The sequence below is a fragment of the Nocardioides humi genome (assembly GCF_006494775.1).
Lineage (GTDB): Bacteria > Actinomycetota > Actinomycetes > Propionibacteriales > Nocardioidaceae > Nocardioides > Nocardioides humi.
Genome location: NZ_CP041146.1, coordinates 5,854,957 through 5,963,613, shown reverse-complemented (window position 1 = coordinate 5,963,613; position 108,657 = coordinate 5,854,957). Strand labels below are relative to the sequence as shown.

At 72.8% G+C, this 108,657-nt stretch carries 121 protein-coding genes, 1 tRNA gene and 6 pseudogenes (2 of these 128 cut by a window edge); 33 read left to right on the top strand and 95 right to left on the bottom strand.

What is annotated here, in order from left to right; all coding sequences use genetic code 11:
- The 11 genes in view from ftsR to FIV44_RS28710 are tightly spaced (at most 46 nt apart) and all read right to left on the bottom strand, a layout consistent with a single transcriptional unit that may run on beyond the window.
- Positions 1-60, bottom strand: partial view of a transcriptional regulator FtsR gene (gene ftsR, locus FIV44_RS28755; RefSeq protein ID WP_141007426.1) — the beginning only. The gene continues 627 nt to the left of window position 1, outside the view; the window shows 60 of its 687 coding nt (coding positions 1-60); the start codon lies at positions 58-60; its stop codon lies off the left edge, out of view.
- A gap of 46 nt (positions 61-106) precedes the next feature.
- Positions 107-613 carry a double zinc ribbon and FHA domain-containing protein gene (locus FIV44_RS28750; RefSeq protein ID WP_141007425.1) on the bottom strand — a complete coding sequence of 169 codons (507 nt, stop codon included), beginning with the start codon at positions 611-613 and terminating at the stop codon, positions 107-109.
- Positions 614-654: 41 nt separating this feature from the next.
- On the bottom strand, positions 655-1,044 hold the full coding sequence (gene gcvH / locus FIV44_RS28745; RefSeq protein WP_141007424.1) for a glycine cleavage system protein GcvH: 390 nt from the start codon (positions 1,042-1,044) through the stop codon (positions 655-657).
- A 10-nt stretch (positions 1,045-1,054) separates the two neighbouring features.
- Entirely contained in the window at positions 1,055-1,801 is a 747-nt protein-coding gene (locus tag FIV44_RS28740) for a DUF881 domain-containing protein (protein ID WP_141007423.1), read from the bottom strand.
- Entirely contained in the window at positions 1,794-2,126 is a 333-nt protein-coding gene (locus FIV44_RS28735) for a small basic family protein (protein ID WP_141007422.1), read from the bottom strand. The genes FIV44_RS28740 and FIV44_RS28735 overlap by 8 nt, the downstream gene beginning before the upstream one ends.
- Positions 2,123-2,974, bottom strand: a complete 852-nt coding sequence (locus tag FIV44_RS28730) for a DUF881 domain-containing protein (RefSeq protein WP_141007421.1) — start codon at positions 2,972-2,974, stop codon at positions 2,123-2,125. The genes FIV44_RS28735 and FIV44_RS28730 overlap by 4 nt, the downstream gene beginning before the upstream one ends.
- Complete coding sequence (clsA, locus tag FIV44_RS28725; RefSeq protein ID WP_246086686.1) at positions 2,967-3,536, bottom strand: cardiolipin synthase ClsA; 570 nt, start codon at positions 3,534-3,536, stop codon at positions 2,967-2,969. The genes FIV44_RS28730 and clsA overlap by 8 nt, the downstream gene beginning before the upstream one ends.
- Positions 3,533-4,594: a hemolysin family protein gene (locus tag FIV44_RS28720; RefSeq protein WP_141007420.1), complete on the bottom strand. Its 1,062-nt coding sequence runs from the start codon at positions 4,592-4,594 to the stop codon at positions 3,533-3,535. The genes clsA and FIV44_RS28720 overlap by 4 nt, the downstream gene beginning before the upstream one ends.
- Positions 4,587-5,933 (bottom strand): hemolysin family protein, encoded by a 1,347-nt coding sequence (locus tag FIV44_RS28715; protein WP_141007419.1) that lies wholly within the window; start codon positions 5,931-5,933, stop codon positions 4,587-4,589. Before FIV44_RS28715 ends, FIV44_RS28720 begins: the two co-directional genes overlap by 8 nt.
- Positions 5,930-6,061 carry a hypothetical protein gene (locus FIV44_RS33440; RefSeq protein ID WP_281285782.1) on the bottom strand — a complete coding sequence of 44 codons (132 nt, stop codon included), beginning with the start codon at positions 6,059-6,061 and terminating at the stop codon, positions 5,930-5,932. The genes FIV44_RS28715 and FIV44_RS33440 overlap by 4 nt, the downstream gene beginning before the upstream one ends.
- Positions 6,058-6,720, bottom strand: a complete 663-nt coding sequence (locus FIV44_RS28710; RefSeq protein ID WP_141007418.1) for an acyltransferase — start codon at positions 6,718-6,720, stop codon at positions 6,058-6,060. Before FIV44_RS28710 ends, FIV44_RS33440 begins: the two co-directional genes overlap by 4 nt.
- 54 nt (positions 6,721-6,774) lie before the next feature.
- Here FIV44_RS28710 and FIV44_RS28705 point away from each other — a divergent pair, with 54 nt between their 5' ends.
- Positions 6,775-8,118 (top strand): DUF7168 domain-containing protein, encoded by a 1,344-nt coding sequence (locus FIV44_RS28705; RefSeq protein ID WP_141007417.1) that lies wholly within the window; start codon positions 6,775-6,777, stop codon positions 8,116-8,118.
- Positions 8,119-8,134: 16 nt separating this feature from the next.
- Here FIV44_RS28705 and FIV44_RS28700 read toward each other — a convergent pair whose 3' ends face one another.
- Positions 8,135-8,968, bottom strand: coding sequence for an SDR family oxidoreductase (locus FIV44_RS28700; protein ID WP_141007416.1), 834 nt, complete (start codon positions 8,966-8,968; stop codon positions 8,135-8,137).
- Positions 8,969-9,070: 102 nt separating this feature from the next.
- Between FIV44_RS28700 and FIV44_RS28695 the strand changes: the two genes are divergently transcribed.
- Positions 9,071-9,811, top strand: coding sequence for a PaaX family transcriptional regulator C-terminal domain-containing protein (locus FIV44_RS28695; protein ID WP_141007415.1), 741 nt, complete (start codon positions 9,071-9,073; stop codon positions 9,809-9,811).
- 19 nt (positions 9,812-9,830) lie between these two features.
- A complete protein-coding gene (locus tag FIV44_RS28690; RefSeq protein WP_141007414.1) occupies positions 9,831-10,769 on the top strand; it encodes a cation diffusion facilitator family transporter in 939 nt (312 codons plus the stop codon).
- A 164-nt stretch (positions 10,770-10,933) separates the two neighbouring features.
- Here the strand turns inward: FIV44_RS28690 and FIV44_RS28685 are convergent, their stop codons facing one another.
- From FIV44_RS28685 to FIV44_RS28675, 3 genes are all read right to left on the bottom strand, one after another.
- Positions 10,934-11,905: an AurF N-oxygenase family protein gene (locus FIV44_RS28685; RefSeq protein WP_141007413.1), complete on the bottom strand. Its 972-nt coding sequence runs from the start codon at positions 11,903-11,905 to the stop codon at positions 10,934-10,936.
- A gap of 25 nt (positions 11,906-11,930) precedes the next feature.
- Positions 11,931-12,707 carry a helix-turn-helix domain-containing protein gene (locus FIV44_RS28680; protein WP_141007412.1) on the bottom strand — a complete coding sequence of 259 codons (777 nt, stop codon included), beginning with the start codon at positions 12,705-12,707 and terminating at the stop codon, positions 11,931-11,933.
- 118 nt (positions 12,708-12,825) lie between these two features.
- A tRNA-Pro gene (locus tag FIV44_RS28675) sits at positions 12,826-12,899 on the bottom strand.
- A 178-nt stretch (positions 12,900-13,077) separates the two neighbouring features.
- Between FIV44_RS28675 and FIV44_RS28670 the strand changes: the two genes are divergently transcribed.
- Positions 13,078-13,602 carry a hypothetical protein gene (locus FIV44_RS28670; RefSeq protein WP_141007411.1) on the top strand — a complete coding sequence of 175 codons (525 nt, stop codon included), beginning with the start codon at positions 13,078-13,080 and terminating at the stop codon, positions 13,600-13,602.
- A gap of 34 nt (positions 13,603-13,636) precedes the next feature.
- On the opposite strand, the gene FIV44_RS28665 is transcribed toward FIV44_RS28670, so the two are convergent.
- On the bottom strand, positions 13,637-16,945 hold the full coding sequence (locus FIV44_RS28665; RefSeq protein ID WP_141007410.1) for an error-prone DNA polymerase: 3,309 nt from the start codon (positions 16,943-16,945) through the stop codon (positions 13,637-13,639).
- Positions 16,946-17,143: 198 nt separating this feature from the next.
- On the opposite strand from FIV44_RS28665, the gene FIV44_RS28660 reads away from it, so the two are divergent.
- Together FIV44_RS28660 and FIV44_RS28655 are read left to right on the top strand one after the other, a co-directional pair.
- Positions 17,144-17,539: a VOC family protein gene (locus FIV44_RS28660; RefSeq protein ID WP_141007409.1), complete on the top strand. Its 396-nt coding sequence runs from the start codon at positions 17,144-17,146 to the stop codon at positions 17,537-17,539.
- 95 nt (positions 17,540-17,634) lie between these two features.
- The gene (locus FIV44_RS28655; RefSeq protein WP_141007408.1) at positions 17,635-18,108 is read left to right on the top strand and encodes a VOC family protein; all 474 of its coding nucleotides are present in this window, start codon (positions 17,635-17,637) and stop codon (positions 18,106-18,108) included.
- Between the two features lie 36 nt (positions 18,109-18,144).
- On the opposite strand, the gene FIV44_RS28650 is transcribed toward FIV44_RS28655, so the two are convergent.
- On the bottom strand, positions 18,145-18,486 hold the full coding sequence (locus FIV44_RS28650) for a TraR/DksA family transcriptional regulator (RefSeq protein WP_219996211.1): 342 nt from the start codon (positions 18,484-18,486) through the stop codon (positions 18,145-18,147).
- A gap of 69 nt (positions 18,487-18,555) precedes the next feature.
- On the opposite strand from FIV44_RS28650, the gene FIV44_RS28645 reads away from it, so the two are divergent.
- Together FIV44_RS28645 and FIV44_RS28640 are read left to right on the top strand one after the other, a co-directional pair.
- Complete coding sequence (locus tag FIV44_RS28645; RefSeq protein ID WP_141007406.1) at positions 18,556-19,038, top strand: nuclear transport factor 2 family protein; 483 nt, start codon at positions 18,556-18,558, stop codon at positions 19,036-19,038.
- 53 nt (positions 19,039-19,091) lie between these two features.
- Positions 19,092-19,274 (top strand): hypothetical protein, encoded by a 183-nt coding sequence (locus FIV44_RS28640; protein WP_141007405.1) that lies wholly within the window; start codon positions 19,092-19,094, stop codon positions 19,272-19,274.
- A gap of 25 nt (positions 19,275-19,299) precedes the next feature.
- Here the strand turns inward: FIV44_RS28640 and FIV44_RS28635 are convergent, their stop codons facing one another.
- Both FIV44_RS28635 and FIV44_RS28630 read right to left on the bottom strand, forming a co-directional pair.
- Positions 19,300-20,646, bottom strand: coding sequence for a phospholipase D-like domain-containing protein (locus tag FIV44_RS28635; protein ID WP_141007404.1), 1,347 nt, complete (start codon positions 20,644-20,646; stop codon positions 19,300-19,302).
- Positions 20,647-20,757: 111 nt separating this feature from the next.
- Positions 20,758-21,267 (bottom strand): hypothetical protein, encoded by a 510-nt coding sequence (locus FIV44_RS28630; RefSeq protein WP_141007403.1) that lies wholly within the window; start codon positions 21,265-21,267, stop codon positions 20,758-20,760.
- Between the two features lie 102 nt (positions 21,268-21,369).
- On the opposite strand from FIV44_RS28630, the gene FIV44_RS28625 reads away from it, so the two are divergent.
- A complete protein-coding gene (locus tag FIV44_RS28625) occupies positions 21,370-22,671 on the top strand; it encodes an AAA family ATPase (RefSeq protein WP_141007402.1) in 1,302 nt (433 codons plus the stop codon).
- 28 nt (positions 22,672-22,699) lie between these two features.
- On the opposite strand, the gene FIV44_RS32885 is transcribed toward FIV44_RS28625, so the two are convergent.
- From FIV44_RS32885 to FIV44_RS28610, 5 genes and pseudogenes are all read right to left on the bottom strand, one after another.
- On the bottom strand, positions 22,700-22,924 hold the full coding sequence (locus FIV44_RS32885; RefSeq protein WP_246086685.1) for a hypothetical protein: 225 nt from the start codon (positions 22,922-22,924) through the stop codon (positions 22,700-22,702).
- Positions 22,921-24,066 carry a DNA polymerase Y subunit UmuC family protein gene (locus FIV44_RS28620; RefSeq protein WP_246087085.1) on the bottom strand — a complete coding sequence of 382 codons (1,146 nt, stop codon included), beginning with the start codon at positions 24,064-24,066 and terminating at the stop codon, positions 22,921-22,923. Before FIV44_RS28620 ends, FIV44_RS32885 begins: the two co-directional genes overlap by 4 nt.
- A 68-nt stretch (positions 24,067-24,134) precedes the next feature.
- Positions 24,135-24,299 (bottom strand): annotated as a pseudogene (locus FIV44_RS32880) (hypothetical protein); the annotation flags it as partial.
- Positions 24,300-24,313: 14 nt separating this feature from the next.
- Complete coding sequence (locus FIV44_RS28615; RefSeq protein WP_141007401.1) at positions 24,314-24,820, bottom strand: hypothetical protein; 507 nt, start codon at positions 24,818-24,820, stop codon at positions 24,314-24,316.
- A gap of 91 nt (positions 24,821-24,911) precedes the next feature.
- A complete protein-coding gene (locus FIV44_RS28610; protein ID WP_246086684.1) occupies positions 24,912-25,838 on the bottom strand; it encodes an SDR family oxidoreductase in 927 nt (308 codons plus the stop codon).
- A gap of 73 nt (positions 25,839-25,911) precedes the next feature.
- Here FIV44_RS28610 and FIV44_RS28605 point away from each other — a divergent pair, with 73 nt between their 5' ends.
- The 7 genes from FIV44_RS28605 (at position 25,912) to FIV44_RS28580 (ending at position 30,233) form a co-directional block, all read left to right on the top strand.
- Positions 25,912-26,694, top strand: coding sequence for an enoyl-CoA hydratase family protein (locus FIV44_RS28605; RefSeq protein WP_141007400.1), 783 nt, complete (start codon positions 25,912-25,914; stop codon positions 26,692-26,694).
- Positions 26,691-27,596, top strand: coding sequence for a CoA transferase subunit A (locus FIV44_RS28600; RefSeq protein ID WP_219996210.1), 906 nt, complete (start codon positions 26,691-26,693; stop codon positions 27,594-27,596). Before FIV44_RS28605 ends, FIV44_RS28600 begins: the two co-directional genes overlap by 4 nt.
- Positions 27,593-28,375, top strand: coding sequence for a CoA-transferase subunit beta (locus FIV44_RS28595; RefSeq protein ID WP_141007399.1), 783 nt, complete (start codon positions 27,593-27,595; stop codon positions 28,373-28,375). Before FIV44_RS28600 ends, FIV44_RS28595 begins: the two co-directional genes overlap by 4 nt.
- Complete coding sequence (locus tag FIV44_RS33435) at positions 28,356-28,688, top strand: nitronate monooxygenase (protein WP_281285781.1); 333 nt, start codon at positions 28,356-28,358, stop codon at positions 28,686-28,688. Before FIV44_RS28595 ends, FIV44_RS33435 begins: the two co-directional genes overlap by 20 nt.
- Positions 28,622-29,449 carry an NAD(P)H-dependent flavin oxidoreductase gene (locus tag FIV44_RS28590; RefSeq protein ID WP_342778920.1) on the top strand — a complete coding sequence of 276 codons (828 nt, stop codon included), beginning with the start codon at positions 28,622-28,624 and terminating at the stop codon, positions 29,447-29,449. Before FIV44_RS33435 ends, FIV44_RS28590 begins: the two co-directional genes overlap by 67 nt.
- Before the next feature lie 101 nt (positions 29,450-29,550).
- Complete coding sequence (locus FIV44_RS28585; protein WP_141007398.1) at positions 29,551-29,880, top strand: nucleotidyltransferase family protein; 330 nt, start codon at positions 29,551-29,553, stop codon at positions 29,878-29,880.
- A complete protein-coding gene (locus FIV44_RS28580) occupies positions 29,877-30,233 on the top strand; it encodes a HepT-like ribonuclease domain-containing protein (protein ID WP_141007397.1) in 357 nt (118 codons plus the stop codon). Before FIV44_RS28585 ends, FIV44_RS28580 begins: the two co-directional genes overlap by 4 nt.
- Before the next feature lie 114 nt (positions 30,234-30,347).
- Here FIV44_RS28580 and FIV44_RS28575 read toward each other — a convergent pair whose 3' ends face one another.
- The gene (locus tag FIV44_RS28575; RefSeq protein ID WP_141007396.1) at positions 30,348-30,917 is read right to left on the bottom strand and encodes a hypothetical protein; all 570 of its coding nucleotides are present in this window, start codon (positions 30,915-30,917) and stop codon (positions 30,348-30,350) included.
- A 30-nt stretch (positions 30,918-30,947) separates the two neighbouring features.
- Positions 30,948-31,976 (bottom strand): GNAT family N-acetyltransferase, encoded by a 1,029-nt coding sequence (locus FIV44_RS28570; RefSeq protein WP_141007395.1) that lies wholly within the window; start codon positions 31,974-31,976, stop codon positions 30,948-30,950.
- A 52-nt stretch (positions 31,977-32,028) separates the two neighbouring features.
- Here FIV44_RS28570 and FIV44_RS28565 point away from each other — a divergent pair, with 52 nt between their 5' ends.
- Positions 32,029-32,403 carry a hypothetical protein gene (locus FIV44_RS28565; RefSeq protein ID WP_246086683.1) on the top strand — a complete coding sequence of 125 codons (375 nt, stop codon included), beginning with the start codon at positions 32,029-32,031 and terminating at the stop codon, positions 32,401-32,403.
- A 52-nt stretch (positions 32,404-32,455) separates the two neighbouring features.
- Positions 32,456-33,121 carry a PilZ domain-containing protein gene (locus FIV44_RS28560; RefSeq protein ID WP_141007394.1) on the top strand — a complete coding sequence of 222 codons (666 nt, stop codon included), beginning with the start codon at positions 32,456-32,458 and terminating at the stop codon, positions 33,119-33,121.
- Between the two features lie 7 nt (positions 33,122-33,128).
- Here FIV44_RS28560 and FIV44_RS28555 read toward each other — a convergent pair whose 3' ends face one another.
- The 3 genes from FIV44_RS28555 to FIV44_RS28545 are packed head-to-tail and all read right to left on the bottom strand — an operon-like array spanning position 33,129 to position 36,298.
- Positions 33,129-34,295, bottom strand: a complete 1,167-nt coding sequence (locus FIV44_RS28555) for an acetyl-CoA C-acetyltransferase (protein WP_141007393.1) — start codon at positions 34,293-34,295, stop codon at positions 33,129-33,131.
- A gap of 30 nt (positions 34,296-34,325) precedes the next feature.
- Positions 34,326-35,129, bottom strand: coding sequence for an SDR family oxidoreductase (locus FIV44_RS28550; RefSeq protein ID WP_141007392.1), 804 nt, complete (start codon positions 35,127-35,129; stop codon positions 34,326-34,328).
- Positions 35,126-36,298, bottom strand: coding sequence for an acyl-CoA dehydrogenase family protein (locus FIV44_RS28545; RefSeq protein WP_141007391.1), 1,173 nt, complete (start codon positions 36,296-36,298; stop codon positions 35,126-35,128). The genes FIV44_RS28550 and FIV44_RS28545 overlap by 4 nt, the downstream gene beginning before the upstream one ends.
- A 98-nt stretch (positions 36,299-36,396) precedes the next feature.
- On the opposite strand from FIV44_RS28545, the gene FIV44_RS28540 reads away from it, so the two are divergent.
- Genes FIV44_RS28540 through FIV44_RS28530 form a run of 3 tightly spaced genes read left to right on the top strand, consistent with a single transcriptional unit; the run spans position 36,397 to position 39,448 of the window.
- Complete coding sequence (locus FIV44_RS28540; RefSeq protein WP_141007390.1) at positions 36,397-37,545, top strand: acyl-CoA dehydrogenase family protein; 1,149 nt, start codon at positions 36,397-36,399, stop codon at positions 37,543-37,545.
- Positions 37,542-38,468: an acyl-CoA dehydrogenase family protein gene (locus FIV44_RS28535; RefSeq protein WP_141007389.1), complete on the top strand. Its 927-nt coding sequence runs from the start codon at positions 37,542-37,544 to the stop codon at positions 38,466-38,468. Before FIV44_RS28540 ends, FIV44_RS28535 begins: the two co-directional genes overlap by 4 nt.
- Entirely contained in the window at positions 38,465-39,448 is a 984-nt protein-coding gene (locus FIV44_RS28530) for an acyl-CoA dehydrogenase family protein (RefSeq protein ID WP_141007388.1), read from the top strand. The genes FIV44_RS28535 and FIV44_RS28530 overlap by 4 nt, the downstream gene beginning before the upstream one ends.
- Here FIV44_RS28530 and FIV44_RS28525 read toward each other — a convergent pair.
- The 8 genes from FIV44_RS28525 to FIV44_RS28495 all read right to left on the bottom strand — a co-directional run bounded on the left by FIV44_RS28525 (position 39,378) and on the right by FIV44_RS28495 (position 46,276).
- Entirely contained in the window at positions 39,378-39,866 is a 489-nt protein-coding gene (locus FIV44_RS28525) for a TetR/AcrR family transcriptional regulator (protein ID WP_141007387.1), read from the bottom strand. The genes FIV44_RS28530 and FIV44_RS28525 overlap by 71 nt on opposite strands.
- A 35-nt stretch (positions 39,867-39,901) precedes the next feature.
- Positions 39,902-41,242: a hypothetical protein gene (locus tag FIV44_RS28520; RefSeq protein ID WP_141007386.1), complete on the bottom strand. Its 1,341-nt coding sequence runs from the start codon at positions 41,240-41,242 to the stop codon at positions 39,902-39,904.
- Positions 41,243-41,311: 69 nt separating this feature from the next.
- Positions 41,312-41,947, bottom strand: a complete 636-nt coding sequence (locus tag FIV44_RS28515) for a flavin reductase family protein (RefSeq protein ID WP_246086682.1) — start codon at positions 41,945-41,947, stop codon at positions 41,312-41,314.
- 180 nt (positions 41,948-42,127) lie between these two features.
- A complete protein-coding gene (gene hsaC / locus FIV44_RS28510) occupies positions 42,128-43,027 on the bottom strand; it encodes an iron-dependent extradiol dioxygenase HsaC (RefSeq protein ID WP_141007385.1) in 900 nt (299 codons plus the stop codon).
- Positions 43,027-43,440, bottom strand: a complete 414-nt coding sequence (locus tag FIV44_RS32875) for an alpha/beta fold hydrolase (RefSeq protein WP_246086681.1) — start codon at positions 43,438-43,440, stop codon at positions 43,027-43,029. The genes hsaC and FIV44_RS32875 overlap by 1 nt, the downstream gene beginning before the upstream one ends.
- Entirely contained in the window at positions 43,440-43,913 is a 474-nt protein-coding gene (locus tag FIV44_RS32870) for an alpha/beta fold hydrolase (RefSeq protein ID WP_246086680.1), read from the bottom strand. Before FIV44_RS32870 ends, FIV44_RS32875 begins: the two co-directional genes overlap by 1 nt.
- Positions 43,913-45,100: a 3-hydroxy-9,10-secoandrosta-1,3,5(10)-triene-9,17-dione monooxygenase oxygenase subunit gene (gene hsaA, locus FIV44_RS28500; RefSeq protein ID WP_141007384.1), complete on the bottom strand. Its 1,188-nt coding sequence runs from the start codon at positions 45,098-45,100 to the stop codon at positions 43,913-43,915. Before hsaA ends, FIV44_RS32870 begins: the two co-directional genes overlap by 1 nt.
- A gap of 141 nt (positions 45,101-45,241) precedes the next feature.
- The gene (locus tag FIV44_RS28495) at positions 45,242-46,276 is read right to left on the bottom strand and encodes a calcium-binding protein (RefSeq protein WP_141007383.1); all 1,035 of its coding nucleotides are present in this window, start codon (positions 46,274-46,276) and stop codon (positions 45,242-45,244) included.
- Positions 46,277-46,417: 141 nt separating this feature from the next.
- Between FIV44_RS28495 and kstD the strand changes: the two genes are divergently transcribed.
- Both kstD and FIV44_RS28485 read left to right on the top strand, forming a co-directional pair.
- Positions 46,418-48,076, top strand: coding sequence for a 3-oxosteroid 1-dehydrogenase (kstD, locus tag FIV44_RS28490; protein WP_141007382.1), 1,659 nt, complete (start codon positions 46,418-46,420; stop codon positions 48,074-48,076).
- Complete coding sequence (locus FIV44_RS28485) at positions 48,066-48,953, top strand: MaoC/PaaZ C-terminal domain-containing protein (protein WP_141007381.1); 888 nt, start codon at positions 48,066-48,068, stop codon at positions 48,951-48,953. The genes kstD and FIV44_RS28485 overlap by 11 nt, the downstream gene beginning before the upstream one ends.
- A gap of 90 nt (positions 48,954-49,043) precedes the next feature.
- Here FIV44_RS28485 and FIV44_RS28480 read toward each other — a convergent pair whose 3' ends face one another.
- Positions 49,044-49,496 carry a MarR family winged helix-turn-helix transcriptional regulator gene (locus FIV44_RS28480; protein ID WP_141007380.1) on the bottom strand — a complete coding sequence of 151 codons (453 nt, stop codon included), beginning with the start codon at positions 49,494-49,496 and terminating at the stop codon, positions 49,044-49,046.
- A 69-nt stretch (positions 49,497-49,565) separates the two neighbouring features.
- Here FIV44_RS28480 and FIV44_RS28475 point away from each other — a divergent pair, with 69 nt between their 5' ends.
- Positions 49,566-50,006 carry an OsmC family peroxiredoxin gene (locus FIV44_RS28475; protein ID WP_141007379.1) on the top strand — a complete coding sequence of 147 codons (441 nt, stop codon included), beginning with the start codon at positions 49,566-49,568 and terminating at the stop codon, positions 50,004-50,006.
- Between the two features lie 132 nt (positions 50,007-50,138).
- Complete coding sequence (locus tag FIV44_RS28470; RefSeq protein ID WP_141007378.1) at positions 50,139-50,726, top strand: hypothetical protein; 588 nt, start codon at positions 50,139-50,141, stop codon at positions 50,724-50,726.
- 11 nt (positions 50,727-50,737) lie between these two features.
- Here FIV44_RS28470 and rpe read toward each other — a convergent pair whose 3' ends face one another.
- On the bottom strand, positions 50,738-51,394 hold the full coding sequence (rpe, locus tag FIV44_RS28465) for a ribulose-phosphate 3-epimerase (RefSeq protein ID WP_425465185.1): 657 nt from the start codon (positions 51,392-51,394) through the stop codon (positions 50,738-50,740).
- A 67-nt stretch (positions 51,395-51,461) separates the two neighbouring features.
- On the opposite strand from rpe, the gene FIV44_RS28460 reads away from it, so the two are divergent.
- The gene (locus tag FIV44_RS28460) at positions 51,462-51,677 is read left to right on the top strand and encodes a hypothetical protein (protein ID WP_141007376.1); all 216 of its coding nucleotides are present in this window, start codon (positions 51,462-51,464) and stop codon (positions 51,675-51,677) included.
- On the opposite strand, the gene FIV44_RS28455 is transcribed toward FIV44_RS28460, so the two are convergent.
- From FIV44_RS28455 to FIV44_RS28440, 4 genes are read right to left on the bottom strand one after another with little or no spacing between them, the layout of a single operon-like run.
- Complete coding sequence (locus tag FIV44_RS28455) at positions 51,659-52,864, bottom strand: kynureninase (protein ID WP_141007375.1); 1,206 nt, start codon at positions 52,862-52,864, stop codon at positions 51,659-51,661. The genes FIV44_RS28460 and FIV44_RS28455 overlap by 19 nt on opposite strands.
- Positions 52,861-53,835: a non-homologous end-joining DNA ligase gene (gene ligD / locus FIV44_RS28450; protein WP_141007374.1), complete on the bottom strand. Its 975-nt coding sequence runs from the start codon at positions 53,833-53,835 to the stop codon at positions 52,861-52,863. Before ligD ends, FIV44_RS28455 begins: the two co-directional genes overlap by 4 nt.
- Before the next feature lie 9 nt (positions 53,836-53,844).
- The gene (locus tag FIV44_RS28445) at positions 53,845-55,599 is read right to left on the bottom strand and encodes a phosphatidylglycerol lysyltransferase domain-containing protein (RefSeq protein ID WP_141007373.1); all 1,755 of its coding nucleotides are present in this window, start codon (positions 55,597-55,599) and stop codon (positions 53,845-53,847) included.
- Positions 55,600-55,630: 31 nt separating this feature from the next.
- Positions 55,631-56,176, bottom strand: coding sequence for an NUDIX domain-containing protein (locus tag FIV44_RS28440; protein ID WP_141007372.1), 546 nt, complete (start codon positions 56,174-56,176; stop codon positions 55,631-55,633).
- Positions 56,177-56,330: 154 nt separating this feature from the next.
- On the opposite strand from FIV44_RS28440, the gene FIV44_RS32865 reads away from it, so the two are divergent.
- Genes FIV44_RS32865 through FIV44_RS28425 form a run of 4 tightly spaced genes read left to right on the top strand, consistent with a single transcriptional unit; the run spans position 56,331 to position 58,245 of the window.
- On the top strand, positions 56,331-56,738 hold the full coding sequence (locus FIV44_RS32865; protein ID WP_246086679.1) for an AAA family ATPase: 408 nt from the start codon (positions 56,331-56,333) through the stop codon (positions 56,736-56,738).
- Positions 56,735-57,058 (top strand): AAA family ATPase, encoded by a 324-nt coding sequence (locus tag FIV44_RS32860; protein ID WP_246086678.1) that lies wholly within the window; start codon positions 56,735-56,737, stop codon positions 57,056-57,058. The genes FIV44_RS32865 and FIV44_RS32860 overlap by 4 nt, the downstream gene beginning before the upstream one ends.
- A 48-nt stretch (positions 57,059-57,106) precedes the next feature.
- Positions 57,107-57,625 (top strand): SigE family RNA polymerase sigma factor, encoded by a 519-nt coding sequence (locus FIV44_RS28430; protein WP_246086677.1) that lies wholly within the window; start codon positions 57,107-57,109, stop codon positions 57,623-57,625.
- On the top strand, positions 57,622-58,245 hold the full coding sequence (locus FIV44_RS28425) for a hypothetical protein (protein ID WP_141007371.1): 624 nt from the start codon (positions 57,622-57,624) through the stop codon (positions 58,243-58,245). Before FIV44_RS28430 ends, FIV44_RS28425 begins: the two co-directional genes overlap by 4 nt.
- Positions 58,246-58,258: 13 nt before the next feature.
- Here the strand turns inward: FIV44_RS28425 and FIV44_RS28420 are convergent, their stop codons facing one another.
- Positions 58,259-58,693 (bottom strand): lipoprotein LpqH, encoded by a 435-nt coding sequence (locus tag FIV44_RS28420; protein ID WP_141007370.1) that lies wholly within the window; start codon positions 58,691-58,693, stop codon positions 58,259-58,261.
- On the bottom strand, positions 58,669-59,844 hold the full coding sequence (locus tag FIV44_RS28415) for an MFS transporter (RefSeq protein ID WP_141007369.1): 1,176 nt from the start codon (positions 59,842-59,844) through the stop codon (positions 58,669-58,671). Before FIV44_RS28415 ends, FIV44_RS28420 begins: the two co-directional genes overlap by 25 nt.
- Positions 59,845-59,914: 70 nt before the next feature.
- On the opposite strand from FIV44_RS28415, the gene FIV44_RS28410 reads away from it, so the two are divergent.
- Positions 59,915-60,301: a MerR family transcriptional regulator gene (locus FIV44_RS28410; protein WP_141007368.1), complete on the top strand. Its 387-nt coding sequence runs from the start codon at positions 59,915-59,917 to the stop codon at positions 60,299-60,301.
- Positions 60,302-60,419: 118 nt separating this feature from the next.
- Here the strand turns inward: FIV44_RS28410 and FIV44_RS28405 are convergent, their stop codons facing one another.
- Positions 60,420-61,076 (bottom strand): response regulator, encoded by a 657-nt coding sequence (locus tag FIV44_RS28405; RefSeq protein WP_141007367.1) that lies wholly within the window; start codon positions 61,074-61,076, stop codon positions 60,420-60,422.
- Complete coding sequence (locus FIV44_RS28400; RefSeq protein WP_141007366.1) at positions 61,073-62,212, bottom strand: sensor histidine kinase; 1,140 nt, start codon at positions 62,210-62,212, stop codon at positions 61,073-61,075. Before FIV44_RS28400 ends, FIV44_RS28405 begins: the two co-directional genes overlap by 4 nt.
- 207 nt (positions 62,213-62,419) lie before the next feature.
- Between FIV44_RS28400 and FIV44_RS28395 the strand changes: the two genes are divergently transcribed.
- Positions 62,420-62,821 (top strand): DUF6326 family protein, encoded by a 402-nt coding sequence (locus FIV44_RS28395; RefSeq protein ID WP_246086676.1) that lies wholly within the window; start codon positions 62,420-62,422, stop codon positions 62,819-62,821.
- A gap of 12 nt (positions 62,822-62,833) precedes the next feature.
- On the opposite strand, the gene FIV44_RS28390 is transcribed toward FIV44_RS28395, so the two are convergent.
- From FIV44_RS28390 to FIV44_RS28280, 25 genes and pseudogenes are all read right to left on the bottom strand, one after another.
- A complete protein-coding gene (locus FIV44_RS28390; protein ID WP_141007364.1) occupies positions 62,834-63,850 on the bottom strand; it encodes an LLM class flavin-dependent oxidoreductase in 1,017 nt (338 codons plus the stop codon).
- 27 nt (positions 63,851-63,877) lie between these two features.
- A complete protein-coding gene (locus FIV44_RS28385) occupies positions 63,878-65,206 on the bottom strand; it encodes an RsmB/NOP family class I SAM-dependent RNA methyltransferase (RefSeq protein WP_141007363.1) in 1,329 nt (442 codons plus the stop codon).
- Positions 65,207-65,216: 10 nt separating this feature from the next.
- Positions 65,217-66,143, bottom strand: a complete 927-nt coding sequence (gene fmt / locus FIV44_RS28380) for a methionyl-tRNA formyltransferase (protein WP_141007362.1) — start codon at positions 66,141-66,143, stop codon at positions 65,217-65,219.
- A gap of 118 nt (positions 66,144-66,261) precedes the next feature.
- Positions 66,262-66,684: pseudogene (def, locus tag FIV44_RS28375) on the bottom strand (peptide deformylase); the annotation flags it as partial.
- A gap of 31 nt (positions 66,685-66,715) precedes the next feature.
- Positions 66,716-68,146, bottom strand: a complete 1,431-nt coding sequence (locus FIV44_RS28370) for a hypothetical protein (RefSeq protein WP_246086675.1) — start codon at positions 68,144-68,146, stop codon at positions 66,716-66,718.
- The gene (locus FIV44_RS32855; RefSeq protein WP_246086674.1) at positions 68,122-68,844 is read right to left on the bottom strand and encodes a primosomal protein N' family DNA-binding protein; all 723 of its coding nucleotides are present in this window, start codon (positions 68,842-68,844) and stop codon (positions 68,122-68,124) included. Before FIV44_RS32855 ends, FIV44_RS28370 begins: the two co-directional genes overlap by 25 nt.
- Before the next feature lie 155 nt (positions 68,845-68,999).
- Complete coding sequence (gene metK / locus FIV44_RS28365; RefSeq protein ID WP_141007361.1) at positions 69,000-70,199, bottom strand: methionine adenosyltransferase; 1,200 nt, start codon at positions 70,197-70,199, stop codon at positions 69,000-69,002.
- Between the two features lie 93 nt (positions 70,200-70,292).
- Positions 70,293-71,540: a bifunctional phosphopantothenoylcysteine decarboxylase/phosphopantothenate--cysteine ligase CoaBC gene (gene coaBC, locus FIV44_RS28360; protein ID WP_246086673.1), complete on the bottom strand. Its 1,248-nt coding sequence runs from the start codon at positions 71,538-71,540 to the stop codon at positions 70,293-70,295.
- Between the two features lie 10 nt (positions 71,541-71,550).
- Positions 71,551-71,877, bottom strand: coding sequence for a DNA-directed RNA polymerase subunit omega (rpoZ, locus tag FIV44_RS28355; protein WP_141007360.1), 327 nt, complete (start codon positions 71,875-71,877; stop codon positions 71,551-71,553).
- Positions 71,878-71,885: 8 nt separating this feature from the next.
- The gene (gmk, locus tag FIV44_RS28350; RefSeq protein ID WP_141007359.1) at positions 71,886-72,452 is read right to left on the bottom strand and encodes a guanylate kinase; all 567 of its coding nucleotides are present in this window, start codon (positions 72,450-72,452) and stop codon (positions 71,886-71,888) included.
- A 7-nt stretch (positions 72,453-72,459) separates the two neighbouring features.
- On the bottom strand, positions 72,460-72,780 hold the full coding sequence (mihF, locus tag FIV44_RS28345) for an integration host factor, actinobacterial type (protein ID WP_141007358.1): 321 nt from the start codon (positions 72,778-72,780) through the stop codon (positions 72,460-72,462).
- 115 nt (positions 72,781-72,895) lie between these two features.
- Positions 72,896-73,363 (bottom strand): hypothetical protein, encoded by a 468-nt coding sequence (locus tag FIV44_RS28340; protein ID WP_141007357.1) that lies wholly within the window; start codon positions 73,361-73,363, stop codon positions 72,896-72,898.
- A gap of 3 nt (positions 73,364-73,366) precedes the next feature.
- A complete protein-coding gene (gene pyrF / locus FIV44_RS28335; RefSeq protein ID WP_141007356.1) occupies positions 73,367-74,191 on the bottom strand; it encodes an orotidine-5'-phosphate decarboxylase in 825 nt (274 codons plus the stop codon).
- Positions 74,188-75,345 carry an alpha-hydroxy-acid oxidizing protein gene (locus FIV44_RS28330; RefSeq protein WP_141007355.1) on the bottom strand — a complete coding sequence of 386 codons (1,158 nt, stop codon included), beginning with the start codon at positions 75,343-75,345 and terminating at the stop codon, positions 74,188-74,190. Before FIV44_RS28330 ends, pyrF begins: the two co-directional genes overlap by 4 nt.
- A complete protein-coding gene (locus FIV44_RS28325) occupies positions 75,342-76,406 on the bottom strand; it encodes a quinone-dependent dihydroorotate dehydrogenase (protein WP_141007354.1) in 1,065 nt (354 codons plus the stop codon). The genes FIV44_RS28330 and FIV44_RS28325 overlap by 4 nt, the downstream gene beginning before the upstream one ends.
- Before the next feature lie 61 nt (positions 76,407-76,467).
- A pseudogene (gene carB / locus FIV44_RS28320) lies at positions 76,468-79,754 on the bottom strand (carbamoyl-phosphate synthase large subunit).
- Positions 79,754-80,858: pseudogene (gene carA / locus FIV44_RS28315) on the bottom strand (glutamine-hydrolyzing carbamoyl-phosphate synthase small subunit). The pseudogenes carB and carA overlap by 1 nt, the downstream one beginning before the upstream one ends.
- 10 nt (positions 80,859-80,868) lie before the next feature.
- On the bottom strand, positions 80,869-82,152 hold the full coding sequence (locus FIV44_RS28310; RefSeq protein WP_141007353.1) for a dihydroorotase: 1,284 nt from the start codon (positions 82,150-82,152) through the stop codon (positions 80,869-80,871).
- The gene (locus tag FIV44_RS28305) at positions 82,149-83,084 is read right to left on the bottom strand and encodes an aspartate carbamoyltransferase catalytic subunit (RefSeq protein ID WP_141007352.1); all 936 of its coding nucleotides are present in this window, start codon (positions 83,082-83,084) and stop codon (positions 82,149-82,151) included. The genes FIV44_RS28310 and FIV44_RS28305 overlap by 4 nt, the downstream gene beginning before the upstream one ends.
- The gene (pyrR, locus tag FIV44_RS28300) at positions 83,081-83,623 is read right to left on the bottom strand and encodes a bifunctional pyr operon transcriptional regulator/uracil phosphoribosyltransferase PyrR (RefSeq protein ID WP_281285887.1); all 543 of its coding nucleotides are present in this window, start codon (positions 83,621-83,623) and stop codon (positions 83,081-83,083) included. Before pyrR ends, FIV44_RS28305 begins: the two co-directional genes overlap by 4 nt.
- A gap of 99 nt (positions 83,624-83,722) precedes the next feature.
- On the bottom strand, positions 83,723-83,965 hold the full coding sequence (locus FIV44_RS32850; RefSeq protein WP_246086672.1) for an LLM class oxidoreductase: 243 nt from the start codon (positions 83,963-83,965) through the stop codon (positions 83,723-83,725).
- Positions 83,962-84,297 (bottom strand): LLM class flavin-dependent oxidoreductase, encoded by a 336-nt coding sequence (locus FIV44_RS32845; protein ID WP_246086671.1) that lies wholly within the window; start codon positions 84,295-84,297, stop codon positions 83,962-83,964. Before FIV44_RS32845 ends, FIV44_RS32850 begins: the two co-directional genes overlap by 4 nt.
- 53 nt (positions 84,298-84,350) lie before the next feature.
- Positions 84,351-84,521, bottom strand: a complete 171-nt coding sequence (locus FIV44_RS28290) for a CsbD family protein (RefSeq protein WP_141007350.1) — start codon at positions 84,519-84,521, stop codon at positions 84,351-84,353.
- 107 nt (positions 84,522-84,628) lie between these two features.
- A complete protein-coding gene (locus FIV44_RS28285; protein ID WP_246086670.1) occupies positions 84,629-85,171 on the bottom strand; it encodes a phosphoribosyltransferase family protein in 543 nt (180 codons plus the stop codon).
- 52 nt (positions 85,172-85,223) lie between these two features.
- On the bottom strand, positions 85,224-86,156 hold the full coding sequence (locus FIV44_RS28280) for a MinD/ParA family ATP-binding protein (RefSeq protein WP_246087084.1): 933 nt from the start codon (positions 86,154-86,156) through the stop codon (positions 85,224-85,226).
- A 52-nt stretch (positions 86,157-86,208) separates the two neighbouring features.
- Here FIV44_RS28280 and FIV44_RS32840 point away from each other — a divergent pair, with 52 nt between their 5' ends.
- Positions 86,209-86,484 (top strand): hypothetical protein, encoded by a 276-nt coding sequence (locus FIV44_RS32840; RefSeq protein ID WP_246087083.1) that lies wholly within the window; start codon positions 86,209-86,211, stop codon positions 86,482-86,484.
- Between the two features lie 59 nt (positions 86,485-86,543).
- On the opposite strand, the gene FIV44_RS28275 is transcribed toward FIV44_RS32840, so the two are convergent.
- The 23 genes and pseudogenes from FIV44_RS28275 to aspS form a co-directional block, all read right to left on the bottom strand.
- Positions 86,544-87,923 carry a dihydrolipoyl dehydrogenase family protein gene (locus tag FIV44_RS28275; RefSeq protein WP_141007349.1) on the bottom strand — a complete coding sequence of 460 codons (1,380 nt, stop codon included), beginning with the start codon at positions 87,921-87,923 and terminating at the stop codon, positions 86,544-86,546.
- A gap of 135 nt (positions 87,924-88,058) precedes the next feature.
- On the bottom strand, positions 88,059-88,472 hold the full coding sequence (gene nusB, locus FIV44_RS28270; protein ID WP_141007348.1) for a transcription antitermination factor NusB: 414 nt from the start codon (positions 88,470-88,472) through the stop codon (positions 88,059-88,061).
- 7 nt (positions 88,473-88,479) lie between these two features.
- Complete coding sequence (efp, locus tag FIV44_RS28265; protein ID WP_141007347.1) at positions 88,480-89,046, bottom strand: elongation factor P; 567 nt, start codon at positions 89,044-89,046, stop codon at positions 88,480-88,482.
- A gap of 71 nt (positions 89,047-89,117) precedes the next feature.
- Positions 89,118-89,564 (bottom strand): type II 3-dehydroquinate dehydratase, encoded by a 447-nt coding sequence (locus FIV44_RS28260; protein WP_141007346.1) that lies wholly within the window; start codon positions 89,562-89,564, stop codon positions 89,118-89,120.
- The gene (gene aroB, locus FIV44_RS28255) at positions 89,561-90,661 is read right to left on the bottom strand and encodes a 3-dehydroquinate synthase (RefSeq protein WP_141007345.1); all 1,101 of its coding nucleotides are present in this window, start codon (positions 90,659-90,661) and stop codon (positions 89,561-89,563) included. Before aroB ends, FIV44_RS28260 begins: the two co-directional genes overlap by 4 nt.
- A complete protein-coding gene (locus tag FIV44_RS28250; RefSeq protein WP_246086669.1) occupies positions 90,658-91,194 on the bottom strand; it encodes a shikimate kinase in 537 nt (178 codons plus the stop codon). Before FIV44_RS28250 ends, aroB begins: the two co-directional genes overlap by 4 nt.
- A complete protein-coding gene (gene aroC / locus FIV44_RS28245) occupies positions 91,191-92,369 on the bottom strand; it encodes a chorismate synthase (RefSeq protein WP_219996206.1) in 1,179 nt (392 codons plus the stop codon). The genes FIV44_RS28250 and aroC overlap by 4 nt, the downstream gene beginning before the upstream one ends.
- Before the next feature lie 167 nt (positions 92,370-92,536).
- Entirely contained in the window at positions 92,537-93,238 is a 702-nt protein-coding gene (locus FIV44_RS28240) for an A24 family peptidase (RefSeq protein WP_141007343.1), read from the bottom strand.
- A 9-nt stretch (positions 93,239-93,247) separates the two neighbouring features.
- Positions 93,248-93,334 (bottom strand): hypothetical protein, encoded by an 87-nt coding sequence (locus FIV44_RS32835; protein ID WP_246087079.1) that lies wholly within the window; start codon positions 93,332-93,334, stop codon positions 93,248-93,250.
- 518 nt (positions 93,335-93,852) lie between these two features.
- Positions 93,853-94,068 (bottom strand): annotated as a pseudogene (locus FIV44_RS32830) (shikimate dehydrogenase); the annotation flags it as partial.
- 173 nt (positions 94,069-94,241) lie between these two features.
- Positions 94,242-95,117: an endolytic transglycosylase MltG gene (gene mltG / locus FIV44_RS28230; RefSeq protein WP_181410878.1), complete on the bottom strand. Its 876-nt coding sequence runs from the start codon at positions 95,115-95,117 to the stop codon at positions 94,242-94,244.
- On the bottom strand, positions 95,024-95,428 hold the full coding sequence (locus FIV44_RS30950) for a hypothetical protein (protein WP_181410877.1): 405 nt from the start codon (positions 95,426-95,428) through the stop codon (positions 95,024-95,026). Before FIV44_RS30950 ends, mltG begins: the two co-directional genes overlap by 94 nt.
- Positions 95,421-95,903 (bottom strand): Holliday junction resolvase RuvX, encoded by a 483-nt coding sequence (ruvX, locus tag FIV44_RS28225; protein ID WP_141007341.1) that lies wholly within the window; start codon positions 95,901-95,903, stop codon positions 95,421-95,423. Before ruvX ends, FIV44_RS30950 begins: the two co-directional genes overlap by 8 nt.
- A gap of 8 nt (positions 95,904-95,911) precedes the next feature.
- Entirely contained in the window at positions 95,912-98,593 is a 2,682-nt protein-coding gene (gene alaS, locus FIV44_RS28220) for an alanine--tRNA ligase (protein ID WP_141008114.1), read from the bottom strand.
- 11 nt (positions 98,594-98,604) lie between these two features.
- Positions 98,605-98,871, bottom strand: coding sequence for a DUF6167 family protein (locus FIV44_RS28215; protein ID WP_141007340.1), 267 nt, complete (start codon positions 98,869-98,871; stop codon positions 98,605-98,607).
- On the bottom strand, positions 98,868-99,410 hold the full coding sequence (locus tag FIV44_RS28210) for a hypothetical protein (protein WP_141007339.1): 543 nt from the start codon (positions 99,408-99,410) through the stop codon (positions 98,868-98,870). The genes FIV44_RS28215 and FIV44_RS28210 overlap by 4 nt, the downstream gene beginning before the upstream one ends.
- A gap of 162 nt (positions 99,411-99,572) precedes the next feature.
- Positions 99,573-100,943 (bottom strand): replication-associated recombination protein A, encoded by a 1,371-nt coding sequence (locus FIV44_RS28205; RefSeq protein ID WP_246086668.1) that lies wholly within the window; start codon positions 100,941-100,943, stop codon positions 99,573-99,575.
- A gap of 34 nt (positions 100,944-100,977) precedes the next feature.
- Positions 100,978-102,171, bottom strand: a complete 1,194-nt coding sequence (locus FIV44_RS28200) for an ABC transporter ATP-binding protein (RefSeq protein WP_141008112.1) — start codon at positions 102,169-102,171, stop codon at positions 100,978-100,980.
- A gap of 47 nt (positions 102,172-102,218) precedes the next feature.
- Entirely contained in the window at positions 102,219-103,295 is a 1,077-nt protein-coding gene (locus FIV44_RS28195) for an ABC transporter ATP-binding protein (RefSeq protein WP_141007338.1), read from the bottom strand.
- 15 nt (positions 103,296-103,310) lie between these two features.
- Positions 103,311-104,327 carry an ABC transporter permease gene (locus tag FIV44_RS28190; protein WP_141007337.1) on the bottom strand — a complete coding sequence of 339 codons (1,017 nt, stop codon included), beginning with the start codon at positions 104,325-104,327 and terminating at the stop codon, positions 103,311-103,313.
- Between the two features lie 97 nt (positions 104,328-104,424).
- Positions 104,425-106,164, bottom strand: a complete 1,740-nt coding sequence (locus FIV44_RS28185) for an ABC transporter substrate-binding protein (RefSeq protein WP_141007336.1) — start codon at positions 106,162-106,164, stop codon at positions 104,425-104,427.
- Between the two features lie 105 nt (positions 106,165-106,269).
- The gene (locus FIV44_RS28180) at positions 106,270-107,322 is read right to left on the bottom strand and encodes an ABC transporter permease (protein WP_246086667.1); all 1,053 of its coding nucleotides are present in this window, start codon (positions 107,320-107,322) and stop codon (positions 106,270-106,272) included.
- A 126-nt stretch (positions 107,323-107,448) separates the two neighbouring features.
- Positions 107,449-108,657: pseudogene (gene aspS, locus FIV44_RS28175) on the bottom strand (aspartate--tRNA ligase) (it continues 569 nt past the right edge of the window).

Here is a 108,657-nt window from a genome sequence, read left to right as displayed (position 1 = left end):
GATCTTGGGGATGCTGATGTCCTCGAAGTCGGCACGCAGCCGGTCGAGCACCTGCCCGATGTTGAGTCGCGGCTCCCGCTCCCCCGAGCGACGGCAGCGGTCATGCTCAGGCGCTCTCGTGTCCCGCGAAGAAGACCAGGCGGTACTTGCCGACCTGGACCTCGTCGCTGTCCTTGAGCTGGACCTTCTCGATCCGGTCCCGGTTGACGTAGGTGCCGTTGAGGCTGCCGGCGTCCTCGACGGTGAAGATGTCGCCGTCGCGCCGGAACACGGCGTGCCGGCGCGAGACCGTGACGTCGTCGAGGAAGATGCCGCTCTCCGGGTGGCGCCCGGCGGTCACCTCGTCGGCGTCGAGCAGGAACCGGCTGCCCGAGCCCGGCCCCTTCTGGACGACGAGCAGGGCGTGGCCGACGGGCAGGGCGTCGACGGCCGCCGCGTCCACCGGGCTCAGGGCCCGGTCGGAGGTCTCGACGCGCTCGCCGCCGCCGAACTGGATCGTCGCGGTCGCATCGGTGACCGGGGCCTGCTCGGCCTCGGCCAGGCGGGTCCCGCACTGCGAGCAGAAGCGGGCGTCATCGGGGTTCTGCCGACCACAGGCGGTGCAGAACGGCATCAGGGGGCTCCTCACGGTGGGTCTGTCTCGAACCTACCGGATCAGGTGTCGAGCTGGGCCTCGTACGCGGCGGCGTCGAGCAGGCCGTCGAGGTCCTGTCCCTCGGCCGGCACGACCTCGAAGAGCCAGCCGGCGCCGTACGGATCGTTGTTGACCAGCTCGGGGGTGGCGTCGAGCGCCTCGTTGACGGCGACGACCTCGCCGGTGACCGGCGCGTAGACGTCGCTGACCGACTTCGTGGACTCCAGCTCGCCGCAGGAGTCACCGGCGCTGACGGCCGCGCCGACCTCGGGGAGCGAGACGTAGACGATGTCGCCGAGCGCGTCCTGGGCGTAGTCGGTGATGCCGATCCGCACCGACCCGGCGGCCTCGCCGGGCTGACGGAGCCACTCGTGCTCGACGGTGTACTTCAGGTCCGGGGGGTTCGTCATGGCCGGAAGGCTACTGCCCCTGGTCCGGAACGGCATACGAAGGCCGGTCGCGGCGTACGACGGCCTCGATGTCGACCGTCGACTTCTCCTCGACCTCGACCTCGGCGCCGTCCTCCTCGAGCTGCATCTTCGGCCCGGACGCGAAGGTGACGGCCTGCGCGAGCGCGCCGGGGTCGCCGATCGCGACGATGACGTACGGCGCCTCGACCCGCTCGCCGTCGACCAGGAAGCCGCCGTCGACCTCGGAGAACGACGTCTGCGCGACGACCCGGACCGCGCCGTTGATCTCGATCGCCTCGGCGCCCACCGTGCGCAGCTCCTGGATCGTGTCGAGCAGCGAGCCGAGCCGGACCCGGCCGTCCTCCTCCTCGATCCGCACCCGGATCCCCGGGCCGGTCACGGGGACGATGCCGGCCAGGATGTTGAGGTCGGCGATCTCCTTGTCGGCCTGGTCGATCGCGGTCTGGCGCCGGGTCACGTCGTCGCGCAGCCCGCCGGCGACCTCCTCGAGCCGGTCGATCTCGGCCTCGGTCCGCTGCCGGGTGCCGGCCAGGCCGTTGAGCAGGTCGATCAGCTCCTGCTCGCGCAGGCCCGCATAGGTCTCGTCGGTGCCGGCGGTCCGCACCTGGATGACCGCCCCGAAGCCCAGCACGGCCAGCAGCAGCCCGGCGACCACCTGCCGGCGCGAGGGGCGCAGCAGCGCCTGCCGCAGCCGGTCGGCGGGCGTGACGGGTACCTCGGCCTCCGGCTCAGGCATGGAAGATGTGCCTCCGGATGGCGGCGACATTGGTGAAGATCCGGATCCCGAGCACGACGATGACGCCGGTCGACAGCTGGCCGCCGACGCCGAGGCGGTCGCCGAGGTAGACGATGCCGGCCGCGATCACCACATTGCTCAGGAAGGACACGACGAACACCTTGTCGTCGAAGATCCCGTCGAGATAGGCGCGCAGCGCGCCGAAGACCGCGTCGAGCGCCGCGACGACCGCGATCGGGAGGTAGGGCTCGACCGAGCCCGGGACGTCGGGCTGGAACACGAGGCCGAGGACCACGCCCACGACCAGTCCGAGCACCGCGATCACGGCACCTCACCTCCACGGCTCTTGGACTTCTCCTGCTTGTACTCCGCCGACCGTAGCTGGCGCAGGGCGCCCGGCGCGGCAGGAAGGTGGAGGTCGTCCACATTCTCCATGTCGTGCTCGAAGCCGTACTGCCCTGCCAGCTGGAGGAAGCGCAGACCGCTGCGGGTCTCGACGAACGCCGACGCGAGCGTGCGGCCGTCGCCGATGGCGAGCACCGTGTACGGCGGCGCCACGCCGACGCCGTTGACCTCGATCGCCTCGCCGACGTTGCGGATGCCGCCGCGGGGGTTGAGCCGCTGCCCGTTGATCGAGATCGCCTCGGCCCCGGCGTCCCACAGGCCGTCGACGAGCAGCGCGAGGTCGGAGTCGCGGACCTGCTCGCTCGCCCCGGCGTACGACGGGTTGTCGACCGTGACCCGGACCCCGGCGCCGGTCACCGGCTCGAACCCGGTGAGGGCGCCGAGCTGGGCGCGGCGGTCCTGCCGGTCGGCGTACCTCCGGCCGAGGGAGCGGAGCTGGTCCTCGGCCGCGGCGTTGGCCGAGCGCAGCTGGGCGAGGTCGTCCTGGAGCCGGCGCACCGTGGCGCGGCGGGACTCGATCCGCTCGATCAGGCCGGCCCGGCTGGCGTCGTCGGCGTCGGCGTTCTGCGAGGTCTGCACGCCGGCGACGGTCACCAGCATCGCGAACAGGCCGACGACGACCACCACCGCGACGTGGTAGCCGCGCCGCGACCGGGCCTCACCGGCGCCGGCCGGGCGGGACGCCGCGACCTGGTAGTCGCGGTCGAGCGCCTCCTGGGTGATCAGGGTCAGCAGCGGCGTGCGGGCGCGGTCGAGGCTCTCAGGCATGGGTGGGCCGCTCGGTCGTGGCCAGCAGCTTGCGGACCTGCCAGGCGTAGAGGACGCCCGCCCACCAGTAGAGGCCGATCCCCCACAGCGCGAACGCCCAGCCGAAGACCTGGGCCAGGGTCGCGATCGTGCCCTCGCCGTCGCCGAGCAGCAGCAGCGGGAAGGCGTAGAGGAGGTTGAAGGTGGCCGCCTTGCCGAGGAAGTGGACCGGCAGCGCGCTGTAGCCGCGGGTGCGCAGCAGCGGGACCAGGCCCCACAGGAGCAGGTCGCGCAGCGGCAGGCACAGGGCGACCCACCACGGGATGATGTCGCGCAGGGCGAGCCCGACGACGACCGCCAGGATGTAGAGGCGGTCGGCGACCGGGTCGAGCAGCTGCCCGAGCTCGGAGGTCTGGTCGAGCTTGCGGGCCAGCCAGCCGTCGAGGAAGTCGCTGATCCCCGAGACCATGAGCACGGCGAGGGCGAGCAGGTCGGCCTCCGGGCCGAGCACCAGCCACAGGAAGAGCGGGACGCCGAGCAGCCGCAGGAAGCTGATCAGGTTGGGCAACGTCCACACGGTCACGATGATGACTCCTCGGAGTGGGCCGCGTCGCGGATCTCGCCGACCAGCTCCTCGATGACGTCCTCGAGCGCGGCGACGCCGAGCGTCGTACCGGCCGGGTCGACCACGCGGGCCATGTGGGCGCCGCGCCGCTGGAGGACCTCGAGCGCGTCGTGCAGGAGGGCGCTCTCGGCGACCGTGGCGAACGGCCGGATCCACCGGTCGGCGACGGGCCGCTCGCGGCGCTCCTCGTCGGGCTCGAGGACGTCCTTGATGTGGAGGTAGCCGAGCAGCTCGCCGTGCTCGTCGGCGCCCGACACGACGGGGAACCGGCTGAACCCGGTCGCCGCGCACAGCGCCTCGACGTCGGCGCCGGTGGATCCGCGGACGACGGTCGCGAGCGTGTCGGGCCGCATGGTCACCTCGCCGACGGTCTTCTCGGTGAACCCGAGCGCGCCCGAGAGCCGGTCGTACTCGTCCTCGGCCAGCAGCCCCTCGCCGTGGGACTCCTCGACCAGCGCGGCGACCTCCTCGCGGGTGTAGGTGCTGCCGACCTCGTCCTTGGGCTCGATCCGCAGCAGCCGCAGGATGCCGTTGGCGATGGCGTTGATGGTCGCGATGACCGGCCGGAGCACGGTGACGATGCCGAGCATCGGGGGCCCGAGGATGAGCGCGGCGCGGTCGGGCCCGGCGATGGCGATGTTCTTGGGCACCATCTCGCCGAGGACGACGTGGAGGAAGACCACGATCGTCATCGCGATCACGAAGGCGACCGGGTGCAGCCACTCGGAGGGCACGTGCAGCTCGTGGAACACCGGCTCGATGAGGTGCGCGAGCGCCGGCTCGCCGACGGCGCCGAGGCCCAGCGAGCAGATGGTGATGCCGAGCTGGGCGCCCGCCATCATCTCCGAGACCCGCTCCATCGCGGCGAGCGTGATCCGGGCCAGCCGCGACCCGGCCTGGGCGCGCGGCTCGATCTGGCTGCGCCGGGCCGAGATCAGCGCGAACTCCGCACCCACGAAGAAGGCGTTGGCGGCCAGCAGGACCACCGCGAGCAGCACGCCGCCGAGGTCACCCATCGGTCTCGACCTCCTCGACCCGCATCGAGATCCGGTCGACGCGGAGGCCGTCCATGTGGTCGACGGTCAGCACCGCCCGCCGCAGCGGCTCGTCGTCGTCCTCCCCCGTCGCCGGCAGCGGTACGACGGCGGCGTCGCCCGTCTGCGGGATCCGGCCGAGCAGCTTCAGCACCAGCCCGGCCACGGTGTCGTAGTCCTCGTTCTCGGGCAGCTCGACGCCGGTGAGGTCCTCGACCTCGTCGGGCCGCAGCAGGCCGGACAGCGACCAGGTGCCGTCGCGGCGCAGCCGGCCGCGGCTGCCGAGCCGGTCGTGCTCGTCGGCGATGTCGCCGACGATCTCCTCGATCACGTCCTCGAGGGTCACGATGCCGGCGTGGTCGCCGTACTCGTCGAGGACGATGGCCATCTGGAAGCCGTCGGCGCGCAGCAGCGCGAGCAGCGGGTCGAGGCGCAGCGAGTCGGGCACCAGGATCGGCTTGGCCATCAGGTGCTTCACCTTGGTCGTGGCCCGCTCGTGCAGCGGCAGCGCCACGGCGTTCTTGACGTGGACGGTGCCGACGACCGCGTCGGAGTCGTCGAGGACGGGGAAGCGGGAGTTGCCGGACTCGCGGGCCAGGGCGATCACGGCGCTGGCGCGGTCGTTGGCCTCGAGGGAGCGGGTCCGCACCCGCGGCGTCATGATCTCGCCGGCGGTGCGGGTGCCGAACTCGACCGAGCGCTCCATCAGTTCGGCGGTGTCGGCGTCCAGGGTGCCCTCGTCGGCGGAGTGCTGGATGAGGGAGGCGAGCTCGGTGGAGCTGCGCGCGGAGCGCAGCTCCTCCTGGGGCTCGACGCCGAGCCGGCGCACGATCGCGTTGGCGCTGCCGTTGAGGACCCGGATCGGGCCGCGGCACAGGGCGGTGAAGGCCCGCATCGGGCGCTGGGTCAGCCGGGCCGTGGCGAGCGGGAGCGCGATGGCGACGTTCTTGGGGACCAGCTCGCCGATCAGCATCGTCAGCAGCGTGCTCAGGGTCAGGCCGAGGGCGACCCCGACCGGGCGCACGGCGCTGTCCGCGACGCCCGCCGCCTCCAGGGGGTCGCGCAGCAGCTCGGCGATCGCGGGCTCGGCCAGGAAGCCGATGGCGAGGTTGGTGATCGTGATGCCGACCTGGGCGCCGGAGAGCTGGGTCGACAGCGAGCGGAGCGCCTTCTGCAGGCCGATCGCGGCGGCGTCGCCGTCCGCGGCGGCCCGGTCGACCTGGCCGCGGTCGACGGTGACGAAGGCGAACTCCGCTGCGACGAACAGTCCGCAGGCGAGCACCAGGAGGATGGCGAGCCCCAGCAGCAGCCAGGCGGTCATCGGGTTCTGCGGCTCCTGCCCACGGTTCGGTACCAGTCGATCAGCTCGGGGTCGTCCACCCTACCGGGGCCGTACGCGCTGCCGATGTCCCGCCCGGCGAGCGCGGCGAGCTCCTCGATCCGGCTCATGGAGCCAGGGTAGGCGCCTCGTCGCGCACACGGGTCCAGCTGCCGTCGGCCTCCAGGCGCCGGATCAGCCGGGCCGGCACGCCGCCGACGACGGCGTGGTCGGGCACCTCCCCGCGCACCACCGAGCCCGCCGCGACCACGACGTTGCGGCCGATGGTGGTGCCCGGGAGGACCATCGCGCCGTGCCCGATCCACGAGCCGGAGCCGATCCGCACCGGCTGGTGCGCGCCGAACTGGCGGCCGATCGGGACGTCCGGGTCCTGGTAGCCGTGGCTGGCGTCGGAGACGAACACGTCCTGCCCGAACCAGACGTCGTCGCCGATCTCGATCGACTCGTGGGCGGTGACGCAGACCCGGGCGCCGAGGACGCAGCGGTCGCCGATCACCAGCGCCCGCTCGGGCAGCACCGGCTGGGTCGGGCCGTAGCCGACCGACAAGGTGGCGTACTTGCCGATCAGGGTGTCCCGGCCGATGTGGATCGCCGCGGCGTTGACGACCGCCGACAGGGGGAAGGCCAGGCAGGAGCCGGAGCCGAAGTCGCCGAACTCGTCGGCCAGCGCCGTCCCGGGCGAGACGTCGCCGCGGTGCTCGGCCCAGCGCCAGGCCGCGTGGACGGAGCGGTTGAGGAGGCGCCGGAGCGGGCGCCGGGGATCGAGCACCGCTGGAGGCTACCGGATTCCGGAACCGTCGGAGGCCCCTGACAGGCTGGTCCCATGCCCGACACCCGCGAGGTCTACGCCGCCGAGGACCTGTTCGCCGGCTGGCTGGACCAGGCCGGCCGCTCGCCCGGCACGCCGCTGCGGATCCGGGTCGGCGCCGCGCTGGAGACCTTCGAGCCGGAGACGGAGCCCCGCTTCACCGACCCGGCGCACGTGCAGGAGTTCGTCGACCGGGTGCTGGCCCACCTGCGCGCCACCGGCAGCCGGTACGACGACGGCGCCGGCCTCGACCTGGCCGGAGTGCCGCTGGCGGTCCGCGCGCGGCGGGGCCACACCCGCGCCCACTACGCGTACGACGAGCTGCCCGCGCGCGGCGTCGTGGCGATCCCGCCGCGGGAGGTCGGGGGCGCCTGGTCGCTGCGGGGCGCGGTGGTGCTGCACGAGGTCGCCCACCACCTGGCGGGGCCGGTCGGGCACGGGCCGGAGTTCCGCACGACGCACCTCCGGCTGCTGGAGGACCTCGGGATGCCGGTGCTCGCCGACCTGCTCCACACGGCCTACCGGCTGCACGGCCTCGACACCGGCGTCGACGGCGAGGACCGCACCCTGCTGCGGATCGGCCGGCTGCTGCGCCAGGCCGAGCGCACCTCCAACGCCGCCGAGCGGGAGGCCTTCTTCGCGAAGGCGCAGTCGCTCGCGACCCGGCACCAGATCGCGCTCGCGGTGGCCCGGGCCAGCGCCGGGGCCGAGGAGAGACGGGAGGAGCCGACCTGGGAGACGGTGCTGATCGGCGAGTCCGGCAAGCGCTCGCTGGCCCGCTACGTCCGGCTGATCCTGGAGATCGCCCGCGCCAACGACGTGCGGGTGGCGATCTACACCAGCAACACCCGGGTCACGCTCTACGGCTTCCCCTCCGACATCGCGGTCGTCCAGGCGCTCTACGCCACGCTGGTCACGCAGATGGTGGCCGACGGCGACGCCCACCTGCGCTCCGGCGCCCACAAGGCCGACCAGCGGGAGGTGTGGAACGTCCGGCGCCGGCGGTGGGAGCTGAAGCCGGTGCACGGGTCGACCGCGCGGGCGGCGTTCTACGAGGCGTGGGCCGACCACATCGGCGAGCGGCTGGCGGCGGCCCGCGAGGAGGCCCGCGCCACGGCGATCGCCGCGGACGCCGCCGACGCGCCCCTCGCCGAGGGCCCGACCTCGACCGAGCTCGCGATCCGGGCCCGCGAGGTCGAGGTGGTCGACTACTTCGGGCAGATGCAGCGCGACCACGGCATCCGCGGCACCTGGAAGGGCGCCGCCCAGGCGGGGCACGCCGCCCCCGGCTCCCGCGACGCCGGCACCCGCGCCGCCGCGCGCGCCCGCCTCGGGACCGAGCGCGCGATCGAGGGCTGACCGCTCGAGGGGGTGACTACCGGGGCGGGTCGACGAAGATGTCGTACTCCAGGTCCCCGGTGCCGCCGTACGCCGACAGGTCGGTGACGCCGGCCTCGGCCAGCACGTCGACGTCGAGCACCGCATGGCCGGTGTACTCCCGGGCCGGCCGGGTCAGGACCGCGATCGCGGCGTCGGCCATGATCTCCGGCGTCCGTGCGCGCTGCATCGCCGCGTCGCCGCCGAGCAGGTTCTGCACGGCGGCGGTGGCGATCAGGGTCTGCGGCCACAGGCAGTTCGCGGCGATGCCGGCGTCGGCGTACTCCGCCGCCCAGCCGAGGGTGAGCAGCGACATGCCGTACTTCGCGAGCGTGTACGCCGGGTGCCTGCCGAGCCATTCGGGCGCCAGGTTGAGCGGCGGGCTCAGCGACAGGATGTGGGGATGGGCGCCCTCGCGGAGGTGCGGCAGGCAGGCGCGGGTGAGCAGGTAGGTGCCGCGGAGCTGGATCTGGGTCATCAGGTCGAAGCGCTTCACGGGCAGCTGGTCGGTGCCGTCGAGCGCGATCGCGGAGGCGTTGTTGACGCAGATGTCGATGCCGCCGAAGCGCTCGACCGCGCGGGCGACGGCGTCCTCGACCGACGCCTCGTCGCGGACGTCGCCGACGACCGCGAGCGCCTGGCCGCCGGCCGCCTCGATCTCCGCGGCCGCCGTGTGCACGGTGCCCGGGAGCCGGGGGTCCGGCACGTCGGTCTTCGCCAGGAGCACGATGTTGGCGCCCTCGCGCGCCGCCGCCAGCCCGATCGCCAGCCCGATCCCCCGGCTGCCGCCGGACATCATCAGGGTCCGTCCCACGAGTCGCTTCTCCGTCATGGCGGCACCGTTACACAGCGGCGACAATCGTGCCAAGGATGTTAGACGGAGATCACAACAGGTTCGCTGCGGATGTCGTCGGTCTGTAACATCATCGTCGCCATGGCCGCTCCCACCCTCAAGCCCGTCACCACCCGCTCCGCCCTGCTCACGCTGCTGCTGGGAGCGGAGGTCGCGCGGCTGAGCACGCGCGAGCTGGTGGCGGGGGCGTCGATCGTGGGCTTCGCGGAGCCGACGGTGCGGGTCGCGCTGTCCCGGATGGCCGCCGCAGGCGACGTCGTACGGGATGCGGACGGCGGATACCGCCTGTCCGACCGGCTGGTCGCCCGCCAGCGCCGGCAGGAGGAGGCCGCCCACCCGTCGCTGCGGGACTGGGACGGGACCTGGGAGCTGGTGGCCGTCACCACCGCGGGGCGTACGGCGAGCGAGCGGGCCGACCTGCGTGCGACGCTGTCCGAGCTCCGGCTCGCCGAGCTCCGCGAGGGCCTGTGGACCCGCCCCGCCAACCTGGACCTGACCTGGCCGGGCGTCGTCGCCGAGGTGTGCGAGCGCTTCACCGGCGCCGCCCCCGCGGCCGACCCCGCCGGGCTCGCGGCCCGGCTCTGGGACCTCGACGCCTGGGCCGCGGCCGCGCGGCGGCTGCTGGACGCGACGGCCACCGACGACCCGGTGCTCCGGTTCACCGCCTGCGCCACCTCCGGGCGCCACCTGCTCGCCGATCCCGTGCTGCCCGCAGCCCTGCTCCCCGCCGACTGGCCGGGCGACGCGCTGCGGGCCTCCCACGTCGCCTACAAGCAGTGGGTGGTCGACATGCGGCGCAGCCTCACCGACGCCGCCGGCTGAGGGGCAGCACAATGACCGGGTGACGGTCATCATCGCCCTCGCCGCGAACGCGCTCATCGCCGTGGCGAAGTCGATCGCCGCCGTGGTCACCGGATCGGCGTCGATGACCGCGGAGGCCGCGCACTCGTGGGCCGACACCGGCAACGAGGTGTTCCTGCTCGTCGGCGAGCGCAAGGCGGGCCGGCCACCGGACGCCGAGCACTCTCTCGGCTACGGCCGCGTGGGCTACATCTGGTCGATGTTCGCGGCCTTCGGGCTGTTCACGGTCGGCTCGGCCGTCTCGATCTGGCACGGACTGCAGTCGCTGCACGGCGAGGCCGACGCGCCGTCGTACACCTGGGCGTATGCCGTGCTGGGCATCGCGTTCGTGCTCGAGGGGACGTCCTTCCTGCAGGCGCTGCGACAGGCCCGCGCGGACGCCGTACCCCGTCGGCTGCACCCGCTGCGCTACCTGAAGGTCACCTCGAACCCGATGCTGCGGGCCGTCTTCGCCGAGGACTTCGCCGCGCTCGTCGGCCTGCTCATCGCCTTCGCCGGCATCCTGCTGCACCAGCTGACGGGCGACCCGGTCTGGGACGCGCTGGGCTCGATCCTGGTCGGCATCCTGCTCGGCGTGGTGGCGCTGTTCCTGATCCGGCGCAATATGGACTTCCTGACCGGCGAGGCGGTGACGCCGCTGGCCCGCAATGTGGCGCTCCGGGCGCTGCTCGAGCATCCCGAGATCGCCCGGATCAGCTACCTCCACATGGAGTGGGTCGGCGCCGACCGGATCTTCCTGGTCGCCGCCGTCGACCTCATCGGCGACGCCCCGGAGTCCGATGTCGCCGGCCGCCTCGGCGCCATCGCCGACGCCCTCCACGACCGCCCCGAGATCGTCCGCGCCGTCCTCACCCTCACCCGTCCCGGTGACGACACCGACCTGCGGCCCGGACCGCTGCCGGACTGGTACCTGACCTGACCTCAGCCTGAATCCATCGATTTCCGGCGTCGCGAGCGTCACCACACGGGTGCGATCGCAAGGCGCAGGCGCGACGGCGGTCTGGTTGCACCATCGAGCGTCTGCAACGCAGCGAGCGCGCCCGTGTGGTGGGGCGCAGCAGTCGAAAATCGGTGGATTCAGGCTCAGCCCGCGGCGGGCGCCGGCTCGCTGCGGAACCGGTTCGGCCGGCCGGCGATGCCGAGCGCGCGCCAGACCCGGCGCGCGACCGGGTTCATCAGGCCGGTCTCCTCAGCGAGCATCCGCACGTCGCCGAACATGTCGCGCAGGAACTTCCGCGACTCGGGACTCCCCCACCAGACCTCGCGCACGACCTCCTTGGGGATGCCCATGTCGCGGATCGCCTTCGGCCCCGGGACCACGATCGCGTCGCACAGCACCCGCATCACCACGGGCGTGAGCACCGACGCGACGCTGCGCTGCAGGAGGTTGAGGCGCGGAGCGCGGTGCTCGAGGAACTGGTGGGCGAAGCCGATGTGCCGCGCCTCCTCGGCGACGTGGATCTGGCTGATCCGCTCCAGCAGCGGGTGCATCTGCTCCCCCGAGCGCAGCATCACCTTCTGGACGTGGTCGATCGGCTCCTCGCCGCCGAGCACACCGACGAAGAAGAGGAACGGCAGGTGCTTGGCGGCGAGCGGCAGGAAGGGGCCGAGCGCGCGGAACAGGCTGTGGGCGCCGGGGACGTCCAGGCCGGTCCGGTTCACGAACTCCTGGAACATCTGGGTGTGGTGGCACTCCTCGGTCGCCTCGTGCGTGGAGTACCGGAACTCGGCGCGCCCGTTGGGCAGGTCGAGGCAGTACATCATCAGCCCGGCGATGAGCACCTGCTCGAACTGCAGGCCCACCTTCACGACATTGGTCTGGCGGTAGAAGCCGACCTCGATCCGCCGCTCCAGCGGCAGCGAGCGGTACCACTCGGTGCGCCCGAGCGGGTCGACCTCCGGGAGGACCCAGCGCGGGTCGTGGGGATCGACGGCGTACGCCGGGTCGTCCCACGGCACGTCCACGAACGCGTCGAAGTGGTGCTCGACCGAGGCCTCGGACAGGGTCCGGAGCATGTCCTGGTAGTCCGTCTGGTTCACGCCGATGCCACCCATGGCTAGATGCTACCGCTGGTAACACTTAAAGCAAGAAGAACTCCCGGGTGGCCTCGTCGGCCGGCAGGAAGGTCTCCAGCCGCAGTCCCTCGAGCGCCGCGTCGGCCACGGTCGTCAGCTGCGCGGAGGTGCTGAACATCCGCAGGGTCCGCTCGCCCACCCGCAGCTGCATCGTGAGCACCGGGCCGGCTGCCGGCTCCAGCCGCGGCACGCCGCCCCGCAGCTCCGCCACCTCGGCCGCCAGCGCGTGGTGGCGCGGGTCGTGGGTGCGCTCGGCGCGGTGCACCGCCTGGTGGTAGAGGTGGGCCGCCCACTGGTCGAGGTTGTCGATCTGCGGTGCGAGGCCGTCGTCGTGCAGGCACAGCCGGACCACGTTGACCGGCGGCTCCAGCAGCTCGGGCGCGCATCCCGCCAGCAGCGCCGTGATGGCGGCGTTGGCGTCCACGACGTCCCAGTGGTCGTCCAGCAGCAGGGCGGGGTACGGCAGGTGGGCGTCGAGCAGCCCGCGCAGGCCCTCCATCACCACCGCCAGCGAGCCGTCGTCCAGACCGCGCTCCGGGTAGCGCGGCGCGTAGCCGGCCGCCAGCAGCAGGTGGTTGCGCTCGCGCAACGGGACCTCCAGGTTCTCCGCCAGGTGCAGGATCATCTCCGGCGTCGGGTGCGCCCGGCCCGTCTCCACGCGGCTGAGGTGCCGGGTCGAGACCGTCGAGAGGTTCGACAGCTCCTGCTGGCTGAACCGGCGCCGCTCGCGCCACGACCGAAGCATCGGCCCGACCTGCGGGCTCTCCATCACCGTGGTCATGGCCCCACCCTAGGGACGGCGGGTCCTCGCTCCCATGACCTCCGAGGTCATCGGCCCCGAAAAAGCGAGAGCCCCTCCCGACCGCTGCACTCGCGGTCGGGAGGGGCTCTCCACGACGTCGGGCTGACAGGATTTGAACCTGCGACCCCCTGACCCCCAGTCAGGTGCGCTACCAAGCTGCGCTACAGCCCGAAGCCCCGCCCGGAGCACCGGGCCGGAGCGAACGGAACACTACCGCAGGCCCGCGGGCTCTCCCGAATCGGCCTGGCCGCGGCACGGCGTACGGGACGTACGGAGAAGGTCGCAGCGTGGACAGATGTTGGGGTCGCACCCTGATGTGCACCCCGCGGGCCGCTCCTAGCGTGACCGCATGTTCCGCTTCAGGCCCGGCTTGTACGCCGGCATCGTCGCCACGCTCGCTCTCGTCGTCGCCCTCTCCGGGGGCGCGTACGCCGCCGGGAAGATCACCGGCAAGCAGATCGCCAAGAACGCGATCACCAGCAAGCACATCAGGAACGGCCAGGTCACGGCCGCGGACCTGGCCGCCGACGCGAAGGCCGCGGCGACCGGGCCGGTGGGGCCGCGGGGTGCGGCGGGCGCGCCGGGTGTGAGCGGGTACGAGATCGTCACCGGCACCAGCCGGGAGTCGACCGGCACGGGCGACTGGCTCGACGTGGTCGTGAACTGCCCGCCGGGCAAGAAGGTGCTGACCCACGGCGTGACCTGGACCAAGCTCGACCCGAACGACGTCCAGGGCGTCGCGGTCTACTACAACTCCCTCGCCCAGGCCCGGCTGGCCGGCGACGGCACCAGCGTGACGTTCTACGGGTACTCCGGGGCGGTGCCGGACGGCTGGGGCCTGGTCGGCCAGGTGGCCTGCGGCCTCGTCTCCTAGTGTCCCGGACGCGAAATGCGTGCCCTCAGGACCACTAGCGGAAGTCGCGCGAGGTCTGGCGGACCTGGAGCGCGGCGCCGGCACCGGGCAGCACGCTGTCGAGCGGCTCGACCCGGTCGGCGAGCAGGTTGGTGACGCCGTCCTGGCGCTCCACCCTGCCGCGGATCACCACCGCGACCCGGTTGCGCGCCGCCTGCCGGTGCACCTTCATCACCCCCTCGGAGCAGACCACGTTGAGCATCCCGGTCTCGTCCTCGAGGTTGAGGAAGGTGACGCCACCGGCCGTCCCGGGGCGCTGCCGGTGGGTGATCAGCCCCGCGACGTGGACCCGCCTGCCGGCATCGGCGAGGGGGACGTCGGCCACCGACCTGATGCCCGCCGCGGCGAGGATCTCCCGGAAGTGCTGGACCGGGTGGAGGTCCGTGGAGATCCGGGTCGCCCACAGGTCGGCCAGGGTCACCTCCCAGGCCGACATCTCCGGCAGCCGCGGCGGCGGGGGCGACGGAGTGCTGCCGGGCAGCTGTCCCGCGCTCTCGACGTGGCCCGCCATCCACAGCGCCTGGCGGCGGTCCAGCCCGAAGCCGGCGAGCGCGCCGGCCGTGGCCAGCGCCTCGAGCTGCGCCTGGGTCAACCCGGCTCGCCGGGAGAGGTCGCGGATGTCGGCGTACGGCGCCGTGTCGCGCTCCGCCACGATCCGGGCCGCGACGTCCTTGCCGATCCCCTTCACCGCGTCGAGCCCGAGCCGCACGGCCAGCGCGCCGTCGTACCGCAGCGGGGCGGCGGACCGGTCCTCGCACGGCTCGAGCCCGGCCTGGACGCCGGAGCGGACGAGGTCGGGCGGCAGGACGAGGACGCCGTGGCGGCGAGCGTCGGCGACCAGGGACTGCGCGGAGTAGAAGCCCATCGGCTGGTTGCGCAGCAGCCCGGCCAGGAACGCGGCCGGGTAGTGGAGCTTGAACCACGACGAGGCGTAGACGAGCAGCGCGAAGCTGAGCGCGTGGGACTCGGCGAACCCGAAGTCGGCGAAGGAGAGGATCTTCTGGTAGATCGCGTGGGCCTTCTTACCGGTGATGCCGCGCTTCTCCATCCCCTCGTAGAGCTTGTCCTTGACCTTCTCGATCCGCTCGATGCCGCGCTTGGAGCCCATCGCCCGGCGCAGCAGGTCGGCCTCGTCGGCGGTGCAGTCGCCCAGGGTCCTGGCCATGTCCATCAGCTGCTCCTGGAAGAGCGGGACGCCGAGCGTCCGCTCCAGGATCGGCTCCAACGACGGATGGTCGTACTCCCACCCCGTCTCCTGGCCGGTCTTGCGGCGGATGTAGGGATGCACCGCGCCGCCCTGGATCGGGCCGGGCCGGATCAGCGCGATCTCGATGGCGAGCTCGTAGAACTCCCGCGGCCGCAGCCGCGGCAGGGTGCCGATCTGGGCGCGGGACTCGACCTGGAACACCCCGATCGCATCGGCGCGGCCGAGCATCTCGTAGACCGCCGGCTCCTCCTTCGGGATGGTGCCCAGCTCCCAGCGCTCCCCGAGGTGCTCCTCGACCAGGCGGATCATGTGGTCGAGCGCGCCGAGCATGCCGAGCCCGAGCAGGTCGAACTTCACCAGGCCCATCGACTCGCAGCCGTCCTTGTCCCACTGCAGCACGGTCCGGTCCTCCATCCGGGCCTTCTCGATCGGGCAGACCTCGCCGATCGGCCGCTCGGTGAGCACCATCCCGCCGGAGTGGATGCCGAGATGGCGGGGCGCGGACATCAGCTCGGTGGCCAGCCAGCGCACCTGCGGTGGCAGCACCACCTCCTCACCGACCTCCTGCCCCCAGCCGTCGACCTGCTTGGACCAGGCGTCCTGCTGGCCCATGGAGTGGCCCAGCGCCTTGGCCGCGTCGCGCACCGCCATCCGCGGCCGGTAGCTGATCACGTTGCACACCTGGGCGGCGTTGCGGCGGCCGTACTTCCGGTAGACCCACTGGATCACCTCCTCGCGCCGGTCGGAGTCGAAGTCGACGTCGATGTCCGGCTCCTCCTCGCGGTGGGCGGAGATGAACCGCGCGAACGGCAGATTGTGGAGCACCGAGTCGATGGCGGTGATCCCGAGCGCGTAGCAGACCGCGCTGCTCGCGGCGGAGCCCCGGCCCTGGCAGAGGATCCTCTCGCCGCGGGCGAAGGCGACGATGTCGTGGACGATGATGAAGTAGCCGGCGAAGTCCTTCTCGAGGATCACCTTCATCTCCTGCTCGATCCGCTCCCGCGCCTCCTTCGCGTGCGGCTCGCGGGCGTAGCGCCACGCGAATCCCTTCTCCACCAGGTGCCGCAGGTGCTCCGCCGCGGTCAGTCCCTCGGGGATGCCCTCCTTCGGCAGTCGCGGCGAGGCCTTGCGCAGGTCGAAGGCCAACTCGTCCGCCAGTACGACGGACCGGTGCACGGCGTCCGGCCGGCGCTCGAACCTCCGCAGCATCTCCTCCCCGCTGCGCAGGTGCGCCCCGCCGGACAGGTCGAGCCATCCGTCGAGCTCGGCGATGCTGCGCCGGGCCCGGATCGCCGCCATCGCCGCCGCCAGCCGCCGCTTCTCCGGGGTCGCGTAGTGGACGTTGCCGGTCGCGAGGAGCCGAAGGCCCCGGTCGTCGGCGATCCGGGCCAGCAGGTCGTTGTCCTCCTCCCCGCCCGGGTGGTCGCTGGCCGTCAGCTCCACCACGACGTGCTCGCGGCCGAACCGGTCGACGAGCAGGTCGAGCTCGTGGGCGGCGGCAGCCGGGCCGTCGTACCTCAGGGCCTGGCGGACCGTCCCCTTGCGGCACCCGGTGAGCACGACCCAGTGCCCCCTCCCCCGCTCGGCGAGCTCGTCGAGGTCGTGGGCGGGACTGCCCTTCTCCGGCGCCCGCAGCCCGGCCTCGGTGATCGCACCCGAGAGCCGGTGGTAGCCCTCCACCCCGCGCGCGAGCACCAGCAGGTGGCTGCCCTCGGGGTCGGGGATGCCGTTCTGGGAGCGGTGGACGTCGAGGGTCAGCTCGGCACCGTAGACCGTCGCCAGGCCGTAGTCGGTCCCCGCCTCCGCGAACAGCGGCGCCCCCGCGAACCCGTCGTGGTCGGTCAGCGCGAGCGCGTCCAGCCCCAGTCGGATGGCCTCCTTGACGAGGTCGCCGGGCGAGCTCGCCCCGTCGAGGAAGCTGAAGTGGCTGTGGCAGTGGAGCTCGGCGTACGGGACCGCGTCAGGGGGACGGTGGACGGGCTCCGGCTCGACGCGCGGCTGCTTGCGCCGCGACACCGGCGACTCGAGCACCGGCGCCCGCCCGGACAGCCGGCTCTCGAGCTCGCGCCACGGGAGCGGAGGGTTGGTCCAGCCCATGGCGGCTCAGGCGAGGCGGCGGACGCGGACGAGGAGCGGATCCATGGAACGACGCTACTCGAACAGATGTTCGAGGACAAGCTCGGATCGCTTGCTCGTCATAGGCCGGGCGCCGCGATCACCCGGTGGGATGTCACCACCGGCAGCCCTGAGCCGTCGCCGATGTCTGCGACACGGCACCCGTCCTACGCTGGCCCGATGGCGAACGTGAGACAGGTGCAGGTGACCTTCGACTGCGCGAGCCCGCGCGCCGTGGCCGGCTTCTGGAAGGCCGTGCTCGGGTACGTCGACCCGCCGACGCCACCGGACGCCGACGACGACTCGTGGGCGGCCTGCCAGGATCCCGGCGGCGTCGGCCCGCGGCTGTACTTCCAGCGGGTGCCCGAGCCCAAGACGGTGAAGAACCGGGTCCACCTCGACGTCCGCGTCGGCGTCGGCCTGAGCGGCGACGAGCGGGTCGCCGTGCTCGAGGCGGAGGGCGCCCGCCTCGAGGCCCTCGGCGCGCGGCGGCTGCACCTGCTGGCCGCCGACGACGAGAACGAGGCCTGCCTGGTCATGCAGGACGTCGAGGGCAACGAGTTCTGTCTCGACTAGGGAGGCGGGACCGGTGCGATGAGTTGTCGCCGCGCCCCCGGTCGTACCTGGCAACGACCCTCGACCGGAGGGTCCTCGGGCACCAGGAGATCCCCATGGCATCGGTACGCACCCATCTGTGGTTCGGCAACGACAAGGCCGTCGAGGCGGCGAAGTTCTACGCCGAGCACATCCCGGACTCGTCCGTCGGCCGCGTCGTCACGGCGTGGACCGAGCCCGGCACCTCCGTCGCCGAGGTCGTCGAGTTCACCGTCGCCGGCCACGACGTCATCGGCCTCAACGCCGGCCCGGAGTTCCACCTCAACGAGGCGTTCTCCTTCTACCTCCTCGTCGACGGCCAGGAGGAGGTCGACCGCTACTGGGAGATCCTCACCTCCGACGGCGGCGAGCCCGGGCCGTGCGGCTGGTGCAAGGACAGGTACGGCGTCTCCTGGCAGGTCATCCCCCGCGAGCTCGAGGAGCTCTGCGGCGACTACACGACGCCCGCCAACCAGGCCGCCTGCCAAGCGATGCTGAAGATGCACAAGATCGACGTCGCCGAGCTGCAGGCGGCGTACGACGGCGCCTGAGACGGTGCCTGACGCGCCGCTCCGGACGGCTGCCGGTCAGCGCGCGGAGGCGCAGGCGATGCAGGAGCGCGCCGCCGGCCTGGCCTCGAGCCGGGCCGGCGCGATCGGCCGGCCGCACCGCTCGCAGGTCCCGTAGGTCCCGGCGGCCACGCGGTCGAGCGCCGCCTCGACCTCCGCCAGGTGCCTTCGGGCCTGCAGCACGAGCGTGGCCAGCTGGGAGCGCTCGAAGGCGATGGTCGCGCCCTCCGGGTCGTGCTCGTCGTCGGCGTTGGTGTCGCGCGACGCCGCGACGACCTCCTCGAAGTCGCCGGTCAGGCCCGCCAGCCGGCGCAGCGCCTCCCGCCGCTCCGCCTCCAGCCGCTCCCGAGCACCCTCCACCAGCCGCATGCTGCCAGCCGCCGCCGACAGCCCTCGACCCGAGGTAGAACACGTTCTACAGTGCGCTCCATGGACCTTGTCGCGATCGAGGAGATCAAGCGCCTCAAGCACCGCTACTTCCGCACGCTCGACCTCAAGCAGTGGGAGGAGTACGCCGACTGCCTCGCCGCGGACGTCACCGCCCGCTACGGCACGCAGGCGATGGGCGAGCCGCTGCACTTCGACAGCCGCGCGGACGTCGTGGCGTACATGGAGCAGAACCTCGGGCCGTCGGTCATCACGATCCACATCGCCAACCACCCCGAGATCGACGTCGACGGCGACACCGCGCAGGGGTCGTGGGCGTTCGAGGACACCGTGATCGTGCCCGAGCTCGCGGTGCAGATCCGCGGCGGCGGCTACTACGTCGACGGCTACCGGCGCGACCCGGACGGTGCGTGGCGGATCACGTCGACCCGGTACGAGCGCATCTACGAGGCGATGACGTCGCTGACGGACACCCCGAGCTTCCGGTTGATCGCCAACCGCTGGGATCCGTCGCTCGAGCACTGACGGGCCGAGGGCGTCGTACGTCTGTCCCCCACCGGGACGGGTACGACGCGTGCATGAGCCAGACACCGAGGGACGACGAGCGGATCGCGGAGCGCGCGGAGCTCCTGCCCGAGGAGCAGGAGGCCGGCAGCGAGGATCCCGAGAGCCAGGCCGAGGCGATCCTCGAGGAGTCCGACGAGCGCGTCGAGGACCCCGAGGGCACGAGGCACGACAGCACGCAGACGCCCGGCGGCTGAGCGCCGCCGGGCGTCCGGCTCCGCGTCAGTCGAGCTCCAGCTCGTGGAACGGGTAGTCCTTCGGGCCGAGGAACTCGGTGCCGGGCACGATCCGGCCGTTCGGGTCGGCGGAGTTCACGTAGTTGTTGATGCTCCGCGGCGCCTGCCGGAAGATCAGGTCGACCCGGTCGGCGTACTTCGCCGCCAGCGGCGCGTCGTCCCAGAAGATCACGTTCTGCTCGTCGGAGTGCCAGCCGAGCTGGGTCCAGTTCTCGCTGCTGGAGAGGACGACATTGCCGTCCGCCCGCCCGTTGACGTTGCCCTGGACCGACAGGCCCTTGAGGTGGACGTAGCGGTCCTTGAACTTGTTGGCCGTCGCGCCGGTGATGTAGACCATCTGCTTCGCCGGGAGGCCCTTGAGGATGTTGCGGATCTTCAGCGGCATCATCATGAACACGATCCGCACGTCGCAGCCCTCGTTGTGCAGCTTGCGGACCTTCTTCGCGATCTTCACCCCGCGCTGGTCGCCCCAGACCGCGTTGGCGACGCGGACCTTGGTACGCCCGTTCGAGGTGTTCGCGGCGCCGGAGCACTGCACCTTGTTGAGCACCTTCAGCGCCGGGTCCTTCTTCTTCCGGTGCGGCGCGAACATCGAGGTGATGGTGGCGCCCGGCGTGGTGGTGCTGGGGACCGTGAACCGCAGCGGCTTGACGTTCTTGTCCTTCTTCGCCTGCTTCCACATCAGCATCCAGCCGTCGTAGAGCGGCTGGTTCTCCGTGATGGTGGTCCAGTCGTTGAACTGCTGGACGGCCGCGGCGCCGGTGAAGTTGCCCGATCCCTGCATCGCGATGTGGCTCGTCGCGCCCGAGCGGCTGATCAGCATCAGCTTGGAGTGCATCGCGCCGCCCTTGCCGCGACAGGTCGCGGAGCACGTGCGGATCCAGCTCCGCAGCGCCTTGGGCCGGTCGGCGTTGCCCTTCTCGAGCGCACGCTTCAAGACGTTGTACGAGCCGCCTGGGCCTTGGCCCCGGGCAAGCCCGCGAGCCATGATGATCTGCACCGAGACACCGCGCTTGTGCGCCTTGACGAACACGTTCGCGAGCTTCGGCGAGTCGAAGTTCCACGTCATCAGCCGGATCGTCTCCCCCGCGGGGACGTTCTTGACCGCCTTCTTGATCTTGCGGTGGATCTTCATCTTCTTCTTCGTCTTCTTGAACGGGTGGTTGAAGACGATCCCCGGCGTCACGACGTACGTCGGGTCGGGTGCCTTCTTCGCGGCGACCGGGGCGGCTGCTGCCGGAGCTGCCGGAGCGGCGTCGGCACGGCTCGCCTCGCCCTGGCCCACGACCAGGAGCGCCACCGCCAGGAGCATCGCCACACTCGCGGCGACCACCCCCCGGGGCCTGCTGACAGCCGACGACGAACCCCACCAGAACCGCACGATCCCACTCTCCTCACGTCCCACTCCGCTTCCTCTCACACAGCGTTGGAACGTTCGGATTCGTTACAGGCCCTTCAGCAGCCGATCGATCTCGCCCAGCACGCCCTTGCGGTTCTTCCCCGCCACCTCACGCTCCTGGACCCGCCGCAGGTCGCCGGCGCCGAGGCCCGCCAGGCGGGCCCTCACCTGGGGGACGGTGAGCCTGTCGAGGTCGGGTACGACGAGCGTCTCCACGTTGTCGGGCACCGGCGGGCCGGGGTCGGGCTCGGGGCTCGCATCGGCCCTCCGGCGCCCCGGGACGAGCTGGGTCGGCAGCAGCTGGGTGGGGAGCTTCGGGGCCTGGCGCACGGTGTCGAGCACCTGCAGCAGCGCCTGGGAGTACGCCTTGCCGGTGCTGACGAGCTGGCCGAGGAGGTGGTCGGCCTCGGCCCGGGTGAGCGAGCCGCGGGCGACGAGCTCGTCCATCAGCCCCTGCAGCCGGGTCATCTGGATGGTGACGCTGTGCTCGAGCGCGCCGTGCAGGGCGCGCAGGTTGCGCCCGATGAGGTCAGCCGGCCTGCCCGTGCGTCCCATGGCTCTCCTTCAGACGTCGCCGCCCTCCCTCTGCAGGGTAGGCGCGGCCACCCCGGATATCCAGTGGCGCGGGGCCCGCTCGCCACCGCACACTGGTCGACTGTGTCCAGCACCGACCTCAACGCGCTCGACCTCCTCGCGGAGGCGCCCGCGCCTGCCCTTCGGCTGCTCGCCACCGCCATCGACCGCGAGTTCGAGCGGCGGGAGGAGACCCAGCCGTCGCCGTACGACGACGCCGCCGCGCGGCTCGGCATCGATGTCGCCGACCTGGTCGTGCTCACCGAGGCCCTGGATCCCCCCGTGGCGCACTCCGTGGGCCACTGGCTCTTCCGCGCGCAGGCACGCTGGAGCGTGGAGCACCGCGGCGCCTTCCCGTCCCGTCCGGCGCTGTCCGAGACGGTGCCGGGCGCGGCCGGCGACGTCCGCGCCTTCAGCTCGGTCACCGTCGTGCTCCCTGCGGGCACGCTCGCCGGCGTACCGGTCGTGATCCGGCTGGTGTCCGAACGGTGCGGGAGCGAGGTCGAGCTGATGGGCCGCGGTGAGGACGCGGACGTCCTGACCGACCTGCTGGACTCCTTCCTCCGCCGCTGCCGCACGGCCGACTCGCCGTACCGACAGGGGACCTACCGGGTCGCCAGCGGGAGCCGGGGCCTGGTCCTCGAGCGCTGGACCCCGCCAGCGGCCTCGCGCGACCTGCTCAAGCTCGACCCGTCGGTCTGGCGCACCGTCGACCGCGGCGTGCACCGGGTGCTGGAGCTCGCCGACGACCTCCAGAGCCGTGGGCTGGGCACGAGCACGGGCCTGCTCCTGGTCGGTCCGCCCGGCACGGGCAAGACCCAGCTCGGCACCGTGGTCGCCCGCGAGCTGCGGGGTACGGCGACCGTGCTGGTGCCGGGCACCTACGTCACCGAGCACTACCTCACCGAGCTGTTCGAGCTTGCCGCGGACCTGGCCCCCTGCCTGATCCTGATGGACGACCTGGACCTGATCGCGGGCGAGCGCGGGCAGACCGACCCGCACCGGCTGCGCGAGTTCCTCAACGTGATGGACGGCGGGCTGGCCGACCGCAGCGGCGTCGTGGTCATCGCGTCCACGAACGACCACCGCAAGATCGACAAGGCGGCCCGCCGCTCCTCGCGCTTCGACACGGTCATCCGGATGGAGGCGCCGGGCGTCGAGGGCAGGCTCGCGATCCTCGAGCGCTACCTCGCCTGGTGCGAGACCGAGCTCGACCTGGCCACCCTGGCGCGCGCGACCGACGGCGCGACCGGCGCCGACCTGAAGGAGCTGGTCCGGGCCACGGTGCTCGCGACGCGGGACGCGGTGACGACCGAGGCGCTGCTCACGCAGGCACGGGAGGGGCGCTGGCGGCCGGCCGCCGAGGCTGCCGGCCACTACCTCTGAGCTTGCGTTCGCCGAGGTCCGGGACCGGTCAGTCGTAGGCCGCCTCCACCTCCCAGCTGCCGGGGGCGCGCCAGCACAGCAGCCAGGCCCGGCCGTCCACGCCGACCACCTGGAACCGCGCCGCACGGTCCGGCTCGGCGGGCGCGCCCGCGGTGTCCAGCCACCAGCCCTCGTCGACCGGCCACGGCCCGGCCCAGGAGGCGACGGGGCACCAGTGCCGGCCGATGCGCACCCGCCACGGCTCGCCGGTCACCAGGCCGCGGGGGTGACCGCCACGGCGACCGAGGCCTCGTCGACGACCTCCGCCTCGAGAGGCGCGGCGAAGACCCGGCTCGGCGCCGGCCCGGGGATCCGGCCGGGCCAGGGCCGCTCGACGGGACGCAGGCCGACCGGGCGCTCGCCCCAGGGCACCAGCGCCTGCCGGTCCGCCGCACCGCGCCCGCCCTGGAGCACCGGGACCCGGACGGCGTCGTACCCGACCATCGCCTGGACCCGGGCGACGCCGCGGACCACCTGCTCCTCCGCGCCGCCGCCCCACAGCCCGTCGGCGTGGTCGCCGGCCGGCTCGACGACGTCGGGCAGGAAGCGGACGAGGGTGACGGCGGAGGTGATCGCCTCCCCGGTGGACTTGCGGCTGCGCAGGCCCGAGGACGCCAGCCCCGCCTGGAGCTGCCAGTGCACCCGGTCGACCAGGTCGCGGGAGGTGAAGCAGCGCGGGTGCAGCCAGGTCCGGGCGGAGACGCCGGCCTCGAGCTCCGCCTCGATCCGGACCGACGTCGCGACCAGCTGCCGGTCGGCCAGCCCGGCGACGAACCGCTCGGCGGTGGTCCGGACGCTGAAGGTGACCGCCTCGGCGGAGTCGAGCGGCGGCTCGAAGGCGATCTCGCAGGCCAGCTCGGGCGGCGGGGTGCGGGAGGCGAGCCGGGTGTCCTCGCGCCCCTGCACCCGGCGCCACACGTCGGTGCCGTAGCCGCCGAACCGGTTGGCGACCTCGCTCGCCCCGAGCCCGGCGAAGTCGCCGAGCAGCCTCAGCCCGAGCCGTCGCAGCAGCCCGGAGAGCTCGGCCCCCTCGGGACCGTCGTCGGCGAGCACGGTCACGGGCAGGCCGCGCAGGAACTCCGCCGATCCCCCCGACGCGATGGACAGGCACGCCTGCGGCGCGGCGTGGCGGGCGGCCCGCTCGGCGGTGTAGAGGTCGTCGGCCGCGCCGAACCGGCTGTCCCACACCCCGACCCGGGCGAGGTGCTCGGCGAGCACCGCCGCGGCGGCCTCCTCGCCGTCGACGCCGGGCCGGGCGAAGTAGCGACCGGGAGCGGGGACGGCGAGCAGCCCCGGCCGCAGGGGGCCACCCCGGGCCGGAGCGCCTCGACCGTCGTCAGCACCGGCTCGAACCACCGGGCGTCGCGGTCGGGGTTGGCGGCGAGCAGCACCACGTCAGGGCAGCGCGCCTGCGCGTCCCGGCGCCGCTGCCCGCGGCGTACGCCCTCGGTCCGGGCGGCGGCGTTGCACACCAGGACCTTGTTGCCGGACAGGACGGCCGCCGGCGCCGCCGCGTCGACGCCGCCCTCGCCGTCCGCCCGCTCCAGCAGGCCGGCCGTGACCGACCAGTCCGGGCACCACAGCACCATCGTCCGGTCGACCATCAGAGCACCACCTCGGCGCGGACCGGCATCCGCCCGCCGCCGCGCGCCACCAGCGTGGCCCGTCGCTCGCGCAGCCGGCCGCGCCCGTGGCCGATCCCCTCCCAGGCGACCTGCTCCGCGCTGATCCGCGCCTCGCAGCGCGGCCACTCCCCCTGCACCACGAGCACCGCCGACCGGGCCCGGAGCCGGGCCTCGAGCAGCGAGGCGGACTTGGCGTCGACGCCGCCGGGCGGGCGCAGCACCACGACCTTGAGCACGTCGACGAGGGCCGCCGTCACCTCCAGCCAGTGCTCCCCGGGCGAGGGGACCAGGACCGTGCGCCCGAGCACGATCCCCCGCTGCTGGGCGGCCTCGGCCCCGAAGTCGTCCCAGCCGGCGAAGCCGACCCACTCCCCGGCCTGCGACGCCCCGGCGGCCAGCGCCATCCCGAGGGTCGCGGAGTCGACGCCGTAGACCCCGCCGGTGCGCAGCCGCACCAGCTCCGCGAACGCGGGCAGGACCGGCACGTCCAGCCGGGTCGGCCCGCCCTCGAGCGCGGCGATCCGGCCGCGCAGCTGCTCGATCTGCGCGAGCGTGTCGATCTCGAGGGACGGGCACTCACCCCTCTATCTTCGAACAGATGTTCGAGTCAGGCAACCTCAGAGCGTCGTGCCGTACACCGGCTCGGGACGGGCGCCGCGGCGAGCAGGTCCCGGAGGGCGGGCCCCACCTGCTCCGCCTCCCAGCGGGCGCCGTTGTCGCGGGAGGGCCGTGCGCCCAGCCGCTCTCGACCGTGATGACCGACCCGTCGATCTCGATCACCCGGCCGGTGACGTCGCCGGCCTCCTCGGAGGCGAGCCAGGCGACGACCGGGGAGTTGTCCTCGGGCAGCGCCATGGCCGAGGTGTCGAAGGCGCCCTCGGTCATCCGGGTCCTCGCCACGGGGGCGATCGCGTTGACGGTCACGCCGTACCGGCCCATCTCGGCGGCCGCGACCAGGGTGAGGCCGGCGATGCCCGCCTTGGCGGCGGAGTACGTCGCCTGGCCGATCGAGCCCTGGAGCCCGGCGCCGGAGGAGGTGTTGACCACCCGCGCCGCGCGCTGCCGGCCCGCCTTGGCCTCCGTCCGCCAGTAGGCCCCGGCGTGGCGCAGCGGGGCGAAGTGGCCCTTGAGGTGCACCCGCACCACGGCGTCCCACTCCTCCTCGGAGGTGTTGACGAGCATCCGGTCGCGCACGAAGCCGGCGTTGTTGACGAGGATGTCCAGGCCGCCGTACTCCTCGATCGCCTGGCGCACCATGGCCTCGGCGGCGGCGAAGTCGGCGACGTCGGCGCCGTTCACCACCGCGGAGCCGCCCGCCGCCTCGATCTCGGCGACGACCTCGTGGGCGGGCGTCTCCCCGGTGCCCTCGCCGGCGAGGGACACGCCGAAGTCGTTGACGACGACCTTCGCGCCGTGTCGCGCCAGCTCCAGCGCATGGGCGCGGCCGATGCCTCGTCCGGCGCCGGTCACGATCGCGACCCGCCCCTCCAGCAACCTGCTCACGTGGGCTCTCCTCTTCGGCCGGGGACTCGGGACGCCGCCACCCTACCAAGCAAATGCTTGGTACGGTGTGGTCATGACAGTCACCAGCGAGCTGCGGCCGGACGGGATCCGCGTCGTCACGATGAACGCTCCCCCGGTCAACGCCCTCACCGTCCAGGGCTGGTACGACGTCGCCGCCGCCCTGGACGAGGCGAGCGCGGACCCGGCGACCAAGGTCGTCGTGCTCCGCGCGGAGGGCAAGGGCTTCAACGCCGGCGTCGACATCAAGGAGATGCAGAGCACCACCGGCTTCGAGGCGCTCCTCGGCGCCAACCGGGGCTGCTTCGCCGCGTTCCGGTCCGTCTACGAGTGCGCGGTCCCCGTCGTGGCGGCCGTCAACGGCTTCTGTGTCGGCGGCGGCGTCGGGCTGGTCGGCAACGCGGACTGCATCGTCGCCAGCGACGACGCCTACTTCGGCGTACCCGAGGTCAACCAGGGCGCGCTCGGCGCCGCGACCCACATGGCCCGGCTGGTCCCCCAGCACATGATGCGGACCCTCTACTTCACCGCGCGCACCATCCGGGCCGCCGACCTGGTGCAGTTCGGCTCGGTCCTCGAGGTGGTGCCCCGCGAGCGGCTCGACGACGCCGCGCTCGCGGTCGCCGGCGAGATCGCCGCCAAGGACACCCGGGTCATCCGGGCCGCCAAGGAGGCGCTCAACGGGATCGACCCGATCGACGTCAACAAGTCCTACCGCTTCGAGCAGGGCTTCACCTTCGAGCTCAACCTCGCCGGGGTGAGCGACGAGCTCCGCGATGCGTTCGTCGGAGACGAGCCAGACAAGCGCAGCGCGGGAACGGAGAAGAGCAAGCAGTGAGCCGCAAGCCACGCGACAAGCAGATGACCATCGACGAGGTGGTCGCGTCCCTCGAGAACGGGATGACCATCGGCATCGGCGGCTGGGGCCCGCGGCGCAAGCCGATGGCGCTGGTCCGCGCGCTCTACAACTCCGACCTGACCGACCTGACGATCGTCAGCTGGGGCGGCGCCGACGTGGGCCTGCTCGCCCGCGCGGGCAAGATCCGCAGGCTGGTCTACGCGTTCGTCTCCCTCGACACCGTCCCGCTCGAGCCGAACTTCCAGCGCGCCCGCCAGGCCGCCGCTATCCCGGAGGTCGTCGAGCTCGACGAGGGCATGTTCCAGACCGGCCTGCGCGCCGCCGCGCAGCGGCTGCCGTTCCTCCCGATGCGCGCCGGCCTCGGCTCCGACGTCCTGGTCAACAACCCCTGGATCCGGACCGTCACCAGCCCGTACGACGAGGGGCACGGCCACGAGGAGCTGGTCGCGGTCCCCGCGCTCCGGCTCGACGCCGCCCTCGTCCACCTCAACCGCGCCGACCAGCACGGCAACGCGTCGTACCTCGGGCCGGATCCGTACTTCGACGACCTGTTCGCGATGGCCGCCGACCGGACCTACGTCAGCGTCGAGCAGGTCGTCGACACCGCCGGCCTGACGGTCGACACGCCGGTCCAGCGGCTGCTGCTCAGCCGGATGATGGTCACCGGCGTCGTCGAGACGCCCCACGGGGCGCACTTCACCACCTGCACGCCCGACTACGAGCGCGACGAGCGGTTCCAGCGCGCCTACGCCGCGGCCGCGTCCGGATCCGACGAGGACTGGCAGGCGTTCCACGACCGCTTCCTGGCGGGTGACGAGGCGTCGTACCAGGCAGCCGTCCAGGCCTTCACCGAGGAGTCGCGGAAGGAGAGCGCCCGATGAGTGCCCCCACGAACGCACCGAGTACGCGCGCGGACGTGTGCGCCGCCGCGATCGCCGACGCCTTCAGCGAGGACGGCGAGATCTTCGCCAGCCCGATGGGACTGCTGCCGACGGTCGGCGTCCGGCTGGCGAAGCTGACCTCGAACCCGGACCTGGTCATCAGCGACGGCGAGTCGGTGTTCCTCGGGGGCGTGCCGCCGCTCGGCGGCACGGACGTCGTCGAGGGGTGGATCCCGTTCCGCAAGGTGTTCGACGTGATCGCCTACGGCCGCCGCCACGTGATGATGGGCGCCACCCAGGTCGACCGGCACGGCAACCAGAACATCTCCGCGATCGGCCCGTTCGCCCAGCCGAGGCGCCAGCTGCTCGGCTCGCGCGGCGCACCCGGCAACACGGTCGGCCACCGGACGTCGTACTGGGTGCCGCGGCACTCGGACCGGGTCTTCGTCGAGCGGGTCGACGTCGTCTCCGGGGTCGGGCCGAGGCGGGCGAGGGAGGCCGGGCCGGCCGCCGCGCGCTTCAACGACATCCACCGGGTCGTCAGCAACCTCGGGGTCTTCGACCTGGGCGGCGCCGACGACACGATGCGGCTGGTGTCGGTCCACCCGGGCGTCGCCGTCGACGACGTCGTCGCGGCCACCGGGTTCAGCCTGGAGATCCCGGCGGACGTGCCGACGACCCGCGAGCCGTCGTACGAGGAGCTGGTCCTGATCCGCGAGGTGATCGACCCGAAGGGGCTGCGGTTCAAGGAGGTCCCCCATGACCAGCACAGGGACTGAGCAGCGGATCCGGACGCCGTTCACCGACCTGGTCGGCGTACCCCATCCGATCGTGCAGACCGGCATGGGCTGGGTGTCCGGGCCGCGGCTGGTGTCCGGCACCGCCAACGCCGGCGGCCTCGGCATCCTCGCCTCCGCGACGATGACCTTCGCCGAGCTGGAGCGGGCGATCGTCGAGGTCAAGGGCCGCACCGACGAGCCGTTCGGCGTCAACCTCCGCGCCGACGCCGGCGACGCCGCCGACCGCTGCCAGCTGCTCATCGACCACGGGTCAAGGTCGCCTCCTTCGCGCTGGCCCCCAAGCCAGAGCTGATCGCCAAGCTCAAGGAGCACGACATCGTCGTGATGCCGTCGATCGGCGCGGCCAAGCACGCCAAGAAGGTCGCCGGCTGGGGCGCGGACGCGGTGATGGTGCAGGGCGGCGAGGGCGGCGGGCACACCGGCCCGATCCCGACCACGCTGCTGCTGCCCACGGTGCTCGACGGGCTGCTCGACGCGGGCCATGACATTCCGGTCATCGCCGCCGGCGGCTTCTTCGACGGCCGCGGCCTCGCCGCCGCCCTGTCGTACGGCGCCGCCGGGATCGGCATGGGCACCCGCTTCCTGCTGACCAGGGACTCCGCCGTGCCCGACGCCGTCAAGCAGCTCTACCTGTCGCAGGGGCTCACCGACACCGTCGTCACCGCCAAGGTCGACGGCATGCCCCACCGGATGCTCCGCACCCCCCTCGTGGAGTCGCTGGAGGAGACCTCCGCCGTCCGCCGCCTCGGGCCGACCGCCCGCCGTACCCTCGAGTTCAAGAGGTCGTCCGGGATGTCCTGGCCACAGCTGCTCAAGGACGGCCGCGCCATGAGGAGGGCGCAGGGCCGCACCCTCGGCCAGATGGCTCTCGCCGCGAACACCCCCACCATGCTCCGCGCGGGCCTGGTCGAGGGCGACACCTCCGCGGGCGTGCTCGCGAGCGGGCAGGTCGTCGGCGTGATCGACGACCTGCCGAGCTGCGCGGAGCTGGTCGAGCGGATCGTGGTGCAGGCGGCGGCGGAGTTGAGGCGGGCGGGGTCGTACGTCGTGTGAGTTCGTCGCCATGCGCGGCTGCTGCGGCTTGTCGGCCGTCGGGTGGAGCAGCTCCCATCCGTAGACCAGCGGATCCTCGGTCACATCGATACGATGGCTTCATGAGCGAGACGCCAGCACGTGCCCGGCGGCCGCTCAGCGGCCCCACGGGCCAACGGGTTGTCGCCCACCGTGGGGAACTACGCGAGGTGCTGCACCGTCACGACGTCACGAACCCCGAGATCTTCGGCAGCACCGCCCGTGGCGATGACCACGAGGACAGTGACGTCGACATCGTCGTGGACTTCCCTCCAGGCACCAGCATCATCGACATCATCGGCATCCAGCACGAGCTCGAGGAGATCCTCGGCGTGCACGTCGACCTGATCCCCCGCAGCGGGTTCAAGAAGCGTGTAAGCGCTCGCGCCCTGAAGGACTTGATCGCCCTGTGAACCGCGCCGACGACGTACTGCTGGATGACATCGCCACCGCCATCACGTCGATCCGGTCCCACCTTCGACATGGGCCGATCTCGGTCGAGATCGTCATGGACGCCGTCGCGATGCGGCTTCTGGAGATCGGCGAGGCCGTGAAGGCCCTCAGCGCCGAGGTCACCGCCACCGAGCCGGAGATCAAGTGGCGCGAGATCGCAGGCATGCGCGACTTCCTCGCCCACCGCTACTTCGCGACCAGTCCCGACATGGTCCAAGCGGTGATCGACAAGGATCTCCAGCCGCTCGCAGACGCGGTCGCACGCATGCGTTCGCGGCTACCGGAGGGCTTCGGGGCGGCTGATGACGACTGACACCGATCGTCGGTCTCGACTCAGCGTTCCAGGTGTCGATTCCGCTCCAGGGCCGGCTCGGTGTCGCCGAGCCAGCGGAGCATACCGATCGTCAGCAGCAGGCCGAGGTGGGGGCTACTCGGGTCCGACGACCTCGCCGCAGCCGCAGGCCGCCTGGATGGCGGGGGCCAGGTCGACGTTGGCGCCGGCCGGCTTGACGTAGGCCTCGCCGGGGATGTGGAAGACCGCTCGGCCGACGAGGTCGGACGTGGCCGCCTCGAAGTTGTCGGCGTAGTTCTCCGCACCGGTGACGTAGTCGAACCGCGGGAGGCTCGCGCAGAGGAAGCGGATGTACTCCCCGTCGTTCGGAGTGAAGATCGACTTGTCCTCGGTCGGCTTGGTCTCGCACGAGGTGCGGTCGCCGTCGCTGGTGCTGGCCAGCCAGAGCGTCTTGACCTCCTCGTACGACGGGAGCCCACCGGTCGCCGCGGCGCTGGGCACCCCGGCCGGCTCCGTGTCCTCCGACGTCGGCGCGGCCTCGGTCGTGGGCGACGCGGACGACGCCGGCGATGTCGGCGATGTCGGCGATGTCGGCGATGTCGGCGATGTCGGCGTCGGGTCGGCGTCGGGCTCGTCGTCGGAGCCGCAGGCGACCGAGGTCAGCAGGATCAGGGCGGTGAGGCTGATGGTGGCCAGACGTCGCATGGGCGTTCCTTCCGCGGGGCTGGCCGCATGCTAGTGCCTCTCAGCACGGTCCGTCCGGCGCATGCCCGATCGGTCCAGTGGCCGCTGGTAGGCCCACTCCCGGCCCATCACCCGGTAGCCGAGCACCTCGTTCACGCCGATCATGTGCTCGTTCGATTCGGCGTTCCAGGTGTCGATCCGCTCCAGGGCGGGCTCGGCGTCGGCGAGCCAGCGGAGCATGCCGATCTTCAGCAGCAGGCCGAGGCGGTGGCCGCGGTGGGCGCGGGTGACGGTGGTGTCGTCCTGCTCGCCCCAGGTGGGGTCGTCGGCGGAGACCACGACGACGGTCTGGCCGGCGAGCTCGCCGGTCGGCAGGTGCCGGGCCACCAGGCGGTACAGGCGCCGGTCGTGGCCGGCGACCGCGGTCTCGTAGGCGCGCATCCGCGCCGCGGTGAACACCTCGTCCTCGTAGTCGAGGTCGTCCAGCGGGGCGTCGTTGATGGAGGCGGCCATCGCGGCCAGGTCCGCCAGGCGGTCGTCGGGCGTCGGGGCGGGCCAGCGCTCGAAGGCGTAGTCCGCGGCGTGCGGGAGGGCGTCGTCGTAGCGCCGGTCGAGGTCGGCCCGGTCGACGTCGGCGAGCAGCTGGCGCCGGTTGATCGAGGCGAGCCGCCCCTCGAAGCCGTGGTGGGCCGCGAAGGCGCATCCGGCCGGGGTCTCCCAGGCGTCGACGACGAGGCTGGTGCGACCGCGGCACCGGGCCTCCTCCAGGAGTACGCCGAGCAGGGCGCTGCCGTGCCCGCGCCGCCGGTGGGCGGGGTGCACGCCGACGGCGAGGAACGCGATGTCCCGGTTGTCGTACTCGCTGGTGGCGATGGATCCCCAGCCGAGGACCTCGTCGCCGGCGCGGAGGAGGTACGGCGTCTCCGGTTCGCCGTCCCATCCGTGGCGGAATCGCGCGGCGCCCAGCTTCGGGGTCTCGCGCTGCTCCCAGGGGGCGTCGGCGTCGCTGATCGCGTCGACCAGCCGAGCCCACGCCGCCACGTCGGCGTGGTCGTCGGGGCCGAAGGGCCGGATCTCCATGACAGCAGCATCCGGTGCGCGCCGGGCGGACGCCACTGGATATCCTGCGTGCGTGAGCCAGACGTCGCAGCCAGGGACCGGCCCGGGGACAGGAGCGCCGCGGCGACGCCACCTGATGGATCCCAACGCCCCCCGCAAGGCGCCGGACCCGAAGGACCTCGAGCGGCTCCAGCGCGTGCAGCGCCGGGTCGTCTCGGTGCTGGTCGTCACCACGATCCTGCACCTGTCGGTCGGCTTCGTGATCGCCGCCGACCACGTCGCGGAGGACCGGCTCGACGCCCGGATCGGGCTCAACGTGATCGCGGCCGCCTTCATGGTCGGCGGCATCGCCGCGACCCTCGTCATCAACGGCCGGTCCTGGAGGTCGCCGTGGCTGCTGCTCGGCCTGCTCCCGGGCATCGTCGGTCTCTGGTGGACGGTGCTCTGAGGGGCCGCTCGCCGGCCCTCAGGTACGACGATCCGCGGCCGATCAGGTCGGCATGCAGCGCACGGACGTCCCGCCCGACGTGCACCCGGCGGTGCTGCAGACCGTGGCGCTGATCCTGCGTCCGACGACGGGCGAGCCGGTCGCGCTCGAGACGAAGGTGCTCGACCTCGAGCAGCAGCCCGACGGTTCGACGACGCTGGTCGTGGCGTGCCCCTCCGGCCTCGACCCGCGCGAGCACCACTTCGAGGCCACCGTGGCCTGGACCTACCCACTCGGCCGGATGGAGTGCACGGTGAGCACCCGGCCCGGCCGCCGGGCGTACGGCGACGTGTGGCTGCTCCAGCCGAGCTCGCCCGCCGCGCGGCTGCAGCAGCGGGCCTACTTCCGGGCCCGGGTCTCGATGCCGGTGCTGCTCCGGTGGCCCCCTGACGACGAGCTGCCCGACGAGACGCTCGACCTGATCGGCGTGGTCGTCGACATCAGCGAGGGCGGCCTGATGGCGACCGTCCGCACGCTCCCGCCCGCCGTGGGCACCGCCGTCGAGGCGACGGTCCGGGTCGAGGGCGACAACCTGGTCCAGGGCACGCGGGTGGTGCGCCACGTCCGGTTCGCCGGCGGCGGGCTCGGCGTGGCCGTCGCCTTCGACGATCCCACCGTCCACGGCGACCGGCTCCGGCGGCTCGTGTTCGAGACCGAGCGCCGCCGGCGCCGCCGCTGAGGGCGCCTCAGCCCAGCCGCTCGACGATCGTCACATTCGCCTGACCGCCGCCCTCGCACATCGTCTGCAGTCCGTAGCGGCCGCCGGTGCGCTCGAGCTCGGCCAGCAGCGTGGTCATCAGCCGGGCGCCGGTGGCGCCGATCGGGTGCCCGAGCGCGATGCCGCCGCCGTTGACGTTGACCTTCTCGTGCGGCGCGCCGGTCTCCTTCATCCACGCCAGGGCGACGGACGCGAACGCCTCGTTGCACTCGAACAGGTCGATGTCCTCGATCGACATGCCCGCCTTGGCCAGCGCGTGCTTCGTCGCCGGGATCGGTCCGGTGAGCATCCACACCGGATCGTCGCCGCGGACCGAGAGGTGCACGATCCGGGCGCGTGGCGTCAGCCCGTGGTCGCGGACCGCCTGCTCGGACGCGACCAGGATCGCGGCCGAGCCGTCGCAGATCTGGGAGGCGACGCCGGCGGTGATCCGGCCGCCGGGCGCGAGCGGCTCGAGGCCGGCCATCTTCTCCAGCGAGGTGTCGCGGGGGCACTGGTCGGTGTCGAAGACGCTGCCGTCCTCGAGGACGTACGGCGCGATCTGGGCCTGGAAGCGGCCGGCGTCGATCGCGGCGCGGGCCCGCTCGTGCGAGGCCAGCGCGAACCGCTCCATGTCCTCGCGCGTGATGTCCCACCTCTCGGCGATCATCTCGGCGGAGCGGAACTGGCTGACCTCCTGGTCGCCGTACCGCTTGAGCCAGCCGGGCGACTCCGCGAAGGGGGTGGAGAAGCCGTACTGCTGGCCGACCAGCATGGCCGCCGAGATCGGGATGGCGCTCATGTTCTGCACGCCGCCGGCGACGACGAGGTCCTGGGTGCCGGACATCACGCCCTGGGCGGCGAAGTGGACGGCCTGCTGCGAGGAGCCGCACTGGCGGTCGATGGTCACGCCGGGCACGTGGTCGGGCAGTCCCGCGACCAGCCACGCCGTACGCGCGACGTCGCCGGCCTGCGAGCCGATCGTGTCGCAGCAGCCCAGGATCACGTCGTCCACGGCGCCCGGGTCGACACCGGTCCGCTCGACGAGCGCGGCGAGCGCGTGCGCGCCCAGATCGGCGGAGTGGACGCCGGCGAGCGCGCCGCCGCGCTTGCCGACCGCGGTCCGCACGGCGTCGATGATGTAGGCCTCGGCCATGACAGGTCTCCTTCTGACGGACGGACGGGCTCAGGCGTGCTGGCTGCTGACGGAGATCACCTCGCCGGTGAGGTACGACGAGTAGTCGCTCGCGAGGAACACCATCACGTTGGCGACCTCCCACGGCGCGGCCGCGCGGCCGAACGCCTCGCGCTGCTTGAGCTCGACGAGCAGCTCGGGCGAGGTCACCTTCTCCAGGAACGGGTGCATCGCCAGGCTCGGCGAGACCGCGTTGACGCGGATGCCGTGCGGGGCGAGGTCGAGGGCGGAGCAGCGGGTCAGCGCCATCACGCCGGCCTTCGCGGCGGCGTAGTGGGCCTGGCCCTCCTGCGCGCGCCAGCCGATCACGGAGGCGTTGTTGACGATGACGCCCTTCCGCCCGGCCGCGACGAGCCGCTGCCCCACCGCCCGGGTGGCGCGCATGGTGCCGGTCAGGGTGATGTCGATGACCCGGCTCCAGGCCTCGTCGGTGACCTCGAGGATCGAGTCGGTGCCGCCGAGGCCCGCGTTGTTGACCATCACGTCGACGCCGCCGAAGTCCTCCGCAGCGTCGAGGAGGGCCGCGATGTCGGACTCCTTCGTCACGTCGCACACCCGCTGGCGCACCCGGTCCGCGCCGAACTCCTCGGCGAGCGCCGCCTCCGCCTCGGCCAGCCGGCGCTCGTGGGTGTCGCTGAACACCACGGCCTCGGCGCCCTCCTCCAGCGCGCGTCGTACGACGGCCGCGCCGATGCCCGCGCCCGCGGCCGCGGTCACCACGACCACCTTGCCGGCGAGCAGGTCGTGGCCCGGCACGTAGTCGGGGGTGGGCTGCTCGGGTCGCATGGCGGTCATCCGCGGGGCTCCTTCGGTAGGCCGAGCACTCTCTCAGCGAGGATATTTCGTTGGATCTCGTCGCTGCCGCCGTAGAGGGTGTCGGCGCGCGAGAAGAGGAAGAGGCGCTGGTGCTCGTCGAGGTCGTACGACGACCCGGCCACCAGTCCGGAGACACCGGCGACGTCCATGGCGACCTCGCCGAGCGTGCGGTGCCAGTTGGCCCAGGCCAGCTTGAAGATCGACTCCGCGCCGGGCGTCCCGCCGCCGAGCGAGCGCAGCGCGAAGCTGCGGATCACCGCCAGCTCGGACCTCAGCCGGGCCAGCCGGTCGCGGACGATCGGGTCGTCGATGCTGCCGTTGCCGCGAGCTCGCGCCACGACGCCGTCGAGCTCGCGGGCGAACCCGACGGTCTGGCCGAGCGTCGAGACGCCGCGCTCGAAGCCGAGCAGGCCCATCGCGACGCCCCAGCCCCGGCCGGGCTCGCCGACGACGAGGTCGCCGGCGGTGCGGGCTCCGGTGAAGAAGACCTCGTTGAACTCCGAGCCGCCGGTCAGCTGCTCGATCGGCCGCACCTCCACGCCGTCCTGGCGCAGCGGCACGAGCAGGAAGGACAGCCCCTGGTGGCGCGCCGAGCCGGGCGTCGTACGGGCGACGACGAAGCACCAGTCGGACAGGTGCGCGAGCGAGGTCCACACCTTCTGCCCGTCGATCACCCACTCGCCGGTGCTCTCGTCGAGGCGGGCGCGGGTCTGCACGTTGGCGAGGTCGGAGCCGGCGTTCGGCTCGGAGTAGCCCTGCGCCCACAGCTCGCGGACGGCGACGATCTCGGGCAGGAACCGCCGCTGCTGCTCGGGCGTGCCGAACGCGATCAGGGTGGGCCCGAGCAGCTGCTCGCCGAGGTGGTTGACGCCGGCGGGTGCGTTCGCCCGCGCGTACTCCTCGTGGAAGATCACCTGCTGCCACAGCGACAGCCCGCGACCGCCGTGCTCGGCCGGCCAGCCGACGGCGGTCCAGCCGTGCTCGGCGAGATGCCGGTTCCACGCGAGCCGCTCGTCGTGCGCCTCGTGCTCGCGGCCGGGGCCGCCGAGTCCGCGCAGGGCCGCCCACTCGCCGGTGAGGTGGTCGCCGAGCCAGTCCCGGATCTCGGCACGGAACGCCCGGTCCTCGGGGGCCTCGGTCAGGTCCATGGCTGCTACTCTACCAAGCAAGTGCTTGGTAGCGACAACGCCCTGCATCTACATTTCTCCGTACGACGATCTGCCGCCGATGAGGAACACGAACTGACATGGATCTCGAGCTGAGCGAGTCCGAGCTGGCCTTCCAGGCCGAGGCCCGGTCGTGGCTGGCGGCGAACGTGCCGGCGCAGCCGCTGCCCTCCCTCGACACCCCGGAGGGCTTCGCTCTCCACCAGGAGTGGGAGGCCCGCCTGGCCGCCGACCGCTGGTCGGTCGTGTCGTGGCCGCGGGAGTACCACGGCCGGGAGGCGTCCCTGGTCGAGTGGGTGGTCTTCGAGGAGGAGTACTACCGTGCGGGCGCCCCGGGCCGGGTCTCGCAGAACGGGATCTTCCTGCTCGCGCCGATCATCTTCGAGCACGGCACACAGGAGCAGCAGGACCGCTTCCTGCCGACGATGGCGACCGGCGAGCGGATCTGGGCGCAGTGCTGGAGCGAGCCCGAGGCCGGCTCCGACCTCGCCTCGCTGAAGTCGACCGCGCGCCGCGACGACGCACGCGGCGGCTGGGTGCTCGACGGGCAGAAGATCTGGTGCTCGCGCGCGGCGCTGGCGCACTGGGGCTTCGGCCTGTTCCGCAGCGATCCGGAGGCGCAGAAGCACGCCGGGCTCACCTACTTCCTGTTCCCGCTCGACGCCGAGGGCGTGACGGTCCGCCCGATCGCGCAGCTCGACGGCGAGGCGGGCTTCGCCGAGGTGTTCTTCGACGACGTCTTCGTCCCCGACGCCGACGTGCTCGGCGCCCCCGGCGACGGCTGGCGGGTCGCGATGAGCACCGCCGGCAACGAGCGCGGCCTGTCGCTGCGCTCCCCCGGCCGGTTCACGGCCGCCGCCGACCGCCTGCTCTCCCTGTACGCCGAGCGTCCGGACCCGCGCGTCGCCGACCGGGTCGTCGACGCCTGGCTGCGGGCCGAGGCCTACCGCCTCTACACCTGGGGCACCGTCACGAAGCTGAAGGACGGAGGCGACATCGGGGCGGCCGGCTCGGTGAACAAGGTGTGGTGGAGCGAGCTCGACGTCGCCCTCCACGAGACCGCGCTCGACCTGCTCGGCCCCGACGCCGAGCTGGAGTCCCGGTGGCTCGACGGCTACACCTTCGCGCTGTCCGGCCCGATCTACGCCGGCACCAACGAGATCCAACGGAACATCGTCGCTGAGAGGATCCTCGGCCTTCCCCGCGAGCCGAAGGGAGCCCAGCGATGAGATTCGAGCTCACCACCGACCAGCGGGACTTCGCGGCCTCGCTCGACGCGCTCCTGGCCGCCTCCGACACCGTCGCCGTCGCCCGCGCCTGGGCCGAGGGCGAGCACGCCCCGGGGCTCGCCCTCTGGGCGCGCCTCGCCGAGCAGGGCGTGACCATGCTGGCCACCGAGGCCACCCCTGTCGAGGTCTGCATCGCCTTCGAGGCCCTCGGCCGGCACGCCGTGCCCGGGCCTTGGGTCGAGTCGGCCGCCTACCTCGCCACCGAGCTGGCCGGCAGCGCCCAGGAGGCGATCGCCTCCGGGACGGTCGCCACCGTCGCGGTCCCGCCGCACACGCCGTACGCCCTGGACGCCGATGTCGCGGAGCGCGTCTACGCCGCCGGCCGCGACGGCGTGCGTACGGCGACCCCGGGCGAGCCGCACGTCTCGGTCGACCGCACCCGGCGGCTGTTCTCGGTGGCTCCCGGCCCCGTGCACGACACGGCCGATCGCTCGCAGGAGGCCTTCGACCTGGCCGTCCTCGCCACCGCGGCGCAGCTGCTCGGCGCCGGCGAGCGAGTGCTGGCGGACGCGGTGACCTACGTCAAGCAGCGCAAGCAGTTCGGGCGCGAGATCGGCTCCTACCAGGCGATCAAGCACCGGCTCGCCGACGTGCGGATCGCCCTCGACTTCGCCCGCCCGCTGGTTCACGGCGCGGCGCTCGACCCGGCACCGCGCGCGGTGTCGGCGGCGAAGGTCGCGTGCGCGGACGCGGCGTACCTCGCCTCCCGCACCGGTCTCCAGGTCCACGGCGCGATCGGCTACACCCAGGAGTTCGACCTGAGCATCTGGATCACCAAGATCCGGGCCCTGGTCACCGCGTGGGGCACGCCGGCGTTCCACCGCGCGCGGATCCTCGACTCGCTGGTCGGGAGCCACGGATGAGGTTCGCGCTCAGCGAGGAGCAGGCCGAGCTCGCCGTAACCGTCCGCGCACTGCTCGACAGGCGGGCCGACTCGGCGGCGATCCGGCCCGCGTCCACCGCGCCCGGCGGGTACGACGAGGCGCTCTGGGCCACGCTGTGCGAGCAGATCGGGGTGGCGGCGCTCGCCGTGCCCGAGGAGCACGACGGCGTCGGGGCGACCTTCCTCGAGACCGCCGTCGTGCTGGAGGAGCTGGGCCGCACGATCGCGCCGAGCCCGCTGCTGGCCACGACCGTCGCCACCGAGGCGCTCCTGGCCGGCGGCGACGAGGAGGCGAGGGCGCGGCTGCTCCCCCGCCTGGCCGCGGGCGAGATCGGCACCATCGCCCTCGACGACGGCCCGGTGCTCGACGGCGACCGCGCCCAGGTCCTGCTCGCGGTGCGCGGCGACGACCTCGTCGAGGTGACGGGGGCGCGCGCGACCTGGGCCGAGTCGATGGACCAGAGCATCCGCCTCGCCCGGCTCGACCTGGCCGGCGCCGAGATCGCCCGGGTCGGCGACGGCGCCGCCGCCCGGGAGCGCGCCGAGCTGGTCGGCGCCGCAGCCGTGAGCGCCCTCGCCGTCGGCCTGGCCGACCGGGCGCTGCAGATGACGGTCGCCTACACCAAGGAGCGGGTGCAGTTCGGCCGCCCGATCGGCTCCTTCCAGGCGCTCAAGCACCGGATGGCCGACGTCCTCGCCCGCGTCGAGCTGGCCCGCTCGGCGAGCTGGGCGGCGTCGTACGCGCTGGCGGAGGGGGCGGACGACGTCTCGTTCCTGACGCACGCCGCCGCGGCGTACGCGCTCGAGACGGCACAGCTGGCGGCGAGCGAGTGCGTCCAGCTGCACGGCGGCATCGCGATCACCTGGGAGCACGACGCCCACCTGGTCTTCAAGCGCGCACACGCACTCGGGCAGCTGTACGGCGCACCGCACCGGCACCGGGCAGCCGTGGAGCTCTGAGCAGCCGCCGGCGCGCGCCGGCGGCCGGCGCCTCTCCCACGACCGCGGTGAGCGCGTCCGGTCCCTGGAGCGCAGCCGTGAGCGACGGCGCCACCAGCCGCACCACGTCGTCGACCGGCGCGGAGGCGAGCGGCTCGATCTTCAGCACGTACCGGGTCATCGCCAGCCCGATGAGCTGGGAGGCCACCAGCTCGGCCTTCATCGCCGACAGGGCGCGGCGCTCGACGACGGGCTGGAAGCGCGGGTGCAGGACCGCCCGGTTGATCCAGCCGTAGAGCTTCGGCGCGTCCGGCCCGACCCGGGTCGACTGCCGTACCAGGCGCAGCATCCGCTGCCGCGTGCGCGGGTGCTCGCAGAGCAGGAGGAAGCGCCGCAGCAGGCGGATCGCGAAGTCCTCGGTGGGGTCCAGGCTGTGCATGACCCCCGATGGTGCCGGACGAGGCGCCGGGTTCGTCAGCCGACGGGGCTGGTGCAACGGGTGGCGCTCACCACAGCGGGCGAGCGGTCCAGTGGCAGTGGGCAGGGCAGCACCGTCACCGCGACCGGCTTGCTGTGCTTGCCCCTGCGCTGGCCCTTCTTCACCTTGATCCGGTACCAGCGCGTCCCCGGCGCGGCCGCCTGATCGACCACCGCGCCGCCCCCGCGGACCTTGACGACGCCGATCCGCTGCCAGCGGCCCGGGCGCGACGTCCGCACCTGCAGCACCACCTTGCGGACCCGGCGGGTCGACGCCACCAGCTGGAAGGCCTCGCCGTAGCCGACCGTCGTCGCGCTCGCCGCGAGCCGGACCCGCTGCTTCCTGCCCTTCTTCGGCCGGGCGTCGACCCGTGCCGCCACCGGCCGGGCGGCGGTCCGGGCCGCGGCGAGCAGGGCCTCGATGGAGGAGTCGAAGGGGGTGGCGAGCAGCAGCGCCGGTCCGGAGGTCGTACGGCGGGAGGTCACCGCGAAGATGAAGCCGGTGTCCGCACTGGCCATCCGCAGCAGCCACGGCCCGCCGCTGGCCCCGCCGGTCATCGGGCACGCGATCTGGGCGTCGCCGGTCTGCTGCAGCAGCGTGGTCGAGCCGGTGCACTCCTGCCGGCTCTCCCCGTCGTACGGCGCCTGGGCGGGCCAGCCGACGACCCGGACGCCGTCCTCGCGGGCCGGGTAGTTCCAGGCGAGGCCGTTGCCGCCGACGACGTCGACCAGGTTCCGCCCACCCAGCGGCGCGACCCGGATCATCCCCTGGTCCCGCGCGACGGCGTCGCACTGCTGGGGCCACTCACTCGGGGTGACCGCCGCCGTGCCGACCCAGGTGCCGTACGGGCGCGCGCCCTGGTCGTAGGCGGGGACGAACAGGAAGTCGCTGTAGTCGACCCCCTCGCGGCAGCCGCCGAGCAGCACCCGGGTCCCGCCGGAGTTCACGCAGTGGCCGGCGGTGACGACGAGGTTCCTCTCGGGCGTGTTCACCGCCGCGGCCGAGCAGACGTACGCCGTGGCGCCGTCGCGGAAGAACAGCTTCCCGGTGCTGCGCAGGCCGGGAGTGGCCTGGGCGCTCGCCCGGCCGGCCGGGGTGCCGGGCGTGCTCGCCGGCACGGTCGCCCCCGAGGGGTCGAGGTCGAGTGGGACCGCCTCGCGCATCCGCTTCGGCGTCCAGTAGTCGCGCACTCCCGCCGGGGAGAGGAGCCTGACGACGGGTCCGGGCGCCGTCGGGTCGCCGGGGCGGGCCGGGTCGGCTGCGGCGCCCGGCGCCACGACCGGCACCCCCGCGACGAGCGCGGCGGCGACGCCCCCCACCCCCAACGCCCTGCGCATCCTCATCGATCCCCCAGACCGGTGTCGTCGTGCTCGATCAGGGGCTCAACGCGCGGGAGCGGGCGCAGGTCACGAGTCGGTGGTGCGGTAGCGGCCCCTGAAGTAGAGCAGCGGCTCGGTGACGGCGGCGTCGTCGGCCTGGGTCTCGAGGTGCTCGACGCGGCCGATCACGACGAAGTGGTCGCCGCCCTCGTAGACCGCGTGGATCGTGCAGTCCAGGTGGGCGAGCGTGCCGGCGATCACCGGGGAGCCGGTCGCCCGCGCGGGGGTCCAGTCGAGGCCCGCGAACTTGTCGGTGCCCTTGGTCGCCATCTGGGCCGAGACGTGCTCCTGGTCGGCGGACAGGATGTTGACGCAGAACCGGCCCGCGCGCTGGATCAGCGGCCACGCCCGCGACGAGCGCGCGGGGACGAAGGCGATCAGGGGCGGGTCGAGGGAGACGCTGGAGAACGACTGGCAGGTCATGCCGACCGGCTCGTCGCCGCTCATCGTGGTGATCACGGTGATGCCCGAGGCGAAGCAGCCGAGGACGTCGCGGAACCGGCGCGCCGCGGCCTGGGCCTCGGGGTCGTCGTGGACCGCGACCTCCTCGCCCGGGCGCAGCTCGAAGTCGATGTCGGCGTCGCCCAGCCAGGACTGGATCAGCTCCGGGTGCGGCCAGGTCTCCCGTGCGTCGGGGCTGATGCCGTCGGGGATCTCACTCACACCGCTCACGCTAGTCCTCGTGTCGTGTCTCGGAAGTTGTTGGTCGGTTGGCGTGCTCAGGGTGCGTGCATCGCAAGGCGCCGGCGCGCAGCCATACCGGGTCGTCTCGCAAGCGTCGGCAACGCCGCGAGGTGCGTGCCATGAGTGCGCCAAGCGTTCAAGAACTTCCGAGGTACGGCACTAGTGCCCGCCGCTGAAGTCGTGGCCCCAGTACGAGACGGCGGTCGACTCGCGCGCCACCCAGCGGGCGTCGTCGACGGTCATCCCCTCGGTGCCGAACTCGACGTCGAAGCCGCCGGGCGAGCGCACGTAGAAGGAGATCATCTCGTCGTTCATGTGGCGGCCCAGGGTCGCCGACAGCGGGGCGCCGTGCTTGCGGACCCGCTCCAGGGCGCGGCCGACGTCGTCCAGCTTGTCGACCTCGAGCATCACGTGGACGCACTTGCTCGGGTTGGGCATCGGGAGGAAGGCCAGCGAGTGGTGCCGCGGGTTGACCCCGAGGAAGCGCAGCCAGACCTTGCTGCCGGGCTCCTTGCCGACGAACTCGCCCGGCATGCTCATCGAGTCGCGCAGCCGGAAGCCGAGCACCTCGGTGTAGAACCGCAGCGCCTCGACGTCGTCGAGCACCGGGACGACGATGTGGCCCATGCCCTGCTCGCCCGTGACGAACCGGGCGGCGTACGGCGTGACGACGGGCCGGGACTCGTAGGTGATGCCGTGGTAGAGCTCGAAGACGTTGTCCCAGGGGTCGCGGAAGCGGACCAGCTCCTGCACGCGGCGCTCGTCGAGCTCCTCCCTCGTCCCCTCCTCGAACTCCACGCCGGCCTTCTGCAGGTGCTCGCGGGCGGCCTGCAGCGCCTGGTGGTCGGCGACCTCCCAGCCGGTGCAGTCCAGCTGGTCGACGTCGGCGGGGAACACCACGATCCGGGCCGAGACCTCGTCGATGCGCCAGTACTGGTGCTCGGGATTCGGGCCGCGGCCCGCCGCCAGGCCGAGCACCTTGCCGGCGAAGCTCTGCCAGGCGTCCAGGTCGGTGCTCGCGACCCGGATGTAGCCCATGGACTTGATGTCGATCGACATCAGGAACGCTCCTTGTGACGGTTGAGGAAGGCGACCGTGACCTCGCGGAACTCGTCGGCCGCCTCGATCTGCGCCCAGTGGCCGCAGTTGGGGAAGACGTGCAGCTGGGCCTTCGGGATCAGCTTGAGCGCCGCGAAGGCGCCGTCGAGCGGGTTGACCCGGTCCTCGCGGCCCCAGGTCAGCAGGGTGTGCTTGCGCAGCCGGTGGGCCTCGCGCCAGAGCATGCCGTCCTCCGCGGTCTCGGGGTCCCAGAAGGACATGCCCATCGAGCGCATCGCGTCCTGCGCGCCCGGCGCCGTCGCGTCGGCGAAGCGCTCCTCGACGAGCTCGTCGGTGACCAGCGCCTGGTTCACGACCATGGTCGAGATGAAGGCGCGCAGCGACTCACGACTGGGGTGGGCGCCGAAGTCCATCAGCCGCTGCACACCCTCGGTCGGGTCGGCGTGGAAGAGGTTGAGCGAGAGCCCCCGGGGCCCATCAGGACCAGCCGGTCCACCCGGTCGGGGTAGGTCAGCGCGAGCCGCATCGCCGTGCCGCCGCCGAGGCTGTTGCCGAGCAGGTGGACCCGCTCCAGGCCCAGCCGGTCGAGCAGCGCGACCACCGCGTCCGCCGAGAACCGGTAGTAGTTGCCGACCACCGGGGGCTTGTCGGAGCCGCCGAAGCCGGGCTGGTCGACCAGGATCGTGCGGTACTCCTCGGCGAAGCCGGGCAGCGCCGGTCCGAAGTTGGACCAGGAGGACGCGCCCGGGCCGCCGCCGTGCAGCATGACCAGCGGCAGCCGACCCTCGCCCTCCCCGGCCTCGTAGTAGGTCAGCGTGATCTCGCCGGCCGCCTCGGTCTTGACCTGGGCGGTGCGACGGGTCGCCTCCTTCGAGAGCTCGCTCATCAGTACATCCCCGGGTCGACCTTGTGGCCGAACTGCTGGGCGCCGTACATCTGCAGGGCGCGCTCGGGGTCGTTGGCCGCGTGGACGCGGCCCGCGTGGGCGTCGCGCCAGGCCCGCTGGAGGTAGGTGCCCTCGGCCAGCGCCCGGCCGCCCGAGGCCTCGAAGAGGGTGTCGATCGCCTCGATCGCCCGGGCGGTGCCGAGCACCTGGTCGCGGCGCACCCGCAGCCGGAGCTCCAGCGGGGGCTGCTCGCCCTTCGCGACGTGCGCCTGCTCCTCGCGGATGTTGTTCATCAGCAGCGCCCAGGCGGCGTCGATCTCGGAGGAGGCGCGGGCGATGCGGACCGCGGCGAAGGGGTCGAGCGAGGCCTTCTCGCCGAGGTACGCCGCGCGGACCCGCTTCTGCTGCATCTCGACGTGCTCGGCGTACGCCCCCCTGGCCATGCCGATGATCGGCGTGGCGATGGTCGAGGTGAAGATCGAGTGGAAGGGCAGCTTGTAGAGGTCGCTGGTGTTGACCGCCTGGCCCGGGCCCCGGCACTGCCCGGTCTCCCCCATCGAGAGGGTGAACTCCTCGGGGATGAAGGTCTCCTCCACGACGATGTCGTTGGAGCCGGTGCCGCGCAGGCCGACGACATTCCAGACGTCGACGACCTGGTACTTCTCACGCGGCACCAGGAAGGTGCGGAAGTCGACGACCTGGCCCTCCGCGTTGAACACGAGACCGCCGAGCAGCACCCACGCGCAGTGGTCGCTGCCGGAGGAGAAGCTCCACTTGCCGGAGAGCGTGAAGCCGCCCTCGGCCACCACCGCCTTGCCCGTCGGCGCGTACGACGACGACAGCCGCACCGTCCGGTCCTCGCCCCACACCGCCTGCTGCGCCTCGTCGGAGAAGAGCGCGACCTGCCACGGGTGGACGCCCACGACGCTGGAGACCCAGCCGGTCGAGCCGTCCGCCGAGGCGATGTCGCGGACCGCGGTGTAGAACGCGACCGGGTCGGCCTCGAGGCCGCCGTACCGCTTCGGCTGCAGCAGCCGGAAGAACCCGGTCTCCTCGAGCTCCTTGATGGTGGCGTCCGGGATGACCCGGAGCCGCTCGCCCTCCTCCGCCCGATCACGGACGGTCGGGAGCAGGTCGCGCACGCCGTCGAGGACGGCGGTCACCTCGGGGGCGAAGTCCTGGTTCATGGGAGCTCCTGTGTCTGCGACAGTGTGTGCTCGACCAGATTAGAACAGGTTCTACTTTTGGGGCAAGCGGGCTCGCCCACCCAGCGGGACGGGGCGCCGGACCCGCAGGTCCGACGCCCCGTCGCGTCCGTCGGGAGCCGGTCAGTTGCGCGGGCGCCAGCCCACCTCCTGGGAGCCGTCCGGGTCGAAGTGGAACGGGTCGGAGCCGTAGAGCACCGTCTCGCAGCCCTTGGTCTTCACCTTCTTCACCTTGATGTTGAAGTAGACCGTGTCGAGGCCGGCGCCGCACGTGATCTTCATGCCCTTGTAGGGGTTCTTCACATAGACCTTGTCGTTGCCCGCGCCCGGCTTGATGACCGTGCGCTTGTCGACGTCGCCGACGTAGAACGTGTCGTCGCCGGCGCCCCCGATGGCCTTGAAGTAGCCGGTGAGCAGGCTGCACGACGTCCCGAACTCGTCGTTGCCGGCGCCGCCCTTCATCAGGTCGCCCTCGCCGCCGAACTCCTCGTAGAACCGGTCGTTGCCGGCACCGCCCTTCATCTTGTCCTTGCCGGCGCCGCCGTAGAAGTAGTCGTCACCGAGCCCGCCCTTGATGTTGTCGTTGCCGGGACCGCCCTCGAGGTCGTCGTTGCCGGCGCCGCCGGTGAGCTTGTCGTTGCCCTCGTCCCCGCTGAGGTAGTCGTTGCCGGCGCCGCCGGTGAGCCTGTCGTTGCCGCCGTTGCCGCTGAGGAAGGACCCGAGGTAGCCGCTGCCGGACTGGGAGGGCTGGGTCGGGTCGCCGTTGCCGGACCGGATCCGGTCGTTGCCCTCGCCGCCGTACGCCGAGTCCCGGCCGTCGCCGGTGTCGATCCGGTCCTTGCCGGGCCCGCCGTAGATGTAGTCGTCGCCGGCCTCGCCGAAGATCTTGTCGTTGCCCTCGCCGCCGAGCAGCGGGGAGTCGTTGCCGTTGCCGCCGCGGATGATGTCGTTGCCGGCGCCGCCCTCGATCCGGTCGTTGCCGTCGCCGCCGAAGAGCTTGTCCTTCCCACCGAGGCCCATGATCCGGTCGTCGCCGGCGGTGCCGACGATCTTGTTCTTCTTCGGCGTGCCGACGAAGTCCTGCGCGAAGGCCGGCGCGGTCGCGCCGATCGCCAGGGTGGCCGCCAGCGCACAGCCGACCGCGTTGATCTTCCTCATGTGCTCTCCCAAGACGTTGCGAGAAGGGATGTTGTCCCGGACGACGTGCCCACTGGGGCGCTCGGCAAACCCGCGCCGGCGGCACTCGGCCACCGGTAAGCCGCCCGCAGAGGGCTACTAGAACCTGTTACAGTTTTGCGCATGAAGGACTCCTACGACGTCGTCGTGGTCGGCGCCGGCGGTGCCGGCATGTCGGCCGCGCTCGCCGCCGCCCACCAGGGGCTCGACACCCTCCTGGTCGAGAAGAGCCCCTACTTCGGCGGCTCGACCGCGCGCTCCGGCGGCGGGGTGTGGATCCCCGGCAACTACGCGCTGCAGGCGGCCGGACAGGTCGACGCCGGCGACCGCGAGGCGGCGAAGGCCTACCTCGACGCCATCGTCGGGGACGTCGTCCCGAAGGTGCGCCGCGACACCTACCTCGACCGGGGCCCCGAGGTGCTGGACTTCCTGCGCGAGACGACGCCCCTGCGGTTCGCCTGGGTGCCGGAGTACGCCGACTACCTGCCCGAGCGGCCCGGCGGACGCCCGCGGGGGCGCAGCGTCGAGCCGGTGCCGATGGACGCGCGCTTCCTCGGCGAGGAGCTCGGCCGGCTGTACCCGGCGTACACCAAGGCGCCGGCCAACCTGATCGTCACCCAGGCGGACTTCCGCAAGATCAGCCTCGGCCTGCGCACCCTCCGCGGGCCGCTCACCATGGTCAAGGTGATGCTCAAGCGACTGCTCGCGATCGTCACCGGCAAGCGGATGTACGCCATGGGCAACGCCATCGCGATCGGCCTGCGCAAGGGGCTGGCCGACGCCGGCGTCCCGGTCGCCTACGAGACCTCGCTGCTCGACCTGCTGGTCGAGGACGGCCGCGTGGTCGGCGTCGTCGTCGAGTCCGGCGGCGCCCGGCGCGAGGTGCGGGCGACGCGCGGCGTCGTCCTCGGCTCCGGCGGGTTCGAGCACAGCCAGGAGCTGCGCGAGAAGTTCCTCCCCCAGCCGACCTCGTCGGAGTGGTCGACGGGCGCGGCGTCCAACACCGGCGCCGGGCTGCTCGCCGGCACGGCCGCCGGCGCCGCCACCGACCTGCTCGACGACGCCTGGTGGGGCCCGACCATCCCGCTGCCGGGCCGCGCCTGGTTCTGCCTGGCCGAGCGCAACCTGCCGGGCTCGATCATCGTCAACTCCGCGGGGAGGCGGTACATGAACGAGGCGCTCCCCTACGTCGAGGCGACGCACGCGATCTACGAGGGCGAGGCCACCGGCGTGAGCCACGTGCCGTCGTACATGGTCTTCGACCAGACCTACCGCAACCGCTACCTCTTCGCCGGCGTCGCCGGGCGGCAGCCGTTCCCCGGCCGCTGGTACAAGGAGGGCGTCGTGGTGCGCGCCGACACGCTGGCCGAGCTGGCCGCGACGATCGGCCTGCCGTCCGGCTCGCTGGACGCGACCGTCGATCGGTTCAACGGGTTCGCACGCTCCGGCGTCGACGAGGACTTCCACCGCGGCGAGTCGGCGTACGACAGGTACTACTCCGACCCGACCGTGAAGCCGAACTGCTCGCTCGCGCCGATCGAGAAGGGGCCGTTCTACGCAGTGAAGATCGTGCCCGGCGACCTCGGCACCAAGGGCGGCCTGGTCACCGACGAGCGCGCCCGGGTGCTGCGCGAGGACGGCTCGGTCATCCCCGGCCTGTACGCCGCCGGCAACGTCTCGGCTGCCGTGATGGGCAACACCTACCCCGGCCCGGGTGGCACGATCGGGCCTGCCATCGTGTTCGGATATCTCGCAGCAGAGGACATCGCCCATGCCGATTGACCCGTCCGTCGCGATCGGGGCCGACCTCGGCTCCCGGACCTTCTCCTGGACCGAGTCCGACGTCCTGCTCTACCACCTCGGCATCGGCGCCGGGAGCCGGCCGGGCGACCACCTGTCGGCCCCGGCCTTGCGGTACACGCTCGACGACGCGGCACTGCAGGTCCTGCCGTCCTTCGGCGTGGTCGCTCCCACCTTCCACGAGACGGACCCGCCCCCGCTCGACCTGCCCGGCTGCGACATCAACCTCGCCCAGGTCGTCCACGGCTCGCAGTCGGTCACGGTCTCGGGCGCCCTGCCGACGTCGGGGACGGCGACGGTGCGGACCACGCTCACCGACGTCTGGGACAAGGGCAAGGCCGCGGTCATCTGGCAGGAGGGCGTCGCCACGGCCGGGCCCGACGGCGCGGGCGAGGAGCTGTGGCGGGTGCGCTCGTCGATCTTCGTGCGCGGCGAGGGCGGCTGGGGCGGCGACCGCGGCTCCTCCATCCCGGTCGTCGTGCCGGACCGCGAGCCGGACCACCTGTCGTCGTACCCGGTGACGCCGCAGCAGGCCCTGCTGTACCGCCTCTGCGGCGACCGCAACCCCCTGCACGCCGACCCCGGCTTCGCCAAGGCGGCCGGCTTCCCCGCGCCGATCCTGCACGGCCTGTGCTCCTACGGCATCGCGCTGCGCGAGCTCACCGACGGCCTCCTCGGCGGCGACGCCACCCGGGTGGGCGGGTTCACCGGGCGGTTCGCCGGCGTGGTGTTCCCGGGCGAGACGATCCGGGTCGCGGGCTGGCGCACGGACGACGGGATCATCGGCTCGGCCACCATCGAGGGCGGTGAGCGGGACGGCTCCCCCGTGCTCGCGGACTGCGTGCTGACGCCCGCCTGAGCCTCGAGGCTGGTTCCGGGCGGGCCGGTCAGCGCCGGGCGGCGGGGTCGTCGCCGCAAAGGTAGGAGACGCCGCGGGTCGCGAGGGTGGTCACGCGATCGAGGCGGCGCCGAGGTGTCCGGCGAGGGCCCGCAGCGCCGTCCGCAGCTGCTCGGCCTGCTCGGCCGTGATGCCGAGCGCGTCCGCGATCCGGCAGTGCACGTCGCCGAAGCGCGCGTGCACCGCCCGCCCCTCCTCGGTCAGCGCGAGCACGACCGCGCGCTCGTCGGACGTGCTGCGGCGGCGGGTGACCAGGCCGTCGCGCTCGAGGCGGCGCAGCAGCGGCGAGAGGGTGGCGTGGTCGAGCCGCAGCTGGCGGCCGACGTCCTTGATGAGCATCTCGTCGTGGCCGCCGAGCACGACGAGCACGAGGTACTGCGGATAGGTCAGGCCGAGCTCCGCGAGGATCGGCCGGTACGCCGCGGTGACCTGCCGCGAGGCGGCGTACAGGTCGAAGCAGATCAGGTCGTCGAGGACCGGCGCGGCGGGGGCGGACGTGCTCATGGTTGGAATATACCTCGTGGACGATTATCTTGTGCACTAGGTAACTGATCCCCATCGAGAGGAACCACCATGCCCACTCGCACCGGACGCACCGCCTGGAACGGCGGCCTGCAGGACGGCACCGGCCAGGTCGAGCTGACCTCCTCCGGCGCCGGCACCTTCGACGTCTCCTTCCCCAAGCGTGCCGCCGACGACGCCGACGGCACCACCAGCCCCGAAGAGCTCATCGGCGCCGCGCACTCCGCGTGCTACGCCATGTCGCTGTCGAACGAGATCGCCCAGGCCGGCGGGACCCCGATCGCGCTCGACGTCTCCGCCGACGTCACCCTCGGCCCGGACCCCGCCGGCGGGTTCCAGCTGACCGGCATCGTGCTGACCGTGCGCGCCGAGGTCGAGGGCCTCGACGCCGCCGCCTTCGACACCGCTGCCGGCGCCGCCAAGGTCGGCTGCCCCGTCAGCAAGGCGCTCGCCGGCGTCCCGATCACGCTGGACGCGGCCCTGGAGGGCTGAGCGGCCGCTGCATGGATCCCCGGATGTCCGGGGATCCATGCGCTTGTCAGGGGTTGCAACCCCTGACAAGCGCATGAGTTGCCTGACAAGTACGCCGGTCGCCGGTCCACGCCCACGGCTAGGGTGCAGCCCATGGACGTCCGGTTGCCCGCCCCGGCCGGCAGGCCGCCGCGCTCCGCGCTGGTCGCGATCGTCGTCGGCGCCGTGCTGCTCGTCGCCCCACTGGTCGCGATCGCCAGCCGGGGCCTGGACCCCTTCGACCGGCTGGACGCCCTGATGCTCGCCCTGGCCGGCCTGGTGATCCTGGGCTGGGGCGGCTTCCGCGTCGGCTCCCGGCCGCTGCTGCGCCACGCCACCGCCCTGCGCCTCGACGACGCCGGCGTCGCGCTCCAGGGCCCGGACGCCGCCGCGCTGCTGCGCTGGCCGGACCTCGCCGTGGTCGAGGTGGCGTGGTGGGAGATCGTGCCGCCGTACGTCGAGGAGGCCGAGCACCTCCCCGTGCTGCGCTTCGTCGCGCGCGACGACGGCGCCATCGCCCTCAACGGCGCGGGCCGGCTGGCGACCCGGCTCGGGCAGTCGTTCAGGATCTCGCCGCCGGCGGCGGCCCTGACCGTCGTGCTCGGGGCCGAGGCGCTCGACCCCCTGCACCGGGTGCTGGACTGGCTGGAGCAGCACCGGGGCGACGTGCCGGTCGCGGTGGGCGAGCCGCCGGAGCTCTAAGCCCCGGGCCTCTAGCCCCGGGCCTCCTCGGCCCGGGCCCGCAGCGCGGCGACCATGGCGTCGGGGTCGTCGGCGGAGTAGACGGCCGAGCCGGCCACGAACACGTCGGCGCCGGCCTCGGCGCAGCGCTCGATGGTCTCCAGCGACACCCCGCCGTCGACCTGCAGCCAGGTCTCGACGCCGTGCTTGTCCATCAGCGCCCGCGCGCGGCGGATCTTCGGCAGGCACAGGTCCAGGAACCTCTGGCCGCCGAAGCCCGGCTCGACGGTCATGATCAGCAGCATGTCGAGCTCGGCCAGGAGGTCCTCGTACGGCTCGACGGGGGTGGCGGGCTTGAGCGCCATCGACGCGCGGGCGCCGGCCGAGCGGATCTCGCGCGCGAGCCGGACCGGCGCCTTGGCCGCCTCGACGTGGAAGGTGACCGACCCGCAGCCGGCCTCGACGTACGCCGGGGCGTTGCGGTCGGCGTCCTCGATCATCAGGTGGGCGTCCAGCGGCACCGGGCTGACCCGGGCGAGCGCCTCGACCATCGCCGGGCCGAAGGTCAGGTTGGGGACGAAGTGGTTGTCCATGACGTCGACGTGGACCCAGTCCGCGCCGGGGATCCGCGCCACCTCCTCACCGAGTCGCGCGAAGTCGGAGTTGAGGATCGACGGTGTGATCTGGATTTCGCCCACGAACGGCCAGTCTAGGGAGCACCATGGGGGTGAAGGGAAAACGTGGGGGGAGGCCACCATGCCGATGATGAACAGTGAGGCCCGCAAGCGCGCCGCCGAGGCCGGCCGCGCGGCGGAGGCGAACGCCGAGGCGCGGCAGCTCGCCGACGCCTGGGACCGGGAGGCGTACGACGAGGAGGCGCGCGGCAACGGGTTCGCCGCCGTGATCCTGCACGCCCATGCCCGCGAGCTGCGGGCGGCGCTCGACCATCCGGATCAGCCGCTCAGCGCCTGACCGATCGCGGCGACGCCCGCGGCGACCTCGGCGAAGGAGGTCGACAGCGGGGAGAGCCCGATCCGCAGCCCGTCGGGCATCCGGAAGTCCGGGATCACGTCGCGCTCCCACAGCGCGGCCGTGACCTCGCGCATCCGCGGGTGCGCCAGGGTGATGTGCCCGCCGCGCCGGGCCGGGTCGCGGGGCGAGGCGACCCGTACGCCGGGCAGGTCGCGGTCGACGAGGGCGACGGCGTACTCGGTGAGCGCGATCGACTTCTCCCGTACGGCGGCGATGCCCGCCTGCTCCACCAGGTCGACCATGTCCTCCAGCCCGAGCATCCCCACGATCGGGGGCGTGCCGCTGAGCAGCCGGCGGATGCCGGGCGCCGGGGCGTAGGACGGCCCCATCGTGAAGGAGTCCGCGGCGCCCATCCAGCCCTGGACGGGCTGGGCGAAGCCGCCGGCGTCGAGGTGCCGTGCGGCGACGTAGCCGAAGGCGGGCGAGCCGGGGCCTGCGTTGAGGTACTTGTAGGTGCAGCCCACGGCGACGTCGATCTCCCACGCGTCCAGCCCGACGGGCACCGACCCGCTGGAGTGGCACAGGTCGACGAGGATCCAGGCGCCGGCGTCGTGGGCGAGCCGGGCGAGCGCGGCGACGTCGGCGAGATAGCCGGACCTGTAGGCGACGTGGCTGACCACGACGAGGGCGGTGTCCGGCCCGACCACGGGCGCGAGATCGTCGACGGTGACCCCGCCGTCGGGGTCGGCCTCGATCCACCGCACGCTCAGGCCGCACTCGGCGGCGACCCCCTCGACGACGTACCGGTCCGTCGGGAAGTTGTCGCGGTCGACCACGATCTCGCTGCGTCCCGGCCGTGCGGCGACCGCGGCGCGCACCATCTTGTAGAGCAGCACCGTCGTCGAGTCGCCGACGGCCGTCTGCCCCGGCGCCGCGCCGAGCACGACCCGTCCCAGCCGGTCCCCCAGCGTGAGCGGCAGCTCGAACCAGCGCTCGTCCCAGCCGCGGATCAGCCGTCCGCCCCACTCCTCCTCGACGAACGCGCGCACCCGCTCCGCGGTCGCCCGCAGCGGGCGGCCCAGCGAGTTGCCGTCGAGGTAGACGATCGGCCCGTCGGCGCCGACGAAGCGGTCCCGGAGGTCGGCGAGCGGGTCACGGGCGTCCAGCGCGGCGGCATCGAGCGTCACCCGCGCAACCTACTCCTCCGGCTGCTCCGGCGACGGCCCGCCGCGCCTTCCGCGTCGTCGCGCTCGGCCCACTCCAGCAGCGGCGCGATGTCGAAGACGTGGTCGTCGATGTCGTGGTGCAGGTCGCCGAGCTCGGCGAACCGGGCGGGCACGGTGCGGATGGTGAAGTCGCGCGGGTCGGCGTCGTCGATCTCGTCCCAACGCACCGGCGTGGAGACGCGCGCGTCGGGCAGACCACGGACGGAGTACGCCGCGGCGATGGTGTGGTCGCGGGCGTTCTGGTTGTAGTCCACGAACACCGACGCCGGGTCGCGGTCCTTCTTCCACCAGGTCGTGGTGACCAGCTCGGGCACCCGCCGCTCGACCTCGCGGGCGAAGGCGAGCGCGGCGCGTCGTACCCCCTTGTGATCGTGGTCGGGCCGGATCCGGACGTAGACGTGCAGTCCCTTGCTGCCGCTCGTCTTCGGGTACCCGACCGCGCCGAGCTCGTCGAGGATCCCGTGGGCGACGTGGGCGACCTCGCGGATGTCGTCGTACGTCGCCGCGGGGCCGGGGTCGAGGTCGATCCGCCACTCGTCGGGCATCTCGGTGGCGCCGCGGCGGCTGTTCCAGGGGTGGAACTCGACCGTCGACATCTGCACCGCCCAGATCACCGAAGCCAGCTCGGTCACGCACAGCTCGTCGGCGGTGCGCTTCCAGCGCGGGAAGTACAGCTGCACGGTCTCCACCCACGGCGGGGCGCCCGCGGGCAGCCGCTTCTGGTGCACCTTGTCGCCGGCGAGGCCCTTGGGGAAGCGGTGCAGCATGCAGGGCCGCTCCCACAGGGCGTTGACGATCCCCTCGCCCACGGCGAGGTAGTACTCGACCAGGTCGAGCTTGGTGGCGCCGATCTCCGGGAAGTAGACGCGGTCGGGATTGCTGACCCGGACGACGCGGCTCTCGACCTCGATCTCCACCGCCGGGGACGCCATGGGTCGAGGCTAGCGGTCGGCCGGCTCGGCCTCCGGCTGCAGCGCCGGGATCTCCTCCACGGCGCCGGCGCGGGACGGCTTCCGGCTCAGCCGGCGGTACCACTCGGGCGCGACCACGAGCGCCTCGGCGCGCAGCACCGCGCTGGCGACGCGCGGCAGGTCGGCGACGTCGCCGTACACGAGATAGCGCGGGACCCACTCGGGGCGGTACTTCACGTTCGAGCGGTAGAGCGCCTCGATCTGGGCGAAGCGCGACGCCCAGAGCAGGACGGCCCGCCACGCGCGGAGCACCGGGCCGGCGCCGATCCGCTCGCCGCGGGCGAACACGCTGCGGAAGGCCGCGAAGTTCAGGGAGACCTTCGAGATCGCGAGCCGCTCGACGTCGGCCATCAGCGTGGTGACCATGAGCTCGACCACGCCGTTGACCGCCGCCGGGCTGCGGCGCATCAGGTCCAGGGAGATGCCGTCGTCGCCCCAGGGCACGAAGGAGAGGAAGCCCGCGACCTCGCCGTCGGCGTGCCGGGCGACCACGACCACGCCGGCGTCGTCGCGCTCCTGACCGAACCGCCCCAGGGCCATGGCGAAGCCGCGCTCGATCGCGCCGTCCCGCCACGCGATGGCCCGCTCGCGCAGGTCCTCGCGGGCCTCCCGGGAGAGCTCGGAGACCCGGTGCACCGAGGCGACCAGACCCGAGCGCTCGGCGCGGGACACGGCCTGGCGCACCGACCGCATGGCCCGGCCCTCGAGGGTGAACTCCGAGGCGTGCAGCACGGCCTCGTCCCCGACCTCCAGTACGTCGAGCCCGGCGCGGTGGTAGATCTCGGCGCCGCGCTCGCTGCAGCCGAGGTTCGCCGGCGCCCAGCCGTAGGACCGGGTCTCCTCCAGCCAGGCCGCCACCGCCTGGGGCCAGTCGTCGGGGTGGCCGAGCGGATCGCCGGCGGAGAAGGAGACGCCGCCGATCACCCGGTACGACACCGCGGAGCGGCCGGTGTGGCTGAACACCACCGCGCGGTCGTCGCGGGTGGCGAAGTAGCCCAGCGAGTCGACCCAGCCCCACTCCTCGAGCAGGTCCCGCAGCGCGGCGTGCTCGGCCGGCGTCATGGGATGCGGGCCGTCCGGCGGCGCCAGCGCCGCGACGACGGCGAGCAGGACGACGGTGACGCCGAGGACGGCCAGGCCCACGGCCGCCACCGCCTCGGCGTGCTGGTGGGTGAACTCGACCGGACCGGAGACCCCGAGCAGGCCGAGCGCGGCGTGCGCGAGGCGGTCGCCGCCCGACGTACCGGCCGCCTGGCCGTCGCGGTGCAGGCTCAGCCACAGCCAGCCGAGGCCGGTGGCGAGCACGGGCCCGACGGTGACGACGGCGACCACCCGCCGCAGCGAGAGCGGGTCGGGACGTGCGGCGAAGCTCCTCCGCGAGGCGACCAGCTGGACGACGAACAGCCCGCACAGCGCCGCCTGCTCGACCTGGAGGCCGCGCAGCAGGTGGATGCCGCCGGCGAGGCAGGTCAGCAGCAGCGCGACCGTCCACGCGCGGGCCTTGCCCCGGCGCAGCCCGCGCGAGAGCACGATCAGGAGCACGCCGATCGCGGCGCCGCCGGTCGTCGCCGCGGCGGGGAACGACGACGGGACGACCTCGTGGACCAGCCGCGTGCGTACGGCGATCCCGGGCAGGTAGGCGCTGAGCAGGCTGACCGCCCCGACGAGCAGGACGACCCGGCTGACCCACAGCGGGGAGCGGAGCGACGCGAGCGAATTCCTCACAGGCTCGAAGGCTACGCCCGACCGCCGGTCCTCAGCGCACGCGGCCCAGCGCGACCAGTGCCAGCAGGAGCGCGGCGAGCGTCTCGCCGTCGGTGATCTCGCCGCGCGCCACCCGCGCCAGCAGCTCGTCGAGCGGCACCCGGTGGGCGGCGACGATCCCGTCCTCGAGCATGGCGTCGTCGCCGACGTACGTCAGCCCGCGCGCGAGGTAGACGACCTGGGGCGCGTCGGCGACCCCGATGAGGGCGTTCATCCGGCCGATCTCCTGCCACTCGGCGGCCGCGAGCCCGGTCTCCTCGCGCAGCTCGCGGCGCGCCGCGGCGAGCGGGTCCTGGCCGTCCGTGCCGCCGGCGGGGACCTCGAGCGACGCCGGGTCCCCCGTGGTGTAGCGGTCGATCTCGACCAGGACCACCTCGTCGTCCTCGGTCAGGGGTACGACGAACACCGCCGGCTGGCGGACCTCGACGACGCCGTAGATCCCGTCGCTGCCGTCCGGGCGGGTCACCTCGTCCTCGCGGACCCGGATCCACGGGTTCTCGTAGGCGACCCGGGTCGAGCGGCGCTGCCACGTCGTCATCGGCCCAACCTAGTGGTCATCTCCGTTGATTCATCAAGGGTCTGCGCACCCAGTACACGCACCTCGCCGCGTTGGCGACGCTCGGAAGACGCCAGCGGAGCCCCCGACGTATCAACGGAGATGACCACTAGCGAGCCGGCACTACGGTGTGGGCGTGGACTTCGACCAGCCTCCCGTCGTACGCGTGAGCGCCGAGGATCGGCTCGATCCCGACGACTGGCCGATGACCATCCCCGCGGTGGCGCAGGTCGTCCGTGAGGGCCTGGACCTCGCCGCGGGCGTCACCTTCCTCGTCGGCGAGAACGGCTCCGGGAAGTCGACCCTGGTCGAGGCGATCGCGGTCGCCTACGGCCTCTCGCCGGAGGGCGGCTCGGCGCAGGGGCAGCACGCGACCCGGTCGTCGGAGTCGCCGCTGCACGGCGCGCTGCGGCTGCAGCGCGGCATCGGTGCCGGGCGGTGGGGTTCTTCCTGCGCGCGGAGACGATGCACGGCTGGTATACCTACCTGGAGCAGAACCCGCGCGGCCCGAACGCGCCCCCGGACAGCCGGTTCCACGAGATGAGCCACGGCGAGTCCTTCCTCGACGTGCTCCGGACCCGGTTCGACTCCCCCGGCCTCTACTGCCTCGACGAGCCGGAGGCGGCGCTGTCGTTCTCGTCCTCGCTCGGGCTGATCTCGGTGCTCGACCGGGTGGTGCGCGAGGGCGGGCAGGTGCTGTGCGCGACCCACTCGCCGGTGCTGGCGGCGATGCCGGGTGCGACGATCCTCGAGGTCGGCGAGTGGGGGCTGCGGCGTACGACATGGGCGGAGCTGGAGCTCGTCCAGCACTGGCGCCGCTATCTCGACGACCCGCAGCGCTACCTGCGCCACGTCCTGGACTGAGGCTCCGATGGGACCGGCTGTCACGCGCACCCTTCCCCGGAGCGTCAGGTGGGTGTGAAGGCAGACCGGCAGGCTGAGGAGTTCACCGCGTTCGTGCGGGCGACCGGAACCCAGCTCCACCAGGCGGCGATGCTGCTGACGGGCGACCACCACCTCGCCGAGGACCTCACCCAGGCGACGTACGCGAAGGTGTTCACGCGCTGGCGGCGGGTGCAGGCGGCGGAGAGCCCGGTGGCGTACGCCCGCACCACGCTGCTCAACACGTTCCTGTCCCACCGGCGGCTGCGGCGCAACGGGGAGCGGCCCACCGACCTGGCCGACGCCGATGTCGGCCCGCCTCTCGTGGACGGCGATCCTGCGCTGCGCGTCGACCTGCTGGCCGCACTGGCCGGCCTGCCACCGCTCGACCGCGCCGTCGTGGTCCTCCGCTACTGGGAGGACCGCAGCGTCGCCGACACCGCCGCCGACCTCGGGATCAGCGAGTCGGCCGTGCGCACCCGCGCCCGCCGCGCCCTGCTCCGGTTGCGCCCCCTGATCGACCCGATCTCCGAGAGGACCCACCGATGACCGATCTCGACACCCTCGACTCCCTCGCCGGGCCCGCGCTCCGCGAGCGCCTGCGCGACGAGCGGCCCGACCTCGAGCACCTCGCCGCCGCCTCGCTCGCGGCCGGCCGCCGCCTGCGCCGGCGCCGCAGGCTCGGCACCGCCGCCGGTACGACCGCCGGGGTCGCCGTCGTCGCCGCGGTGTCCGTGGCCGCCGGCGCCCTCGCCGGATCCGGTACGACGGCCCACGACTCCGCCGTCGCCACGACCCCCACGCCGACGGTCACGGCCACCGTCACCGCCGCGCCCGAGGACGCCGAGGGCCTCCTGCCGGGCGCCTCCGACGACCCGTCGCTCCCGGTCGTCCTCGACGCGCCCGGCTGGGACTGCGAGTACTTCGTGGTCGACGAGAAGGCCTGGTGCTCCCAGGGCGAGCTCGGCGTCTCGGTCGTCGTACGGCCCCGGTCGGACTACGACGCCTGGCAGGGCAGCGCCGACAAGGCGGGCTCGGCGCTGTGGACGAGCCCGGTGCACGGCAACTACTTCGTCACGCTCCAGGGCGGCGAGGACGGCCTGTCCCCCGCCGACCTGGACGCCTTCGTCGCCGGGATCACGTTCGCGCCCCGCTGGGAGCGTCCGTAGCGCGCGTCGGCGATCAGCGCCGGCCGCAGCGGACCTCGATCCGGTACTCCGCCTGCTGGCTGTTGCCCATCCCCAGCGCCGTCCCGGTGAGCGTGTAGTCGTCGCCGTCGGACGCGACCGTGATCGAGCCGAGGTCGGAGCCCGCTCCGAGACCGTGGGTGGCCTGGTAGGGGAAGTCGTCGACGACCATGGTCAGCGTGGACGGCTGGGCGGGATCCTCGCTGATGCTGCCGAGCAGGCCCGGACGCCCGTCCTCGCCGGACTTCAGGTCGATCACGCCGTCCTGCCGGGAGCAGGTGATGGCGGTGTAGCCCGCCTTCCCGTCGTAGCGCTTCCCGCCGATCTCGACGACCGCGTCGGCGTCGGCGGAGTCGAGCAGGGAGCAGGCGGATGCTCCCGCCGTCAGGGTGCAGGCGAGGACGATCAGCGGGATCCGAGAGGTGACCATGCCGGCAGGCTACGCACCGCCATCAGGGCGACGCCGGCCAGGGCGATCAGTGCCGCCGCCGGGACGCCGAGCCCGCCGACGCCGTACGACGCGACGATGCCGGACGCGAGCGCCGCGCCGACCGCGATGCCGCCGTTGAACAGGACGGGGATGAGCGCGCCGGCGAGCGCCCGGTGCTCGGGACCGCCGAGGCGCAGGATCAGCGTCTGGGCGAGCGGCGGCAGGGCACCGGACGCCATCCCCCACACGGCGACGAGCAGCAGGCTGCCGTGGCTGCCGACCGCCAGCACGGCCGCCGCCGTCAGGACCGTGGTCGCGACGAGTCCCGCGACCGTGCGCTCGACCCGGCCGGCGACCACCACGCCGACCGCGGACGCCAGGCCGAACACGAGCAGCGCGGCCGCCGGCGGCCCGGCGAGCCGGGTGATGAAGGTGTAGGCGCCGTAGTGGCCGACCAGCACGAGGGCGACCAGCACCGTCACGACCACCATCGGCCGCAGCGAGCCGCCTCCGGGACGGGCACTCGGCGCGGACGTCGTCCCCGCGCCGGCGACGGGCACCACGCGGAGCACGAGCGCCGACGCGACCACGCTCGCCACGGCGAGCACGCCGAAGGACGCCCGCCAGCCGGCGAGGTCGGCGACCAGCCGCCCGACCGGCGTGCCCAGGACCATGCCGAGGGTCGCGCCGCCGAGCACGACCGACGTCGCCCGGCCCAACAACCGGTCGGGGACGAGGTCCGCGACGTGCGCGTTCACCGTCGACCAGAGCAGCCCCACCGCCGCGGCGCCCAGGGTGCGGGCGACCAGCACGACGGCGTACGACGGGGCGAGGGCGGTCCCCGCGGCGGCCAGCGCGAAGGCGAGCAGGCTGCCCGCGATCACTGCCGGGCGTGGGAGGCCGCGGGTGAGCCGGACCAGCGGCAGGCTCGCGACGACCACCACCGCCGCCCACACGCTGACGAGCAGTCCGGCCGCCGACTCCGACACCGCGAGGCCGCGGCTCATCGGGCCGAGCACCGCGGTCGGGAGCATCTCGCCGGTCACCATGACCAGGGTGGCGCTGCCGAGGACGAGCAGCACCGGCCAGGGCAGCGTCTCGCCGTCGGCCGGGGTGGGTGCGGGAGCGGAGGTCGAGGTGGTGAGTGCCATGCCTTCGACGCTAGAGTCTCACACTGATGTCAATGTCAAGGTTCGGCGACGAGGATGTGAGGCAGCAGACATGAGGATCGGCGAGCTGGCCGAGCGGACCGGGGTCGCGCCCCGGCTGATCCGCTACTACGAGCAGCAGGGGCTGCTCAGCGCGGACCGGATGCCCAACGGCTACCGGACCTATGGCGAGGACCACGTCGAGCGCATCGACCGGGTCGCCGGCCTGGTGCAGGCCGGCGTCCCCACGCGCCTGGTCAAGGTGCTGCTCGAGGCCGAGGCGGCGTGCGCCCTGGAGCAGCCCACCTGCTCGGCCGAGGTCGCCGCCCTGCTCGCCGAGGAGCTGGTCGGCCTCGAGCGGCGGATCGCCTGCCTGAGTCGCAGCCGCGACACGATCCGTCGGTTCCTGGCCCAGGTCAGTGCCGGATCCAGCGCGCCGGTTATACACAGGCCCGCGTAAGAAGCCGATGCGGTTTGGGACCAATCCGCGACCTTTCTGGCCCCGATCATGCGGTTTGGGACCAAACCGCATGACGCACCGCACAACTCAGCGCCAGCCTCGCGGCGATCTGTCCCCGCTAGTCGGCTCTCACGCGTCTGGTGTCGTAGGCCCACATCGCGATCTCGACGCGGTTGCGGGCGCCGAGCTTGGTCATCAACGACGCGACGTGGGTCTTGACCGTGCTCAGGCCGACGAAGAGCTCGGTGGCGATCTCGGCGTTGGTCCGGCCGCGCGCCACCAGCGCGAGCACCTCTTCCTCGCGCTCGGTGAGCGGGTCGATGGGCTGGAGCGGTGTCGCCGGCGCCTGGTCGGCGAAGGTCGCCAGCAGCCGGCGGGTGACGTTGGGGGCGATCAGCGCGTCCCCGTCGGCCGCCGCGTGGATGGCCTGCACGAGGAGCTGCGGCCCGGCGTCTTTGAGCAGGAAGCCGCGGGCGCCGGCGCGGAGGGCGCCGAGGACGTACTCGTCGAGGTCGAAGGTGGTGATCACGACGACCGCCATCGGGTCCGCGACGTCCGGCCCGGCCAGGCGTCTGGTCACCTCGACGCCGTCGAGCCCGGGCATCTGGATGTCGACGAGGAGGACGTCGGGACGCAGCCGGGTCGCGAGGTCGAGCGCTGCGAGCCCGTCCGCTGCCTCCCCCACGACCTCGAGGCCGGGTTGGGCGCCGAGGATCATCACCAGCCCGGTCCGGACCAGGTCCTGGTCATCTGCCACGACGACGCGGATGCTCATGCCGGCGCCTCCACCGGCAGCACGGCCTCGACCACCCAGCCACCCTCAGGCCCCGGCCCCGCGGAGAGCGATCCGCCGAGGAGCTGGGCTCGCTCGGCCATGCCGAGCAGGCCGAACCCGGGCTCCGGGGCCGGCCCCGACTCGGTCCGTCCGTCGTCGCTGACGCGCAGCCTGACGGCGTCGCCCTCCCGGCGTACGTCGATCGCGACGCGAGTCGCGCTCCGGGCGTGCCGTACGGCGTTGGTCAGCGACTCCTGCGCGAGCCGGTAGAGCGCGGCGTCCACGGGTCGCGCCAGCCGGGTCAACGAACCGTCCAGGGAGACCTCGACGGTGGGCGTCGTGTCGGCGCGCGCCAGAGCGGGCAGGTCCGCGACACCCCGCTGCGGGGAGGAGGCGACGGCCTCCTCCTCACGCAGCACCCGCACCATGGATCTCATCTCCGTCAGGGTTCGCGACGCCTCCGACTCGATCGCGGCCAGGACCTCGGCCGCCTTCTCGGGCTGGACGCCGGCGACCACGCCACCGGCCTGCGCCTGCACCGCGATGGCCGAGACGTGGTGGGCCACGATGTCGTGCAGCTCGCGCGCCAGCGCCACCCGCTCCTGACTGCGGATCTCGCGCTGTTGGCGATGCCAGAGGTCCGCGCGGTAGCGGAACACGGCCGCGAGGGCGACGAACAGCAGCAGGAGGACGCTCCCGCCGAAGACGTCGGCCCAGCCCGCGGAGGAGGCGTACATCCCCAGCGCGACGACGACTGTCACGAACGCCGCCCCCACGACCATCTCCCGTCCCGAGCCCCACCGCACCAGGGAGTGGAGCAGGACCAGGACGGCCGTCATGGAGTAGAGGCCGAGTTCCCCGGTGTGCGCGGTCAGCTGGAGGACCGAGAGCAGCCCGGCGACGCCCCAGCCGACCAGGGCGGCCAGCAGGGGGCGGTCCCGCCGGCAGAGCAGGACGGGCATCAGCGCCAGGGCGAGCACCGTCACCAGGGGTCGCCAGGCCAGGTCCGGCCGAACGACGCCCTCGACCAGGGCGGCGGCCGCGAACCCGCCCACCAGCAGCCGGTCGAGACGAGCGACGGGTGGGGCGTCAACAGGCCGCGGCTCGTGCCAGAGGGAGCGCCGGACAGTGACCACGGCCCCAGCCTAGGGATCGGCACGCCTCGGCGTACCCGCCGAAAGAACGAGAGGGAGACCATGCCATCGGCCAGGCGAGCTCCGGCCTCCGGACCGGTGTGCCCGCCGCCGGGCCCGGCGATCGTGGACCTACCGATCCGCACCACGACAACGGAGCCCATGATGAGAGCACGTCGACCCACCACCCTGGAAGACCAGCCGATCCCGGTGAGGATCAAGCTCGCCGCGGCGTGGACGAGCTTCATGTTCCTGTACGCCTACGTGGACATCCTCAACTTCTTCACGCCCGGCGTCATCGAGGACATCCTCGACGGCAGGGTCTTCGAGTTCGACCTCTCCCAGACCTTCTCGACCGCAGCGCTGACCCTCATGGCCATCCCGATCCTCATGGTCGTGCTGTCGACGACGCTGCCCGCCGGAGTGAGCCGCACCGCGAACCTCGTCGTGGCCACGCTCTACGTCCCCGTCACGGCCTTCAACGCGGTGGGCGAGTCCTGGCTGGTCTTCTACGGCCTGGGCATCGTGCTGGAGGTCATCCTTCTCGCCCTCATCATTCGGTACGCCTGGAGCTGGCCCCGCACCGCACCGTCGACACCTGGGGCAACGTGAAGTGCCACGACGTCAGCGCCAGCCCAGCTCCGGCGCGACGTACCTGAGGATCGACTCGAGGACGTGCGCGTTGTAGTCGACGCCGAGCTGGTTGGGCACGGTGAGCAGCAGCGTGTCGGCCTCGGCGATCGCCTCGTCGCCGCGCAGCTGCTCGACGAGCCGGTCCGGCTCGGCGGCGTACGAGCGGCCGAAGATCGCGCGCATGTTGTCGATCTGCCCGACCTGGTCGTCGTCGGGGCGGCCGCCGAAGTACGTCCGGTCCTCGTCCGAGACGAGCGGGAAGATCGAGCGGCTGACCGACACCCGCGGCTCGTGGGCGTGGCCGGCCTCCGTCCACGCCGAGCGGAACTCCCGGATCTGCTCGGCCTGCTGCACATGGAAGGGCTGGCCGCTCTCGTCCTCCTTGAGCGTCGAGCTCATCAGGTTCATGCCGAGCCCAGCGGCCCAGCGGGCGGTGCCGTTGGACGCGGCGCCCCACCAGATCCGCTCACGCAGGCCCTCGGAGTGGGGCTCCAGCCGCAGCAGGCCGGGCGGGTTGGCGAACATCGGCCGCGGGCTCGGTTGCGCGAAGCCCTCGCCGCGAAGCATCTCGAGCAGCACCTCGGTGTGCCGCCGGGCCATGTCCGCCTCGGTCTCGCCCTCGGCCGGGGCGTACCCGAAGTAGCGCCAGCCGTCGACGACCTGCTCCGGTGACCCTCGGGAGATGCCGAGCTGGAGCCGGCCGCCGGCGATCAGGTCCGCGGCGCCGGCGTCCTCCACGAAGTACAGCGGGTTCTCGTAGCGCATGTCGATCACGCCGGTCCCGATCTCGATCCGGCTGGTCCGCGCGCCGACCGCCGCGAGCAGCGGGAACGGGCTGGCGAGCTGCCGGGCGAAGTGGTGCACCCGGAAGTACGCGCCGTCCGCTCCCAGCTCCTCCGCCGCGACCGCGAGGTCGATCGACTGCAGCAGGGCGTCGGAGGCGGTCCGCACCTGCGAGTGCGGGCTCGGCGTCCAGTGGCCGAAGGAGAGGAACCCGATCTTCTTCATGCTGGTTGAACTGTCAACTACCTCGGTTCATTCCCTGCGGAGCAGAGCCAGGAACATGGCGTCGGTGCCGTGCCGGTGCGGCCAGAGCTGGACGGTGCCGGGCAGCGGCCCGTCGGCATCCGGTACGGCGGGCAGGTGCGCCCGCGCGTCGTCCAGCCGCAGCCCCGGGTGGGCGTCGAGGGTCGCGGCGACGACCTCGGCCGTCTCGGCCAGCACCGGCGAGCAGGTGGCGTACAGCAGCGCTCCCCCGGGCCGCAGCACCCGGACCGCCTCGGCCAGCAGGGCACGCTGCAGCGCGACCAGCTCGCCGAGGTCGGCGGCGGTACGACGCCAGCGCGCCTCGGGCCGCCGGCGCAGCGCACCCAGGCCGGTGCAGGGCGCGTCGAGCAGGACCCGGTCCGCACTGCCGTCGGCGATGGGCGCCTGGGTCGCGTCGGCCTGGACCACGCCGGCCAGCCCGGGGCCTGCCCCGGCGGCGCGCGCGACCAGGCGGGCCCTGTGGTGGTGCAGCTCGACGCCGGTCACCGCGGCGCCACGCGACGCGGCCGACGCGGCGAGCAGGGCCGCCTTGCCGCCCGGTCCGGCGCACAGGTCCACCCAGCGCTCGTCGCGGCCGCTCACCGGCGCGGCGACCAGGGCGAGCGCGACCAGCTGCGACCCCTCGTCCTGCACGCCCGCGCGTCCCTCGGCGATCGCCGGCACCGACGCGGGGTCGCCGCCGTCGAGGACGACGCCGTAGGGCGAGTACGCCGTCGGCGTACCGGGCAGCTCCTCGCGCGTCGCCCGTCCGGGCCGGGCGACGAGGGTGACCCGGGGCGGGTCGTTGTCGGCGGCGAGCAGGTCGGGCAGCTCGTCGGCCCGGCCGCCCAGCGCCGACCGGAGCCGGTCGACCACCCACGCCGGGTGGCTGTGCGCGACGGCGAGGTCGCCGGGCGCGACCTGCGCGAGCCAGGCGTCGAGGTCCTGGGTGGCGACCTTGCGCAGCACGGCGTTGCAGAAGCCCGCGGCGCCTTGGTTGACCTGCTGCCGGACCAGGGTGACCGTGGTGTCGATCGCCGCGTGCGTCGGGACCCGCATGGCCAGCAGCTGGTGCGCGCCCAGCCGCAGCGCGTCGTGGACCTTCGCCTCGACCTTGCGCAGCGGCCGGTCGATGCACGCGGCGAGCACGGCGTCGTAGGTCCCCTGCCGGCGGATGGTGCCCGACGCCAGCTCGGTCGCGAACGCCGCGTCGCGCCCGGTGAGGCCGTGACGCGCGAGCGCGGCCGGGAGCAGCAGGTTGGTGTAGCCGTCGTCGACCCGCACCGCCTTGAGCACCTCGAAGGCGGCGAGACGAGCCGGGTCGACGCCCTTCCTCATCAGCGCGGTCTCACCGGAAGGTCGCCGTCGCGGGCAGCCGTACGCCGCGCGCCCAGTCGGCCGCGGCCATCTGCCTCTTCCCGAACGCCTTCACCTCGGTGAGCCGGACCGCGTCGGTGGCGGTGCCGACGAGCACCTCGTTCTTGCCCACCTGGATCGCACCCGGCGCCAGGGACGGTCCGGACGCGACGATCTCGACCCGGCCGAGCTTGACCCGCTCGTCGTCGAGGGTGGTCCACGCGCCGGGCCCGGGCGTGCAGGCGCGGATCCGGCGGTCGACGCCCACGGCGGGCTCGCTCCAGTCGACGCGGGCGTCGTCGACGGTGATCTTCGGCGCCAGGCTGACCCCGTCGGCGGGCTGCTCGCGGGCCTCGAGCGAGCCGTCGGCGATGCCGTCGAGGGTCGCGACCAGGAGGCCGGCGCCGCCCTCGGCCAGCCGGCCGAGCAGGTCGCCCGCGGTGTCGGTGGGCCGGATCCGCTCGGTCATCACACCGAAGGTCGGGCCGGCGTCGAGCGCCTCGACGATCCGGAAGGTGGTGGCGCCGGTGTACTCGTCGCCGCCCCAGATGGAGTGCTGCACCGGCGCCGCGCCGCGCCAGGCGGGCAGCACCGAGAAGTGCAGGTTGACCCAGCCGTGGCGCGGGATGTCGAGCGCGCTGCGCGGGATGAGCGCGCCGTACGCGACCACGGGGCAGCACTCCGGCTCCAGCGCCCGCAGGGCGTCCTGGAAGTCGGGGTCGCGCGGATGCGTCGGCTTGAGGACGGGTACGCCGAGCTCCTCGGCCCGCTGCGCGACCGGGCTCGGCGTCAGCCTCCGTCCGCGACCGGCGGGCGCGTCGGGGCGGGTGACGACGCCGACCAGCTCGTGGGCGGAGGCGGCGACCGCGTCCAGGGCGGGGACGGCGACCTCGGGGGTGCCGGCGAAGACGACCCTCATCGGCCGAACCCGCCCGTCGCGTGGGGGACACCTTGACGGTCGGCTTCTCGAGGCCGAACCACTCCGACTCCCGGATCTCCCGCATCGCGGCCTTGCGGGAGGCGTCGTCGAGGCGGTCGATGAACAGGATGCCGTCGAGGTGGTCGGTCTCGTGCTGGATGGCGCGCGCGAGCAGGTCGGAGCCCTCGATCGTCACCGGCTCGCCGTGCATGTCGAAGCCGGTGGCGACCACGGAGAGGGCGCGCAGGCAGTCGTAGGTCAGCTCGGGCAGCGACAGGCAGCCCTCGGGGCCGTCCTGGGTCTCCTCGGACAGCCGGAGCCGCGGGTTCACGAGGTGGCCGACCTCGCCCTCGACGTACCAGGTGAAGACGCGCAGGCCGACCCCGATCTGCGGCGCGGCCAGTCCGGCGCCGGGCGCGTCGAGCATGGTGTCGGTCAGGTCGGTGACCAGCTGGCGCAGCTCGGCGTCGAAGTGGGCGACCTCGATCGCGGGCTTGCGCAGGACGGGGTCGCCGAAGAGTCGGATGGGTCGGATCGCCACCGCGTCACCCTATCGAGCGGCTCCCGGCGGCTCACAGTTCCCATGGGTCGACCTGGATCCGGACCGGCTCCAGCTTGCGGGCCGAGCGCAGTCGCTGCGCCTCCCCCAGCGCCCGGGCCAGCTCGACCCCTTGGGCGCGGGGCACGCGGAGCACCAGGCGCTCGACGTCGGGGTCGCGGGTCGGAACCGGGCCGAGCACCTCGGCGGCGTCGGGCAGCGCCAGCAGGGCCCGGAGGTCGTCGAGGGCGCCCGGGGGGCCGGTCACGGTCGCGAGCCGGGCCGCGGGCGGCAGCCGGGCCTCGCGCCGCTCCTCGGCCTCGCGTACGGCGAACCCGGCCGGGTCCCAGCGCACCAGTGCCTGCAGCGCCGGGACGGCCGGGTCGCCCACCGCGAGGGCGCGCCCGCCGGGCCCGAGCAGACCGACCGCATTGCACCACCGGCGCAGCGCCTCCTCCGGGGCGCGCATGCTGTCGCGGCCGAGCGCCCACCAGGTGTCGAGGAGCACCACGACGGCGTACCCCTCCGCGGCGACCGGCTCCGCGCCGGGGGTGGCGACCACGATCCGCGGCTCGGGCCCGACCCGCGCCCGGACCTGGTCGCCGGAGGAGGACACGACCGGGACCTTCGGGAAGCTGCGGCCGAGCTCGTCGGCGGTGCGGGCGTCCCCGACGACCGGGGCGCGCAGGCCGGTGCCGCCGCACTCGTCGCACGCCCAACCCGGCGCCTCGGTCGCGCACCAGCGACACCGCGGCGGCGTCGTGGGCCCCGTCAGCTCCAGCGGGCCGGCGCAGGCGCGGCAGCGGGCCGGGGTGCGGCAGCGCTCGCAGGCCAGCCGCAGGGCGTAGCCCGATCGCGGCGTCTGCACCAGCACCGGGCCGCGCTCCAGCCCCCAGCGCAGGGCCTCGTGGGCCTCGCGCGGCACCCGGGCGCCCCCCGCGCTGGGGTCGCGGTCGAGAGCGACGTCGGAGGCGCCGCTGACGCCGATCAGCGCGCGCTCGCGCACGGTCGCGCGCGGCAGCGCGATCTCCCGCGCCCAGCCGGTGTGGAGCAGGTGCTGCGCCTCGACCGTCCGCGCGAAGCCGCCCACCAGGGCCGCCGTCCGCTCCTGCTCGGCGCGCAGCAGCAACACCTCGCGGACGTGGGGGTACGGCGCCCGGGGCTCCGCGTGCAGGTCGTCGCCGTCGTCCCACACCACCACGAGGCCGAGGTCGCGGACCGGCGCGAAGGCCGCGGAGCGGGTGCCGACCACGATCCGCCGCTCCCCCCGGCTGACGGCGAGGAACTCGCGGTAGCGGGCCGCGGGACCGGACCCCCGGCCGGCAGCGAGGCGGGAGGCGTCGCCGGCAGCTTGCTGCCCGACCTGCGCCAGAGACTCGCTCGGCCCAGAGGACCGGTCGGCGTGCAGTGCGACGTGGTGGCCCTCGCCCAGCACGTCGGTCAGGGCGGCGTCGAGGCGCGCCACGTCGCGGTGGTCGGGCAGGCAGACCACAGTCCCCGCCCGGCGGCCAGGGCGGTGGCGGCGAGGTGGGCGAGGAGGGCGGGCCAGTCCTCGCCCGGTCCCGCGGACCAGACCGCGCGCGGCGGGTGCCCGCTGCGCAGGTGGCCGAGGAAGGGGGCCGCCGCGGGATAGGCGGCCCAGGCGCGCTCGGCGTCGCCGGCGTCGTACGCCAGGAGGGGCTCAGGACGCGTCGGCTCCTTCTCGGTGGTGGCGTGCCGGGGCGGGACGGCGAGCCGGCGGACGTCGGCGCTCACGCCGGCGTACCGCGCCGCGACCCGCTCGCACAGTGTCGCCACCGCGGGACTGAGCACCGGCTCGGCGCTCACCAGCCGCCGCAGCGGCGTCAGCCGGCCGTCGTGGTCGGAGGCGGCGGCCCGGCCCACGACGAAGCCGTCGACGTCCTGCCCGCCGAAGCGGACCTTGACCCGGGTGCCGGGCACGGCGCCGTCGGCCATCGCCACGGGCACGGCATAGTCGAAGACCCGGTCGAGGTGGGCCAGCGGCAGGTCGAGGACGACCCGCGCCACCGGGTCCACCGCGGCGACCTCGGCCTCGGCGACCTTCCGGGCCCGGGTGGCGGCCGCCTTGGCCCGCCCCTCCGCCGCCCGGTCCCGGACGAGGCCGGGCAGCTCCAGCGCCGGCTCGTCGGGGGTGGGGGTCATGGCGGAAGTTCTACCAGCGCGCCCCGACCCATCCCCGACCCGGCGCAAACTGACCCCCAAAACGCCTCGACCCGGCGCATCCTCACCTCGCTCGAGGTAAGGATGCGCCGGGTCGGCGCGGAACCCGGGTCAGGATGAGCCGGGTCGGCGTGGGATCAGAGGCCGACGGCGGCCTTCAGGGCCTCGGCACGGTCGGCCTTCTCCCAGGTGAACTCGGGGAGCTCGCGGCCGAAGTGGCCGTAGGCGGCCGTCTTGGCGTAGATCGGGCGGCGCAGGTCGAGGTCGCGCAGGATCGCGGCGGGGCGGAGGTCGAAGACCTCGAGCACGGCCTCCTGGATCCTCTCGTCCGGCACGACGCCGGTGCCGAAGGTCTCGACGAAGACGCCGACCGGCTTGGCGACGCCGATGGCGTAGGCGACCTGGACCTCGGCGCGGCGGGCCAGGCCCGCGGCGACGATGTTCTTGGCGACCCAGCGCATGGCGTAGGCGGCGGAGCGGTCGACCTTGGACGGGTCCTTGCCGGAGAACGCGCCGCCGCCGTGGCGGGCCATGCCGCCGTAGGTGTCGACGATGATCTTGCGGCCGGTCAGGCCGGCGTCGCCCATCGGGCCGCCGACGACGAACTTGCCGGTCGGGTTGATGTGCAGCTTGTAGCCGTCGAACGGGACGCTGGTCTTGAACTGCTCCAGGACCGGCTCGATCACCTTCGCGGTGATGTCGGCGGCGATCTGCTCCTGGGTGACGTCCTCGGCGTGCTGCGTGGACAGCACGACGGTGTCGACCCGGACCGCGCGGTCGTCCTCGTCGTACTCGATGGTGACCTGGGTCTTGCCGTCGGGCCGGAGGTAGGCCAGCGTGCCGTCCTTGCGGACCTCGGTGAGCTTCTCCGCGAGGGTCTGCGCGATCTTGATCGGCAGCGGGAAGAGCTCCGGGGTGTCGTCGCAGGCGTAGCCGAACATCAGGCCCTGGTCGCCCGCGCCCTGCTGGTCGAGTTCGTCGGACGAGCCGCCGAGGCGGACGTCCTCGGCGGTGTCGACGCCCTGCGCGATGTCGGGCGACTGGGCGCCGATCGCGACCTGGACTCCGCAGGAGTTGCCGTCGAAGCCCTTCTCGGAGGAGTCGTAGCCGATCTCCAGGATCTTCTCGCGCACCAGCTGGGCGACCGGGGCGTACGCCTCGGTGGTCACCTCGCCGGCGACGACGACCAGGCCGGTGGTGAGCAGGGTCTCGACAGCGACCCGGCTCTTCGGGTCGTGCTCGATCAGGTAGTCGAGCACGGTGTCGCTGATCTGGTCGGCGATCTTGTCCGGGTGACCCTCGGTCACCGACTCCGACGTGAACAGACGTCCGGTCATGGTGGTGGGAACTCCTGGTAGGGGGCGGATGTGCTGTGGTGCAACGATCTGTGGTCCAACGATACGGATGCGCCGGGGTGATGCCCGGACGTCTCAGGAAAGTCTGGCGACGACCTGGTCCCAGATGAGGTGGGACAGGGCCGACTTCGTGCCGTGGGGTACGTCGACGACGGAGCCGTCGGCACCCAGGATCACCGCCTCGTTGTCGGTGCTCCCGAAGACCGCTCCCCCGCTCACGTCGTTGACGACGAGCAGGTCGCAGCCCTTCCGGGCGAGCTTGGCGCGGGCGAGGTCGAGCACGCTGCCGGTGGCGTCGCCGGTCTCGGCGGCGAACCCGACGATCACGGCCTCCGCGCGGGCCCGGTGGGTCGAGATCTCCTTGAGGATGTCGGGATTCTGTTGCAGCGTGATCGACGGGGCCGACCCGTCGTCGGCCTTCTTGATCTTCACGTCCGACAGCTCCGTCGGGCGGAAGTCGGCCGGAGCCGCGGCCATCACGACCGCGTCGGCGCCGGCCGTGGCGGACAGGACGGCGTCGCGCAGGTCGGCCGTCGACTCCACCCGGACCACCTTGACGCCGGCCGGGTCGGGCAGGTCGACGTTGGCGGCGATCAGGGTCACCTCGGCGCCGCGGGCGACGGCGGCGCGGGCGAGGGCGTAGCCCTGGCGGCCCGACGACCGGTTGCCGAGGAAGCGGACCGGGTCGAGGCGCTCGCGGGTGCCGCCGGCGGAGACCACGACGTGGCGACCGGCGAGGTCGTGAACCGTCCCGGCCGCGCTCGCGCCGGCCCGGGAGCGGGCGAGCACGTCGCGGGCGACCTCGAAGATCTCCGCGGGGTCGGGCAGCCGGCCCTTGCCGGTGTCGGCGCCCGTCAGCCGGCCCTCGGCGGGCTCGATCACCAGCACGCCTCGGGACCGCAGCGTGGCCACGTTGGCCGTGGTCGCCGGGTGCTCCCACATCTCGGTGTGCATGGCGGGGGCCAGTACGACCGGGCAGCGCGCGGTGAGCAGGGTGTTGGTGAGCAGGTCGTCGGCGAGCCCGTGGGCGGCCTTGGCCAGCAGGTCGGCCGTCGCCGGCGCGACCACGACCAGGTCGGCGGTCTGCCCGAGGCGCACGTGCGGCACCTCGTGGACGCCGTCCCACACCTCGGCGGACACCGGCTTGCCCGACAGCGCCGCCCAGGTGGGCGCGCCGACGAACTCCAGCGCCGCCGCGGTCGGGACGACGGTCACGTCGTGCCCGGACTCGGTGAGCCGCCGCAGCAGCTCGCAGGCCTTGTAGGCCGCGATGCCGCCGGAGACGCCGAGCACCACCCGGGGCCGGGACTCGGGCCGCGACACGGGCGTCAGATCACTCGGCGTCGGCGGCCGGGGCCTCGGCGACGGCAGCAGCGGCCTGCTCGGCGGCGAGCTCGGCCGGGTCGATGTCCTCGCAGGTCAGCAGGTCCTCGTTGATCTCGCGCAGCGCGATCGAGAGCGGCTTCTCCTGGACGTGGGTCTCGACGAGCGGACCGACGTACTCGAGCAGGCCCTCGCCGAGTTGGGAGTAGTAGGCGTTGATCTGCCGCGCGCGCTTGGCGCTGTAGAGCACCAGCTTGTACTTGCTGTCGGTCTTGGACAGCAGGTCGTCGATGGGAGGGTTGGTGACACCCTCGGCGGCGATGTTCGGGGCAGACACAGAGGTCCTCACTGATGGTGGACGGAATCAACCATCAACGATACCAACTCCTCGACCGCAGCATGAACTTCGCGGTTCACGATGGTGACGTCGAACTCCGCCTCGGCGGCCAGCTCGTGTCGGGCGGTGGCGAGCCGGCGCTCCCGCTCCTCCTCGGTCTCCGTGCCGCGGCCGACCAGCCGGCGTACCAGCTCCTCCCACGACGGGGGCTTGAGGAAGACGAAGACCGCCTCCGGCATCGACTCCCGGACCTGGCGGGCGCCTTGGAGGTCGATCTCGAGCAGCGCGGGCCGGTCGGCCGCGAGCGCCTGGTCGACGGGGCCGCGCGGGGTGCCGTAGCGGTGCACGCCGTGGACGACGGCCCACTCGAGCATCTGGCCCTCGGCGACCAGCCGGTCGAACTCCTCGGCGGAGACGAAGTGGTAGTGAACACCGTCGACCTCGCCGGGGCGCGGCGGGCGGGTCGTGGCGGACACCGACAGGTAGATCTCGGGGTGCTGCTCGCGGACGGCAGCGGCCACCGTGCCCTTGCCGACCGCGGTGGGTCCGGCGAGGACGAAGAGCCTCGCGCTCACGGCGCCGTCATGCCTCGGCGGGGAACTCGCGCTCGAGCGCGGCGACCTGCTTGGCGCCGAGCCCGCGGACCCGGCGCGACTCGGCGATGCCGAGGCGCTCCATGACCTGGCGCGCGCGCACCTTGCCGAGACCGGGCACCGACTGCAGGAGGTCGAGCACCTTCATCTTCCCGATGACCTCGTTGACCTGGCCCTGCTGGAGCACCTCGCTGATGGATGCGCCGGAGTTCTTGAGCCGGTTCTTGACCTCCGCTCGCTCCCGGCGGGCCGCCGCTGCCTTCTCGAGGGCGGCCTGGCGCTGTTCGGGGGTCAGAGGAGGCAGGGCCACGGGTGAGGAGTCCTTCGGTCAGCGTCGGAGCGGGCGGAGATGCCGCCGCCGGTCAATCTAGCCACAGGCGTTCGACCTCGGCAACGCGGGCTCGGCAATGCGGCCCCGCTGGCCGCTACAGGCTCAGCGGCGTCTTGCAGACGTCACGGGCCTGCTGATCGACGTGGGCGAGCGCGGTCCTGGTCTCCTGGGAGCCGAGCCGGACCGCGGCGGTCTCGATCGCCTTCCGGTCGTCCTCGGGCACGTCGGCGGGCGGGCTCTCGACGTCGTACGCCGACGGGTCGACGTCCGCGGCGTCGAGGGCGTCCTTCAGCGCGGTGATCCGCTCGATCACCAGCGTCCAGTCGGCGCGGATGTCGTCGGGCGCCTCGTCGGCGAGCTCCTCGAAGCTCGGCAGCGCCCGGAGCAGGCCGGTCTGCGGGCCGGCGGAGAGCGCGGCGCCGATGTCCTCGCGGTGGTCGGCGACGGCGTCGCAGTACCCGGCGAACGGGTCGTCGTCGCGGGTCTCCCACAGCACGACGAGCCCGATGACCAGCACCGCGGCGACCAGGCCCACCAGCAGCGGGAGGTTGCGCCGGACCACGCCTCAGCCCTGGAGGCCGCGCAGCTCGTCGTTGGCCCGCCGCACCGCGTCGCGCATCGCCACCGGGTCGGGGCCCAGCCGCAGGACGCCGCGGGAGGAGCTCGCCAGCACGTTGCCGGCGCCGGCCCCGAAGATCCGGCGGAGGTCGGCGGTGGTGCCGCCCTGCTCGCCGTACCCGGGGGCGAGGATCGGGCCGTTGAACGCGAGGTCCAGGCCCCGGTCGTCCTCGAGGGTCGCGCCGACGACGGCGCCGAAGGAGCCGAGCGGGACGGCGTCGGCGTTGAGCCGGCGCAGGTGGTCGAGCATGGTGCCGGAGACGCTGCGGCCGCCGGCGACGGCCTCCTGCACCTCGGGGCCCTCCTTGTTGGAGGTAGCGACCAGCACGAACAGGCCGGCGTCGTGCTTGCGGGCGGTGTCGACGAAGGGCGTGAGCGAGCCGAAGCCGAGATAGGGGCTGACAGTGACGGCGTCGCAGGCGAGCGGGGACGCGGGGTCGAGGTACGCGTCCGCGTAGGCCTGCGAGGTGGAGCCGATGTCGCCGCGCTTGACGTCGAGCAGGACCAGCGCGCCCGCCTCCCGCGACGAGGCGATCACCCGCTCCAGCACGGCCACCCCACGGCTGCCGAAGCGCTCGTAGAAGGCGGACTGCGGCTTCACGACGCCGCAGTACGGCGCCACCGCCTCGACCGCGCCGAGCGCGAACCGCTCCAGCCCGGCGACGTCGTCGTCGTACCCCCAGGCCCGCAGCAGCGCGCCGTGCGGGTCGATACCGACGCAGAAGGGACCGCGGTCCGCGATCGCCGAGAAGACACGGGCGCCGAACGTCATGGGAGCCTCCGCAGTGCGTCGGGGCCGAGGTCGGCGCGGGTGGGATAGCCGTCGACGGCCATGACCAGGTCGGCCTCGGCCTGCAGCGCGCGGACCTGGTGGACCGCGCCGGGGACGCCGCCTAGGGCGAGGGCGTAGGCGTAGGGGCGGCCGATCGCGACGGCGTCCGCGCCGAGGGCGAGCGCCTTGACGACGTCGGCGCCGGTGCGCACGCCGGAGTCGAAGACGACCGGGGCGCGGCCGTCGACCGCGGTCACGACATCGGGCAGCCAGTCGAGCGCCGCTCCCCCGCCGTTGGCCTGCCGGCCGCCGTGGTTGGAGCAGTAGATGCCGTCGGCGCCCTCGTCGAGCGCACGGCGCGCGTCGTCGGGATGGCAGATGCCCTTGAGCACGATCGGCAGCTCGGTCAGGGACCGCAGCCAGGGCAGGTCCTCCCAGGTCACCGGGTGGCCGAAGGTGCCGACCCAGGTCATCACGACGGTGCCGGGGTCGGGGTCCGGCCCGGTCATCTCCTGGAAGACCGGGTCGGAGGTGTAGTTGGCCAGTGCCTTGCCGCGCAGCTGCGGGAAGTTGCCGCTGGCCAGGTCGCGCGGTCGCCACCCGGGCACCCACGTGTCGAGGGTGATCACGATCGCCTCGTAGCCGGCCGCCTCGGCGCGCCGCACCAGGCTCGCGGCCAGGTCGCGGCTCTTGGGCGTGTAGAGCTGGAACCACTTCCCGGCGTCTCCCGCCGCCGCGGCCACGTCCTCGAGCGGGTCGCTCATCAGCGTCGATCCGATGAGGGGTACGCCGGTCGCGGCGGCCACCTCGGCGGCATGGACGTCGCCGTGCTGGTCGGGCGTGCAGAGGCCGACCACGCCGATCGGCGCCAGCAGCAGCGGGCTCGCCAGCGTCCGGCCGAACAGCTCGACCGAGAGGTCGCGCTCGGCGGAGGCGCGCAGCATCCGCGGGATCAGCGCGTACCGCTCGAACGCCGCCACATTGGCCCGCTGGGTCGCCTCGTCGCCGGCGCCCCCGGCGACGTACGTGCGCAGCTCCGGCGGCAGCGCGGCGAGGGCGTTGCGCTCGAGCTCGGCGTAGTCGAACGGGTGTGCGGGGAGCACTCCGCCGAGGGCGCCGAGGTAGAGCTCGATCTGGTAGTCCCCGAAGCTCATGACAACCCCTGGAGGATCTGGCGCGGCCACATCGGGCCACCGTAGATCAGCCCGCTGTAGGCCTGCACCAGGTCGGCTCCGGCGGCGACCCGCTCGCAGGCCTGCTCGGGCGTGCTGATGCCGCCGACGCCGATCAGGGTGAGGTCCGGGCCGACCCGGCCCCGGAGCAGCCGGAGCACCTCCGTGGAGCGCTCGGTGAGCGGGGCGCCGGACAGCCCGCCCGCGCCGATCTCCGTGACCTTCGCCGCTGGGGTGCGCAGGCCCTCGCGGGAGATGGTGGTGTTGGTGGCGATGATCCCGGCCAGGCCGAGGTCGAGCGCCATGTCGGCGACGGCGAGCACGTCGTCGTCGGAGAGGTCGGGCGCGATCTTCACCAGCAGCGGGACGGTCGCGACCGTGACCTCGTCGGCGGTACGACGCACCTGCCGCAGCAGCGGCGCCAGCCTCTCCACCGCCTGGAGGTTGCGCAGGCCGGGGGTGTTGGGCGAGCTCACGTTGACCACGAGGTAGTCGGCGTGCGGGGCGAGCAGCCGGGCGGAGGTCTCGTAGTCCGCCTCGACCGCCGCCTGGTCGTCGTCCGGCACGACCTTGGACTTGCCGATGTTTATGCCAAGGATCAAACGGGGTTGGGTTTGGTGGTTGCGGTCGCCTCGTCCCCGACGGTTCTGCGCGTGCTTGCGACCGAGGCGGGCGGCGACGGCGGGCGCGCCGTCGTTGTTGAAGCCCATCCGGTTGACGATCGCCCGGTCCTCGGGCAGCCGGAACAGCCGCGGCCGCGGGTTGCCGGGCTGGGCCAGCGCCGTGACGGTGCCGATCTCGACGTGACCGAACCCGAAGGCGCCCATCCGGTCGTAGACCCGGGCGTTCTTGTCGAAGCCCGGCGCCAGCCCGAGCCGGTTGGGGAAGGTGAGTCCCATCGCGCGCACCGGCGCACCGCCGGTGACGGGCAGACGGGAGAGCACCGGCCCGCCGGCGCGCAGGGCGTCGTACGTCAGGTGATGGGCCCGCTCCGCGTCCATCCGGACCAGGACGTGGTCGAAGACCCTGTCGTAGAGGCTCATACGGGGTCCCCGCAAAGTTGTTCGGGGGAGCGAAGCGGAGGAGAAGAACTTTGTGGGGTGTTCATGCGTTCCACTCCTGCAGGGAGCGGACGCCGACGGTGCCGGACCGGATCGCCGCGATGCCCTGCACCGCCGCGGCCAGGCCCTGCACGGTGGTGATGCACGGCGTGCCGGTCAGCACCGCCGCGGAGCGGATCTCGTAGCCGTCGACCCGGGAGTCGCCACCGCCCGTCGAGCCGTGCGGGGTGTTGACGATCAGGTCGATCTCGCCGTCGAGGATCATCTGCACGGTGGTCTTCTCCCCGTGCGGCCCGGCGCCCTCGAAGTGCTTGCGGACGACGGTCGCCTGGATCCCGTTGCGCCGCAGCACCTCGGCGGTGCCCTGGGTCGCGAGGATCTCGAAGCCGTAGTCCGCGAGGACCCGGGCCGGGAAGATCATCGTCCGCTTGTCGCGGTTGGCGATCGAGATGAAGACCCTGCCCTCGGTCGGCAGCGAGCCGTACGCCGCGGCCTGCGACTTGCTGAACGCCGTGCCGAAGTCGGCGTCGAAGCCCATCACCTCGCCGGTCGACTTCATCTCCGGCCCGAGGACGGTGTCGACGAACTGGCCCTCCTTGGTACGGAACCGGTTGAACGGCAGCACCGCCTCCTTGACCGCGATCGGCGCGTCGGCGGGGAGCGTGCCGCCGTCGCCCTCGGCCGGCAGCACGCCGGCCGCGCGCAGCTCGGCGATCGACTCGCCCAGCATCAGCCGGGCGGCGGCCTTGGCCAGCTGGGTGCCGGTCGCCTTGGAGACGAACGGGACCGTCCGCGACGCGCGCGGGTTGGCCTCGATCACGTAGAGCACGTCGGCGCCGAGCGCGAACTGGATGTTGATCAGGCCGCGCACCCCCACTCCCTTCGCGATGGCCGTGGTGGCCTCACGGATCCGGGTGATCTCGGCGTCGCCGAGGGTGATCGGCGGCAGCGCGCAGGACGAGTCGCCGGAGTGGATGCCGGCCTCCTCGATGTGCTCCATCACGCCGCCGAGGAACAGGTCGGTGCCGTCGTACAGGGCGTCGACGTCGATCTCCACCGCGTCGTCGATGAACCGGTCGACCAGCACCGGCCGGTCGGGGCTGATCTCGGTCGCGGCCTCGATATAGGACTCGAGCGCCTGGTCGCTGTAGACGATCTGCATGCCGCGCCCGCCGAGGACGTACGACGGCCGCACGAGCACGGGGTACCCGATGGTGTGCGCGATCGCCCGCGCCTCGTCGTACGACACCGCGGTGCCGTGCTTGGGCGCGACCAGGCCGGCGTCAGCGAGGACCCGGCCGAAGGCGCCGCGCTCCTCGGCGAGGTCGATCGCCTCGGGACTGGTGCCGACGATCGGCACGCCCGCGTCCTGCAGGCCCTGGGCGAGGCCGAGCGGGGTCTGGCCGCCGAGGGTCGCGATCACGCCGGCGATCGGGCCGGCCGCGCGCTCGGCCTCGTAGATCTCGAGCACGTCCTCCAGCGTGAGCGGCTCGAAGTAGAGCCGGTCGGAGGTGTCGTAGTCGGTCGAGACCGTCTCGGGGTTGCAGTTGACCATGATCGTCTCGTAGCCGGCCTCGGTCAGCGCGAGACTGGCGTGCACGCAGGAGTAGTCGAACTCGATGCCCTGCCCGATCCGGTTCGGGCCGGAGCCGAGGATGATCACGGCCTGCTTGCCCTCGGCCCGCGGCTGGACCTCGGTCTCCTCGTCGTAGGACGAGTAGTAGTACGGCGTCTGGGCGGCGAACTCCGCCGCGCAGGTGTCGACGGTCTTGAACACCGGGCGCACGCCGGCGGTCTGCCGGGCGATCCGGACCTCGGACTCCCGCAGGCCACGGATGCCGGCGATCTGGGCGTCGGAGAAGCCGTGCCGCTTGGCCAGCCGCAGCGCGCCGGCGTCGAGACTCTCGGTGGCGGCGACCTGCTGCGCGATCTCGTCGATCAGGAACAGCTGGTCGACGAACCACGGGTCGATCCTCGTGGCGTCGTGGACCTCCTCCTGGGTGGCGCCCGCCCGGATCGCCTGCATCACCTTCTGCAGCCGGCCGTCGTGCGGCACCTTGACGGCCTCGAGCAGCGCCGCCTTGTCCCCCACCGGCGAGGCCCAGTCGAAGGGCGCGTGCTTGTTCTCGAGCGAGCGCAGCGCCTTGTTGAGGGCCTCGGTGAAGCTGCGGCCGATCGCCATCGCCTCGCCGACCGACTTCATGTGGGTGGTCAACGTCGGGTCGGCGGTCGGGAACTTCTCGAACGCGAACCGCGGCACCTTGACCACCACGTAGTCCAGCGTCGGCTCGAAGGAGGCCGGGGTCTCCTGGGTGATGTCGTTGGGAATCTCGTCGAGGGTGTAGCCGACCGCGACCTTCGCGGCGATCTTGGCGATCGGGAAGCCGGTCGCCTTGCTCGCCAGCGCGGACGAGCGCGAGACGCGAGGGTTCATCTCGATCACGATCACCCGGCCGTCGGCGGGTTCACGGCGTACTGGATGTTGCAGCCGCCGGTGTCGACGCCGACCTCGCGGATGATGCCGATGGCGAGATCGCGCAGGTGCTGGTACTCCCGGTCGGTCAGCGTCATCGCCGGCGCGACGGTGATCGAGTCGCCGGTGTGGACGCCCATCGGGTCGAAGTTCTCGATGGAGCAGATGATGACGACGTTGTCGGCCTTGTCGCGCATCACCTCCAGCTCGTACTCCTTCCACCCGATGATCGACTCCTCGATCAGCACCTCGGTGGTGGGGCTGGCGGAGAGGCCGGCGCCCGCGATGCGGTGCATGTCCTCCTCGTCGTACGCGATGCCGGAGCCGAGCCCGCCCATCGTGAACGACGGGCGGACCACGATCGGGAAGCCCAGCTCGGCGGCGGCCTTCTCGACGTCGTCCATCGAGTGGCACACGAAGCTGCGGGCGACCTCGCCGCCGACCTTCTCGACGATCGCGTTGAACAGCTCGCGGTTCTCGCCGCGGTGGATCGCCTCGAAGCTGGCGCCGATCATCTCGACGTCGTACTTCTCCAGGACGCCGCTCTCGTGGGCCGCGATCGCCGCGTTGAGCGCGGTCTGGCCGCCGAGGGTCGGCAGGATCGCGTCGGGGCGCTCCTTGGCGATGACCTTCTCGACGAACTCGGGCGTGATCGGCTCGACGTACGTCGCGTCGGCGAACTCCGGGTCGGTCATGATCGTCGCCGGGTTGGAGTTGATCAGGATGACCCGCAGGCCCTCCTCCTTGAGCACCCGGCAGGCCTGGGTGCCCGAGTAGTCGAACTCGCAGGCCTGGCCGATGACGATCGGCCCGGAGCCGATGACCAGGACCGACTTGATGTCTTCACGCTTCGGCATCAGGCGGTCTCCTCGAGCAGGCTCACGAATCGGTCGAACAGGTAGGCCGCGTCGTGGGGACCGGCGGCGGCCTCGGGGTGGTACTGGACGGAGAAGCTCTTGAGCCTCCCGTCGGCGTCGCGGAGCTCCAGGCCCTCCACCACGTCGTCGTTGAGGCAGACGTGGCTCACGCTCGCGACGCCGTACGGCGTCTCGGTGGGGTGTCGCGCGGGGCGTCGACCGCGAACCCGTGGTTGTGGGCGGTGACCTCGACCTTGCGGGTGGTCAGGTCCATCACCGGCTGGTTGATGCCGCGGTGGCCGTACTTCAGCTTGTAGGTGCCGAACCCGAGCGCGCGGCCGAACAGCTGGTTGCCGAAGCAGATGCCGAAGTACGGCAGGCCCCGCTCCAGCGCCTGCTGCAGCAGCTCGACCTGGCCGGTGGTCGCGGCCGGGTCGCCGGGGCCGTTGGAGAAGAACAGGCCGTCGGGCTCGACGGCCAGGACGTCCTCGATGCTCGCGGTGGCGGGCAGCACGTGGACCTCGATGCCCCGCTCGGACATCCGGTAGGGGTCATGTCCTTGATGCCGAGGTCGAGGGCGGCGACGGTGAACCGCCGCTCCCCCTGCGCCTGCACGACATAGGTGGCGTCGGTGGAGACCGCCTCGGACAGGTTGGCGCCGGCCATCTCGGCGGACGCCTGCACCTTCGCCAGCAGCGCCTCCGGGTCGGTCTCGACCGTGGAGATGCCCACGCGCATGGCGCCGCGCTCGCGCAGGTGGCGGGTCAGCGCACGGGTGTCGATGCCGGAGATGCCGACGACGCCCTGCGCGCGCAGCTCGTCGTCGAGCGAGCGGCGCGAGCGCCAGTTGCTCGGGATCCGGGCGGGCTCGCGCACGACGTACCCGGCGACCCAGATCCGCCTCGACTCCGGATCCTCGTCGTTGACGCCGGTGTTGCCGATGTGGGGAGCCGTCATGACGACGACCTGGCGGTGGTACGACGGGTCGGTGAGCGTCTCCTGGTAGCCGGTCATGCCGGTGTTGAAGACGGCCTCGCCGAAGGTCTCGCCCTCGGCTCCGTAGGCCTCGCCGCGGAACGTGCGGCCGTCCTCGAGGACGAGCAGTGCGGGGTGCTCATGCGATGGCTCCTTCCAGGACGGTCGGCGTGCCGCGCAGCAGCGTGGCGATGACGCGGCCGGTCAGCTTGCGGTCGTGCCAGGGGTTGTTGCGGCTCAGCGAGACGCTGGCGGCGCGGTCGACGACGACCTGGGCGGCCGGGTCGACCAGGGTGAGGTTGGCGGGCTCGCCGACGGCGATCGGGCGGCCGTGGCCCTCGAGGCCGGCGATCTCAGCCGGGCGGGTGCTCATCGTGCGGGCCACGCCGGCCCAGTCGAGCAGGCCGGACTCGACCATCACGGTGGTGACGACGGGCAGCGCGGTCTCGAGGCCGAGCATGCCGAAGGCCGCGTCGACGAAGGCGTGCTCCTTGTCGTGGCGGGCGTGCGGCGCGTGGTCGGTCGCGACGGCGTCGATGGTGCCGTCGGCGAGCGCCTCGCGCAGGGCCTGCACGTCCTCGTCGGGGCGCAGCGGCGGGTTGACCTTGTACGTCGGGTCGTACCCGCTCAACAGGTCGGTGGTGAGCAGCAGGTGGTGCGGCGTGACCTCGGCGGTCACGTCGATCCCCTGCGCCTTCGCCCAGCGGACCACCTCGACGGAGCCGGCGGTCGAGACGTGGGCGACGTGGACCCGGCTGCCGGTGTGGCGGGCGAGCATCACGTCGCGGGCGACGATGACCTCCTCCGCGACGCCGGGCCAGCCGGGCAGGCCGAGCCGGCCGGAGAGCTCGCCCTCGTGGCAGCAGGCGCTCGGGCCGGCGAGGCTCGGGTCCTGGCTGTGCTGGCTGACCACGCCGCCGAACGCCTTGACGTACTCCAGCGCCCGGCGCATCACCCGCGGGTCGTGGACGCACCTGCCGTCGTCGGAGAAGACCCGCACCCGGGCCCGGGAGCGCGCCATCAGGCCGATCTCGGCGAGCTCCTGGCCGGCGAGGCCCTTGGTGACCGCGCCGACCGGCTGGACGTCGACCAGGCCGGCGGCCCGGCCGAGGTCGTGGACCCGCTCGGCGGCCTCGCCGGTGTCGGTGACAGGGTTGGTGTTGGCCATCGCCAGCACCGCGGTGTAGCCGCCGACCGCGGCGGCTCGGGAGCCGGTGAGGACCGTCTCGGCGTCCTCGCGGCCGGGCTCGCGCAGGTGGGTGTGCAGGTCGACCAGGCCGGGCAGCAGGCGCAGGCCGTCGGCGTCGATCGTCTGGTCCGCCTTCGCGCTGATCGCGCCCAGCTCGGCGATGGTGCCGTCCTGGACGAGGACGTCGGTCGTCGTACCGCCGGGCAGGGTGGCGCCCTTGATCAGGATGCTCATGCGCTGGTCTCCTCACCGGCGAGCAGGTGGTAGAGCACGGACATGCGGACGGCCACGCCCGCGGACACCTGGTCGAGAACGACCGAGTCCAGGGCGTCGGCGGCGTCCGCGGAGATCTCCAGGCCGCGGTTCATCGGGCCGGGGTGCAGGATCGGGGTGCCGGGCTCGAGCACGGCGAGGCGCTCGCGGGTGAGGCCGTAGCCGACGGTGTACTCCCGCGCGGTGGGGAAGAAGCCGCCGCTCATCCGCTCCCGCTGGACCCGCAGCATCATCACCGCGTCCGCCTGCGGGAGCACCTCGTCGAGGTCGTACGCCGTCGCGAAGCCGGCCGTCTTCGACCAGTCCCCCACGCCCGCGGGCATGAGGGTGGGCGGGGCGACGGCGGTGACCGTGGCGCCGAGCTTGGTGAGGCTCTTGACGTTGGACCGGAACACCCGGCTGTGGGTCAGGTCGCCGACGATCGCGACGTGCCTGCCCTCCAGCGAGCCGAGGCGGCGGGTGAGCGTGTAGCCGTCGAGCAGCGCCTGGGTGGGGTGCTCGTGGGTGCCGTCGCCGGCGTTGATGACGGGGACGTCGATCCAGCGGCTGATCTGCTCGGCGGCGCCGCTCGCGGAGTGCCGCACGACCAGGCCGTCGATGCCCATCGCCGTCACGGTCAGCACGGTGTCGCGCAGGGACTCGCCCTTGCTGGCGCTGCTGCCCTTCGCGGACAGGTTGATCACGTCGGCCGAGAGCCACTTGCCGGCGATCTCGAAGCTGGACCGGGTGCGGGTGGAGTCCTCGAAGAACAGGTTGATGACCGTGCGGCCGCGCAGCGCCGGGAGCTTCTTGACCTGGCGCCGCTGCACGTCGTGCATCTCGGCGGCGGTCGTGAAGATCTCCTGGATGTCGTCGGCGCTCACGTCGTCGATGCTCAGCAGATGCCGGTTCATGCGATGCGCACCTCGTCCTCGCCGTCGGTCTCCACCAGGCGCAGGCTGACGCGCTCGCTGCGGGCGGTGGGCAGGTTCTTGCCGACGTGGTCGGCCCGGATCGGGAGCTCCCGGTGGCCGCGGTCCACCAGCACCGCCAGCCGTACGACGGCGGGCCGGCCGAGGTCCGAGAGCGCGTCGAGCGCGGCCCGGATGGTGCGCCCGGAGTAGAGCACGTCGTCGACGAGCACCACGGTCTTCCCGTCGATCCCGCCGGCCGGCACCTGGGTGCGGTGCGGCGTGCGGGTCGGGTGGGACCGCAGGTCGTCGCGGTACATGGTGACGTCGAGCTCGCCGGTGGCGACCGTCGTACCCTCGACCTGGGCGATGTTGTCGGCCAGGCGGCGGGCCAGCGGGACGCCGCGGGTGTGCAGCCCGAGAAGCAAGAGATCCTCGGCGCCCTTGTTGCGCTCGAGGATCTCGTGGGAAATGCGGGTCAACGCCCGGCTGATGTCGCCGGCGTCGAGAACGACGTGACCCTGCGTCTGGGTAGGCATCAGTGCGCCTGACCTCCTTCTCCGCCTCACGGGACGGCTCGTTAAAGGATGTCCGATCGGGCTTCACCTTAGCGGTTCACGGGCCCGGGGGCCGAACCGGGGTCAGGCGGCGTTGCGCAGCCGCTCGAGCAGCGGCCCGGCAGCCTCGTCGAGGAACCGCCGCTGGTGGCGGTCGCCGACCTGGACGATCGCCACGTCGGTGAACCCGGCCCCCGGGAACGCGAGCACGGCCTCGGCGATCGCGTCGAGGTCGGGGCCGCACGGGATGCTCGCCGCGACGTCCTCGGGCCGCACGAACCGGCTCGCCCCCGCGAATCCCGCCGGCGTCGGCAGGTCGGCGTTCACGCTCCACCCGCCGCCGAACCAGCGGAACTGCTCGTGGGCCAGTGCGGTCGCCTCCTCGGCGTCGGGCGCCCAGCAGACCGGGACCTGGCCGACCGCGCGGGCGCCACGACCGCCGGGTGGTAGCGGATCGTCGGGCAGGTCACGTACGTCATCAGCCCGAGCCGCTCGGTCGCCTGGGCGACCGCTCCGAGCACGGTCCAGGCGTACGGCGCGTGCCCCTGCTCGGTGAGCCAGGGCGAGTAGTGGTCGCTGGAGACGGCGAAGTCGAAGCCGATCTCCTCCGCGCGCACGGCGTACTCCACGAGCTCACGGGGACCGCTCTGCTCGGTCATGAGCGTGTAGCCGAAGGAGGGACCCCGGGAGGCCCCTCCTTCGGCTCGGGGCGTCACTTGAAGGCGTCCTTCACCTTCTCGCCGGCCTGCTTGAGGCTGCCCTTGGCCTTGTCGAGCTTGCCCTCGGCCTCCAGGTCCTCGTCGTCGGTGGCCTTGCCCACGGCCTCCTTGGCCTCGCCCACCTTCTCCTCTGCCTGGTTGCGCAGCTTGTCGTCGAGACCCATCGGTCGGGCTCCTCTCGTCGTCGGTTGTGCGGACCTTCCCGAGGTACCCGGCGCCGCGCAGCCGATCCGGTCGGTTCCGGGTGATCCACGACCGCCCGGTCCGGCGCTCAGAGGTCGCGTACGTGCAGGAGGGCGCGCAGTCCCAGCAGCCGCCGGTGGGCGGGCGTCTCCAGGCCGTCCACGACGACGGCAGCGCCCAGCCAGGTCGCGCCGGCCTCGTCGACGAGGGCCTTTCCCGTGAGCGCCTGGCCGCCGGTCTCGATCCAGTCGTCGACGAAGAGCACCCGGTCCCTCGACCGGATGAGCTCCCTCCGGAAGCCGAGCACCAGGTTCCGGTCGCGGTAGTCGGGCGGCGACGTGCGGATCCGCCACGCGTCGCTGTCGGCCGCGGGGCACGGATCCTTGCGCAGCTCCACCAGGCCGACGCCCAGATGCGCCGCGACCAGGGAGCCCAGCAGGGTTCCCCGCGACGGCGGCGCCAGCACGACGGTGGCCTCCGCCGCGTCGACGAGGTCGCTGAGCGCGCCGGCAAGCGCACCGAGAACGGTCGGCGAGCGCCACCATCCGGTGACGTCGGCCAGGCCCCCGTCGTCGTACCGGTCGCCCTGCCAGCGGAAGCTCTCCTGGAGCAGCGACCGGATCCCGTCCACGGGCGGAGCCTACGGAACGCCCGGCCGCGCGCCCCACCGATTTTCGCCGCAGCTACAGCGCAGCCGCCATGGCCGCGCACGCCCGCAGCCAGGACATCCGGGTCTCCTCGGACAGCTGTGCGTACGGCACGACCGAGCCGGAGACGAGCGCCGGATCGTAGGGCACCCGGTAGACGCCGCGGGTGCGCTGCTCGTAGACCTGCACCAGGTCGCGGGCGAGCGCCTCGTCGACCTTCGGGCTGGGGTCGGAGAGGACGGTGATGGTCTTGTACTTGAGGTTCTCGTGGCCGGCGTCCTGGAGGGCGTCGAGCATCCACAGGCCGCTGTAGCCGGTGTCCTCGCGGACCGTGCTGGTCACGACGAGGAGGTCGGCGGCGCCGGCGGCGGCGAGCCAGTTCTCGGCGCGCAGGTTGTTGCCGGTGTCGACCAGGATGACCCGGTAGAACCGCTCGAGGAGGGAGTGGACCTCCGCGAAGTCGGTGGCGTGGATGACGCCGGTGACGTCGGGGCGCTCGTCGGAGGCGAGGACGTCGAAGTGGGCGTCGCCCTGGGAACGGACGAAGGCGCCGAGGTCGCCGATCCGGGACTGGTAGACGTCCTTGAACCGGCCCAAGTCCTCCAGCAGCTCGCGGGTGGTGTTGCGGTGCGTGCTGCGGGTGCCGCGGATCCCGAGGGTGCCCCGGGTCTCGTTGTTGTCCCACGCGACCACGCCGCCGCCGCGCACGGTGCCGAAGGTGAACCCGGCGGCGAGGACACCGGTGGTCTTCGCGGCGCCGCCCTTGGGATTGACGAAGGCGATGGTGCGGGGCCCGTCGAAGTCCTTCTGGATCGCGGCGCGGTCGGCCTCGTAGGCCCGCTCCTTCGCACCCATCGCGGGCTTGACCAGGCCGCCGGTCCAGCGGCGTACCCGGCCCCGCCAGCCCCACGTCGCGGGCCCGAGGGTGGGATCGCTGTCGCGGCGGTCGAGGAAGTCGGTCGCGGTCATGAACCGCCGGGGCTCCACGGGAGGAGCCGTCGGAGGCGCGGCAGGAGGCGCGGTGGGAGGTGCCGTCGGCGGTACGGCGGGCGGCGGGGCGCTCGGTGGGGAGGGCGGGGCCGCGACCGGAGGCGGCGCGGTGGGCGGTGGAGCGCTCGGGGGCGGCCCACTCGGCGGCGGGCCGACCGGGGGTGGCGCGGCGGGAGCCGGATCGGCGGCGTGCATCCCCCGGATGGCCGTGTGCTCGTCGGCCGGGGGCGGCGCGACCGACTCCGGAGCGGGCCGGTCACTGCCCGGATCGGGCAGCGGGTCGAACAACGGGTCGGTCGAGGAGTGACTCACGGGTACCTCCGAGCTAGGTAGCGCCTCGCGCGCCAACCTACCCGAGCAGGTGGGTCACGACACGTCGGCCAGCGCGGTCTCGATGGCGCGGTGGAAGGTGGGGTACGCGAAGTGCATCCCCCGCAGCGTGGCGAGCGGGACCTCGGCATGGACGGCGGTCACCAGCATCCCGATGATCTCTCCGCCCGCGGGTCCGACGGCGGTCGCGCCGACCAGCACCCCCCGGTCGAGGTCGGCCACGACCTTGATCAGACCGTCGTTGCCGGCCTGGTGGATCCAGCCGCGGCTGGACTCCGGCAGCGGCGCCACCCCGACCCCGACCCGCAGGCCGGCCTTGCGGGCCTGGTCCTCGGTGAGCCCGACCGAGCCGACCTCGGGGTCGGTGAAGGTCGCCCGGGACACGGCGCGGTAGTCGGCCCACGGGCCGTCCTCGCCGGTCAGGTCGCGGATCGCGACGTTCGCCTGGTACATCGACATGTGCGTGAACGCGCCTTTGCCGGTGATGTCGCCGATCGCCCAGAGCCCGTCGACGCCGGCCGCCCGCATCCGCTCGTCGACGTCGATCGTCCGCATGCCCGGGTCGAGCCCGACCGTGTCCAGCCCGACATCGCCGAGGTTGGTACGCCGGCCGGCGGCGACGAGCAGCGCCTGGGCGGCGACCGAGGTCCCGTCGGCGAGCCCGATCCGGAAGGCGCCGTCGTGCGCGACCGACGTCACGCCCACACCGGCGCGCACCGCGATGCCCTCGGCGCCCAGCGCCGCCGCGACGACCCCGCTGGCCTCCGGCTCCTCCGGCCCGAGGATCCGCTCCCCCGCCTCGACGATCGTGACCTCGACCCCGAACCGGGAGAACGCCTGGGCCAGCTCGCAGCCGATCGCGCCGCCGCCGAGCACCACCAGGCTGGTGGGCAGCTCGCGGAGCCGGACCGCGTCCCGGTTCGTCCAGTACGGCGTGTCGGCCAGCCCGTCGATCGGCGGGACGGCGGGCTCGGTGCCGGTGTTGAGCACCACCCCGCGTCGTACGGTCACCGCGACCTCGCCGTCGTCGGTGGCCACCGTGACCCGGCCGGGGCCGGCAAGGCGCCCGTGCCCGCGGACGAACCGGACACCGGCCTTCTCCAGCCGCTCCACGGCGACCCGGTCGTCCCAGTCGTCGGTGGCCTCGTCGCGGATCCGGTCCGCGACGGTCGTCCAGTCCGGCCGGACCTCCGTCGTACCGCCCAAGGACGGCACCCGCCGCGCCTCGGCGAGCGCGTCGGCGGCGCGGATCATCATCTTCGACGGGATGCACCCGAAGTACGGGCACTCGCCGCCGACCAGGCGGCGGTCCACCCCGACCACGGACAGTCCGGCCCGGGACAGCGAGGCGGCGAGATGCTCACCGCCGGGCCCGAGTCCGATGACGACGACGTCGGCTTCCAGCTGGCCTGTCATGGCGCCACAGTGGCACACCCGGCAACGGCGGGCCAGAGCCCCGCAGGCGTCCGTGAGGTCGTCGATTGGGCAGAGACCGCACGTCCGAGGGTGAAAACTACGCGGTTTGGGCACAAACCGCGACTGGTCAACTGGTCAGACCAGCGTGGTTTTCCTGCGCTGGATCGCGCCGAGGACGCCGTTGACGAAGGCGGGCGACTCGTCGGTGGAGAGCTCGCGCACCAGGCCCATCGCCTCGGTGACGGCGACGGTGTCGGGCACGTCGTCGGCCCAGAGCAGCTCCCAGACGCCGATGCGCAGCACGTTGCGATCGACGGCGGGCATCCGGGCCAGGCTCCAGTCGGTGGAGAACTCCTCGAGCACCTCGTCGATCCGGTCGCGGCGCTCGGTGACGCCGCGCACCAGCACGGCGGTGTAGGGGTTCGCCGGGGCCTCGCCCTCGGCGGCGACCCGGTCGAGTGCCTCGACGCCCGTCTCGCCGCGCAGGTCGGCGGCGTACAGGACGTCGAGGGCGCGCTTGCGCGCCTTGGTGCGGGCTCCTGAGACCAACGCCGGCTCAGCCCTTGACGCGCGAGAGGTAGGAGCCGCCGTCGCGGGTGTCGACCTTGATCTTCTCGCCCTGCTCGATGAACAGCGGCACCTGGATCTCGGCGCCGGTCTCGAGGGTGGCGGGCTTGGTGCGGCCGGTGGCGGAGTCGCCGACGACGCCAGGCTCGGTGTAGGAGACGAGGAGCTCGACCGAGGCGGGCATCTCGACGAAGAGCACGCGGCCCTCGTTGGTGGCCAGGATGACGTCCTGGTTCTCCAGCAGGAAGCCGGCCGCGTCGCCGAGGATGGCCGGCTCGACCTCGACCTGGTCGTAGTCCTGGGTGTCCATGAAGACGAAGTTGGTGCCGTCGTTGTAGAGGTACTGGAACGAGCGGCGGTCGACGGTGGCGGTCTCGACCTTGGTGCCGGCGTTGAAGGTCTTGTCGACGTTCTTGCCCGACTCGACGTGCTTGAGCTTGGTGCGGACGAATGCGGGACCCTTGCCGGGCTTCACGTGCTGGAACTCCACCACCTGCCAGAGCTGACCCTCCAGGTTGAGAACCATGCCGTTCTTGAGGTCGTTCGTGGTTGCCATGCGTCAGCCTTCTTTGCAGATGTCCAAGATCAGGGAGGCCCCAGGAGTCGACACAGGGCCAGCGGAGAAGTCTACTGGGCGCCCTGTCCTGCGATGAATTCGAGCGCCTGGCGGTAGCCGTCGATGCCCTCGCCCTCGATCACCTTCGCCGCGTGCGGCGTGACCACCGAGGTGTGCCGGAACTCCTCGGCGCGCTGCGAGGGGGCGCTGATGTGCACCTCGACGAGCGGGGCGGTCAGCTGCGCGCAGGCGTCGTAGAGCGCGTAGGAGTAGTGGGTCCAGGCGCCAGCGTTGAGGACGACCGGCCACTCGAGGTCGGCCGCGCGGTTGAGCCAGTCGAGCAGCTCGCCCTCGTGGTTGGTCTGCGAGAAGTGGACCCTCAGGCCGAGGTCGCTCCCCCAGCCGCGGAGCAGCCTGTCGAGGTCGTCGTGGGTGGTGGTGCCGTAGATCTCCGGCTGCCGTCGGCCCAGTCGTCCCAGGTTGGGCCCGTTGAGGACGTGGACGTCCGGCCTGCTCACGACGCGCCTCCCGCCAGGGCGGCGTACGCCGCGCGCAGGTCGTCCTCGGAGGGGCCGGCGAGCACGACGGGCCTCGCCAGGTCCTCGAGTACGACGAACCGCAGCTGGTTGCCGCGGGCCTTCTTGTCCACGCGCATGGTCGCGAGCAGGGTCGCGAAGTCGGCGCCGTCCCAGGTCGTGGGCAGGCCGACCCGGCCGAACGCCGCGCGGTGCCGCTCGACGAGGTCGCGCGGGAGCCCCTGCGCGCGGGCGGCCAGCTCGGCGACGTACACGCAGCCGATGGCGACGGCCTCGCCGTGGCGGATGGAGTAGTCGGTCGCCCTCTCGATCGCGTGGGCCAGCGTGTGGCCGTAGTTGAGGACCTCACGGCCGGGGTGGCCGTCGACGCCGCCGGTCTCCTTGAGGTCGCCGGCGACGACCTCGGCCTTGACCGCGATCGCGCGCTCGACCAGCTCCCGCAGCACGGGCGAGTCGGGCGTGAGCGACGCCGGGTCGGTGGTCTCGACGAGCTCCAGGATCCGCGGGTCGGCGATGAAGCCGCACTTGACGACCTCGCCGAGCCCGGCGACCACCTCGGCGCGCGGCAGGGTGGCGAGCAGCGCCAGGTCGCACAGCACGCCGGCGGGCTCGTGGAAGGAGCCGACCAGGTTCTTGCCGGCGGGGGTGTTGACGCCGGTCTTGCCGCCGACGGCGGCGTCGACCATGGCGAGCACCGTGGTGGGGACGTGCACGACCGCGACGCCGCGCAGCCAGGTGGCGGCCACGAAGCCGCCGAGGTCGGTGGTGGCCCCGCCGCCGAGGGTCACCACGGCGTCGGAGCGGGTGAAGCCCTCCTCGCCGAGCTGCTCCCAGCACGCGGCGGCGACCTCCCAGTCCTTCGCCTCCTCGCCGTCGGGGACCTGCAGGACGACGACCTCGAGGTCGGCCAGCAGCTCCGCGAACGGGTCGAGCAGGTCCTCCAGCGACTCCGGCGTGATGATCGCGACCCGCTGCGCGCCCGTCGGGAGCAGGCCGCGGAGCCGGTCGAGGACGCCGTGGCCGACCACGACGTCGTACGGCGAGGCGGTGGCCACGCGGATGGTGGTGGGCGTGCTCACGACTCCTCCTCGGTGGTGGCGGCGGTGGTGGCGGTGACGGCGGCGACGATCTCGGCGGCGATCTCCTCGGGCTCGCGGCCGTCGGTCTCGACGACGACGCGGGCCAGGCCCTCGTAGACCGGGGTGCGCTCGTCGAGGAGCTGCTTGACCCGGGCACGGACGTTGCCGAGCAGGAGCGGGCGGCCGGTGCCGAGGCCGACCCGCTTGACGGCGTCGGCGAGACCGACGCGGAGGAACACCACCGCGTGGTCGGCCAGCAGCGCCCGGGTGGCCGGGTCGAGGACCGCGCCGCCGCCGAGCGAGAGCACGCCGTCGTGCTGCGCGAGGGTCCGGGCGACGGTGTCGCGCTCGAGGGCCCGGAAGGCGGCCTCGCCGTCCTCGACGAAGATGTCCTGGACGGCCTTGCCGGCCTCGGCCTCGACCAGCTCGTCGCTGTCGGCGAAGCCGACGCCGAGCCGGTCCGCCACCAGCCGGCCGACGGTCGTCTTCCCGGCACCCATCGTGCCGACGAGGACGGCGCGCGGTCCGGTCACCTGAACCGGAGGGTGTCGAGGTAGGACTGCACGTTGCGCCGGGTCTCCTGCACCGAGTCGCCGCCGAACTTCTCCAGCACGGCCTGGGCCAGCACGAGCGCCACCATCGCCTCGGCGACGATGCCGGCCGCCGGGACGGCGCACACGTCGGAGCGCTGGTGGTGGGCGACCGCCTCCTCGCCGGTGGCGAGGTCGACGGTGCGCAGCGCGCGCGGCACGGTGGCGATCGGCTTCATGGCGGCCCGGACCCGCAGGATCTCGCCGGTCGTCATCCCGCCCTCGGTGCCGCCCGAGCGGCCGGAGACGCGGCGCAGGCCCTCCTCGGTCGGGACGATCTCGTCGTGGGCGAGCGAGCCGGGCGTCGCGGCGAGCTCGAAGCCGTCGCCGACCTCGACCCCCTTGATCGCCTGGATGCCCATCAGCGCGCCCGCGAGGCGGGCGTCGAGGCGGCGGTCCCAGTGGACGTGCGAGCCGAGACCCGGCGGCAGGCCGTGGACGACGACCTCGACGACGCCGCCGAGCGTGTCGCCGTCCTTGTGGGCCTGGTCGATCCGCTCGACCATCAGCTTGGAGCCGTCGGGGTCCAGGCAGCGGACCGGGTCCTCGTCGAGCCGGACGACGTCGTCGGGCGCCGGGAGCTCGCGGGAGGGCGTGCGCACCCCGCCGATCTCCAGCACGTGGCTGACGATCCGGGCGCCGGTGGCCTGCTCGAGGAAGTTGCTCGCGACCCGGCCCAGCGCGACCCGGGCGGCGGTCTCGCGGGCGGAGGCGCGCTCGAGGACCGGGCGGGCGTCGGCGAAGTCGTACTTCTGCATGCCCGCGAGGTCGGCGTGCCCGGGGCGCGGGCGGGTGAGCGCGGCATTGCGGGCCTGCGCCTCCAGCACCGCCGGGTCGACCGGGTCGGCCGCCATCACGGTCTCCCACTTGGGCCACTCCGTGTTGCCGACCTGGATGGCCACCGGTCCGCCCTGCGTGCGTCCGTGCCGGACGCCGCCGGTGATGGTCACCTCGTCGGCCTCGAACTTCATCCGCGCGCCGCGGCCGTAGCCGAGGCGTCGACGGGCGAGCGAGTCGGAGATGTCGTCGGTCGTGACCTCGACGTGGGCGGGCAGGCCCTCGAGGATCGCGACCAGGGAGGGGCCGTGGGACTCCCCCGCAGTCAGCCAGCGCAACATGGGCACCAGTCTCCCACGCCTCACTCGGCCAGGGACGACCTGTCCCGCCGGGTGTGCAGGACCCTCAGGACGGCGAGCCGCACTCTCACCGGCCGGACCACAGCTCCGGTCGCACGTCCACGACCTCCTCGGGTATGACAACGGCATACCGCGCGGGTCGGCACCACTCAGGCTGCCGACAGCACCTGTCCCACGACGACCGCGACCAGGGCGCCGAGCACGAGGAACGGCCCGTACGGCACCCGGCGGCGGATCATGGTGCCGCTGCGGCGCAGCGGCACCATCGCGAGGACGCCGAGCACCGCCGCCGCCAGCACCGACACGAGCAGGACGCCGGAGCCGAAGGGGCCCAGGGCGATGCCGAGCAGGGCGCCGAGGCGGACGTCTCCGCCGGCCATGGCCCGCGGGCTGAGCAGCCGCATCAGGCCGTAGTAGCCGCCCAGGGCCAGGAAGCCGATCAGGCCCCACAGCGCGACCCGCGGCTCGGCCACGATCGCCGCCACCACCGCGACGAGCACGCCGGTGATCGCCCAGGACGGCCGGATCAGCCGGGAGGGGAGGTACCAGGTGACGTAGTCGATCACGGTCAGCGCGCAGCACACGGGGACGAGGTAGAGCAGCCACACCAGGCCCCAGCCCCACCCGACCACCAGCCCGAGCACGCCGGCCGCCAGCGCGCACGCGACGACCGCCTTCGCACGCAGGCCGGGGCGGGCGGCCAGCTCCGCGAAGGGCACGTGGTCCGGATAGTCCTCGGGGTCCTCGGCCGGGTCGTGGTCGGGCTCGGGGCACTGCGCGATCAGGAACGGGACGAGGAGCCCGCCGAGGGCGCCGAGGAGGGCGCAGGCCAGGGCGGGGAGGACGTGCATGCGGGGAGGCTATCGAGCCGCGAGCGCGGCCTCACCGGCCGCACGCATGGCGTCCAGTGGCCCGTCGTGACCAGTGAACATGGCGAACTGGAGCACCGCCTGGTGCACGAGCAGGTCGAGCCCGGACACCAGCGTCTGCCCCCGCCCGCGGCAGCCGCGGCGAGCCGGGTCGGCCACGGGTCGTAGACGACCTCGAACAGCACCGCGGCGTCCCGGGTGGCGGCGACGAGCGCCTCGGTCTGGGCGGCTGCCGGGACGGTCGAGACCACCACCTCGCCGACGACCGCCGAGCTCTCGAGCGGCAGTACGTCGACGACGACCCCCTCGACGCGCCGGAGCACCTCGGCCGTCGCCTCGGCCCGGGACGGGTCGCGGGCCAGCAGGCGGAGGGTGCGCGCGCCGAGCTCGGCCAGCGCGAGACCGGTCGAGGCGGCGGTCGCACCGGCGCCGAGGATGGTCGCGGCGCGCACCGGACCGTCGTACCGCTCCCGGATGGCGGCCACGGCGCCGGGCAGGTCGGTGTTGTCGGCCTCCCAGCCGTCGTCGGTGCGCACGAGGGTGTTCGCGCCGCCCGCCCGGATCGCCCGCTCGCTCACCCGGGTCGCCAGCTCCAGCGCCTCGCGCTTGAGCGGGGCTGTGACGGACAGCCCGCGCCACACCGGCAGCAGGTCGGCGACGAAGGCCCGCAGGCCTCCGGCCGGCACCTGGACGGCGTCGTAGCGGGCGTAGACCCGCGCGGCGTCGTACCCGGCGCGGTGGAGGGCGGGCGACAGCGAGTGCGCGATCGGGTCGCCGACGACACCGAAGCGGAGACGGGCGGGGGTGATCATCGGGCGTCTCCTAGATGATTGATTCCAAGGTCTCACACGCTCCGCGACGCTCACCACGCACGCTGGCGGCGTTGCCGACGCTCGACAGACGACCCGGTATGCCTTCGCATCGGCGCCTTGCCATCGCACGCGTTGAGCGCCGCTCGCTGGCACGATCCCTTGGAATCAATCATCTAGCAGGCGCCCTGCGACTCGTTCGCGCAGTAGTCGCGCAGCTCGTTGCGGTAGGTGAGGAACTCGTCGTAGGTCGCCGCGAACTTGGTCTCGCCGGTGCGCAGGTTGACCGTGACGTAGTAGTACCAGTTGCCGTCGGGCGGGTTCATCGCCGCCGTGATGGCGTCGTCGCCCGGGGCGCTGATCGGGCCGGGCGGCAGGCCCTGGATCCGGAAGGTGTTGTACGGCGAGTCCGTGTCGTCGCGCTCGGCCTGGGTCAGCCCGACGGTGAGCTTGCGGCCGAGGGCGTAGTCGACCGTGGCGTCGATCTGCAGCCGGCCGGTCTGGCCCGCCGTCCCGGGGTTCTCCACCCGGTTCAGGATCACCCGCGCAATCTTCGCCATGTCCTCGGCCGTCTTGCCCTCGACCTGCACCAGCGACGCGATGGTCATCAACTCGTGGGCGGTATAGCCCAGCCGCTGCGCGGCGGCGTCGAGGCCGGCGTCGTCGGCGGCGCGCTTCCAGCGGTCGACCATGGACTTCAGGAACTCGGCGGGGGTCTCGTTCGGGCTGATCGTGTACGTCGCCGGGAACAGGTAGCCCTCGGGGTTGCCGCCGGCGTAGTCGGGCAGACCGAGCTGGTCGGGGCTCTGCAGGGCGGCGTTGAGCTGCTTCTTGGTGAAGTCGGTCCGCTTGGCGATCACGTCGACGATGTCGACGACGCGCAGGCCCTCGGGGATCGTCACCGTCTCGGTCGACACATTGGCCGGGTCCACGAGGATCGCGACGACGTCGGCGGCCTTCATCCTGCTCTTGAGCAGGTAGGTGCCGGCCTGGATCTTGGTCGACCGGCTGTCCTTGGCCGCGGCGTCCACGAACGCCTCGCCCGACGCCACGACGCCGAGCTCCTCGAGCTCGGCCCCATCGACGCGACCGACTGGCCGGGGTCGATCACGAAGGTGACCTCGCCGCTGCCCGGGCCGGCGTAGTCCTCCGGCCCGGCGAACATGTCCTTCACGTCGGAGACGGCGCCGCGGGCGAACCACGCGACGAGGGCGCAGAAGAGCGCCACCACGATCAGGATCGGCAGGCAGCCGCCGCGCCGCCGCCGGGCCGCGCGCCGGCGTCCACCGGCCGGCGTACCGCTGCTCGGGAGGAGGTCGTGGCCGGCGTCCTGGACGGGCTCCGGCAGCGGCGGCTCAGTCATGCGTCTCCTCGTCCGTGGGGGGCACCAGCTCCCCCGGAGGGGTGCCGGTGGTGCGCTCGGCATCCAGCGCCTGCTGCAGGATGACGACGGCCGCGACCTGGTCGACCACGGCACGACGCTTCGCGCCCTTGCGCTGGTCGCGCAGCATAGCCTCCGCGGTCACCGTCGTGAGTCGTTCGTCGACCAGCCGCACGGGCACGGGTGCCACCCGGCGCGCCAGCCGTACGGCGAAGGCGCGGGTCTTCTCCGCCGCCGGACCCTCGCCCCCGGAGAGCGAGCGCGGCAGCCCCACGACCACCTCGAGGACCCCCGACGCATCCTCCTCGGCCCTCAGCAGCTGGTGGATCCGACGCAGGTCGCCCTTGCCGCGCCGCACCGTCTCCACCGGCGTGGCGAGGATCCCGGACGGGTCGCTGCGGGCGACGCCGATCCGGGCGTCGCCCGGGTCGACGCCGAGCCGGACGCCGCGCCTCACCCAGGTCCTCAGGCCGAGGCGACGGCCGCCGTCACCGCGGCGAGCGCCTCGTCGATCCGGGTGACGTCGGTGCCGCCGCCCTGGGCCAGGTCGGCCTTGCCGCCGCCCTTGCCGTCGAGGAACGGCGCGGCGGCGCGGACCAGGTCGCCGGCCGCGAGACCGCGGGCCTGGGCGGCGTCGTTGAGGGCCGCGACGATCGCGGCCTTGCCGTCGGCCGCGCCGACGAGGACGACGACGGCGGGCGCGTCGCCGGTGAGTCGGGCCCGGACGTCGGTCGCGAGCGTGCGGACGTCGCCGCCACCGGCGCCGTCGAGCCGCTGCGCGACCAGGCGGACGCCGTTGACGTCGGTCGCGCCCTCGGCGAGGGCGGCGCCGCCGGAGAGGAGCTGCTGGAGACGGATCCGCTCCATCTCCTTCTCCACCTGCTTGAGCCGGTCGACCAGATCGCCCACCCGGCCGACGAGGTCGTCGGGCTGCGCCTTGAGCAGGGTGGACAGCTGACCGACGACGTCCCGCTCCCTGGCGAGATAGGAGAAGCCCTCGACGCCGGTGAGCGCCTCGATCCGGCGGTTACCGGACCCGACGCTGGACTCGCCGGTGACGACGACGGTGCCGACCTGGCTGGAGTGGTCGACGTGCGTGCCGCCGCACAGCTCGCGGGACCAGGGACCGCCGATCTCGACGACGCGGACCTTCTGGTCGTCGTACGTCTCGCCGAAGAGGGCGAGCGCGCCCCAGTCCTTGGCCTGGCTGAGCGTCATGTACTCCCACGCCACCGCGAGGTCGGCGCGCAAGGCGTTGTTGGCGACCTGCTCGATCTCGCGCACCTGGTCCGGCGAGAGGGCATTGAGCCAGCCGAAGTCGAGGCGGAGGTAGCCCGGCCGGTTGTAGGAGCCGGACTGCAGCGCGGTGGGACCGAGCACCTCGCGCAGCGCCGCGTGCACGATGTGGGTGCCGGAGTGGGCCTGCCGCGCGCCGATCCGCCACTGCGGGTCGACCCGGGCGTGCAGCAGCGCCGCGTCGGCGGGCAGCTCGCCGTCGACGACGCGGACCTGGTGGACGACGAGGCCGCGGACCGGGCGCTGGACGTCGAGCACCTCCACCGCGCCGCCCTCGAACTCGATCACGCCGGCGTCGGCGACCTGGCCGCCCGACTCGGCGTAGAACGGCGTCCGGTCGAGCACCAGCTCGCCGATCTCGCCGGTGGCGAGCGCGCCGACGGCCGCGCCCTCACGGAGCAGCGCGAGCGGGCGCGACTCGGTCTCCAGGGTCTCGTAGGCCAGCCACTCGGTCGGGCCGTTGGCGTCGAGGATGTCGCGGTAGACGGCGGTGTCGGCGTGCTGGCCCTTCTTGGCGCGCGCGTCGGCCTTGGCCCGCTCCCGCTGCTCGGACATGAGCTGTCGGAAGCCGGGCTCGTCGACGGAGAGGCCCGCCTCCGCGGCCATCTCGAGGGTCAGGTCGATCGGGAAGCCGTAGGTGTCGTGCAGCGCGAACGCCCGGTCGCCGGGAATGGTCGTCGCGCCGGACTCGCGCACCTCGCTCGCGGCGAGGTCGAAGATCTGGGTGCCGGCCTGGAGGGTCTTGCGGAAGGCGTCCTCCTCGGCGTAGGCGACCTGGGCGATCCGGTCCCAGCCGGAGACCAGCTCGGGGTAGCTCTCCCCCATCCGGTCGCGCGAGACCGGCAGCAGCTCGGGCAGCGCCGGGTCCTGGTAGCCGAGCAGCCGCATGTTGCGCACCGCGCGGCGCAGCAGCCGGCGCAGGACGTAGCCGCGGCCCTCGTTGCCGGGGGTGACGCCGTCGCCGATCAGCATCAGCGAGCTGCGCACGTGGTCGGCGACCACGCGGAACCGGACGTCGTCGACGTGGCCGTCGGCCCCGGACGCGCCGTACTTCTTCCCGGAGAGCTCCATGGCCTTCTCGATCACGGGGAAGACGGTGTCGATCTCGTAGAGGTTCTGCTTGCCCTGGAGCAGGTAGGCGACCCGCTCCAGGCCCATGCCGGTGTCGATGTTCTTGCTCGGCAGCGGGCCCGCGATGTCGAAGTCGTCCTTGGCGCGGACGGCGCTGAGCTCCTCCTGCATGAAGACGAGGTTCCAGATCTCCAGGAACCGGTCCTCGTCGGCGTCGGGTCCACCGTCGGGGCCGTACGCCGGGCCGCGGTCGACGTAGATCTCGCTGCAGGGACCACCGGGGCCGGGGACGCCCATGTTCCAGTAGTTGTCCTTGAGGCCGCGCGGCTGGATCCGCTCGTCGGGCAGGCCCGCGACGCTCTTCCAGAAGTGCCGGGCCTCGTCGTCCTCGGGCAGCACGGTCACCCAGATCAGGTCCGGGTCGAACCCGAGGCCGCCCTCGCTCTGGGGGTTGGTGACCAGCTCCCAGGCGTACTGGATCGCCCCCTCCTTGAAGTAGTCGCCGAAGGAGAAGTTGCCGTTCATCTGGAAGAACGTGCCGTGGCGGGTGGTCTTGCCGACCTCCTCGATGTCGAGGGTGCGCACGCACTTCTGCACGCTCGTCGCGCGGCGGAACGGCGGGGTCTCCTGGCCCAGGAAGTAGGGCTTGAACGGCACCATGCCGGCGTTGACGAAGAGCAGGTTGGGGTCGTCCAGCAGCAGCGAGGCGGACGGCACCACCGTGTGGCCGCGCTGCTCGAAGTGGGCGAGGAACCGGTTGCGGATCTCCGCGCTGCTCAGGTGCCGCTCGTTCAACGGGTGCCTTCTCTGCTCGGTGTGGTGGGGTTCATCAGCTGGGGTGGACCAGCGTCCGCGCCGTCGAAGCGCTGCCGCAAGTGGATTTCGGCCTGGGCCTGTCCGCGCGCGACCTCCTCGCGGAACATCCGGGCGCCCACGAACGCGGCGCCGATCCGGTCGCGCATGCCGTCGGGGGTGAACGCCTCCGCCAGGCGCCGGGCCCGGACCATGCCGTAGACGCCCGCGGCCGCGCCCGCGGCGAACCAGATCCCGGCCTTCACGACGACACCTCGACGCCGGCGCGCTGGCGGGCCTCCCAGTCGCGGCGGGCGGCGCGCAGCATCAGCTTGCGCTCCTTGCGGGAGCGCTTGACCTCGCGCTTCATCTCGAACCGGATCCGGTTGCGGACCTCGGGCGACAGCGCCCGGCGCAGGCCGGCGGCCAGGGCCGCGGTCTTGATGACGCTCTCGCGGAGCAGGATGTCGGCGAACATCGGCGCGGGCACGACGCGGGCCGGGACCCGCGGCCCGTGCTCCTGGCCGAGGTCGGTGATGACGTACTCGCGCTCGTCGACGCTCGCCACCGGCGTCCGCTCGCCTCGCAGCGCGGCCTCCTGCCTCTCCTGCAGCTCGGCCTCGATCCCGGCGAGCTGCTCGCGCAGCGCCTCGGCGTCCTCGGCGGCCGCCGCGAGCAGCGCCTCGGTGTGGCTGCGCGACCGGCGCAGGGACCGCCCGAGCCCCAGTACGGCGACCACGAGGACCAGCAGGCTGAGGATGGTCGCCACAGCCAGCCAGTCGGGTACGGCGAGGGCGGTGGTCACGACGCACAAGCCTACTTGCCGGCCGGGACGGATGGTGGGCGCCCGTCGCGAGCGTCGCATCCGCGGGATGCCTCGCAAGGCGCCGGGGCGACAGCAGACTGGTTGTCTGGTGAGCGACGGCAACGCCGCGAGGCGCCCGCGGGGCGGCGCGCAGCAGGGCGCCTACCGTCCGTCCCGGCCACGAATGATCCGGCGTACCCGCTCCCACCGCTGCTTGACGGACGCCTCGGCGCCGAGCTCGGTGGGCCGGTAGTAGGCGGCGTCGCGGACCACGTCCGGGGCGTACTGCTGCTCGGCGACACCGAAGGGGGCGTCGTGGCTGTAGACGTAGCCCTGGCCGTGCCCGAGCTTCTTGGCGCCGGCGTAGTGGGCGTCGCGCAGGTGGGGCGGGACCTGGCCGATCTTGCCGGCGCGGACGTCGCCGATCGCCTCGGAGATGGCGGTGGTCACGGCGTTCGACTTGGGCGCGACGGCGAGCGCGATGGTGGCGTGGGCCAGGGTGAGCTGGGCCTCGGGCATGCCGATCAGCTGGACGACCTGGGCGGCGGCGACGGCGGTGGTGAGCGCAGTGGGGTCGGCGAGGCCGATGTCCTCGCTGGCGAGGATCATCAGTCGCCGGGTGATGAAGCGGGGGTCCTCCCCGGCCTCGATCATCCGGGCCAGGTAGTGCAGCGCCGCGTCCGCGTCGGAGCCGCGGACCGACTTGATGAAGGCGCTGATGACGTCGTAGTGCTGGTCGCCGTCGCGGTCGTAGCGGACCGCCGCCTGGTCGGCGGCGGTCTCGGCGGTCTCGACGTCGATGGTGGTGCTGCCCTGGGTGCGGGCGGCTCCGGCGGCTGCCTCCAGGTAGGTCAGCGACCGGCGGGCGTCGCCGCCGGCGAGCCGCACGATGTGCTCGCGCGCCTCGTCCTCGAGCACCATCTCGCCCGCCAGCCCGCGCTCGTCGGCGACGGCGAGGTCGAGGACGGCGGCGATGTCGGCGTCGGTGAGCGACTCCAGCCGCAGCAGCAGGCTGCGCGAGAGCAGCGGCGAGATCACGCTGAACGACGGGTTCTCCGTGGTCGCGGCGACCAGGGTCACCCAGCGGTTCTCGACACCCGGGAGGAGCGCGTCCTGCTGGGCCTTGCTGAACCGGTGCACCTCGTCGACGAAGAGGACCGTCTCCTCCCCCGTCGCGACCAGCTGGCGCCGGGCGGTGTCGATCGCGGCCCGGACCTCCTTGACCCCGGCGGAGACGGCGGAGACCTCCACGAACCGGCGGCCGGTCTGCTGGCTGATGATCGAGGCGATCGTCGTCTTGCCGGTGCCGGGCGGGCCCCACAGCAGCAGCGACAGCGACTGGTCGCCCTCCACGAGCTGCCGCAGCGGCGAGCCGGGCGCGCGCAGCTGCTCCTGCCCGACCAGCTCCTCGAGGGTGCGCGGCCGCATCCGCACCGCCAGCGGCGCCGAGGCGTGAGCGGCGTCGGCGAGCGACCCGCCCGACGTCGTACGACCCGACGTGGGGGTGTCGAACAGCTGCGGCTCCTCATCCACGACAAGGAGCCTAGTCAGCGGCTCGGACAGTCCCTCACGCGCGGCCGATCGACTTCTTGTCGAGGTCGAACCAGGTGCCGGCGTACCCGGGCTGCTCGACCAGGTCGGTGCTCGGGCTGGCGCCCGGGTCCGGGCGGCCCTCGGCGTCGACGCCGAGCAGGCCGGCGGTCAGCGGCTCCCGCGGCGCCTGGCCGAGCCGGCCCGGGAAGTGACAGGCGACCTTGTGCTTGCGGCCGATCTGGAGCAGCGGCGGCTCGTGCCGGGCGCAGATCTCCTGGGCGATCGGGCAGCGGGTGCGGAACCGGCAGCCCGACGGCGGGTCGATCGGGCTCGGGACGTCGCCCTGCAACCGGATCCGCTCGATCCGGCCGCCCGTCGCGGCCTGCTTCACGTCCGGTACGGCGGAGAGCAGCGCCTGTGTGTAGGGGTGGTGGGCGTTGGTGTAGATCGACTCGCGGTCGCCGATCTCGACGATCTTGCCGAGGTACATCACCGCGATCTCGGGGCAGAAGTGCCGCACGATCGCGAGGTCGTGGGCGATGAAGAGGAAGGCCACGCCGAACTCGCGCTGGATGTCCTGGAGCAGGTTGATGACCTGCGCCTGGATCGACACGTCGAGCGCCGAGAGCGGCTCGTCGGCGACGAGCAGCTTCGGCTGCAGGGTCAGCGCGCGGGCGATGCCGATGCGCTGGCGCTGGCCGCCGGAGAACTCGTGCGGGTAGCGGTTGTAGTGCTCCGGGTTGAGGCCGACGATCTCCAGCAGCTCCTGCACGCGCGGGAGGATCTTGCTCTTCGGCAGGATCTTGTGGATCGCCAGCGGCGCCCCGATGATCGAGCCGACCGTCTGCCGCGGGTTCAGCGAGGTGTACGGGTCCTGGAAGATCATCTGGATCTCGCGCCGCAGCGGCTTCAGCTCCGCCGGCCGGGCGTGCGCGATGTCCTCGCCCTCGAACCTGATCGCGCCCGCGGTCGGCTCGTACAGCCGGGTGATCAGCCGGCCGGTGGTCGACTTGCCGCAGCCCGACTCGCCCACCAGGCCCAGCGACGTCGCCTCGGCCACCTGGAAGGAGACGCCGTCGACGGCCTGGACGTGGCCGACGGTACGACGGATCAGGCCGGGCGACTTGACCGGGAAGTACATCCGGAGCTTGTCGACCTCGAGGATCGGCTTCGCGTCGGCGGGAGCGACGGCCGCGCTGTGCCCCTCGGGCCTCGGTGCCACCGCCATGTCCTCCGGGTCCTGGTCGATCGTCTCGTGCCGCATCTCGTTGGTCATCACAGCTCCTTGGCCAGGTCCGGCGCGATCTCCGGCAGCACCTCGGCCTCGTAGATCGCGTCCGGGTTCGGCAGGTGGCAGCGCTTGGTGTGCTGCGCGCCGCGCTGGCCGGGCACGAGCAGCGGGAGCTCGGTGCGGCACAGGTCGCCGGGCACCTTGTCGCGGTGGGCGCACCGCGGGTGGAAGGCGCAGCCGGACGGCGGGTTCAGCAGGCTGGGCGGGTTGCCGGGGATCGGCACGAGCCGGGCGTCGGTGTCGCCGGTGAGGTCCGGCACGCTCGAGAGCAGGCCCCACGTGTAGGGCATCTCGGGGTGCGTGAGGATCTCCTTGCAGGGACCGTGCTCGACCGCGCGGCCGGCGTACATCACCAGGACGTCGTCGGCCATCTCGGCCACGACGCCCAGGTCGTGGGTGATGATGATGATCGCGGAGTTGAACTCGCGCTGGAGGTCCTGGAGCAGGTCGAGGATCTGCGCCTGCACCGTCACGTCGAGCGCCGTGGTGGGCTCGTCCGCGATGAGCAGGTTGGGGTCGTTGATCAGGCCCATCGCGATCATCGCGCGCTGGCGCATGCCGCCCGAGAACTGGTGGGGATAGTCGTTGACCCGGCGGTCCGGGTTGGGGATGCCGACCCGGTCGAGCATCTCGATCGCACGCTGCTTGGCGATCTTGCGGGAGACGTCGTGGTGGACCCGGTAGGCCTCGGCGATCTGGTTGCCCACCGTGTAGTAGGGGTGCATCGCCGAGAGCGGGTCCTGGAAGATCATCGCGACGTCGCGGCCGCGGCGCTTGCGCATGTCGTCGCGGCCCAGCGAGAGCAGGTCGACGCCGCCGAGCATGATCTCGCCGGACATCTGGGCGTTGGTGCCGTGGTGCAGGCCCATGATCGCCATGCTGGAGACGGACTTGCCGGAGCCGGACTCGCCGACGATGCCGAGCGTCTTGCCGGACTCGAGGTCGAAGGTGAGGCCGTTGACGGCCTTCACCAGGCCGTCGCTGGTCGGGAAGTGCACCTGGAGCTCGCGGACGGAGAGCAGCGCGTCCGAGGCGCCGCCGGCCGAGGAGGTGGTCGTCATGGAGGTCAGGTCCTCTCAGCCCAGCCGCACGCGCGGGTCGATCACGGCGTACAGCAGGTCCACGATGATGTTGGCGATGATCACGAAGGCGGCGAGCAGGATGACCAGGCCGACCGTCGTCGGGAGGTCGAAGTCGTTGCTGGCGGCCACGGCGAGCTTGCCCATGCCGGGGTAGTTGAAGACGGACTCCGTGATGATGGCGCCGCCCATGAGTCCGGCGAAGTCGAGTCCGGCCATGGTGACGATCGGGGTCAGTGCCGCGCGCAGCGCGTGCTTGAAGGTCACCGTGCGCTCGGGCAGGCCCTTGGCGCGGGCGGTGCGGACGTAGTCCTCGTGGAACGACTCGATCACATAGGACCGGGTCATCCGGACGTAGGCGGCCATGAAGAAGACGGCGAGGGTGATCGCCGGCAGGGTGAGGCTGCCCATCCAGCCGGTGATGCCGCCGTCGGCTATGGAGGTGTAGCGCGGGATCTCGGTCAGGCCCCATTGGATCGCCACGAACTTGTAGAGCAGGAGTCCGACGAAGAAGGTCGGGAAGGCGTAGACGATGAGCGAGAGGCCCACGACGCCGCGGTCGATGATGGTGCCGCGTTTGAGGGCGGCGATCACGCCGAACAGCACGCCGCCCACCATCCACAGGACGAAAGCGGAGATGGCGATCGAGAACGAGACCGGGAAGGTCTCCTTGATCAGGTTGGTGACCGTGTTCGACTGCTGGCGCGAGTAGCCCAGGCAGGGCGCGTCGCAACGGGCGATGGTCTGCGGGGCGGTCTCGCGCAGCTTCGGGTCGTTGGGGTAGTCGCGCCCGACGACCACGCCCTTCGCGAAGGCCACCCACTGCTCGGCGAAGTTGTCGTCGTAGCCCAGGGCCGCCGCCGTCTGCTTCTTCTGCGCGGCGGAGCAGTTCTTGCCGCAGATGAACGTCTCCTGGTCGATCGGCGTGGCGAAGAACAGGGCGAAGGTGACGATGCTCATCACGATGAGCATGATCACGCCGGCGAAGACCCGGCGGATGACGTAGGCGAGCACAGCAGACCTCTACTGACGATGGCGGCCGATGGGCACCGACAGTCGGGGGCCGCCACGAGGGGCGACCCCCGACTGTGTGTGGTGTGGGGTCAGAGACTCACTTCTCGACGCCCACCACGGCGAGGTCGGCGTAGCCGTTCACCGAGATGTTGTTGGCGTAGCCGGTCACCTTGCCTCCGTGGAGGAAGTTGAACAGCGTGATCTCCAGCGGGATGTAGGCGACGTCCTCACCCAGCTTGGCGTCGACCGCGGTCCACTTGTCGGCGGCGGCGTCCACGTCGGGCTCGGCGTAGGCGTCGTCGATCATCTGGTTGACCTCGGGGCCACCCTTGTAGTTGCCGTAGTCGTTGCCGTTGGAGTCGCCGGTCAGGTTGATCCGGCTGTCGAACAGCGGCGGGATGACGGTGCCGGCCGACGGCCAGTCAGCACCCCAACCACCCCAGGTGACGTCGAAGTCGGCGTCCGGCTTCTGGATCACGGAGTAGTAGGTGTCCTCCAGCGGGTCCAGCTCGGTCTCGAAGCCGGCCTTGTCCCAGCCGGCCTTCAGCGCGGAGGCCTGCTTGTCGGAGGTGGGCGTGCCACCGGAGTAGGTGAACTTGATCTTCACCGGCTTCGGCGCCGAGCACTGCTCGAGCGCGGCAGCGGCGGCGTCGGTGTCACCCTCGGCCGGGATGTCCGCGAACGACGGGTTCGGCTGGTAGCCCGGAACGGCCGGGTTGATGATCGAGTCGGCGGCCTTGAAGTAGTTCTCGCCGCCACCGGCCTTGATCCACGCGGCCCGGTCGGTCGCCAGCTTCAGCGCCTCACGGCAGTTGGCGTCCTTGAAGACCTCGGAGTTGAAGTTCGGCAGCACGTAGTCGACGTACGGCGACTCCACCTTCGTGTAGCGGTCCCCGGCCTCGTCCTTCCGGCTGAACAGGGCCGGCGGGAGACGACGCTCGGTCACGGCGTACTGCGCGTCACCGGAGTCGGCGAGCAGCTGCTCGTAGATCGCCTCGTCGGTGTCACCCTCGCGGAAGTCCCAGGTGTCCGGGTAGGCCTTGCGGATCTCGTCGGTGCTGGAGTCCCAGTTCTCGTTGCGCACGAACTTGCCGCCCGTGCCCTTCTTCCAGTCGCCGTCCAGCTTGTAGGGACCGTTCGAGATGATGACGTAGTTGTTCGCGTCGCCCTTGTCGAGGTCCTCGCGGTACGGGTCCATGTAGCGCAGGGACGCCATCGACTGCGGGAAGTCCGGCCACGGCTTCTTGAACCGGTAGGTGATCGTCTGGCCCTCGCAGGTGACGGCCTTGTCGAAGAGGTCCTGGCCGACCTTGGAGTACGGGCCCTTGTACTCGGGCAGGTCGTCGGCGCCGGTGGGGACGTCGAGGTAGGTGAAGAGGTAGTTGGCGGGACCGCCGATGATCACGTCGGTCGCGAAGTTGCGCGACGCGCCGTACTTGAAGTCCTCACACGTGATGTCCTTGCCGTCCTCCCACTTCACGCCGTCGCGGACGGTGAAGCTCCAGGACAGGCCGCCGTCGGTCGTGGTGCCGGTGTCGGTGGCGAGGTCCGGAACGGGGGTCGTGCCCTCGGTCGGGTCGTTGGAGGCGGGGAACGCCACCCAGCTGCGGTAGAACAGCCGGCCCGAGTTGTTGAGGTCGCGGCCGATGTACATGCGCTGGGGGTCCCAGTGCTCGACGTTGCGCACGCCGACCAGGAAGATGGCGTCGCCGCCCTTCTCCGCCGGGCCGCCGCTGCTTCCCTTGTCGTCGTCGCCGCTGCCACCGCCGCACGCGGCCAGTGTGGCCGCGAGCGCCGTGGCCGCGACGGCAGCCAATGGCTTCTTCGTGAAGGCCATTCAACTATCTCCTTTTCGGTGAGTGGCGCCGGCCCGGCCGGCGCCGCGGTGCTCCGCGTCCCGAATGTCAGCGGAGTACCGGGTCCTGTTATCGGTGCGACTTCTCTATCGGTGTGACTTCGGGTCGAGCGCGTCACGGGCACCGTCGCCGACGAGGTTGAAGACGACGACGATGAGCGCCAGCAGCGCACCCGGCAGGAAGAAGTACGTCGGATCGGCGCTGGTGTAGCTGACCGAGTCGGCGAGGATGTTGCCCAGCGTCGGCGTGGGCGGCTTGATGCCGACGCCGAGGAAGTTGAAGGCGGCCTCGGCCGAGATGTAGGCCGGGACCAGCAGGGTGACGTACACGAGGACGGGCGCCCAGACGTTGGGCAGCACCTCCTTGAAGTACAGCCGGGGGCGCGAGGCGCCGAGCAGGCGGGCGGCCTCGATGAACTCCCGCTCGCGGATCGAGAGCACCTGGCCGCGCACGACGCGCGCGACCGGAGGCCAGCCGAAGACCGCCAGGATCGCGATCACGAACAGGCCGTTGGAGAGGTCGGCGCCGGCGAGGAAGCCGAGACCGGGGAAGTCGGAGACGTCCCTGCGCAGCATCAGCACCACCGGGCCGGCCAGCGCCAGCAGCATCATGGTCTGGGGGAAGGAGAGCGTCAGGTCGATGATCCGCCCGACGACCGCGTCGACGAAGCCGCCGGAGAAGCCGGCGACGATGCCGAGCACGGCGCCGATGATGACGGTGAGGATGGTGCCGGTCAGGGCGATGCTCAGCGAGGACGTGATCGCGAGCATCAGCCGCGACAGCAGGTCGCGGCCGGTGCCGGGGTCGACGCCGAAGGGGTGGTCCCAGCTGACGCCGCCGAATCGGCCCTCGGGGGCGACGCCGTCGTCGGAGAGCAGCTCCTGGTGCAGATCGTTGGGGTGCAGGACGCCGAAGGCCACCAGGAACGGCGCGAGGATCGCGGCGAGGATGATGAGCACCGACAGGACGAACGAGATCATCGACAGCTTGTCGGCCCGGAACCGGGCGATGGCCAGCTGGGTCGGCGACCGGCCGGCGACCTTGACGACGGCGTCGTCGTCCTCCACCGGCGTCTCGGTCTCGTGGACCTCCAGCTCGGAGCCCGGGATCGTCATCTTCACCTCGTAGCCGTGCCTCACAGATGTGACGCGAGCCGCAGGGCTACGCGCCGTCCGCGACATTAGGCGCACTAGGTGCGCCAAAGCGATAGCGGCGCGGTAACGGTTTGGTCTCGGCGCCCGGCAAACCGTCCGGTGAGGGTGCCCTCAGACGCTGGTTTCCTCCGCCGGACGGGCGTCCACACCGGCTTCCTTCCGCTGCTCCGGGGTGATCGGAGCGGGTGCGGCGGTGAGGGGGTCGTAGCCGCCGCCGGTCTTCGGGAAGGCGATGACATCGCGGATGGAGTCGGTCCCGGCCAGCAGGGCGACCACGCGGTCCCAGCCGAACGCGATGCCGCCGTGCGGCGGGGCGCCGTACTTGAACGCCTCGAGCAGGAATCCGAACTTCTCCTCGGCCTCCTCCTGCCCGATGCCCATCACCTCGAAGACCCGCTTCTGGACGTCCTCGCGGTGGATACGGATCGATCCCCCGCCGATCTCGTTGCCGTTGCAGACGATGTCGTAGGCCCAGGCCAGCGCGCTGCCGGGGTCGGTGTCGAAGGAGTCCAGGTCCTGCGGGCTGGTGAAGGCGTGGTGGACCGCGGTCCAGGCTCCCCCGCCGACGGCCACGTCGCCGGCGGCCGTGGCCTCGTCGGCCGGCTCGAAGAGCGGCGCGTCGACGACCCACAGGAAGCTCCAGGCGTCCTCGTCGAGCAGGCCGGTACGGCGCCCGATCTCCAGGCGCGCGGCGCCGAGCAGGGCCCGGCTGGACCTCACCGCGCCGGCCGCGAAGAAGACGCAGTCGCCGGGCTTCGCGCCCACGTGGTCGGCCAGGCCGGCGCGCTCCTCGTCGGTGAGGTTCTTGGCGACCGGGCCGCCGAGCTCCCCGTCGTCGGTCACCAGGACGTAGGCGAGGCCGCGCGCGCCCCGCTGCTTGGCCCACTCCTGCCAGGCGTCGAGCTGCTTGCGCGGCTGGCTCGCCCCGCCCGGCATCACGACGGCGCCGACGTACGGCGCCTGGAACACCCGGAAAGGGGTGTCCTTGAAGTAGTCGGTGCACTCGACGAGCTCCAGGCCCATCCGCAGGTCGGGCTTGTCGGAGCCGTACCGGGCCATCGCCTCGGCGTACGTCATCCGCGGCAGGGGCAGCTCGACGTCGACGCCGATCAGTCGCCAGAGCGCGGCGACGATCTCCTCGCCGAGGGCGATCACGTCGTCCTGGGTCACGAAGCTCATCTCGATGTCGAGCTGGGTGAACTCGGGCTGGCGGTCGGCGCGGAAGTCCTCGTCGCGGTAGCAGCGCGCGATCTGGTAGTAGCGCTCCATGCCGGCGACCATGAGCAGCTGCTTGAACAGCTGGGGGCTCTGCGGGAGGGC

Excerpts from the sequence above, each read along its gene's own strand:
- FIV44_RS32860 (WP_246086678.1), top strand. The coding sequence starts at position 56,735 with ATGAGCCACGGCGAGTCCTTCCTCGACGTGCTCCGGACCCGGTTCGAC.
- pyrF (WP_141007356.1), bottom strand. The coding sequence starts at position 74,191 with ATGACGTTCGGCGCCCGTGTCTTCTCGGCGATCGCGGACCGCGGTCCC.
- FIV44_RS28330 (WP_141007355.1), bottom strand. The coding sequence starts at position 75,345 with ATGAGCTTCGGGGACTACCAGATCGAGCTCTACCTCGGCGCCCTCGGC.
- FIV44_RS28520 (WP_141007386.1), bottom strand. The coding sequence starts at position 41,242 with ATGCGCAGGGCGTTGGGGGTGGGGGGCGTCGCCGCCGCGCTCGTCGCG.
- FIV44_RS28670 (WP_141007411.1), top strand. The coding sequence starts at position 13,078 with ATGTTCCGCTTCAGGCCCGGCTTGTACGCCGGCATCGTCGCCACGCTC.
- aroC (WP_219996206.1), bottom strand. The coding sequence starts at position 92,369 with ATGTTGCGCTGGCTGACTGCGGGGGAGTCCCACGGCCCCTCCCTGGTC.
- FIV44_RS28200 (WP_141008112.1), bottom strand. The coding sequence starts at position 102,171 with ATGGCGGTGGCACCGAGGCCCGAGGGGCACAGCGCGGCCGTCGCTCCC.
- FIV44_RS28275 (WP_141007349.1), bottom strand. The coding sequence starts at position 87,923 with ATGACAGGCCAGCTGGAAGCCGACGTCGTCGTCATCGGACTCGGGCCC.
- FIV44_RS28715 (WP_141007419.1), bottom strand. The coding sequence starts at position 5,933 with ATGACCGCCTGGCTGCTGCTGGGGCTCGCCATCCTCCTGGTGCTCGCC.
- FIV44_RS28540 (WP_141007390.1), top strand. The coding sequence starts at position 36,397 with ATGGATCTCGAGCTGAGCGAGTCCGAGCTGGCCTTCCAGGCCGAGGCC.
- FIV44_RS28440 (WP_141007372.1), bottom strand. The coding sequence starts at position 56,176 with ATGACGACGTGGCAGCGCCGCTCGACCCGGGTCGCCTACGAGAACCCG.
- FIV44_RS28385 (WP_141007363.1), bottom strand. The coding sequence starts at position 65,206 with ATGAGGAAGGGCGTCGACCCGGCTCGTCTCGCCGCCTTCGAGGTGCTC.
- FIV44_RS28645 (WP_141007406.1), top strand. The coding sequence starts at position 18,556 with ATGGACCTTGTCGCGATCGAGGAGATCAAGCGCCTCAAGCACCGCTAC.
- FIV44_RS32870 (WP_246086680.1), bottom strand. The coding sequence starts at position 43,913 with ATGAGCGAGCTCTCGAAGGAGGCGACCCGTCGCACCGCCCAGGTCAAG.
- FIV44_RS30950 (WP_181410877.1), bottom strand. The coding sequence starts at position 95,428 with ATGACTGAGCCGCCGCTGCCGGAGCCCGTCCAGGACGCCGGCCACGAC.
- FIV44_RS28575 (WP_141007396.1), bottom strand. The coding sequence starts at position 30,917 with ATGCGACGTCTGGCCACCATCAGCCTCACCGCCCTGATCCTGCTGACC.
- FIV44_RS32845 (WP_246086671.1), bottom strand. The coding sequence starts at position 84,297 with ATGACCGAGCAGAGCGGTCCCCGTGAGCTCGTGGAGTACGCCGTGCGC.
- FIV44_RS28530 (WP_141007388.1), top strand. The coding sequence starts at position 38,465 with ATGAGGTTCGCGCTCAGCGAGGAGCAGGCCGAGCTCGCCGTAACCGTC.
- FIV44_RS28560 (WP_141007394.1), top strand. The coding sequence starts at position 32,456 with ATGCAGCGCACGGACGTCCCGCCCGACGTGCACCCGGCGGTGCTGCAG.
- metK (WP_141007361.1), bottom strand. The coding sequence starts at position 70,199 with ATGACCGGACGTCTGTTCACGTCGGAGTCGGTGACCGAGGGTCACCCG.
- kstD (WP_141007382.1), top strand. The coding sequence starts at position 46,418 with ATGAAGGACTCCTACGACGTCGTCGTGGTCGGCGCCGGCGGTGCCGGC.
- FIV44_RS28470 (WP_141007378.1), top strand. The coding sequence starts at position 50,139 with ATGGACGTCCGGTTGCCCGCCCCGGCCGGCAGGCCGCCGCGCTCCGCG.
- FIV44_RS28695 (WP_141007415.1), top strand. The coding sequence starts at position 9,071 with ATGGCCGCTCCCACCCTCAAGCCCGTCACCACCCGCTCCGCCCTGCTC.
- FIV44_RS32875 (WP_246086681.1), bottom strand. The coding sequence starts at position 43,440 with ATGGACTTCGGCGCCCACCCCAGTCGTGAGTCGCTGCGCGCCTTCATC.
- FIV44_RS28420 (WP_141007370.1), bottom strand. The coding sequence starts at position 58,693 with ATGGTCACCTCTCGGATCCCGCTGATCGTCCTCGCCTGCACCCTGACG.
- FIV44_RS28310 (WP_141007353.1), bottom strand. The coding sequence starts at position 82,152 with ATGAGCATCCTGATCAAGGGCGCCACCCTGCCCGGCGGTACGACGACC.
- FIV44_RS28280 (WP_246087084.1), bottom strand. The coding sequence starts at position 86,156 with ATGACCGCGACCGACTTCCTCGACCGCCGCGACAGCGATCCCACCCTC.
- FIV44_RS28680 (WP_141007412.1), bottom strand. The coding sequence starts at position 12,707 with ATGACCACGGTGATGGAGAGCCCGCAGGTCGGGCCGATGCTTCGGTCG.
- FIV44_RS28185 (WP_141007336.1), bottom strand. The coding sequence starts at position 106,164 with ATGGCCTTCACGAAGAAGCCATTGGCTGCCGTCGCGGCCACGGCGCTC.
- FIV44_RS28655 (WP_141007408.1), top strand. The coding sequence starts at position 17,635 with ATGGCATCGGTACGCACCCATCTGTGGTTCGGCAACGACAAGGCCGTC.
- FIV44_RS28730 (WP_141007421.1), bottom strand. The coding sequence starts at position 2,974 with ATGCCTGAGAGCCTCGACCGCGCCCGCACGCCGCTGCTGACCCTGATC.
- FIV44_RS28555 (WP_141007393.1), bottom strand. The coding sequence starts at position 34,295 with ATGGCCGAGGCCTACATCATCGACGCCGTGCGGACCGCGGTCGGCAAG.
- FIV44_RS28605 (WP_141007400.1), top strand. The coding sequence starts at position 25,912 with ATGACAGTCACCAGCGAGCTGCGGCCGGACGGGATCCGCGTCGTCACG.
- fmt (WP_141007362.1), bottom strand. The coding sequence starts at position 66,143 with ATGAGGGTCGTCTTCGCCGGCACCCCCGAGGTCGCCGTCCCCGCCCTG.
- FIV44_RS28325 (WP_141007354.1), bottom strand. The coding sequence starts at position 76,406 with ATGAGCCTCTACGACAGGGTCTTCGACCACGTCCTGGTCCGGATGGAC.
- efp (WP_141007347.1), bottom strand. The coding sequence starts at position 89,046 with ATGGCAACCACGAACGACCTCAAGAACGGCATGGTTCTCAACCTGGAG.
- FIV44_RS28585 (WP_141007398.1), top strand. The coding sequence starts at position 29,551 with ATGAGCGAGACGCCAGCACGTGCCCGGCGGCCGCTCAGCGGCCCCACG.
- FIV44_RS28405 (WP_141007367.1), bottom strand. The coding sequence starts at position 61,076 with ATGAGCATCCGCGTCGTCGTGGCAGATGACCAGGACCTGGTCCGGACC.
- FIV44_RS28525 (WP_141007387.1), bottom strand. The coding sequence starts at position 39,866 with ATGCACAGCCTGGACCCCACCGAGGACTTCGCGATCCGCCTGCTGCGG.
- FIV44_RS28485 (WP_141007381.1), top strand. The coding sequence starts at position 48,066 with ATGCCGATTGACCCGTCCGTCGCGATCGGGGCCGACCTCGGCTCCCGG.
- FIV44_RS28550 (WP_141007392.1), bottom strand. The coding sequence starts at position 35,129 with ATGACCGCCATGCGACCCGAGCAGCCCACCCCCGACTACGTGCCGGGC.
- FIV44_RS28390 (WP_141007364.1), bottom strand. The coding sequence starts at position 63,850 with ATGAAGAAGATCGGGTTCCTCTCCTTCGGCCACTGGACGCCGAGCCCG.
- FIV44_RS28630 (WP_141007403.1), bottom strand. The coding sequence starts at position 21,267 with ATGGGACGCACGGGCAGGCCGGCTGACCTCATCGGGCGCAACCTGCGC.
- FIV44_RS28545 (WP_141007391.1), bottom strand. The coding sequence starts at position 36,298 with ATGGACCTGACCGAGGCCCCCGAGGACCGGGCGTTCCGTGCCGAGATC.
- FIV44_RS28705 (WP_141007417.1), top strand. The coding sequence starts at position 6,775 with ATGCCCGACACCCGCGAGGTCTACGCCGCCGAGGACCTGTTCGCCGGC.
- FIV44_RS28660 (WP_141007409.1), top strand. The coding sequence starts at position 17,144 with ATGGCGAACGTGAGACAGGTGCAGGTGACCTTCGACTGCGCGAGCCCG.
- hsaC (WP_141007385.1), bottom strand. The coding sequence starts at position 43,027 with ATGTCGATCGACATCAAGTCCATGGGCTACATCCGGGTCGCGAGCACC.
- FIV44_RS28740 (WP_141007423.1), bottom strand. The coding sequence starts at position 1,801 with ATGCCTGAGCCGGAGGCCGAGGTACCCGTCACGCCCGCCGACCGGCTG.
- FIV44_RS28415 (WP_141007369.1), bottom strand. The coding sequence starts at position 59,844 with ATGGCACTCACCACCTCGACCTCCGCTCCCGCACCCACCCCGGCCGAC.
- FIV44_RS28535 (WP_141007389.1), top strand. The coding sequence starts at position 37,542 with ATGAGATTCGAGCTCACCACCGACCAGCGGGACTTCGCGGCCTCGCTC.
- ligD (WP_141007374.1), bottom strand. The coding sequence starts at position 53,835 with ATGGCGTCCCCGGCGGTGGAGATCGAGGTCGAGAGCCGCGTCGTCCGG.
- FIV44_RS28595 (WP_141007399.1), top strand. The coding sequence starts at position 27,593 with ATGAGTGCCCCCACGAACGCACCGAGTACGCGCGCGGACGTGTGCGCC.
- FIV44_RS33440 (WP_281285782.1), bottom strand. The coding sequence starts at position 6,061 with ATGAGCCGGATCGAGGAGCTCGCCGCGCTCGCCGGGCGGGACATCGGC.
- FIV44_RS32855 (WP_246086674.1), bottom strand. The coding sequence starts at position 68,844 with ATGACCCCCACCCCCGACGAGCCGGCGCTGGAGCTGCCCGGCCTCGTC.
- FIV44_RS28290 (WP_141007350.1), bottom strand. The coding sequence starts at position 84,521 with ATGGGTCTCGACGACAAGCTGCGCAACCAGGCAGAGGAGAAGGTGGGC.
- gcvH (WP_141007424.1), bottom strand. The coding sequence starts at position 1,044 with ATGACGAACCCCCCGGACCTGAAGTACACCGTCGAGCACGAGTGGCTC.
- FIV44_RS28720 (WP_141007420.1), bottom strand. The coding sequence starts at position 4,594 with ATGGGTGACCTCGGCGGCGTGCTGCTCGCGGTGGTCCTGCTGGCCGCC.
- FIV44_RS28700 (WP_141007416.1), bottom strand. The coding sequence starts at position 8,968 with ATGACGGAGAAGCGACTCGTGGGACGGACCCTGATGATGTCCGGCGGC.
- FIV44_RS28685 (WP_141007413.1), bottom strand. The coding sequence starts at position 11,905 with ATGGGTGGCATCGGCGTGAACCAGACGGACTACCAGGACATGCTCCGG.
- FIV44_RS28195 (WP_141007338.1), bottom strand. The coding sequence starts at position 103,295 with ATGACGACCACCTCCTCGGCCGGCGGCGCCTCGGACGCGCTGCTCTCC.
- FIV44_RS28640 (WP_141007405.1), top strand. The coding sequence starts at position 19,092 with ATGAGCCAGACACCGAGGGACGACGAGCGGATCGCGGAGCGCGCGGAG.
- FIV44_RS28665 (WP_141007410.1), bottom strand. The coding sequence starts at position 16,945 with ATGGGCTGGACCAACCCTCCGCTCCCGTGGCGCGAGCTCGAGAGCCGG.
- FIV44_RS28460 (WP_141007376.1), top strand. The coding sequence starts at position 51,462 with ATGCCGATGATGAACAGTGAGGCCCGCAAGCGCGCCGCCGAGGCCGGC.
- FIV44_RS28480 (WP_141007380.1), bottom strand. The coding sequence starts at position 49,496 with ATGAGCACGTCCGCCCCCGCCGCGCCGGTCCTCGACGACCTGATCTGC.
- FIV44_RS28570 (WP_141007395.1), bottom strand. The coding sequence starts at position 31,976 with ATGGAGATCCGGCCCTTCGGCCCCGACGACCACGCCGACGTGGCGGCG.
- FIV44_RS28425 (WP_141007371.1), top strand. The coding sequence starts at position 57,622 with ATGACCGATCTCGACACCCTCGACTCCCTCGCCGGGCCCGCGCTCCGC.
- FIV44_RS28495 (WP_141007383.1), bottom strand. The coding sequence starts at position 46,276 with ATGAGGAAGATCAACGCGGTCGGCTGTGCGCTGGCGGCCACCCTGGCG.
- hsaA (WP_141007384.1), bottom strand. The coding sequence starts at position 45,100 with ATGAACCAGGACTTCGCCCCCGAGGTGACCGCCGTCCTCGACGGCGTG.
- FIV44_RS33435 (WP_281285781.1), top strand. The coding sequence starts at position 28,356 with ATGACCAGCACAGGGACTGAGCAGCGGATCCGGACGCCGTTCACCGAC.
- FIV44_RS28240 (WP_141007343.1), bottom strand. The coding sequence starts at position 93,238 with ATGCACGTCCTCCCCGCCCTGGCCTGCGCCCTCCTCGGCGCCCTCGGC.
- FIV44_RS28750 (WP_141007425.1), bottom strand. The coding sequence starts at position 613 with ATGCCGTTCTGCACCGCCTGTGGTCGGCAGAACCCCGATGACGCCCGC.
- FIV44_RS28475 (WP_141007379.1), top strand. The coding sequence starts at position 49,566 with ATGCCCACTCGCACCGGACGCACCGCCTGGAACGGCGGCCTGCAGGAC.
- FIV44_RS28410 (WP_141007368.1), top strand. The coding sequence starts at position 59,915 with ATGAGGATCGGCGAGCTGGCCGAGCGGACCGGGGTCGCGCCCCGGCTG.
- FIV44_RS28305 (WP_141007352.1), bottom strand. The coding sequence starts at position 83,084 with ATGAACCGGCATCTGCTGAGCATCGACGACGTGAGCGCCGACGACATC.